Below are 113,677 nucleotides of genomic sequence, written 5' to 3' on the forward strand. Positions count from 1 at the left end.
CCCTACACGTCCCGGGGCGCCGGCCTGGCTTTATTTGGCAGCTTGACCGCCTAAATCCCCGGGGCCCTTTCCGGGGCCTCTTTGTTGCTGGTGCGCTCCCCAAACCAGGACCCCCACCCCGACCCGCTATGCGGGTCGACTTACCGGGGCGAGCCACGGGTCTCGCCTGTCCTTCGGACCCCACAAGGGGGAGGGTAGAAGGCGCGCTCTCTTACCTTCCCCTTGCGGGGAGGTCGGACTGCAGGTCCGGGTGCGGTACTGGCGCCGACCTCTGCGTTTACGCTCCCCGCCACATCGGAATGATCGACGCAGCCAGCACCAGCGCCAGCACGATGTTGAGCGCGCGCCATTGCCATTCGGTCTTGAGCAGCCGTGCCAGCACCATGCCCGCCACGCACCAGATCGACAGCGAGATGGCTGCGGTGAAGCCGAAGGTCGAGCCGAGCAGCAGCGCGAGTTGTCCCGGACCGTCGGCAAGGGCTGCGAACGAGGCCGCCGCACCCAGTCCCATCGCCCAGCCCTTCGGGTTCATCCATTGAATGCCGGCGCCGCCCAAGAAGCTGTTGGGTTTTGCCATCGCCACATCGAGATCAGGCGGCCCGGCGCGGCCGATCTTGATTGCCAGCCAGATGAGATAGAGCGAGCCGATGATTTTCATCGCCAGTTGCAGCGACGGCATGGCCAGCAGCAGACCGGCGAGCCCGGCGGCGGCAACACCGGTCACGGTGGCGAGGCCGGCGGCGCTGCCGACCAATAGGGGAACGGAACGGCGAAAACCGAACTGCGCGCCTGAAGCGGTCGACAGGGTGGTGGCGATGCCGGGCGTGACGGTGGCCACGAAGGCAAACAGGATGAGCGGAAAGATGGGCTGCAACATGAGGCGTCCTCCATCGAAGGCCCTACGGTAGACTTCTGCATACTTCAGTAAATGCAATGTTTGCGATGGTTGGCATTAGCAGATATAATGCCAACCATGATCCGCAACCTCGACACAGCGCTGATCCGCACCTTCGTCACTGTCGCCGACAAGGCCAGCATGACGGCGGCGGCGAACGCGCTGCATCTGACGCAAGGCGCCGTCAGCCAGCAGATCAAAAGGCTGGAGGAGGCGCTGGGCTGCAGCCTCTTCGAGCGCGACCGGCGTGGCTTGCGGCTGACGCGGCCCGGCGAGCGGCTGTTCGGCAAGGGCAAACGGTTGCTTGGCCTCAATGACGAGATCTGGGCCGAGATGGCGGGCACCGAGGCCGCCGGCCAGGTGCGGCTCGGTGTTCCCTATGACCTTGTCGGCACCTTGCTGGCGCCGGTGCTGAAGGCCTATGCCGAGACCTATCCGCAGGTTGAGATATCCCTACTCTGCGCCGCCTCGCCGGATCTTGCCGCGGCCCTTGCGGCCGGCACTATCGACCTTGCCGTCATCGAGGAACCGGTCGGCCCGTCCGCCGGTGAGTGCCTGGCCATTGACCGGCTGGTCTGGGTGGGGGCCAAGGGCGGCGTCGCCCGCGCCAAGCGGCCGCTGCCGGTGTCGATCGTCGCCGACACCTGCGCCTTCCGCCCGGTGGTGCTGTCGGCGCTGAACGAGCACGGGCTGGAATGGCGCACCGTGTTCGAGAACGGCAACATCGACGCCACGACCGCGACGGTGCGCTCCGACCTTGCCGTCACCGCCTGGCTGGCCTCCACCGTGCCCGCCGACCTCGACATCCTGCCTTTCGATGCCGGGCTGCCGCCGCTGCCGAATTTTTCCATCAATCTGCATTTGCCGAGGTTTGGCGCGGCGCCTGCCGCGCAGGAGTTCGCGCGGTATATCCGGGATGGGCTGGAACGGCGGGCTGTGGCGGCTTGACAGAACTTGGATTTCCTCTCCCCCGTCGATCGGGGGAGAGGTGTCGAGCGAAGCTCGACGGAGTGGGGGTCGACCCTTAGCGCGGTACGGCAGGATTCTTGCGCCTTGTCCCTGTTCAATGTCCGTTGGCGACCGTTGCCAGGTGGTTCCCCCACTCCGTCGCTGCTTCGCAGCGCCACCTCTCCCCCCTCCGGAGGGAGAGGAAAGGTGCCCGCCTCTGTTACTTCCAGTTCTTGCGTCGCTCGAGCTCTGCCTCTGACGGCTCTTGCGTGGCGAACGACCCGACCTTGACCTCACCCCCGCGTTCGTAGGTCGCCATCATGACGCCGGTGGTGGTAGCCTGCGACTTCACCAGCTTGAAGGCGGCCGGCATCGCGCCGTCGCCAAACAGCCGCTTGCCCTTGCCCAGCAGCAGCGGGAAGATCATCAACCGGATCTCGTCGATCAGCCCGTTGGCGAGCAAAGTCTGGATCAGCTCGCTCGAACCCTGGATGAGCAGGTCAGGCCCATCTTCCTTCTTGAGGCGGCGCAACGCCGCGACGATATCTTCTCCAAGCCATTGCGTATTTTCCCAGGTGAGCGAATCCGGCCGATGCGTCGCCACATATTTAGTGGCAGGGTTGAAGACGTCTCCGATGGCATCTTTCTGATACGGCCAGTAAGCGGCGAAGATGTCGTAGGTTCTGCGGCCGAGCAGCAGGGCGAAGGGCTTAGAGAACAATTCCTCCATGGCCACGCCCGCCACCTCGTCGAAGTAGTGGAACGTCCAGCCGCCGAACTCGAAGCCGCCAACCGGGTCTTCTTCCGGGCCGCCCGGCGCCTGCATGACGCCGTCGAGGCTGACGAAGGTAGCGGCGATGATCTTTCGCATTGGATTTTCCTTTTCCAGGATCCGCGCCGTCAGGGCCGGATTTCGATCTAAGGACGGACAGGCCGGCGGCCGCCCGACAGGCGTTGGCAAAAAAACGCTGCGGCCGACAAGAGTACCTACCGCCGTCGCCCGCCGCCAAGCGCCTGCGACGAAAACCAGACATCGCCGATGATGGCGGTGGCGGTCCGGTCCGGCGCCCTGTCTGATGTCAGCCAGATCGAACGGCTGCGCGCGGCCTTCTGGAGGTCGGGGATTTTGGCCGCCGAACCGGCGACCGAGGCGCCGACGCAGGGGATGAACCACGAGCGCATGAAGGGGTCGCAGGCAAAACCTTGTTTGGTGCGGGTCACCATTACGGCCAGGCCGACGCCCTGGGACGGGCGCCAGGGAAAGATCATGCGGCCGCCCGCTTTCAGCGCCCGCAGCCAGGCAGCCGGCGGTGCGACGACACCGGCATTGACATAGATGATGTCGGACGGCGGCAGATCGCCGGTGACGGCATCGCCGTGGATGACGCTTACATTGCCGTAGGTCTCGAGATTCTTTGTCGCTCTGGCAGCAAGATCGGCCTCCAGTTCGAAGGCGGTCACCGGGCCGGGCGCAACCAGCCGGGCCAGCAAGGCGGTGTAGTAGCCGGTGCCGGCGCCGATATGGCTGACGGCCTCGTCCGGTCTGGGGGCGATCCTGCCGATCCACATGGCGTGCAGGGAGGGTTCGCCATTGTTGATGCCCTTGTCGGCATCGAGCGCCACCAGCACGTCCTGATAGATGTGAACAGGATCGGCGCTCGGCGTCATGATCTTGCCGTTGCCGGTGGTGAGCGCCCTGCCGGCGACTACCGCCCAGGGTCCGGGACCGAGAAAGGCCTCGCGCGGAACGGTGGCGAACGCCTCTTCGAGGCGCGGGTCGGCCGAGCCGGCATTGGCCGCCATCAGCTGCGCGTAAAATTTCCTGGCGTCTTCGACACTTGTCATGATGGCGAGCAAGATAGCGCAAGCCGCCGGTTTGTCGCGGTCGGGAATGAGAATCAGCCGACGCCGAAGACGGTGTCGTAGAGCAGCTTGAAGTTGAGCACCAGGATGACCGCCGCGACCACCCAGGCGAGGGCCGCCACGCCGCGGGGAATGGCAAGGTTGCCCATCTTCTTCTTGTCGGAGACGAACTGCACCAGCGGGATGACTGCGAAGGGCAGCTGCATCGACAGTACCACCTGGCTGAAGACCAGCAACTGGCCGGTGCCCTTTTCGCCATAGAGCGCGGTGACGACCACCACCGGGACGATGGCGATGCCGCGCGTCAGCAGCCGGCGCGCCCATTGCGGAATGCGCAGGCGCAAAAAGCCTTCCATGACGATCTGGCCGGCAAGCGTTGCCGTAACCGTCGAGTTGAGGCCGGAGGCCAGTAGCGCCACCGCAAACAGGATGGAGGCGATGCCGAGGCCGAGCAGTGGCGACAAGAGCTCGAAGGCCTGGCCGATCTCGGCGACATCCTGATGGCCGGTGCCATGGAAGGCCACCGCCGAGACGATCAGGATCGAGGAGTTGACGAACAGCGCCAGGACGAGCGCGATGGTCGAGTCCGTCGTCGCCCATTTAATGGCGTCGCGCTTGCCTTTTTCGGTCCGTTCATAGGCGCGTGTCTGTACGATCGAGGAGTGCAGGTAGAGATTGTGCGGCATCACCGTGGCGCCGATGATGCCGATGGCGATGTAGAGCATCGCCGGATTGGTGACGATCTCCGTCGACGGCACGAACATCGAATGCAGGATCGAGCCGACCGGAGGGGCAGCGGCAAAGATCTGGATGGCGAAACAGCCGAAGATGATGATCAGAAGCGCGATGACGAAGGCTTCGAGATAGCGGAAACCCTTGTTCATCAAGAGCAGCACGATGAAGGCGTCGAGCGCCGTCAGCAACGCGCCGCCGATCAGCGGAATGCCGAACAGAAGCTGCAGCGCGATCGCCGTGCCGATCACCTCGGCGAGGTCGCAGGCGATGATGGCGAGTTCGCAGGCGATCCACAGCACGAAACTGACGGGACGCGGATAATAGGCGCGGCAGGCCTGGGCGAGGTCGCGGCCGGTGGCGATGCCAAGCCGGGCGGCAAGCGCCTGCAGCAGGATCGCCATCAGGTTGGACAGCATGATGATGAACAATAGCGTGTAGCCGAACTGGGCGCCGCCGGCGAGGTCGGTGGCCCAGTTGCCCGGATCCATATAGCCGACCGAGACCATGTAGCCCGGTCCCATGAAGGCGAACAGGCGGCGGAACCAGACGCCGGACTGCGGCACCGCAATCGTGGAGTTCACCTCGCGCAGGCTGGGAGGATTGTCCTCCGGCCTGTCAAATCGCCAGGATGATCCCAAGGTTGCGTCGGCTTCGGACATGGAGGGCTTTCCATTGGATGGATTGATGTCTCTCATCCTATCTACGCCAGGGCTCAACATTATGCAATAGGCTATATTTCATTGTATGTGCTTCTCATGAGGCAGCCAAGGGCCCAGAAAGGGGGTGATCGCAAACGCCGGTTGCGCCTGCTATGGAATGCAAATAAACGGCTGGAACAGTTAAGCCCGTGCTATGAATGGCAAAGGGCGATTGATTTGTCGAAAGCCAATTCTTGCCAAAAGGTATGAGGGAACACGTATTGGCACTGAAGCATAAACCGGTTCGACGCGAAGAGCCGCTTCCGGATGCCGATGTCCATTCCGAAGGCTTCAGGCAGCAGCGCCAAGCGCGCCGCAGCGCGCTGGTCGAGGACTATGTCGAGCTGATCGCCGACCTGATCGAGGACGGCAACGAGGCGCGCCAGGTGGATATCGCGGCGCGGCTCGGCGTCGCCCAGCCGACCGTGGCCAAGATGCTGACCAGGCTGTGCGCCGATGGGCTGGTCTCCAGAAAACCGTATCGCGGCGTTTTCCTGACCGATGCCGGCCGCAAGGTTGCGGAAGAAAGCCGCATTCGCCACCAGACGGTCGAAGCGTTTTTGCGTTCGCTCGGCGTCAGCGCCGAGACGGCGCGCATCGATGCCGAGGGCATCGAGCACCATGTCAGCGCCGAGACGCTGGAAGCCTTTCGCAAGGCGATGATAGCGCCGCGCTGAGTCGCGCCGGCGCCGCACCACTGGAACCTCCGCACGTCAGGCTCGTTGCTCCTGACGTTGCGCGTGATTGCTGCGCGCCAAGGAGGAAAACATGGGCGTCGAACAGGCACCGACCGCGAAGGGCAAGCAGGCGGCCGAGGGTTTGAGGCAGACAGCGGCAAAGGACGAACGCAAGACCGAGGCCGAAGCCGGCCAGCCGATGAAGAAGGGCGCCGCGCGTTTCGAGGAACGCTCCAAAAGCTCGGACGGCAAAAGCGCCGGCACCAAGCAGAAGATCTGAGTTCTGTTCGCAAGCGGCAACCTGCCGCTCATTCCTCGGTGTCCTGCACCCAACTGCGCGGATGGCCGTCGACGCGGAACTGGAATATGAAATAGGGCGGAATGCAGGAGCCCTTGCCAGGCTTGGCTGCGGCCAAATCGTCGTAGCCGGCGGTGCAGATATAGTCCTCGCGGCAGGGATGCGCCTTGCCGCAGGCGCGCAGGCCGGCGGTCTTGGTGAATTCCTTGGTGCAGAATTTGTGGTCCTTGCCCGACGCGATGCAGTCGTTGAAACCGGTCTTGGCGAGGCGGCCGCAAGTCGCCTCGTCGGGAAGCTTGTCGCAGCTTGCCTTGCGCAGCATGCCCCCGGGAAAGCCACCGGTCTTCTGCTCGGGGTTGTCGTAGCGTTGGCGCGCCGCGCCATAGCCAGCGAGCTTGATTACCGGTTTCTTGTCGCGCGCCGGATCGATGGCGCAGGCTTTTGCGGTGGCCGGCGACAGGCGGCAATATTTGTCGCTGCCCCAGCTCGACATCTTGATCTCGCCGAACTCGACGGGGTCGCCGACTGCGGTGGCCGCCTCGCTGACGCAGGTGCCGAAGCCCGGATGGATGTCGCTTTCATGGACGCCGGCGCAGCGCAGGCTTTCGCCGCAGCTCCAGTCCTTGAAGCTGGCATCCTCGCCGCTGTAGCAGATCGAGCCCCAGCCATTGTAGAGATCGGTGCCTTTCAGCGCTTCGGCGAGTTTGGCGTCCGGACGGGCGGCGAAGCCGCGGGAGAAATCCGGATGGCCGCCTGTGGCGAAGTCCTCGACGATCGCGCGGCGGCGCGGCAGGTCGGCGAAGAACACCGCCGAGCCGGGGACGAAGACGGCGTTGCGGCGCGGCTCGCTGGCCGGATCGGCGCCGGTGTAATGGAAGCCGGCAATGCCGTGCGTCTGGTGGCAGCCGGTGCAGGTCATTTCGTTGAGACGCAGATTGAAGCCGGCCACCGATTTCACGCTGCGCAGCGTGTTGCCCCTGGCGACATAATTCTTCAGCGCCTCGTCGATATCGCTGTCATCGAGCAGCCCATAGGCGATGTTGTTTTGCGATCTGGCCATGCCGCCGGGTGCGACCGAGACGGCGCTTGTCGCCAGGAACTTGTCGTCGATGACCAGCCGGCCGCGATCGAGGTCGTAGAGGTTGCGGTCGGTCAGCAGCCATTTGGCGAAGGCCGGCCGGTCGGCCAGAACCACTTTCCGGTCGATCTGGTTCTCCATCTTCGAATCCTGGAAGGTGGACGTCGTTGGGTCCCATTTGAAAATCTTGAGGAGATATTCGGCGTGGCCGCCGAAGTCGCGGCGGCTCGAGGCCGACAGCCGGAGAACCTGCATGTTCAGCTCAAGCCGCATGATCTGCGACGAATTCAGCATGGCGTTGGAGAGCGGCCCTTCGTCGGAGCGCAGCCAGGCTGCCAGTTGCTCGGGCGCAAGGTTCTTCTGGCCGGCGGCGAGCCAGCGCTTGGCGATTTCGGCACAGGAAATGGCGGTGGCGCTTGGACGGTCTCTCGAAGCGCGGGGGCGAGCCTCGCCGGGCCTGGCGTTGAAGACCAGACTCATGGTCAGCGGCAGCCGCGACGAGATGCGTTGCGCTGTCTTTCCCTTCGTGGGCTTCTCCGCCACCGAATAGTGGAAGCGGTAGATCAGCCTGATCTCGCCGCATTCGGTGTGGCCGAGATAGCCGCGGTCCATGCGGTTGACGATGCCGGTCAGGTCGAGCGTCGAGCCGTCATCGTCGATGTATTTCGGGTTGAATTTCTGGCTGGTGTCCTTCGACTTGGCCATGGCCGCGACGTAAGGATCGGGGCTATTGGCAGGCTCGTCGGCGATCTCCTGCTTGACGGCGTTGCGGACAGGGGTCAGCGCGCGCACCGAAAACAGGCCGCGATTGTCGACCTCGCGCGTGAGACCCAGCGCCGGGCCGAGCAGGCGGCTGATCGAGAGGCCGCCACGCTCAAGCGCCTGCAATGTCTCGGAATCGGTTACGGCGACGCTGGAATCGAGCGTCACGGCGCGCGCCGGCGACGGGCCGAGGCATAGCACCACCGCCAGCAGCAGAAATCGACCGATCGTCCGCAAGTCCCCGACACCCCCGTTCGAACCGGATGCTACAGCACGCATGCCGCCTGGACCAGAGTGCGAACGCGATGCCGCTGCCACGAAAAATACTGTGACTTGGCGCAACCGTTGCGATAATTGTCTGTTGGGTCGGACTGGGCCACGACATCGGCCAGGCCAGCCGAAAATTTGCATACGGGGAGTTGCCATGCTCTGGAAGGGCCGCCGTCAGAGTGACAATGTCGAGGACGAGCGCAGCGACAGCGGCGGCGGTGGTGGTTTCGGCGGCGGCAGCCCTGGCCAGTTCCGCATCCCGATCGGCGGCCGCACCGGCGGCGGCGGCAGCATCCTGCTGGTCGTCCTCGTGGTGCTGGCCGGATGGTATTTCGGCTTCGATCCGTCGCAGATCCTGGGCACTGGCGAGGGCGGCGGCGTGCTGCCGGGTGGCGGTGGCCAGATCACCGACAACAGCGGCGGCCAGGACGACGGCGCTGGCACGCCTGCTTCCGACGAGATGAAGCAGTTCGTGGCGACCGTGCTGGCCGAGACCGAAGAGACCTGGACCGGCATCTTCCAGTCGCAGGGCCTGAAATACGAGGACCCGAAGCTTGTGCTGTTCAGCGGCCAGATCCGCTCGGCCTGCGGCTCCGCCTCGACGGCAGCCGGACCGTTCTATTGTCCCGGCGACCACAAGGTCTACCTCGACACCACCTTCTTCCAGCAGCTCGACCAGCAGTTCGGCGCCTCGGGCGATTTCGCCCAGGCCTATGTGATCGCGCATGAAGTCGGTCACCATGTGCAGAACCTCACCGGCATCCTGCCCAAGTTCAACCAGATGCGGCAGTCGATGGGTGAGGCGGAAGCCAACCAGATGTCGGTGCGCATCGAGCTGCAGGCCGACTGCTTCGCCGGCGTTTGGGCGCATTTCACCGCGCAGAAGGGCATTCTGGAACAGGGCGACATCGAAGAGGCGCTCAACGCCGCCAAGCAGATCGGCGACGATACGCTGCAGAAGAAGATGCAGGGCTATGTCGTTCCGGAAAGCTTCAACCACGGGACGTCGCAGCAAAGGCAGACCTGGCTGGCGCGCGGCTACAAGAGCGGCAAGCTGTCGGATTGCAACACGCTGACCGGTCCGGTTTGAGGCGCTCGCAAGTTCCAGCCGACCGCGGTTCAAAGCGCATCCGTCGGCGGGCCGATTCACCACCGGCAACAGATGTCAGGAGGAGAACGCCTGAGGCGTTCTCCTATTGTTCCAAAGTGACGCCTCGCCTATAACGGGCGCCCGCCCAAGGGCGGTCCCAGGGAGCAGACGCCATCATGATCGACCCCAAAACCGCCAGGCGGGGCCTTGCGCTCGTCTTCACCACGCTGCTGCTCGACATTATCGGCTTCGGCATGATCATGCCGGTGCTGCCGGCCTTTCTCAGGGAGCTTTCTGTCGTCGGCATCAGCGAAGCGGCGATCGAGGGCGGCTGGCTGTTCTTCGTCTATGCCGCGATGCAGTTCTTCTTCGCGCCGATCATGGGCGGGTTGAGCGACCGCTTCGGGCGGCGGCCGATCCTGCTTGCCTCGGTGCTAACATTCTCGATCGACAATCTGATCTGCGCCATCGCCTGGTCCTATCCGATGCTGTTCATCGGCCGCGTGCTGGCCGGCATTTCGGGCGCCAGCTATTCGACGACGTCGGCCTTCATTGCCGACATCTCGAACGACGACAATCGGGCGAAGAATTTCGGTCTGCTCGGCATCGCCTTCGGCGTCGGCTTCGTCATTGGGCCGGTGCTGGGCGGGCTGCTCGGCACGTTCGGGCCGCGGGTGCCGTTTTACTTTGCCGCCGGGCTTGCCTTCGTGAACTTCCTCATCGCCATGTTCTTCCTGCCTGAAACGCTCGATGAAAAGCACCGCCGCCGCTTCGAGTGGAAACGCGCCAACCCGGTCGGCACGCTGCTGCAGATGCGCCAATATCAGGGCATCGGCTGGATCGGGCTCGCCTTCTTCCTGATGACGCTCGGCCACATGATGTATCCGGCGGTGTGGTCGTTCGTGTCCAACTACCGCTATGGCTGGAGCGAGCAGCAGATCGGCTTCTCGCTCGGCGCCTTCGGCCTGTGTGGGGCGATCGTCATGGCGACGGTGCTGCCGCGCGTGATCCCCAAACTTGGCGAGTGGAAGACGGCGGTGATCGGCCTGACCTTCACGGCGGCCAGCGCCTTCGGCTATGCCTTCGCCTCGCAAGGCTGGATGATCTATGCGGTGATCGTCGTCGGCTGCCTGGAAGCACTGGCCGATCCGCCGCTGAGAAGCCTCGCCGCCGCCAAGGTGCCGCCATCGGCGCAAGGCGAATTGCAGGGCGCGATGACGTCGATCTTCTCGATCACCTCGATCATCACGCCGCTGCTCTACACCGCGATCTTTTCCTGGTTCACCGGACCGAATGCGCCCGTGGTGTTCGGCGGCGCGCCCTATCTGGTTGGCGCGTGCTTCCTGACGCTTGCGGTCATTGTCTTTGTGACGAAAGTTGCGAGGCCGACGGCGGTGAGAAGCGTTGCCACCGGCGCTGCGGAAGATGGAGCCCAGATATGAGCCATGACAGCCGCATAGAGCTAACCAAGGACGGAGTGTCGCTGTCGCGGCTGGTGTTCGGCGCCTGGCGCCTGCTCGACAACGCCGCGCGCCCGGACGCCGACCAGATCGCGCGGCTGATCGGCACTGCGGTCGATCTCGGCCTGACCAGCTTCGACCATGCCGATATTTACGGGCATTACCAGGTGGAAGCTGCCTTTGGCGCCGGCTTGTCGCGCTGGAAGGGCAAGCGCGACAGCATCGAGCTGATCTCGAAATGCGACATCATGCTGGCATCGGCCAACCGGCCTCAGAACCGGCTGAAGCATTACGACACCAGTGCGGCCCACATTGCCGCCTCGGTCGACCGTTCGCTCGCCAATCTCGGCACCGACTATCTCGACCTGTTGCTGCTGCACCGGCCGGATCCGCTGATGGATGCCGACGAGACGGCGGCGGCCCTTGCCGGGCTGGTCAAGTCGGGCAAGGTGAGAGCGGTCGGGGTCTCCAATTTCACGCCGTCGCAGTTCGACCTTCTGGCTTCGCGGCTGCCGTTTGCCTTGGCCACCAACCAGATCGAGATGTCGGTGCTGAAGACCAATGCGCTGGTGGATGGCAGCCTCGATCACGCGCAACGCCTCGGCTATGCGCCGATGATCTGGTCGCCGCTCGGCGGCGGCTTGCTGTTCACCGGCAAGGAAGGGCGCGAGGCGCGGGTCAGGGCGGCAATCGCGGCGGTGGCTGCCGAGATCGGCGCCGGCGATCTCGCCGCCGTCGCCATCGCCTGGCTGCTGCGTCATCCGGCGCGGCTGGCGCCGGTGCTGGGCACGATGAAGCCCGAGCGGCTGGCCGCCATGGTCAAGGCGCTGGAGATCGACCTCGACCGCCAGCAATGGTTTGCCATACTGGAGGCCAGCGAAGGCCGGCCGGTGGCGTAAGGTTAGATACTAGGCTTCGATCCAGTCGCTGGGCACGTCCAATGCCTTCGACAGCATGGTGCTGGTTTGCGCCGATGGCTTGCGGCGATTGGATTCAAGGTCCGACAGGAAGCCCTGGCTGACACCGATGGCATCAGCGAACTCGCCCTGCGTCAGCTTGCGCCAGTTGCGCAGCGCCTTGAGCCGGCTGGAACCTCGCAAAATATCCATGGTCACCTCGGCGGGCAGAGGCTTTTCCGTTTTGAACTCGGCCTTCCGCTCATCGTAGATCGCCACATCCGCAGCGTCTTCTCTGGCTTCTTCGGCGGCATGCAGCAATGCCTCGTAGTCAGCCTTCGGGATGACGACCAGTTCTTCCCCGGTTGAAGTCCTTATGATTTGCGGAGCGTTCATGATGTGCTGTCCTATGGCCGGCTGTAGGTCGTCGTTTCGCGCTTGCCGATGTAGATCGCGAGGATTGTCGTGCGATCTTCATCAATATAACGCGGTAGCAACCGATCCGAAGTCTGTAACCGTCTCGGCCGGCAAGACGTTCTACATCCCCACGCCCGCTGATGGCATAAGTGTTCAAACCCTCAGAGACCTGCTCGCGGACATCGGCCGGCAGGTTGTCGAGATCGCGAGCTGCCGACACCGAGAGGATGATCGTCTTCACTCGCGCAATATCGCAGATTTATCGCTCGAGGCTAAGCGATATTATCGCTGCTACACAGAGGGCTCAGGCCCGTTCGGCCAGCAGTTCCTCGCCGCGCTTTTCGCGGATCAGGTTGACGAAGCGGCGGAACAGATAGTGCGAGTCCTGCGGGCCGGGCGAGGCCTCGGGGTGGTGCTGGACCGAGAACACCGGACGTCCGGTCAGCGCGATGCCGCAGTTCGAGCCGTCGAACAGCGAGACATGGGTTTCCTCGACGCCCTCGGGCAAGGAGTCGGCATCGACGGCAAAGCCGTGGTTCATCGAGACGATCTCGACCTTGCCGGTGGTATGGTCCTTGACCGGGTGGTTGGCGCCGTGATGACCCTGATGCATCTTGGCGGTCTTGCCGCCGAGCGCCAGGGCCAGCATCTGGTGGCCGAGGCAGATGCCGAATACCGGGATGTCGGTCTTGAGCAGGTCCTGGATGACCGGCACGGCGTAGTCGCCGGTGGCTTCCGGGTCGCCGGGCCCGTTGGAGAGGAAGATGCCGTCGGGCTGCATGGCCAGGATCTCTTCCGAGCCGGTGCCGGCCGGAACCACGGTGACCTTGGCGCCGAGGCCGGAAAGCAGGCGAAGGATGTTACGCTTGACGCCGTAGTCGATGGCGACGACGTGCATCGACGGCTCGGCCTGGTCGCCAAAGCCTTCGTTCCACACCCAGGGCGTTTCACGCCAGACCGAGGACTGGCCCGAGGTGACTTCCTTGGCGAGGTCAAGCCCGATCAGGCCCGACCAGGCGGCGGCGCGCCGCTTCAAATCGTCGATGTCGAAGATGCCGTCGGGCGCGTGCGCAATGACGGCATTGGGCATGCCCTTTTCGCGGATCAGCGCGGTCAGCGCCCTTGTGTCGATGCCCGACAGCGCGACGATGCCGCGCTTCTTCAGCCACTGGTCGAGGCCGGTTCCGGCGCGGTAGTTGGACGGGTTGGTGACATCGGCCTTGAACACCGCACCGACGGCGCCGGCACGGGCGACCGGGTTCAAGTCCTCGATGTCTTCGTCATTGGTGCCGATATTGCCGATATGCGGGAAGGTGAAGGTGACGATCTGGCCGGCATAGGACGGGTCGGTGAGGATTTCCTGGTAGCCGGTGAGCGCGGTGTTGAAGCAGACTTCGGCAACGGCGGAACCGGTGGCGCCGAGGCCGCGACCCTCGATGACGGTGCCGTCGGCCAGCACCAGGACGGCGGTCGGCTTTTCGGTTGCCCAAGGCGGGGTCAGTTCGGGGGTCATCTCGGCCATGGCGACGCTCCTGTCACGCTGCGCGCTTCGATGGCGGGCCATCTGCGCAGCAAACGGCGCGGCCGATCTCTCGAGCCTGCGCGCATCAATTCTTTGTCTTATGCAAGGCCGAGTACATAGGGGAAGGCGCCAGAGCGGTCAATGATGCCGTGCCAAAACGGCGAGCATTTGTTTCGTCAAACGATATCAGGGCTTTGGCGCGTTTGCTTTGCGGATGGGCCGCGGTTATTGTCCGCGCCGTTCGAAGGAGAAAGCATCATGCGCGCAAAAATCGCCGAATCCCTGAAAAGCGCGATGAAGGCGCAGGACAAGCACCGGCTGCCGACGCTGCGGCTCATCCAGGCCGCCATTCACGACCGCGACATCGCCAATCGCGGCTCGGCCAAGGACCCCGCCAGCGACGAGGAGATCCTGCAGATCCTGGCCAAAATGGTGAAGCAGCGCGAGGAATCGGCCAAGGCGTTCGAGGACGGCAAGCGCCCGGAACTGGCGGCGCAGGAGCGTGGCGAGATGGAGATCATCCGCGGCTTCCTGCCGACGCAGTTGGACGAGGCGGCGGTGACTGCAGCAGCGCGCGAAGCGATCACTGCTACCGGTGCGACCAGCCAGAAGGACATGGGCAAGGTGATCGCTGTGCTGAAGCAGAAATATGCCGGCCAGATGGATTTCGGCAAGGCCAGCGGCATCGTCAAAGGCCTGCTGCAGTAGGAGCCGACACCACTTCAATGGCGAAGGAGAGCAGGGGGCGGGACATCACCTCTGGGCAAGAAACGGTCCGCACCGGCTTAAGCGAGCCAAGCCTTGACCTGCCGGAGAGCCCCACCATAATCGAAATCGTCAAACCCACGCTCGAACATCTGCCCTCCTACAAGGCGGCGCTCGAGCGTGGCTGGTCGCCGGACAATGTCCGGCTGATGGAAGCGACGCGCGAGCAACTTGCGGCGATCGACGAGGATCCCGCGGCGTTCCTTGCCAGCCTCGACGATCCCGAGGCCAAAGGAGGCCCGATTACCTTGCCGGACGGCACGACCGTGCCGCGGCTGCCGGGCTTCCGGCGCTGGATCTGGGACGGCGAGGCCGCTGGCTCGATCGGCTTTCGCTGGCAGCCGGGTACGGCCGCACTGCCGTCGCATGTGCTCGGCCATATCGGCTATGCCGTGGTGCCGTGGAAGCGCGGACGAGGCTATGCGACCGAGGCGCTGCGGCTGATGCTGGACGAGGCGAGGGCTGTTGGTTTGCCATATGTCGAGCTCACCACCGACCTCGACAATCCGGCCTCGCAGAAGGTGGTGCTGGCCAATGGCGGCCGTGTGGTCGGTCCGTTCATCAAGGACGCCGCGTATGGCGGCGCCGAGAGTTTGTTGTTCCGGATCGATTTGTAGTCCGACGCTATTCGGCCGCTGCTGGCAGCGGCGGCGCTGCCCGGCTGCGCCCCTCCCAGATGTAGGAGGCAAGTGCCACCACCACCGCCACCAGCATGGCGGCAGCGCCCACAACCGGCAGGCTGCGATAGCCGTAGCCGGCATTGAGCATGGCAGCGCCCAGCGACGCGGCGAGCGCGATGCCGACATTGAAGCCGGAGGGGATGAGCGAGGAGGCGAGGTTGGAGGCGTCCGCCGTCCAGGCCAGGATGCGGGTCTGGATCGGCGTGCCTATGGCGAAGTTGAGGCCACCCCAGATAACGATGGCGATGACCATCGGCACGGGGTAGGGGCTGACGGCATAGATCACGCCCAACATCACCGCCTGCAGCGCAAGCATGGTGATCAGCGACGGCATCAGCTTCCAATCGGAAAGCTTGCCGCCGAGAAACACACCGACGGTGGCGCCGACGCCGTTGAGCAGCAGCACCCAGGGGATCAGGCTCTCGTCGAGATGGGTCACCTCAAGCAGTGTCGGGGTGATGTAGGTGAACAGGCCGAACTGGCCGATCATCAACGTCAGCATCAGGATCAGCGAGGTCCAGACTTGCTGGCGCGCCAGCACGCGAACCTCGCTGCCAAGACTGGCGGATGGCCTTGATGCGCCTGTCGTGCGCGGCAAAAGCGCAGCCATGGCGGCAAAGGCTACCACGCCAAGCGCGCACATCACCCAGAAGGTGGCGCGCCAGCCCCAGAGATTGCCGATTGCGGTGCCGGCCGGGACGCCGATGACATTGGATACGGTGAGGCCGGAGAGGATCACAGCCACGGCCATGCCGCGCTTGTCCTCGGGCACGAGGCCGACAGCCACCACCATGGCGACTCCGAAATAGGCGCCGTGTGCGACGGCGACCGCAATGCGCAAGAGCAGCATCGAGGCAAAATCGGGCGCCAGCGCGCAAGCGGCCTGGCCGATCGTGAAGGCGACGGTCAGGCAAAGCAGCAGCGTCTTGCGGGAAATGCCCTTGGTGGCGAGCGCCAGCAATGGCCCGCCAATCGCGATGCCGCCGGCATAGCCTGAGACGAGATAGCCGGAGGTCGGGATCGAAACGCTAAGGCCGTCGGCCACTTGCGGCAGCACGCCGGCAATGACGAATTCGGTGGTGCCGAAAGCGAAGGCGGCGATGAACAGGGCAATGAGCGGAAGCATGGCGCGGAAGCGATCCTTGAACGAGTTGGCCTCAAATCATGGATGGCGCTTGCCGGCAATGCAGAAATTTTGGCGGCCGGTTTAGGTTTTCTTGATCAGCTCGCCTTCAACCTGGAGCCGCCGAGCAGGCCGCGCTCTTCCAGCACCGGGTAGGCCATCGACGCCAGCAGCGAGTTGATCTGCTTCAGGTCGCGGATGGTGTCGAGGTGGATGGAGCTGGTCTCGACGCTCTTGGCGGTGCCGTCGCGCAGGCGCACGAAATGGCTGGCGCTGGTTTCCTTTTCGCGGTCGCGCAGCCGGTCCTTTTCCAGCACCAGCTGGCGGGCAGTCTCAGGGTCGCGCGACACCAGCACGTTGAAGGCAAGCCTGGCATTGGCCAGCACCGAGGTGTGGAAGGCGAGCAGCTCGCTCCAGCCCTCGGGCGTGAACTCCAGCCCGCGCTCGAACTTCTTCTTCACATGCACCAGCATGTTGCGCACGATGATGTCGCCGACCTGCTCGAGCTTAACGCAGGCGCCTATCAGCTCCTGGCAGCGCAGCGCCTCGTCCTCTGTGAGCGAGTTCCTGGTCAATTTGGCCAGATAGAGCTTGATCGCCGCGTGCTTCCTGTCGACGCGGTCGTCAAGGGCGGCCAGCGCCTTGATCTTGTCGCCGTCGGCGCTTTCATACAGCTCGATGATGCGCTTGAGCATGATCTCGACGGTTTCGCAGACGCGCACCACCTCGCGGGTGGCGTTGGCCAGCGCCTGGCTCGGAACGTCGAGCGCGCCGTCGTTGAGGGCGGAGAGTTCGACCACATCGAGCTCTGTAGCCGGCGCCGGCTTGGTGCCCATTGCGACGATCTTCTCAGAAGCACGATAGATCAGGCTGGCAAGCGGCAGGCCGGCGAGCAGGATCAGCACATTGAACAGTATGTGGGCGTTGACGATCTGGTCGGGCACGGTGGCGCCGAGGAAGGCGACCGGTGGCTTCAGCGTCATGAACAGGATCAGCATCACCAGCGAGCCCATGCCGCGCATCAACAGATTGCCGATCGGCACGACGCGCACGCCAGGTTCGGCACTTCGGGTGAGCAGCGGCGCGATGACCGACGAGCCGAGATTGACGCCGAGCACCAGCACGATGCCCAGTTCGGGCGGGATGAAGCCGCGGCCGGCCAGCGTCACCATCAAAAGCACGGCGGCGATCGAGGAGTGGAACAGCCAGGTGACGAGCGCGGCGAGCAGATAGGCGGTGACGTAGTCGCTGGAGAAATATTCGATGATGAGCGGCATCAGCGTGCTCTGGCGCAGCGGCTCCGAGGCCTGGCCGATCATCTCCAGCGACAGTACCAAAAGGCCGATGCCGACCAGGATGCGGCCGAACTGGCGCCAGTCGCGCCGCTCGGTGGCCATGAACATGACCGTGCCGGCGACGAGGCAGATCGGCACCAGCAGCGTCAGATCGAAGGTCAAGAGCTTGACCACCAGCGCCGAGCCGATCTCGGCGCCGCGCACAGCCAATTGGCCCGACATGCCCGAGACGATGCCGGCGCCGGCGAAGGAGCCGACGAGAAGCGTGACGGCGGTCGAGCTCTGCAGCGCGATGGACAGGCCGCAGCCGGCCAGCACCGCCATGATCGGATTGCGCATGGTGGAGCGCAGCCGGTGACGCAGCACGTCGCCATAGGCGCGCTCGACGCCTGTCTTGACCATGCGGGTGGCAAATAGCATCAGCGCCACCGCGCCCGCCAGATGCAGCAGGACGACGGAGCCGCTCATTTCGAAACCCGCACGCAGACAGCTACCGCGACGCGGAGGGCGCGCAGTGCAGAGAGGAAAACGGGGCTGCGAATCATGGTCATGACAGTCTTGAACAATATCCGGAATATTTTAGCCGGGTAATAAAATCTTGTCGATTTCAAGAGCCGTCGCGGCGCGACAGGGCGTGTCGGAAAATGGACGGATGCGCAAATGGTTGCATGGCGGATCCCTGGTGATGGCAGCGGATCGTCCCGGTTTGCCGGACTCCCGGCAATCGCCTTTGCGATGATGTTCAAATATCCAGGATAAGCACCGGATTTCATTACGTAAATGTAATGCTAGTGTTCAGTTTCGGTTCATCCTTCGGGCGCTATTCCCTAGGCATCGACAACCAAGGAGCCCCGCTATGAAACGTATTGTTCTTTCCGCCCTCGCTTTCTCGATGCTGGCCGCCACTTCGCTTACCGGCCAGGCCGCACCGGTGAACGCACCGGTCGCACCGCAGTCGAATTACACGCAGGTCGACTGGCAGAGGCCCGGCAAGCATGTCGATGTCAGGAAGCGCGTCGTGAAGAAGACGGTGGCCGTCAAGCGCAGCCATTGGCGCAATGGCCGGAAATATTCCAGCTGGAAGCGGCACCAGCCGATCCGCGATTATGGCCGTTACGGCCTGCATCGCCCCGGCCGCGGCCAGGAATGGATCCGCGTCGGCAACGACTATGTGCTGGTCAGCGTCCTGTCCGGCATCATCTTCGGCGCCATTGCCGCGCATTAAGCCCGGCCTCGCCGGCGCAATGCAGAGACTTGAAAGGAGGCGGCCCGAAAGGGCCGCCTTTCTTTTGGCTGTTAGAAACCGGGCTTTTTGGCTGTGGAAACCGGGTATGGTCCGCAATAAGGGTCGTCGGATTCCGCGAGCATGATTATATGAGGGACAAACGAGTTCCCCAATGCGCTTTCCGCCCGCCTTTCTCGATGAGATACGCGACCGTGTGCCGATTTCATCGGTCATCGGCCAGCGCGTCGCATGGGACAGGAAGAAGACCAACGCCTCGCGCGGCGACTATTGGGCCTGTTGTCCGTTCCATGGCGAAAAGAGCCCCTCCTTCCACTGCGAGGACAAGAAGGGCCGCTATCACTGTTTCGGCTGTTCGGTGTCGGGCGATCATTTCAAGTTCCTGACCGAGCTCGACGGATTAAGCTTTCCCGAAGCGGTCGAGAAGATCGCCGACATGGCCGGCGTGCCGATGCCGGTGCGCGACGAGCGGGAAGAACAGCGTGAGAAGGAACGCGCCAGTCTGACCGACGTCATGGAGATGGCGACTGCCTTCTTCCAGGAGCGGCTGCAAGGACCGGAGGGTGCAAAAGCCCGCGCCTATCTCAGGGATCGCGGGCTGACGCCGGCGACGCAGCAATCGTTCCGGCTGGGCTTTGCGCCCGACAGCCGCAATGCGCTGAAGGAACATCTTGCCGCCAAGGGTGTGCCCAAGGCCGACATCGAGGCCTGCGGGCTGGTGCGTCATGGCGACGACATCCCGGTCTCCTATGACTGGTTCCGCGATCGCATCATGTTCCCGATCCCGGATTCGCGCGGCAAGATCATCGCCTTTGGCGGCCGCGCACTGGCGCCCGATGCGCTGGCCAAATACATGAATTCGCCCGACACGGAGCTCTTCCACAAGGGCAACGTGCTCTACAATTTCGCCCGCGCCCGCAAAGCGCTGGCGAAAGGCGGCACGGTGATTGCCGTCGAAGGCTATATGGACGTGATTGCGCTGGCGCAGGCCGGCTTCGAGAATGCCGTGGCGCCGCTCGGCACCGCGCTCACCGAAAACCAACTCGAACTTCTGTGGCGCATGGCGCCTGAGCCGATGCTGTGCTTCGACGGCGACCAGGCCGGGCTGAAGGCGGCGTGGCGGGCCGCGGATCTCGCGCTGCCGTCGGTGCAGGCCGGGCGGTCGGTGCGCTTTGCGCTGTTGCCGGAGGGCAAGGATCCCGACGATCTGGTCAAGGCAGAAGGGCCGGACGCGTTTCGTGCCGTGCTGGCGGAAGCGCGGCCTCTCGCTGATTTGTTGTGGATGCGTGAGACATCCGGTGGCGTCTTCGACACGCCGGAGCGGCGGGCGGGGCTGACAAAGACGCTGCGCGAACTGACCAGCCGCATCCGCGATGAGAGCCAGCGCTACCACTACCAGCAGTGGATGCGCGAGCGGGAGCTGACCTTCTTCAGCGCCCAGCGCGAAGTGCGGCAAGGTCGCCAGGACTGGAAACCGGGGCAGGGCAAAACGCCCGCACCCGGCGGACAGTTCGCCAAAGGCAGCGGGGCAGGCGCGCGCGCCGCGATCACCGAAAGCCTCGGCCGCTCCGCCATGGTCAAACGCGGTGGCGAGATGATGTCGGTGCGCGAGGCGACGATCATCGTAGCCCTCGTCAACCATCCGGCGCTGATCGACGAGAACTTCGCCCATGTCGAGTTCCTCGATCTCGCCAACACCGATCTGCAGCGGCTGCACGCCGCCATCCTCGATGCGATGGCGCACGACATGGCCAATGACCGTAGCGCGGTGATCGCCACCATCGAACGTGCCGGCTGCAGCGATATCTGGGGGCGCGCCGTGGCGCTCATCCAACGGGCCAGGCAATGGCCCGCGCTGGAAACCGCAGCGCTTGACGATGCCCGCGACGCCTTCAACCAGGCGCTGCACTTGCAGCGCAGCGCGCGCACCTTACATAAGGAGCTGAAACAGGCGGAAGCAGCGCTCGCCAGCGATCCCACTGACGAAAACTACCGGCACCTCATCGAGATTCAGGCGCAATTCCGTGATGTACAAGCAACGGAAGCGCTGATCGAAGGCTTCGGTGTGTCCTCGGGCAGGGGTGGGCGCGTGTAGGTCGAAACCTGCGCAAGAATGGATGATGTACGTGCTGCGCGTCGAATCGACACCTCTAAGTCGGGTAATTGATTCGCTTTTTTGATGCGAATCATGCGAGAGGCGCTTGACCTTCTGGCAGAATGACGGAATCAGGACGATTCGAAACCTTAACCCGCGCCGGCGTCGATGGAAATGCACTGACGCGAGGTGCTGATCACTGGACAGGCTGTCAGCCTGCCACAGATATCAGGGTTAATCTGGACTTAATGCATATCGCCCAAAAGTGAAAACCGGTTTTGGGGGCACGATATGAACAAACAAAAGAGTTGATTCGGTTACCGGCCCGGTTAAGCGCCACCAGCGCATGTAGTTTGACCGGTGCGGCAGCTACGCGGCTTCGATGCTCGGCCGCTAGGAGAAGATAAAGACTATGGCGACAAAGGAAAAGGAAGAGGTCGAGACCGAACGTGAAGGCGCCACCGATGGCCCTCTGCTCGACCTTTCCGATGATGCTGTCAAGAAGATGATCAAGGCCGCCAAGAAGCGCGGCTATGTGACTCTCGACGAACTGAACGCGGTGCTGCCGTCGGAAGAGACCGATCCGGATCGCATCGAAGACATCAATGCGATGCTGTCCGACATGGGCATCAACGTGGTCGAGGACGACGATCAGAGCGAGGAGCCCGAGGCCGCCGACAGCAATGCCGACGCCGAGGAAGACGCCAACGAGCTGGCCGAGCAGACCGGCACCGCCGTCGCCGCCACGACCACCAAGAAAGAGCCGACCGACCGCACCGATGACCCGGTGCGCATGTATCTGCGCGAGATGGGCTCGGTCGAGCTCCTGTCGCGCGAGGGCGAAATCGCGATCGCCAAGCGCATCGAGGCCGGCCGCGAGACGATGATCGCGGGTCTCTGCGAAAGCCCGCTGACCTTCCAGGCCATTATCATCTGGCGTGACGAGCTCAACGAATCCAAGATCCTGCTGCGCGAGATCATCGACCTCGAAGCCACCTATGCGGGCCCCGAAGCCAAGCAGGCGCCGGTGGTCGAGCGCATCGAGGAGGCGCCCAAGGCCGAGGACAAGCCGAGGCGTGGACGCGACGAGGAAGACGACATCACCAATGTCGGCGCCGACACGCGCGGCCTGGTCGATGACGACGAGGAAGACGAGGACGAGGCGAGCCTGTCGCTGGCGGCGATGGAAGCGGAATTGCGCCCGCAGGTGATGGAGACGCTCGACGTCATCGCCGACACCTACAAGAAGCTGCGCAAGCTGCAGGACCAGCAGGTCGAAAACCGTCTGGCCGCGACCGGCACGCTGTCGCCCAGCCAGGACCGCCGCCTGAAGGAGCTGAAGGACCAGCTGATCAAGGCGGTGAAGTCGCTGTCGCTCAATACGGCGCGCATCGAGGCGCTGGTCGAGCAGCTTTACGACATCAACAAGCGCCTGGTGCAGAACGAAGGCAAGCTGCTGCGCCTAGCCGAAAGCTATGGCGTGCGCCGCGAGGAGTTCCTCAAGGAATATCAGGGCTCCGAGCTCGACCCGAACTGGACGCGCTCGATCGGCAACCTGACCTCGCGCGGCTGGAAGGAATTCACCAAGAACGAGAAGGACGCGATCAAGGATCTGCGTTCGGAAATCCAGAACCTCGCCACCGAGACGGCGATCTCGATCCTGGAATTCCGCAAGATCGTCAACCAGGTGCAGAAGGGCGAGCGCGAAGCCGCTATCGCCAAGAAGGAAATGGTCGAGGCCAACCTGCGCCTCGTCATTTCCATCGCCAAGAAATACACCAATCGCGGCCTGCAGTTCCTCGACCTGATCCAGGAAGGCAATATCGGCTTGATGAAGGCGGTCGACAAATTCGAATACCGCCGCGGCTACAAGTTCTCGACCTATGCGACATGGTGGATCCGGCAGGCGATCACGCGTTCGATCGCCGACCAGGCGCGCACCATCCGCATCCCGGTGCACATGATCGAAACGATCAACAAGATCGTGCGCACGTCGCGCCAGATGCTGCATGAAATCGGCCGCGAGCCGACGCCGGAGGAACTGGCAGAAAAGCTCGCAATGCCGCTCGAAAAAGTGCGCAAGGTCTTGAAGATCGCCAAGGAGCCGATCTCGCTCGAAACCCCTGTGGGTGACGAAGAGGATTCGCATCTGGGCGATTTCATCGAGGACAAGATGGCGATCCTGCCGATCGATGCGGCGATCCAAGCCAATCTGCGCGAGACCACCACGCGGGTGCTCGCCTCGCTGACGCCGCGCGAGGAGCGGGTGCTGCGCATGCGCTTCGGCATCGGCATGAACACCGACCACACGCTGGAAGAAGTCGGCCAGCAGTTCTCGGTGACGCGCGAGCGTATCCGCCAGATCGAAGCCAAGGCGCTGCGCAAGCTCAAGCACCCGAGCCGGAGCCGCAAGCTGAGGAGCTTCCTCGACAGCTGATACCGGCAACAGACCAGCATTCGAAAAGGGCGCCGATGGCGCCCTTTTCGTTGCCGGGTGAAGGCTCTTGTCGCCCATCTCCGTCGGGAGGATACTTGCCTGGTCGGATGCATGTTCTGGGCGAAAAACCGGATGTCCGCCCCGGCTGATGTCCTCAGCCGTGCTCCGTGGCGCCGGAGGGAGGTGTGTGATGACAACCTACATCCTGCTGATGAACTGGACGGAACAGGGCGCCAGAAATATCCGAGAGTCGCCGAAGCGGCTCGATGCCGCCAAGAAGCAACTGGCCGACATGGGCGGCTCGTTCAAGGCGTTTTACCTGACTATGGGCGAATATGACATGGTGGCGATTATCGAGGCGCCCGACGATGCTGTGCTTGCTCGTTTCGCCCTGATGCTGGCAACGGGTGGCAGCGTCAAGACGCGAACGCTCAAGGCTTTCCCGGAATTTGCCTATCGCGAGATCGTCACTTCGCTTGGATAGCGCTGGGCGCGGGTCCGTGCGGCTCGGCGTCATATTGCGGGGCCGTGCCGTCAGGGCGATAGTCGCGCCATGTCCAAGCCTGCGCTGACCGTCTGGTACAACACACGCTGCCCGGTTTGCGATGGCGGCATCACCCGGCAGAAACGGCGGCTGATCGAGGCGATCAAGGCCGGGCGGATCGAATTCCGCGACATCAACCTCGAACCGGCGGCGCTCTCTGGCTACAGCGCCTCGCTGGAGGACATACGCCGCCGGCTGCATGCCACCGATGCCGAAGGCAGGCTGCTGGTCGGCGCCGATGTCGCGGTTGCCGTCTGGCGGGCGACGCCGGGCGAGGGCTGGCTGGCGACGCTCTTCGGCAATCCGGTCGCGCTGCCGCTGACGCGCTTGGCCTATGATCGTTTCGCCGATCTTCTCTATGCCTGGAACCGGCGCAAGGGCCGCTGGTAGCGAGGCAAGGCCCGAAGAATCTGCGGGCCTTACCGTCATGGGCGTTACCGGGACGCCGGCTCGCAAAGCCAGCCGACAATGCGGCGCACCGCCGGCAGCACCATGAGCAACGTTGGGAACGCTACCAGCCAGGACAGGCCCCAGGCAGTGAGCCAGACAGCCGGCAAATCAGGTTGCAGTCCAAGGCTTTTCAGCGTCGATATGAACGAGACTATGAAGGTCATCAGCAGCGACAGCACCAGCGGACTGACGATCGCGGCATAGCGCGCCGGCAGCTTGCCGCGCTTACGGGTCGTGGTCATTTTTGGATTTTCCTGAAACATCCGGTCCGTCGCATTTGGCATCCATTGCGCCGGGTTTCCGGCGGAACTGCCCGGAAAGACCGGGGTGGATGCGTTGCTTGACGTCAGACGCTTACGGAGAGGTTTTGGCCCTCACGCGCTTTCTAGCTGCCGGCGGCGGCGAAATCAACCTTCTGGCGCCGCCTTTAGATACATCGTAAGATATATCTTGACTCGTCGGCGGGGCAAGCCTAATTAAGATGTATCGTAAGATATAACTCAAGGAGCAATTCATGCACAGACATCATCCCTTTGGCGAGCGCGCCGAGCGCGCATTCCTGCACATGGCAGGCAAATTTGGTGGAAGAGGGGGCAGCGGCTTTGGTCCGTTCGGCCACGGCGGACGTGGCGGTGGACGCGGCGGCCCGGGCGACATGTTTCGCGCCGGGCGCATGCTGGCCGACGGCGATCTCAAGCTGATCACGCTGTCGCTGCTGGCCGAGGCGCCTCGCCACGGCTACGACATCATCAAGGCGCTGGAAGAGCGCACCAGCGGCATCTACAGCCCGAGCCCGGGCGTCGTCTATCCGACGCTGACCTTCCTGGAAGAGGCCGGCTATGCGGCTTCAGCCGCCGACGGCAACAAGAAGGTGTTTTCGATCACCGAGGCGGGGCAGGCGCATCTCGCCGAGAACCGCGAGATGATCGACGGCGTGCTCGAGCATCTGGAGCGCTTCGGCCGCAAGATGGCGAAAGCGCGGGACTGGTTCGGCTGGAACGACGACGGCGAGGAAGGCGGACGGCGCGGTGGACGGGGTCGCTCGGAAGCCCGCGACGAGTTCCGCGCCGTGCGCCACCGGCTGCGTGCCGCGCTCGGCGATCTCGTCGACGCGCCGGCTGAAAAGCAGGCCGAGGCGATTGCAGTCCTGGAAGCCGCCGCTGAAGCCCTAGAAGCGCTATCGCGCGGTTGACCCCGGGCGAGAACCCTTGCCCGTTCGACTGAGGAACGGTACTGAAAATCATCCTGCACCGCGAGACGTGGTGCAGGATGATTGCCGTTGGAGGAAGCCCCATGTCTTTTCTGAAACGTCTTTTCGGTGGTGGCGGCGGTGAGGCGGGCGAGCCCAAGAGCGCAGCACCGGCAAAGCAGGTTGAGCACAAGGGATTTTTGATCAGCGCCACGCCCTACAAGGCGGAGGGGGGCCAATACCAGACCTGCGGCGTGGTTTCGAAGGAAGTCGACGGCGTGATGAAGGAACACAAATTCATCCGCGCCGATCGCTTTGCCGGACTGGACGACGCCGTCGACATCTCGATCAAGAAGGGCATGCAGTTGGTCGACGAGCAAGGCGAGAGGATGTTCGGGTAAGGGCCGAACTGGTCGAGGCGCCGAACATAGGTTTTGCGCCGGTCATCCGTCGCCAGAATCTCGAATAACGGCAGTGGGCCGCAAGCAGAAAGTATCGACAATTGAGCGTAGCGTTTGCCAAGGAGGAAAGCGCCGAGGCAGCATCGGAAACCATCCTGCCGGCTCGCCCTGTCTCGGATCGGGTCAACCTTGTCACGGAAGCGGGCCTCAAGACGCTGCAGGTTGAATTGGCTCGCGCCCAGCAAGCTCTCGAGGCCGCTAGCGTGCTGGAAGATGTCAATGAGCGGCGACGCCAGTCAGCGATTCCGGTTCGAGATATGCGTTACTATGCCGAGCGCGTGCGTACGGCTCAGCTTATGCCGGTGCCCACCTCTAATGAGGTGATCGCCTTCGGGCACACCGTTACCTTCAAGCGTGATGATGGCCGCACTCAGACCTTCCGCATCGTCGGAGAGGATGAGGCCAACCCGTCTGAAGCTTCCATATCGCATGGTTCGCCGGTTGCCATCGCGCTGACCGGAAAAACCGTTGGCGACTTTGTCCAACTAGGGCCGCGCGAACTTGAGATCCTGTCCATTTCCTAGGACGCAGGTATGATGCGCGACCGAGGCCGGTGCACCTTGAGACGTGATCAGATGCCCGCAATTGCCAAAAGCCAAGCCAGGATGTCGAGCAGCAGAAAAACCAGCGCAATCTGCAACGCCAGCCGGAGCCGCTGGATAATTCGCCAGTTGCCGGCCATGTCCGCCTTGATCCGAAGGGCAAGCGCGCGGCGCATGGCCGACATTGTCGTCGGCCTGTCGCCGTCGACATATTGATCAAGCAGATCTTCCGGATCGAAGCGGAATGTATATTGGTGATAGGGCCAAAGCATGAAGACGATCAGCCCGCCGATGCCGAACAACAGGGCCACTGCGGTCCAATCCCAAAGCCCAAGCCCGTTGGAAAGCGCCGCACCGCCGAGTAGCGAGTTGGCAAATGCGGTGGCAAAGACAAGGCTGCCGGCGGGTGCTCATGTTCTCCACAAGCGTCTGCTGTTGAGTGAGACCTCTCACCGCCTCCTGATAGATGAACGCGAGACGCGGATCGTCGTCGGCAACAGCGCTTGCGACAATTCCGTTGTTCTCTCCTCCACTCGGACATTCGGCCATAAGTTGCCTCTCTGTTTTGACAGGGATGCACGAGTCTAGCCCGATCCGTCGGTGCAAAAACAGATTGGCCGTGGACCAACGGCAAATCCGATGGCGATGCCGGGGGCTTCCAAACCTATGAGGGCCAGCTGATGAACGGGCAAGAATAGTTGGCAGCCATCGAAAACCCCGCCACGAACACCACGCCATCTGCCGGTGTACCCTGCTCTCGGCCCCGGACAGCAAGAAGGCAGGCACCGAAGCGCCTGCCTTTTCAATGCGAATGACGGGGTGTGCTTACGCGGCGATTTGCGCGCTCGCGGTCTTGGCCACGACGGCATCGACCTTGGCGGTCGCCTTGGCAAGTGCGGCGGTGACGGCATCAGGGCCCATGCCGACGCCTTCGATGCGGATGACGTCGACATCGGTCATGCCGAGAAAGCCGAGCACGCCGCGCAGATAGGGGATCGCGTGATCGAACTGCACGGCCGCACCTTCGGAATAGATGCCGCCCGAGGCGAGTACGATATAGACCTTCTTGCCGGTGACGAGGCCCTTGGGACCACCCTCGCCATAAGAGAAGCTCTTGCCGGAGCGGGAGATGTGATCGACCCAGGACTTCAGGGTCGAGGAGATGTTGAAGTTGATGAAGCCGGTGGCCAGGATCACGGTGTCGGCTGCGAACAGTTCGTCAAGCACGATGTCGGAGACGCCGACGACTTCCGCCTGGCGCGGCGTGCGGGCTTCAACGGGGGTGTAGATGCCGGTTGCATAATCGGTGTCGATATGCGGCAGCGGGTTGGCCACGAGGTCGCGTACGACGAGCGTATTCGACGGGTCGGCGGCGACGAGCTTTTCAGCGAATTCGGTAGCGATACGGGTCGAGTGCGAGGCAGCGCCGCGCGGGCTCGAGGTTACAAGCAGGATAGACATAGCGGTTCTCTCAAGTGGGAATTGATTTCTCCCGCTTGATATGGACCTACCGACCCATTCAAAAAACTGGTATATTATCTATATGATCCATCCATAAAGTAGGTATGCCGTGCAGCCCAATCCGACGCTCGACCAATTGCAGATCCTGGTTGCGGTCGCCGACACCGGCAGCTTCTCAGCCGCCGGCCGCAAGCTTAACCGCGCGCAGTCCGTCATCAGCTACGGCATCGCCAATCTAGAAGCGCAGCTTGGCCTGAAACTGTTCGAGCGCGAGGGCACGCGCGAGCCGCAGCTGACCGAAATCGGCCGGGCGATGCTGGAGGACGCCCGGCGCATGGTCGGCGTGCTGCAGCGCATGCGTTCGCGTGTCGACGGTCACCATCAGGGGCTGGAGGCTGAAGTTGCGCTATCGGTTGACGCGGCGCTGCCCTCGCCAGTGCTGGTGCGGGTGCTGAAGGCATTCGAGGCGCAGTTCCCGACCGTGATGATGCGACTGCATATCGGCACGCTCGGTCTGATCCCCGACCATGTCGTCAGCGGGCAGTCGGATCTTGGCATCGGTGGCCTGCTGGGCGAGGTCGACGTGCATCTCGTGCGCATCGGCTTCATGTCGATCGTGCTGGCTGCCGCCCCCACCCACCCTCTGGCACTGCTGCCGAAACCGGTGGCGCTCGAGGATGCGCGCGAGCACACCCAGCTGGTTGTCACCGACCAGTCGGAACGCACCAAGGGACGCGACTTCGGCGTCTTTGCCTATCGTACATGGCGGCTGACAGATGTGCGTATCAAGCATACGTTGATGCGCGAGGGGCTGGGCTGGGGCGTGTTGCCGCGCTGGCTGATCGCGGACGATTTGGCCAGCGGCAGGCTGGTCGAACTCGACCTTGAACCTTTTAGCGAGGTGCGCTCATCGCTCTATGCCATGCACCGCGCCGACCGCAGCCCGAAACCGGCGGCGGCCTGGCTGATCGACCAGTTCAAACGCCAGCTCGGCTGCTTCAACGAGTTCGACCCGGACGACCTGCCTGAGGATGAGCCGGAGACAGCCCATCGATCAGAGCAATGAGCACGGCGCGATAGTCTTCGGCCGAGGCGCCGGCCTCGACGGCAAGTGCTGCGCGGTCGAAGGCAGCGGCGAGCAAAGCGGTCAGCGCATCGGCCGGCAGTCTGGTCATCGACTGTTCGCGCATTGCCGCAACCAGGCCTTCGCGCAGCGACCGGTTGCCGTGGCGATTGTCGATCGCATCCATGGCGGCGCGGCCAAGCACGGCCGGCCCGTCGAGCAGCAAAAGCCGCGTCCGGCCGGGCGCGCGCATGGCGGCGAGATAGGCGTCCGAGCCGGCAATCAGCGCATTACGGGCAAACAAAGAAGGCGGCGAGGCGCGCTCGATCTCTTGCGCCACCGCCGCCGCCTCCTGCTCGACCACGGCGGCAAACAGCGCCTGCTTGTCGGCAAAGTGGTGATAGAGCGCGCCGCGGGTGACGCCGGCGGCCGCAACGATCTCCGGCGTGCCGGTCTCGGCATAGGACTTTTCGATGAACAGTTTGCGCGCCGCAGCGATCAGGTCGGCGCGCGTCGCTTCGGTGCGGTCGCGGTTGGAGCGGCGCGGGGTTTCTCGTTGCATACATGCAGCCTGTATGTTATTTCGAATTACATGCAAACTGTATGTTGGCTGACGGGAGAAAGAAAGATGAAGACGACGAGCTATTATCCGGTGCTGATGACGGGCGACGTAGCCGGCACAAAAGCCTTCTATATCAATCACTTCGGCTTCAAGCCGCTGTTTGCGAGCGACTGGTATGTGCATCTGCAGTCTGCCGAGGATCGCCGGGTCAATCTCGGTATCGTCCAGGGCGACCACGAGACGATCCCCGAGGGGGGCGCGGCCGCACATCGGGGCTGCTGATCAATTTCGACGTGAGGGATCCTGATGCTGTCTATGAACGGATCGTTGCGGCCGGCCTGCCGATCCTGTGCCCGCTGCGCGACGAACTCTTCGGCCAGCGCCATTTCATCACCAGGGATCCCAATGGCGTGCTGATCGACGTCATCAAGCCGATCCCGCTCAGCCCGGAATTTCAGGCGCAATTCGCGGCGGGCGCGGCGGGCGCCTGAACAATGGCAGCAAATGTCGGCAGCGGCTCCGGCCGCTGTGGCCGGACCCGCACCATGCGGTCTATGTTGGTGATGTTGAAGCTGGGCCTGCCGCATGCGTGACATCTGCCTTGTTCGTGCGCCATCCAATCTCGGCCTTCGGCCCTTGGAGCCGGGCCATGTGCCCGGCACCTGGCGTGCGCCGCAGGCGCTGAGCGAAGCTGGTTTGATCGAGTCGCTGGCGCCGGGGCGGGTGGTCGATCTCGACAGACCCGCCTACAGTACCGAACCGCAACCGGGCACTAGGCTGCGTAATGGTCCGGCGATCCGCTGCTTCAACCTCGATCTTGCCGAGATCGTCACCGGTGCGCTTGGGCAAGGCGAGTTCCCGCTGATCATCGGCGGCGACTGCTCGATCCTGCTTGGCGCACTGGTCGCCGCGCGGCGCTCGGGCGCGGTCGCCCTGGTCCATGTCGATGGCCACAGCGATTTCCGCCATCCCGGCAACTACGATGTCAATGCCTCACTCGGCTCGGCTGCCGGCATGGATCTGGCACTTGCCACCGGACGCGGCGAGGCTTTGCTGGCGCAATGGCCAGGTGTTGTCGGTCCGCTCGTCGCCGACGAGGCGGTGGTTCAGATCGGCGAACGCGAGAGCCGCGATGCTGATTTTGCCTGGCCCGACATCAATGCGACCGCCGTGACGCGCATCGACGTCTTTGCCGCGCAGGAACTCGGCGCGGCTGGAGTGTTGCAAAAGACAAGAGCGACGCTGGCGCGCGCCGACTGTCCCTACTGGCTGCATCTCGATGTCGATGTGCTCGACCAGACGGTGATGCCGGCGGTGGATTCGCCCGGCAGCCCCGGCATCGACCCCGATGAACTCGTTGCCATTCTGTCGGCGCTGGCAGCGGACCAGCGCTGCACCGGCTTGGACATGACGATCTACGATCCCGACCTCGACCCGACTGGTGACCTTGCGCGACTGCTGGTGTCGCTGCTCGGGCGGGTGCTCTAGCTTCGATAAAGGCTCAGCTCGCCCTTGCTACCGGCGTCACCGTCACCTGGCTGACGCCGGTGCGGCGCACCACTGTGCACAGCGTCTCGCGGCCGATGCGTTCGGCGTCGAGCATGCGCACGAGGTCGTCGACGCCGGTGACCGGGCGACCGTCTATCGCCGCGATGATGTCGCCTTCCCTGAGGCCGGCCTTCGCCGCGGGTCCGTCTTTCTCGACGCTGCGCAGCCGCACCGCAGTACTGTGGTCACCTGCGACAGGAGCGCTGCGCGGCGCGGCAAACTGGTGGTGTCGGCCGAGATGCCGATGAAGGCGCGCCGCACGCGGCCGAAGCGGATGATCTCCGAAATGACGAAGTTGGCGGTGTTGGAAGCGACCGCAAAGGCGATGCCTTGCGCGCCGTGGATCATGGCGGTGTTGACGCCGATGACTTCGCCTGCCGACGACACCAGCGGTCCGCCGGAATTGCCGGGATTGAGCGCGGCATCGGTCTGGATGACATCGTCGATCAGCCGCCCGGTCGAGGCGCGCATCGAACGGCCAAGTGCGGAGACCACGCCTGACGTTACGGTCCATTCGAAGCCGAGCGGATTGCCGATGGCAATGGCGATCTGGCCGCGCCGCAGCCGCTTGGAATCGCCGAGCGGCGCGACTTCGGTGAAGCTGCCATCGGCGCGCACCAGCGCGATGTCGGTGTCAGGGTCGCGGCCTAGCACGCGGCCTTCGCTGGAGGCGCCGTCGGGCATAGAGACGCGCACCGTTTTGGCATCGCCAACGACATGGAAATTGGTAACGACCAGCCCGTCCGGCGCGATGACGAAGCCGGAGCCATGGCCACCTTGGCCACCGACGCGCTCGATGCGGCAGACGGCTGGGCCGATCCGGTCGACGGCGTCCGCGACTGTCGTCGAATAGGCGTCGAGCAGTGTGTCGTCGGTTTCGAATTTGTGGGCGGCGAGGGCCATTGGCGGGGCTCCGTGTTTTCAGGCGCGATGATGACTATATGTGCGGAGCGGCTCGAACTGCCGCGACCTGACCAGATGGCCAGTCACACCAACTAGCCGTCAGACGAGTACCTCCGGGCGCACTGCCGAGCGATATCTGGGGCATGAGAAAACCCAGGAGATCATCATGAGTGACTTCAACCTTAATGCATTTTCCGACGCCATCGCCGATCTCGCCGCCAAGGCTGCGCCGGCAACGGCAAGTTTCACCACCGATCACCATCGCACCGCCAGCGCCTTCCACTGGCGTGACGGCTATTTCGTCACCGCCGAGGAAGCTGTCGAGGCCGGTGAGGAGATCGAATTGACATTGGCTTCGGGCGAAGCGGTGAAGGCCGAACTGGTCGGTCGCGATCCGTCGACCGGCGTAGCGCTTCTGAAGCCGGCCGGCGCGGCCGCGGCGCCTGCGCTCGCCAAGGCGGATGGGGTGCGGCCGGGCAACGTCGCCATCGCTGTCGGCAGCAGTCAGGGCTCGGCGCTGGCTGTCTCGGGCTCGGTCGGCGAGGTCGGCCCCGCCTGGCGCTCGATGCGCGGCGGCACCATCGATCGGCGCATCAATCTCGCCGTCAATGCCGGCGGCCGTTTCGAGGGCGGGCCGGTGCTTGACGCCAAGGGCGCGCTGATCGGCATGCTGCTGTTTGGGCCACATGGTCGTGCGCTGGTCATGCCTTATGAGACGATCGAGCGGGCCGTGGCGACGCTGCGTGAAAAGGGCCATGTCGCGCGCGGCTATCTCGGCGCCGGCCTGCACCCGATCCGTGACGGCGCGGCGCGCGGCGCCATGGTCATGAGCCTCGACGACAATGGTCCGGCCAAGGCCGCCGGCCTTGCGCTGGGCGACATCATCGTGGCGTGGAATGGCGAGGCCGTGCACGGCCCGCGCGAACTGATCCGAAAGCTTGGGCCGGATAGCGCGGGCGCTGCGGTGACGCTCGGCGTGGTGCGCGGCGGCGAGCAGCGCGACGTCGCGCTGACCGTCGGTGAAAAACCGCTGAGCTGAGAGGGCCGATGGAAAGCGACACGCTGACAAGGCCGGAGGCGGGTGGGCCGGAGGTGGGTGGGCCGGAGGTGGCGGGCGGCGGACGCCAGCTCGTGGTGCTGATCGCGCTGCACGATGCCGCGCGTGCCGAGCGCCTGTCAGCTTCGCTTGCCATGGCGGACGATCTGCTTCCGGTCGTAGCCGGCAGCGGGATTGCCGACGTCGCTGTCTTCGATGACGCTGTTGCGAACAGTGCGGCCTGGCTCGATCGAGCCGATGGTGGCAACAGCGCAATCCCACGGGTGCTGCTATCCGCGAGCGCTGGCCGGCCGGAAAACCGGGTGCTTGCCGTGCTGCCTTTGGCGTCGGATGCGAATCTGATCGCGGCTGCCGTCAGACTGGCGGCGGCCGGCTACCGGGTGTCCAGGGATGGGCGTTCGACGCCCGCTCGCCACGACGATTTCGATGGCGCCGCCAACGGCGGAAGCCATAGCGGGCTGTTCGGCGAGGAGCCGTTGGACGATGGCGCTACCGCCCGTCCGGCGCTGTCGCCGCGCGAGGCCGAAGTGCTGGCGCTGCTGGCCGAAGGCGCGCCCAACAAGGTGATCGCGCGGCGGCTGAACATCTCCGTGCACACGGCAAAGTTCCACGTCGCCGCGATCCTGATCAAGCTGGGTGCTGCGAACCGCACGGATGCCATCGCGATCGCGATGCGGCAGGGCCTGGTGCTGGTCTAACCCCCTTTTCCGTTTGAGCCTACGTTGCGTAACCCGTTGCAGGCTGCCGAGGCCTTGCGCAGTGCATTGCCGCCGCGCAATGGTTCGCGTCAGTGATGTAGCAAGGGAGGTGCCAAGACATGTCGCTCAAGGGAAAGACGCTGTTCATCTCCGGCGGGTCGCGCGGCATCGGGCTGGCGATAGCGTTGCGGGCGGCGCGCGACGGCGCCAATGTGACGATCGCGGCCAAGACCGCCGAGCCGCATCCGAAGCTGCCGGGCACGATCTACTCGGCAGCTGAGGAGATCGAGCAGGCCGGCGGCAAGGCGCTGCCTGTTTTGTGCGACATCCGCGAGGAGGCGCAGGTGGCCGAGGCGGTTGCCAAGACCGTCGAAAAGTTCGGCGGCATCGATATCTGCGTCAACAATGCCAGCGCCATCCAGCTCACCGGCACGCTGGAGACCGACATGAAGCGCTACGATCTGATGCACCAGATCAACACGCGCGGCACTTTCCTGGTGTCGAAAATGTGCGTTCCCCACCTGAAGTTGGCTGAGAATCCTCACATTCTGAATCTGGCACCGCCGCTCGATATGAAGGCCAAATGGTTCAAGAACCACGTCGCCTACACCATGGCCAAGTTCGGCATGTCGATGTGCACGCTGGGAATGAGCGCCGAGTTTGCCAAGGACGGCATCGCGGTCAATTCGCTGTGGCCGATCTCGACCATCGACACGGCTGCGGTGCGCAATCTGCTCGGTGGCGCGACGGTCGCGGCGATGAGCCGCTTGCCCGACATCATGGCCGATGCCGCACACGCCATCTTCCTGCGGCCATCGCGCGAGACATCAGGCAATTTCTACATTGATGAAGAGGTGCTGCGGGCCGAGGGCGTGACCGATTTCGCGGCCTACGCGCCGGGCGCGACCGGGCCGCTGGCCGGAGACTTTTTCGTGCCGGACGCGGTATTTGCCAATTCGCCGACGAACGTCAAAAGCATCTACTGACGGAAATCACGGGCCGACGGCGTTGCTTCCTCATCCACCCGCCGGCGTTGTTCGAAAGACCAAGCAATTGGCTTTTCGCCCGCTGTGCGGACCAGCCTCACCTCCCCATGAATGGGGAGAAAAAGGGGTTCATCACTCCTCGCCCTTCTTGCCTTTGCTCAGTCCCATCAGCCGGTCGATATAGGCCAGCATCAGCGCCGAGACGACGAAAGCGAGGTGGATGATGGTCAGCCACATCAGCTGGTCGATCATATAGGAAGACGAATTCAGGAACACCTGCAGCAGGTGGATCGAGGAAATAGCGACGATGGTCGAGGCGACCTTGACCTTCAGCGAACCGACATCGATCGTACCCAGCCAGTGCACGCCGCCATCCTGGTCGTCGAAGCGGCTGACGAAATTCTCGTAGCCGGAGATGATCACCATCACCACCAGCGAGGCGACAAGTGCGGCGTCGATGAGGCCGAGCATCTTCAGGATGGTGTCGGTGTCGTCGAGTGTGAAGGCGACCATGACGAACTCGTAGAGTTTTTTGCCGAAGGACAGCGCATAGACGGCGAGCGCTAGGGCCAGCCCGATGTAGAAAACCACCAGCAGCCAGCGTGAGGCGAGGATGATCGATTCGATGGCGAGTTCGAGACGTTTCATGCAGCGGTTCCGGTCAGCTTTCTGAGGTCGACTGGGGTATTTCGATCAGCTTGCCGCAGTTTGCAAGGCAAATTGCGACGCAAAAAAACCCCGCCGGGAGGGCCGGCGGGGTTCAATGCATCCCGCTGGAGTCGGGACGGGGCAGGGAACGCCCAGGCTTGAATCTGGGGAGGGCGGCCGCTCTATTCAATGAGCCGGTTCTAATACCAGTACAATTCTTGCTGAACCGGGATTGCTGTCCGCAGCTCGACCCATCCCGATCTGCCGGGATGGGTCCTTGTTGTCGATCTGATTCCAGAAAGCTGCTCAAGCCATTGGAAAGCAGATCAATTGTTACTCGCCACCGGTGCCACCAGCGAGGTGATGCGACGGATGCCGACACGGCGGTTCTCGCGGTTGGGCGCCGTGGTGTTGACCTTCAGGTATTCCTCGCCATAGCCCTGAGTGGTCAGGTTTTCCGGCGGGATCCCGAAGGCATTGGTCAGCGCTTCGGCGACAGACTCAGCGCGCCGGTCGGACAGAGCAAGGTTTGCTTCCGGCGTGCCAACCGCATCGGTGTGGCCTTCGATCAGGAAGGTTTCGGCCGGGTTCTTCTTCAACAGTTTCTCCATGGCCGTGGCGACGCCTTCCAGTTTCTGCACTTCGGTGTCGGATATCGAGGCCGAGCCGAACTCGAAGTTCAATGTATCGAGGTCGACGCGACGGGCAATGTCGCGCACGCGCGCCGAACGCTTCACTTCGTCGATGGAATAGAGGCGCTGGACCTTCTCCACCGGCGGTTGTTCGAGGAACTCGTAATAATCGTCCGGGCTTTCGACATCTTCCGAATCGAGGATGTACTCGCGGCGCGGGATGGTGAGCCGCATCGGCGGCAGGTCGTCACCGGGATCGCGCCAGTCATTGTCGTCGTCATAGCTGCGCTCGTCGACATAGCTCAGCACATATTCGTGCCCATCCGGCGTGATGCGCGATCGCCTGATGACGTCGCCATTGCGGTTGCGGATGGTGACGATCTGGATGCCATTGTCGCGCTCGACGATTTCCCGAGAGCGATCGCCCGACAGTTCCTCATAGTAAACATTCCTGGCGCCGCGGTGCATGCGCGGAGCGTCATTGCTTTCCACGATCGTCTGGTTGTTGAACTGCAGGATGACGCGGTCGCCGAGTTCCTTGACGACGTCGACGCCTTTCGGACGCCGGCGGTCGCGGACGTTCTCATCGGGTGCACGCTCGACGCGTTTGCCTTTTTCCTCCGTCACCGGGGCGATCTTTTCTGGCTGAATTGCCTGCTGAGCCGACTTGTCGTCGGTGGGCGGCGGTCCCTGGTCGACCGGAGCCGGCTTCGGGGCTTGCGCCTCGGTGCCGCCCTGCGCGGGGTGCTCGCCCGTCTGCCCCCCAGCATTCTGGCCGTTCCCATTTTGGCCCTCGCCATTCTGGCTGTTGCCGCCCCGGTCCTTGCGGTGCTTGCGCCTGGCATCCTTCTGGCTGTCCAGAATGGGTGCTTCGTCGGGGTTGGCCGTGGCTTCGCCCTGCGCCGGCGTCTCACCTTGCGCGGGCTGCTCGGCATTGGCCGGTTGCTCCGCAGGCTGTTGTTCACCGGTCGCAGGCTGCTGTTCGCCCGTCACCGGCTGTTCGCTGACAGTTTTTTTGCCGTGCTTTTTCGCCTGATCCTTCGGCTGTTCACCTTCGGCGGGAGCCGCTTGCTGATCGGCCGGGGGCTGAATCGGCTCGGCCTGCGGCGCGGGCTCTCCGGCAGGCGCAACTTTGACGTCTGGCGCTTTGTCGGCAGGCGCGGCCTCAATCTGCTGATCCTGCTTGCGCTTTTTCTTGCCCGACTTGTTGTCGTTTGCCGGCGCCACCTGTTCGGTGGGCGCTGCCTGCTCGGCAGGCTGCTGGGCCGGCTGTTCAGCGGGCGCCGCTTCGATCTGCTGTTGGTCGCGCTTCTTCTTGCGTGGCTTTAGCGGCTGTTCTTCATTTGCCGGAGCTACCTGTTCGGCCGGTTGTTCAGCCGGTGCTGCCTCGATCTGCTGCTGGTCACGCTTCTTCTTGCGTGGCTTGAGCGGCTGCTCATCGGTCGCCGGCGCTGCCTGGGCGCCGCCCTCATCCGCAGGCGCCGCCTCGATCTGCTGCTGTTGATTGCGCTTCTTTTTGCGCGGCTGCTGTTCCTCGGCGGCAGGTGCGGCCTGTTCGGCCGGGGCCTGCTCGGTCTGCTGCTGATCCCGCTTCTTCCTGCGCGGCTGTTGTTCCTCGGCGGCAGGGGCGGGTTGCTCTGCAGCCGGTGCAGGCTGCTCGGCGGCCGGCGCTGCCTGTTCGGCCTGCTGGCGTTTCTTTTTGCGCGGCAGTTCCTGGTCGGTCTGCTGACCATCTGCAGCAGGGTCGTCCTGGACCAGGATCAGTGGCGCGGCCGTGTGCTGCAAGGGGCCGAAAACGGCGTTGCCGTGCAACGGGGATGCGCCCAACGGCGCGGATGCCATAAGCAGGCCAAGTGCCGTACCTGCCAGTACCCGTGGTTGGCGTTTCATCTTAAATTCTCCTTGTGGGGTCCCATCCCTGCCCAAACTGTCCTTGACCGGATTGGTTCCGGTTTGCAGGCATTACCCGCACCCAAGGACGATTGACCGGCGTTTTGAAGGCAACTTCATGTTTTTCCTATGGTGCGGCCGGAATTTGAAGTCACACAACAGCTTGACCTTGCCGCATGCGGAGGCCACATCTCAGCCCATAATGGAAACGCCGTTCTGGAAGACCAAGACGCTGGAAGCGATGACGCCCACCGAGTGGGAATCGCTGTGCGACGGCTGCGGCAAGTGCTGCCTGTCTAAACTCGAGGACGAGGATACCGGCGAGATCTACTGGACATCAGTCGGCTGCCGGCTGTTCGATGGGCAAAGCTGCCGCTGTTCGGACTATGCCAACCGGCTGGCGCGCGTGCCGGACTGTGTCGGGCTGACGCCGCAGAATGTGCGCACCATCACCTGGCTGCCGAAAACCTGCGCCTACCGGCTGGTTGCCGAGGGGCACGACCTCTACTGGTGGCACAGGCTGGTGTCGGGAAGTGCCGAGACCGTTCATGATGCCGGCATCTCCATGCGCGGCCGCGTCCGCGCCAGTGAGACCGATCTGGCCGAGCCGGACGACTATTTCGACTATATGCTCGACGACGAGCCCTGAGCATTCTGGAACGGACCTTGCCATAGGGCGTTCTGCGCCATTGGACGTTTTTGACGGTCAGGATCGTTTGCAGCGGTGGAAGGGGCGGTTGCTTTCAACCTGTCGGGCAGATTAACCGAAAATGAACGGCCGGTTCGCGAAGAGTTCAGATTGCAAGGAGCATTCTCCCCCCATCGGTTCGACCAAGACGGGCGCAAGCCCTCAACAAGGAGAGAAGACAATGTTCAACTCATTCAAGACGGCAGCCCTTTCGGGTCTCGTAGCTCTCGGCACCCTTGCCGCAGTGCCCGCTCAGGCGGACTCGATCTATCTCGGCTTCGGCAACAACCACGACCGCCGCGTCGGCGTCTACACCGGCGACGATGAGGACGGCTTTCGCCGTGACCGCAATTGGCGCCGCTGCTCGCCGGATCGCGCCCTCGACAAGGCCGAGCGCATGGGCCTGCACCGCGTCCGCATCGTCGATGTCAATCGCCGCGTGGTGAAGGTCGCCGGCCGCCAGTATGGCGATCGAGTAGTGGTCGTGTTCGCCAATGAGCGCGGCTGCCCGGTTATCTATCGCTAAGAGAACCAGACTGATCTTCTGCGAAGATCAGTCTGAGATACGACCTTCTGCGAAGGTCGATCCGGAGGCATGTTCCTCTGCGAGGATCAGCCTGGAGTAGCGGCATGACCCTTCTAGGGTTAGCCAGGAGCCCCTTTCCCTCCGCGGAAAGGTGCGGCTCGAAAAAACCCCGGAGGCCAGCCCTCCGGGGTTTTTCATGTCGGAAATCTGCGGTTCCGGCCGACGGGTTCAGCAGAACCGCGGCCGGCCCGGCGGCCTGCTACTTGAGCTCGAATGTCACTGTTACCTGCACGGCGTAGGCATTCTCGCCGGCCTGCACGGGAACCGCGGCGCCTGCCGCATCGAAGGCCTTGGCATTGATCGGCATCGGCGCCGGCGCAACGTTCTGGTCGGTGATTTCCAGCACCCGGCCGATGCTGACGCCGGCGGCTTCGGCCAGCGTCTTGGCCTTGGCCATGGCATCGGCGACCGCCTTCTTGCGGGCTTCGGTGACGGCAGCTTTCGGGTCTTCGTTGGAGAACGAAATGCCGCCGCCCTGGTTGACGCCGAGCGACACAGCCTTGTCGAGAATCTCACCTGTTTTGTCGATGTCGCGGATGCGCACCGAGAGTGTGTTGGTCACCTGGTAGGCTACAAGCTCGGCTTCCTGGCTGCCGTCCGGTTTGTTGGTGTAGTTGTAACGCGGGTTGATCTGGATGCCGGCGGTCTGCAGGTCGCGGTCCTTGATCCCTGCCGACTTCATTGCCGCGATCACGGCGGCCATGGCGTCGTTGTTGGCGTCGAGTGCCGCGCGTGCGGTGTTGGCCTCGCGCATGACGCTGAGCGTCAGCAGCGCCAGGTCAGGCGCCACGGTCGACTGGCCTTCACCCGACACGATGATGCGGGGCGGGGGCAGCGAATCGGCAGCGCTTGCCATCGCCGGAAAAGCGATCGCGGCGGCAAGTGCGAGCGGCAAAATATGTCTGGTCATGAAAATCTCCTCGGTGTGCGATCCAGTCGCGCCTGTCGACTAGGGCGCGAATATGGGCTGATTTGGGCGATCTCGGCCAGCCCGTCCGGAAAGCCTTGTGCCGCGCAAGGAAAAACACTAATCCAGCGCGCGTGGGGCCTGTAGCTCAATGGTTAGAGCCGGCGGCTCATAACCGCTTGGTTGGGGGTTCGAGTCCCTCCGGGCCCACCATTATCGTTATTTATCAATGTGTTATAGGGTGATTCGCCACGAGGTTCGCCAACAGGTTCGCCAAGCATCGGCTTGCGCGTGACCAGCCGCACGACTCGATCCCCTGGACCGCCAGCTGTACCTGCTATGCTCGCGCGAATAGAGCTCCGCATGATCGATATCGTCGTGACCGAGGACGTCCATCATCTGCCTGGTGGAGGCCTCGGCCTCCGCCAGATAAACACCGAGCGATTTCCTCAAACCATGCAGGGTAAGGCCCTTCGGAAGACCGGCAAGCTTGCACCAATGCGCCATCATTCCAGTCAAGGACTTGGCGGAGAAGGGCTCCCCATAGGCGTTGACCAAGACGGTCTCGCCGCGCCTGTCAGCCGCATCCAGGATCTCGGACAGCATCGGCGTGATCGGCACGAAAAGCCGTTTGCCGCCTGTTCGTCCCTTGTTCTTGGCCTGGACGATATCAAACCCGTCAAAGTGACGCTCGACGCCATCGATGAAGACACGGCTGGTGACCCTCTGGTCCCAGCGCAGGCCCGCGACGTCGCCGCGGCGGCTGCCGAGCCAAAGCGCCAAACCATAGCAAGTGCGTGCTGCGGTGCCCAAGTGCCAACGGTTTTCAAATTGCGCCATCGCTTCGCGCGACCAGGCTTTCCAACCGACATAGGCCGGGCGCCACTCGACCGCTGCTGTGGGATCGATTTGATCCAATCTTGTCGCAGTGCTATATAGACCAGCTTGCGTATGCCCACCAGCAGGTGCTTGGCCTTATGGGGTGTGGCGATGAAGCGGCCAAGAAGCTCTTCAATATGGATACGTCTAAGGTTCTTAACCGGTACGTCGCGCCAAATCAGTGGGTGATCTGGGACCACCCGCAGTTCCAGAAATTCTTCAATCAGCCGCGTGTTCTTGCGCTTGCTGGCTTCGTCAAGCGCCAACCACTTGACTGAGATCTTCAACCGTTGAAAGGCCGCTCCAAATGTGCCTGGCAGGGCGGCACCAGGCATTTGGACGACGGTTGCCTTGGGGACTTTTCGGCCTTCGACCGCTGCCTGGTCTGCGTCCTTAAATCCCGGCTGATTGGGAGTAGGCAGGCTGACCAAACGCTCCTTCGTCCGATAGCGCCAGGGCGCAGGTGGATCTGGTTGCTGAGCGAGCCTTGCGTGAGCCCCGGCGTTCTTGCGGGCGCGGCGCAGGATGGCCCCGAGTTGTTTTTCGTTGCGAGCGATCTGGTCTGTCATGATGGGTCTCCACGTCTGCAATATACGCGATCGCGTATTAGTCGTAACATACGGGGTTGCGTATAAAATTGATGTATACGCGATCGCGTATGACGCCGATCGGTCAGCTGGCAAGCGGCGGTCTTATGCCGCCAGCCCGGCGGGCTGTCGCTGAGCGCGAAGGCGAGCGTCTGCGGCTTGGTCGCCTGCAGCGACGCATAGACGCCTTCCTCGGTCGAGAAAGCGACGCCGTTATCCAGGAACGCCTGCTCCTCGGCAGAATCGGCGGCGATCCCGGACCGGTCCCTGGGCGGAAGCTGCCGGGAATGTAGTTCAGGTGAATCCCAAACAGGCTCCCCGGGTGGCCGCGCGCCAGCCACACGCTTGTGGGAGTTGCGCGAGGCGAGTTGCTCACGCTCAGCTAACGCGGCCCTCCCGAGGAGTTAGGCATCTTGCTGTGGTATCAGTGGTCGATGACGGTACCTCTGCGGCATGCATCGGGCAGTTACTCGCAAATGCGCCGAAGGCGTCGTAGCGTTTGGTCGGGGATGATGGTTTTGAAAAGCCCAGCCGAGTCGATTGGATGCATCGTCCGTTTTTCACAGGATGGACAACGCCTGGGATCAGTTTTACGAGTCAGCCCAACCAGCGGAGATGTTCGCGTCCCCAAATGAACAAGATGGACACCCAAAACAGCAAGGGCGGCGACGAGCGCTCGACCGCCACCAGCCTTCTGCGGCTCGGCATACGGTTGAAACTCTCCCGGCAGACGCGTGGGCTGACCTTGAAGGCGCTAGCTGCCGCCGCGAACTGCTCTGAAAGCCTGCTTTCCAAGGTCGAGAACGGCAAGGTCTCGCCCTCGCTTCCCATGCTGCACCGGCTTGTCGAGGTGCTTGGCACCAACATTGGCTGGATGTTCGAGGAATCCGATGGTGAGGAAGGCATCGTCTTTCGGGCTGGATCGCGGCCGTTGATCGCGCTCGATCCGCTTCGGCGCGGCGAAGGCATTTCGCTCGAGCGCGTCATTCCGTATTCGCCCGGCCATCTCCTGCAGTGCAACATCCATCACATCGAGGCGGGAGGTGAGAGCGCCGGCCCTATCCAGCACGCTGGCGAGGAAGTCGGCTACCTCCTGGAAGGTGCGATCGAATTGATGGTCGGCGAAAAGACGTTTCGCCTGTCGGCCGGCGATTCCTTCGTCTTCAATTCCGAACTGCCGCACTGGTACCGCAATGTCGGCGACGAACGCGCCAGCATTTTCTGGGTGAACACGCCGGCAACATTCTGATAGGGCGAGCCCCTCATTTGTCTTCGTTGATGCCAATTCAAGTCACTTGACAAGAAATCAAGCATCTTGAAATATGCTCTGCGCTCAGGCGCCAGGTGAGCCCGATCAAGGGCCTTTTCGAGAAAACCAAGGGGAACCGGAATGCGTCTTACCAAGATCCTTTCAGGCTGCGCCGCAGCCATCGCCATGACCCTCGCCCTCGGCTCTGCTTCCGCCATGGCCGAGACCTATGCGCTGGTGACCATCAACCAGCAGGCCCTGTTCTTCAACCAGATCAATGACGGCGCAACGGCTGCCGCAAAGGCTGCCGGCGTCGACCTCGTCATCTTCAACGCCAACAATGTACCAAGCGCGCAGAACGACGCCATCGAGAACTACATCACCCAGAAGGTCGACGGCATCATTCTCGTCGCCATCGATGTCAACGGTGTGAAGCCGGCCATCACCGCGGCCAAAGCCGCCGGCATTCCGGTCATCGCGATTGACGCGCAGATCCCAAATGGCGACAACGTCGCCTTCGTCGGCGTTGACAACACCAAGGCAGGCGAGGATATCGGCAAGTTCTACGCCGAATACGTGAAGACTAAGCTGAGCGGCACCGCCAAGATCGGCGTCGTTGGCGCGCTCAATTCGTTTATCCAGAACCAGCGCCTCGACGGCTTCAAGAAGGCTGTCACCGACAGCGGCCAGAAGGTCACCTTCCTCGACACGGTCGACGGCCAGAACGTCCAGGACGTCGCCCTGTCCGCCTCCGAAAACCTGATGACCGCCAATCCTGACATGACGACGCTTTACGCGACCGGCGAGCCGGCTCTGCTCGGCGCGGTTTCCGCCGTCTCCAGCCAGGCCCGTACGGGCGACGTCAAGGTGTTCGGCTGGGACCTGACCAAGTCGGCGGTGCAGGGTCTCGAAGAGGGCTGGGTGGTCGCTGTCGTCCAGCAGGATCCGGCCGGTGAAGGCAAGGCTGCCATCGAAGCTTTCGTCAAGCTCAAGAAGGGCGAGAAGATCGACCCGATCATCAACGTTCCGATCACCATCGTGACCAAGGAAAATGTCGGCCAGTTCAAGGACATGTTCAAGTAGTATCCTCCCCGGACCGCTGGGCTGCGCATTGACCCGAGGGTTGCCTGCGCAGCCCGGCGACCGATTGAACATGTCGCGCCCAGAGAATTGGAACCATGATGAGCGATGGCGAGACCTACCGCGTCAGGATGACCGGTATTTCCAAACGGTACGGCCCTATCCAGACGCTGGACGATGTCTCGCTGAACCTGAAGCCTGGCGAAGTGCTCGGCCTGGTCGGCGACAATGGCGCCGGCAAATCCACCTTGAGCAAGGTCCTGTCCGGTGCGGTAATTCCTGATGCCGGCACCATCGAGATCGATGGCAAGGCGGTGTCTTTCTCGTCGCCGGCCGATGCCCGCGCCGCACGGGTGGAGATGGTCTACCAGGACCTTTCGCTCTGCGACACGGTGGATGTGGCGGGCAATCTCTTCCTCGGCCGCGAACCGCGTCGCCGCGTTCTCGGCGTCCCCTTTCTCGACAACAAGCGCATGCATGGCGAGACGCGCCAGATGCTCGACCGGCTCGGCATCGTCATTGCCGATACCAAGCTCAAGGTCGAAAACCTCTCCGGCGGCCAGCGCCAGTCGATCGCCATCGGCCGCGCCGCTTCTTTCGACCCCTCGGTGCTGATCATGGACGAGCCGACGGCCGCCCTTGCTGTGGCGGAAGTCGAGGCGGTTCTGGAACTCATCCGCGCCGTCAGCGCCCGTGGTGTCAGCGTCATCCTCATCACCCATCGCCTGCAGGACCTGTTCCTGGTCTGCGATCGTATCCAGGTCATGTACGAAGGCCGCAATGTCGCCGAGCGCAAGATCGGCGAGACCAGCATCGAGGAGGTCGTCAACCTGATCGTCGGCCGCAAATTCACCGCGCGCTCGGCCCGCGCAAGCCGCGATGAGGGGGTCCAACCATGAACGTTACCTCCGCCGGTGTTGGCGCCTCGCCCAAACGCGCTCACAACAGCACGTGGAAGGATGTGGCGTTAGCCAATGGCAGCGTCGTCTCGATTGCGCTGTTCTTCATCGTCGTCTGCGTGGTCTTCTCGCTGATCACCGGTTCCTTCCTGACGACGCCCAATCTGCTCAACATCGCGCGCCAGTCGGCGCCGCTGCTGATCGTTGCGGCCACGATGACCTTCGTCATCACCACCGGCGGCATCGACCTCTCGGTCGGCTCCGTGCTGGCGCTGACGGCAACGCTGTCGGCGGTTTTCCTGCAGGCCGACCTGCCATGGCCGCTGGTCGTCATTGCCATGCTGGCGCTTGGTGCTGCGATCGGCGCCTTGCACGGCTTCTTCATCGCCTACGAGCGGATACCGCCCTTCATCGTCACCCTTGCCGGGCTCTCCGTCATCCGCGGCGTGGCGTTGCTGATCACCGGCGGCTATTCGATCCCGGTCGAACCGACCAGCTTCTTCGTCAACATCGGCAGGGCCTGGTTTCTCGGCGTGCCGGTACCGGCGCTGCTCGCCCTTGTCGTGCTGATCATTGCCTATCTCGCCTTCAACCAGACGCCGTTCGGCCGCTATGTCACCGGCATCGGCGCCAATACAGAGGCCGTGCGCCGAGCCGGTGTCGATACGCGCTTCATGACGCTCTTCGTCTACATCCTGTCGGGCATGGCGGCGGCGGTGGCCGGCATCATCCTCGCCGCCCGGCTCGGTTCCGGCTCGTCGAATGCCGGCCAGGGGTTCGAGCTCGATGTCATCGCCGCCGTGGTGCTTGGCGGCACCAGTCTGTTCGGCGGGCGCGGTACGATCATCGGCACTGTGCTCGGCGCGTTGACCGTCGCGGTCATCGGCAACGGCTTGATCCTTGCGCATATGTCGCCCTTCCTGACGCCGATCGTTACCGGCACAATCATCCTCGTTGCCATCTGGCTGAATTTCCGCCTGTTCAAGGGCGCAACGCGGAGCCGCTGACATGGATCATCTGTTCGACGACAAGCCAAGGGAACGGGCACCGATCGGTGTTCGCTCCGGCACGGTGATGACCGTTACCGGCCCGGTTGCGATTGCCGATATGGGCGTGACGCTGATGCATGAACACATACTGCTCGATGGCGCGACGTCGTGGAAATGCCCTTGCCATCCCGACGAGACGAAGATCGCCGAGCAGCCGGTCAGCATGGAGATCATCGGCGAGTTGCGGATGAACCCCTACATGAACCGCGACAACGTCTCGCTCGAGGACAGCGACCTAGCCCTTTCGGAGTTGGCGAAATACCGGGCGCTCGGCGGCCATACCGTGGTGGATGCGACCAACATTGGCATTGGCCGCGATCCGGTGAAGCTGGCGCGCATCGCCCGCGCCTCTGGATTGCGGATCGTCATGGGGACGGGCTTCTACCTGCAGCACACCCATCCCGTCTGGCTGAAAGCGATGGACGTTGACGACGTCACCGAATTCCTCGTCAATGATGTCGGCGGCGGGTCGGCGCAGCCCGAAATCATTGCCGGCATTATCGGTGAGGTTGGCGTCAGCAAGGATTTTACCGACGAGGAGCGCAAGTCGCTGCGGGCCTCCGCCCGTGCGGCCAAGATGACCGGCGTGCCGCTGACGATTCATCTGCCCGGCTGGGAGCGGCTGGCGCATGATGTGCTTGACGTGGTCGAGGCAGAAGGCGCCGATCTCCGGCATACGGTGCTTTGCCACATGAACCCCAGCCACAACGATCTTGCCTACCAGCAAAGCCTCGCCGCGCGTGGCGCCTTCCTGGAATACGACATGATCGGCATGGATTTCTACTATGCCGACCAGGATGCGCAGTCGCCGTCCGACGAGCAGAATGCGCGGGCGATCCGCTCGCTGATCGATATGGGACTGCTCGACAGGATTCTGCTGTCGCAGGACGTCTTTCTCAAGATCATGCTGACCCGCTTCGGCGGTTTCGGCTACGGCTTCATCCTCAAGCATTTCGTGCCGAGACTGAAACGCCATGGTGTCGAGCAGTCGGCAATCGACACGATGCTCATCGACAATCCAAAGACTGTGTTCGCCGAGGGCCTCTGAGCCGCGGCTCCAAACAAGATAGGGAGACTACATGTCCAGGAAGAAGGTTCTTCTCGCAGGCGAGTCCTGGGTCTCGACCGCGACCCACATCAAAGGCTTCGATCAGTTTCCCACCGTGACATATCACACCGGTGCCGATGAGTTGCTGGCCGCGCTGAAGGACAGCCTGTTCGACGTCACCTTCATGCCGGCGCATGAGGCACAGCGGAACTTCCCGCAGACCATGGAAGCGCTTTCGGCCTATGACGCGGTCGTGCTCTCCGATCTTGGGGCCAACACGCTGCTGCTTCACCCCGATACCTGGATCCACTCCAAACCAACGCCGAACCGGCTGCGCCTGTTGCGCGACTATGTCGGCAATGGCGGCGGCCTGTTGATGTTCGGCGGCTATTACAGCTTTCAGGGCATCAATGGCGGCGCGCGCTATCACAAGACGCCGGTTGAGGACGTTCTGCCGGTCATGTGCCTGCCGGTGGACGACCGTGTCGAGGTTCCAGAAGGCTATGCGCCGGTCGTCGTCGGCCCGCAGACCCATCCGATCCTCAAGGGCCTCGGCAAGGATTGGCCGATCCTGCTTGGCTTCAACGAGGTCACGGTCAAGGACGGTTCGGAAGTTCTCGCCACCGTGTCCTCCGACTACCGTTCGCTGCCACTGCTGGTGGCCGGCAAATATGGCCGGGGCCGCACTGTCGCCTGGACCTCGGATGTAGGGCCGCATTGGCTGCCGCCGGGCTTCATCGCCTGGAATGGCTACAAGACGTTGTTCGAACAGATGCTAGGCTGGGCAACGGCCAGGGATTAGCCATGCGCGTCCATGTCGTCGGTAATGTTTGCGTCGATACAACCTTTCAGTTGGACCGGTTTCCGGCGGCAGGCGAGACGCTGAACGCATCGGAACATGCTGACGGACTTGGCGGCAAGGGTGCGAACCAGGCGGTGGCCGCGGCGCGCACCGGAGCCGATGTTCGCTTCCGTGCCGCGATCGGCAACGATCCCGCCGGAGCCTGGATCACAGAGCAGTTGAGCCGCGATCTCGATGCCAGCCATCTGGCGGTACTGCCACTGCCCAGCGATCGGTCGACGATCATGGTCGATGCGCGCGGCGAAAACCTCATCGTCACCGGAGCCAGTTGCGCCGCCGCGTACAATCCTATGGCCGACAGCGGTTTTACCCGAGCGATCGAACGCGGCGATATCGTGGTATTTCAGGGCAATCTGGCTCCGGATATCACGGCCACTTGCCTGAAGGTGGCGCGCGGCGCGGGAGCGATGACGATCTTCAATCCGAGCCCGCTTGCGGCCGACCACACACCGGGCTTGAGCGACGTCAGCGTCGTCATCGCCAACGCGGGCGAAGCGGCGCAACTGACCGGGGCTGGCGACCCTGCCATGGCGGCCCGCGACTTGATCCGTCAGGGCGCCGGCGCTGCCATCGTGACGCTTGGCGCACTCGGCTGCCTTGTCGCCGATGGCGAAGGACGGATCGACCGGATCGCGGCGCCCAGGGTGGCCGTGCTAGACACCAGCGGCGCGGGCGACGTCTTTTGCGGTTGCCTCGCTGGTTGCCTTGCGGCCGGCATGGAACTCCTCGCGGCAGCGCGGATTGCGGTCCGCGCCGCAGCCATCTCTGTCGGGCGCGCCGGCACGCTTGAGTCCTGCCCCGGCAGGCGGGAGATGAAACTGCTCATGGAAACGACAGAAGCGGAAACCGCATGACACAATCCCCCAAACCCGTCGGCCAGGTGACGAATGATGCGCTGCAGTCGATCTTCGGCAGAAGCAAGGTGGTGATCGGCGTGGTTCATCTCGCCCCCCTGCCGGGGGCGCCGCGCTACCATGGCGAGGCGATCGAGGCCATCTATCAACGCGGCCTCGACGACGCCAAAGCCTATTTGCAGGGAGGGTGTGACGGCGTGATCGCCGAAAACCATGGTGACGTGCCGTTTTCCAAGCCGGATGATATCGGGCCGGAAACCTCCGCCTACATGTCTGTCGTCTCAGACCGGATCCGCAGAGAACTCGGCCGGCCGATCGGCATCAATGTGCTTGCCAATGCCTCCATTCCCGCGCTTTCGATCGCCAGTGCCTCCGGTGCTTCCTTCGTGCGCGTCAATCAATGGGCCAACGCCTATGTCGCCAACGAGGGCTTTATCGAAGGCGAAGCGGCGCGCGCCATGCGTTTCCGCGCAAGGCTTCGGGCCAACGGTATCCGCATCTTCGCCGACGCGCATGTCAAGCATGGCGCCCACGCGATCGTCGGCGACCGGCCGATCGAGGAGCAGGTCAAGGACCTCGTGTTCTTCGATGCCGACGCGGTGATCGCCACCGGCCAGCGCACTGGCCACGCCGCCGACCTCAGCTACATCAGGATGATCAAGGACGCCGCCGGACTGCCGACGCTTGTCGGCAGCGGGGTGACACCCGACAACGCCAACGATATCTTGGACATCGTCGACGGCGTCATTGTCGCCAGCTCGCTGAAACATGATGGAGTGTGGTGGAATCAGGTCGATCCGCAACGGGTGAAGGCCTTCATCCGCGGCCTCAAGCGGTGACTTTAGTGCCGGAGATCGACGGCGAGCGGCTGCTGGGCCGGCTCGATGCCTTCGCCCGGATCGGCGCGACGCCAGCCGGTGGCGTAAACCGACAGGCGTTCAGCATTGAGGATCGCGGCGCCCGGCGCCTGTTGGCGGAATTGGCGCTCGCGCGCGGCTTCGCGGTTTTCCAGGACGCCATGGCAAACCTTTTCGTCCGCCGCGATGGCACGGATGCCACCCTGCCGCCGCTGCTGATCGGCAGCCACCTCGACAGCCAGCCGACCGGCGGGCGCTTCGATGGAGCGCTCGGCACGCTTTCCGCCTTCGAGGCGCTCGAAGCGCTGGAGGACGCGAGGGCCGAGACTCGGATGCCGATCGAGGTCGTCGCCTGGGCCAATGAAGAGGGCAGCCGGTTTACGCCGGGTGTCATGGGCTCCATGGCCTTCACCGGAGCCGACATTTCCGCATGGCGGTCCATAGTCGGCAGCGACGGTGCGTCCCTCGCAGAGGAGCTCGGGGCAACGATCTCCGCCTTGCCAGAGGCAACCCTTCGCCCCCTCGGCATGCCGATATCCGGCTACATCGAGCTGCATATCGAACAGGGACCGTCGCTGGAAAAGGAGCGGTTGCCGATCGGTATCGTCACAGCCGTGCAAGGTACGCGCTGGCTGGAGGTCTGCATTGAGGGCGCCGCCGGTCACGCCGGTACAACCGGCCTTGCCTACCGTAGGGATCCGATGGTCGCGGCCGTTGCCGCGATTCACAGGCTCCAGACGACCATCATGCCGTTCGACAGCAGCGCAAGGCTGACGGTGGGCCGGGTCACCGCCCAGCCGGGATCGATCAACGCCATACCGCAGTCTGTGGTCTTCGCCGTCGATATCAGGCATCCGCGGGTAGAGCGGCTCGATGCCATCGAAGCAGAACTGCGCCAGGTATGCGCGGCGGAGGCAGAAGCTCAGCATTGCACGGTAACGATCAGGCGGTCGTTCGACATGCCGGGGGCGGCATTCTCTCCCGATATGGTCAAAACCGTCGAGGAGGCCGCCAATTCCCTACAGCTGCCGCACAAACAGATGATCTCGGGTGCATTCCATGACGCGCTGTTCCTCGCCCGGGTGGCGCCTGCCGTGATGATCTTTGTGCCGTGCCGTGACGGGCTGAGCCACAACGAGGCGGAATATGTGGAGCCTGCCCACGCGGTTACCGGCGCGCGGGTTCTGCTTCAAGCGGCCACCGTCGCCGCCTCTTAGGCAGCGACGGTGGCACAGGCGTGCTGGCGTGAAGAGGCAACCCGTGGGACTTCCTGGTGCCCGTCCGTCATTTCGTGACGTCGGCGGGCTGCAACGGGTGATCAAGGCCGCCGAGCTGCGGCGGATTGATCGCGGACGTACGATCGGCCCACATTCAACACCTGACCCAGCAGAAAAGCCCACCAGATCCCTGGGCCGTCATTGACGCCGTGGGTGCTAGGCGGTGACGATCTCGTCGACTTACCGAGATGGACGATCTGCTGGGCTATCGCCTCGGCCACCGGCAGGAAATCCCCACGCCCGCCATAGAGCTTGCCCGTGTCGATCGCGAGCAACTGGCGCCGTCCAGCCGTCCAGCGCTGCTGGACGTTGTCGCACTCGAGGCGTCCACAGGGATGCGTGTGTCCCAACTGTCGCTGCGGTTAATCCTAAAGCCAATGTCGCGCACCATGGAAAGAGACAATCCCGATTGGGCACCCAGAAACTGGTGACGTCGCCGGCAAGGGAAGCCGCTTCGTAGTATTGCGCGACGGCGACGCCAGGCATCATGGCAACGAACCTTATTGCCCAAAGGCATCGGCGCTTTCAAAAATGTCGATAGATGACTGCGAGCCGTTTTGATCCTTCCCGGCCATCGCCAGATGGACGTTGCTACCGCACATTAGCAGAACCGGATTTTTCTCGCCAAAGGCGAAAAATCGAAACGTCGTTCCTTATCTCTATAGATTTTGTCGAATATCGTCTGCCCCGGTTTGGAAATGACCGATGCGCATGCAGGGTCTGGGAGATTGACGAGTTGGCAAGGCTATCGGTTCTCGGAATATCCGGCGGCGTAAGCACGCCATCGCGCACAACCGCGGTGGTGAACGCGCTGGTCAAGGACGTCGCGCTGCGCGTCCCGGCAGACACGGGCCTGATCGAAATCACCGAGGCGGCGCCTTCGCTTTTCGTCGGACTGTCCCGTGGCGCCCTCGGCGCGTCCGGCGAAGCGATCATCCAGCGTGTCGAGAAGGCCGATCTGCTCGTGGTCGGAACGCCTGTCTATCGGGCTTCCTACACCGGCGCCCTCAAGCACCTGTTCGACCTCGTCGACTATCGCGCGCTCGCCGGCAAGACCGTGCTTCTCGCGGCGACAGGCGGAGGTCCTTACCATGGCCTGGTTCTCGAACATCAGCTGCGGCCATTATTCGGCTTTTTCGGCGCCGTCACCGTACCGACCGGCGTCTATGGGGCGCCCGACGATTTCATCGGCGCCGAAATCGTCGGCGAGGCGATACGCGAACGCATTTCACGGGCCGCATCCGAAGCGGTTTCACTGCTCAATTCCAACCATGCAAATGCCGCCGCCGCAGCGCGCGTCGGCTGAGCCAACCAAAAAGGGAACAACGACATGACGTCTCATTCCGACGGCCTGAAATTCGCCTACTGGGTTCCGAACGTCTCCGGCGGCCTGGTCATCTCCAACATCGAGCAGCGGACCGGTTGGGACATCGACTACAACCGCAAGCTCGCCCAGATCGCAGAGGCCAACGGCTTCGACTACGCACTGAGCCAGATCCGCTTCACCGCCGGCTACGGCGCCGACAACCAGCACGAATCCGTGTCGTTCAGCCACGCACTGCTGGCCGCCACCACAACGCTGAAAGTGATTGCCGCCGTCTTGCCCGGTCCATGGAACCCGGCGCTGGCGGCCAAGCAGATCGCCACCATCAACCACCTGACCAATGGCCGCGTGGCCGTCAATGTCGTCAGCGGCTGGTTCCGTGGCGAGTTCGCCGCCATCGGCGAGATGTGGCTCGACCATGACGAGCGCTACCGCCGCTCGGAGGAGTTCATCCGCGCGTTGCGCGGCATCTGGACCGAGGACAATTTTACGCTGAAGGGCGACTTCTATCGCTTCACCAACTACTCGATGAAGCCGAAGCCGATCGATCCGCAGCCCGAGATCTTCCAGGGCGGCTCGTCGCGCGCCGCGCGTGACATGGCTTCGCGGGTGTCCGACTGGTATTTCACCAACGGCAACACGCCCGAAGAGATCAGGAAGCAGGTCGACGATATCCAGGCCAAGGCGAAGGCGAATGGCCACAAGGTGAAGATCGGCGTCAACGCCTTTGCCATTGCTCGCGAAACCGAGGCGGAAGCACGCGCCGTGCTGGACGAGATCGTCGCCAAGGCCAATCCCGAAGCGGTGCAGGGCTTTGCCGACCAGGTCAAGAATGCCGGCAAGGCCTCGCCGGAAGGCGAGGGCAACTGGGCGAAGTCGTCCCTTGAGGATCTGGTGCAATACAATGACGGCTTCCGCAGCAATCTGATTGGCACGCCGGAACAGATCGCCGAACGCATCCTCAAGCTGAAGGATGCCGGCGCCGATCTGATCCTGCTCGGCTTCCTGCATTTCCAGGAAGAGGTCGAGTTCTTCGGCAAGCGCATCATCCCGCTGGTGCGCGAACTGGAAGCGGCGCGTGACAGGGAGCTTGTCGCCGCCGAATAGGCCAGGGCGCGGCCTGCGGGCCGCCCACTCCTCCAAAATCAGGAACGTGTCATGATTGGTGCTTCGCTGGGAGCCGCCGCATACGAGCGTGCGCCCGAAATCCCCGGCATTCTTGCTGGCGCTGGTCCACTCACGGACACGCGCCCGGCGCGCCTGTCGGCAAAGGTCGATGCGATCCTGACCCTGAGCGGGATTGGCATTTCGTTCGGCGGCGTCACGGCGCTGAGCGATGTCGATCTCGAGGTCAAGAGCGGCGAAATCCGCGCCGTGATCGGCCCCAACGGCGCAGGCAAATCCTCGCTGATCAACATCATCAGCGGCCTCTATCACGCCGACCACGGCAAGATCGCGATCGCCGGCCAGTCATTCTCCCGTGTGCCCGCGAACCGTCTGGCACGTCTGGGCGTCGCGCGCACCTTCCAGAACCTGGCGCTCTTTCCCGGGCTTTCGGTGCGCGACAACATCGCGTCGGGCCGCGTCCACACCAGGCGCGCCAGTTTTGTCGAACATATTGCCGGCCTGCCACGCGCCAGGCGCGAAGACGCTGCGATTGCCGAAAAGGTCGACCAGACAATCGCCTTCCTGCATCTGGAAACGGTCGCCGATCAGCTGGTCGCGACGCTGCCCTACGGCTTGCAGAAGCGGGTCGAACTGGCGCGAGCGCTGGTTGCCGAGCCGAAGATCCTGCTGCTCGACGAACCGATGGCGGGCATGACGGCGACCGAGAAAGCCGAGATGGCCGGGTTCGTGCGCGCCGCGCGCGACCGGCATGGCGTCACCATCATCCTGATCGAGCACGACATCGGGGTCGTCATGGGCCTATCCGACCGCGTCGCCGTGCTCGATTACGGCCGCAAGATCGCCGACGGCACGCCGGCCGAAGTGCGCGCCGATCCGGACGTGATCCGGGCCTATCTCGGCACCGCCGAGGGCGAGGATGGCGAGGGCATCTGATGAGCTACTATGATTTTCTCTTCGTTGTCGAAGTGCTGGTCGGCGGCCTGTTGTCGGGAGTCATGTATTCGCTCGTCGCCATCGGCTTCGTGCTGATCTACAAGACGTCGGGTGTGCTGAACTTCGCGCAAGGGTCGATGGTGCTGTTTGCGGCACTCACCTTTGTCAGCCTGGTCGAACGCGGCATCCCGTTTGCGCTTGCGCTGCTCATCACCTTCGCAGTCATGGTCGCGCTGGGTTTCACCATCGAGCGAACCGTGCTCAGGCCGCTGGTGAACCGCTCGCCGATGACACTGTTCATGGCCACGCTTGGCCTGTCCTACATCATTGAGGGCGCTGCCCAACTGATCTGGGGCACGCAGGTGCACGGGCTTGATCTCGGCATCGACGACACGCCCTTCGAGGTCGGCGGCATCCTCATCTCGTCGTTCGATCTGCTCGCGGCCGGCATTGCCGCGGTGATGGTGGCCGGCTTGAGCGCATTCTTCTACTGGACGCGGATCGGGCTGGCTTTTCGCGCCGTCGCCGACGATCAGTTCGCGGCACTTGCCGTCGGGCTGCGGCTGCCGCGGATCTGGGGAACGGTGTGGACGGCTGCAGGCTTCGTGGCGCTGGTCGCGGGACTGCTGTGGGGCGCACGCCTCGGCGTCCAGTTCTCGCTATCGCTGATCGTGTTGAAGGCGCTGCCGGTGCTGGTGCTTGGCGGCTTCGATTCCATCCTTGGCGCCATCGTCGGCGGCCTCATCATCGGCGCCAGCGAAAAGCTCGCTGAGGTCTATCTCGGACCCTTCGTCGGCGGCGGCATCGAAGGCTGGTTCGCCTATGCGCTGGCGCTGGTTGTCCTACTGGTGCGCCCCTCCGGCCTGTTTGGCCAGAAAACCGTCGAAAGGGTCTGACCGATGGCCGTGCAAGCGCTCGATGCCGCAAGGGCTCCAATCGACTGGCTGAGCTTCGCCCGGAAATTAGCTTTGCCGGCCGTGGCGATCGTCGTCGTCTACGGCCTGGTCCCGGCCTTTGCGTCGAGCTATCTGGTCGAGGCGATCCTGCTGCCGTTCCTTGCGCTCAGCCTGGCGGCAGTCGGCCTCAACCTCTTGACCGGCTATTGCGGCCAGCTTTCGCTTGGCTCCTCCGCTTTCATGGCGGTAGGCGCCTTCGCCGCATACAATTTCAACCTGCGGGTGGAAGGACTGCCGCTGGCGGCGACCATGATCCTGGCCGGAATTTCGGCCGCCGGCATCGGCGTCATCTTCGGATTGCCGAGCCTGCGCCTTCGCGGCTTCTATCTCGCTGTCTCGACGCTCGCCGCTCAGTTTTTCGTGCAGTGGGCGCTGACCAAGTTCGGCTGGTTCTCCAACGACAATCCGTCCGGGGTGATTTCTGCACCGCACCTTGCCGCTGCCGGGTTTTCGCTCGACGGCGCCACCGGCCGCTACCTGCTGTCGGTCACCACCGTCATCGTGCTGACGGCGTTGGTCTGGCGCCTGGTCAACAGCGCTACCGGCCGCAATTTCATCGCGGTGCGCGACAACGAAACCGCCGCGCGCGTCATCGGCGTGCCGGTGCTGCGGACCAAGCTGCTGGCGTTCGCCATTTCGTCCTTCATCATCGGCGTCGCCGGCGTGCTGTGGGCCTTCACCTATCTGCGCACGGTCGAGCCGGCCGGCTTCAATCTAGACCGCTCGTTTCAGATCCTGTTCATTATCATCATCGGCGGGCTGGCTTCGATACGCGGTGCGTTTCTGGGCGCCGCATTCATCGTCGTCTTCCCGCTCGTTCTGTCTCGGCTCGGCGCCTTCGTGTTCGGCGGCCTGTTCGATTCTGGTGTGCTCGACATGAGCCAGCGCATCGTGCTTGGCGCGCTCATCATCATTTTCCTCATCGCGGAACCGAACGGGCTGTCGGCCCTCTTCGACCGCCTGAAACGACGGATCGGCTCAAGGTCCAGCTGAGCGCCGCTCGACATTCTCTCACGGACCCAAAACCTCAGGAGACGCAACTCATGACCTTCTTCAGTCACCTCAAGAAAGCGGTGATCGCCACCGCTTTCGTGCTCGGCGCGACAGCCGTCCATGCCGACGAACAATATTTCCCGCTGCAGAGCTACCGCGTCGGCCCCTATGCCGCGGGCGGCACCGGCTTCTTCGGCGGCTTCATCGACTATCTCAACCTGATCAACATCCGCGACGGCGGCGTCAATGGCGTCAAGCTGACCTGGAGCGAGGGCGAAACCCAGTATGAGGTCGAGAAGGGCGTCGAGGTCTACGAACGGTTGAAGAGCAATCCCGGCATCGCCGCCTGGAACCCGCTCTCGGTCGGCATCGCCTATGCCATGATCGACCGCATCACCGATGACAAGGTGCCGCTGATCACCATCAATCACGGCCGCACCGACACCACCGACGGCCGGGTATTCCCTTACGTCTTCCCGCTGCTGCTCAACCCCTACAGCGAAACGTCGGGCATCGTGAACTACATCGCCTCCAAGGAAGGCGGCCTCGATAAGCTCAAGGGCAAGAAGATCGTCGTGCTCTATCACGGCTCGCCCTACGGCAAGGAGACGATCCCTATCTATGAGCTGCTGTCGCAGAAATACGGCTTCGAGCTGTCGCAGATTGAAGTTCCCCATCCGGGCAACGAGCAGCAGGCGCAGTGGCTGACGATCCGTCGCGATCGTCCCGACTATGTCGTGCTGCGCGGCTGGGGCGTGATGAACCCGGTTGCGCTCAAGACCGCGCAGAAGACCGGCTTCCCGGCCGATCATATCGTCGGCAATGTTTGGTCCAACTCCGAAGAGGACGTCATCCCCGCCGGCGACGCCGCCAAGGGCTACACCGCCATCACCACCCAGGCGTCTGGCGCCGACTATCCGGTCGTCAAGGAGATCGTCAAGACGGTCTACGACGCCGGCAAGGGCAATCTCGAGGACAAGAGCCGCATCGGCTCGGTCTACCACAATCTCGGCATCGTCAACGGCATCCTCAATGTCGAAGCCATCCGCATCGCCCAGGCCAAGTTCGGCAATCGCACGCTGACCGGCGACGAGGTTCGCTGGGGCTTCGAACATCTCAAGCTCGACCCGGCGCGCGTCGAGGCACTCGGTGCCAAGGACCTGTTCCACTCGATCAACGTCTCCTGGGACAATCACGAGGGTGATGGCTACGTGACCTTCCAGCGGTGGGACGGCAAGAAGTGGAACGTCGTGTCCGACTGGATCGCGCCGGACTGGAAGCTGCTGCGCCCGATCATCGAGAAGTCGTCCGAGGCCTATGCCAAGGAAAAGGGCCTCAAGATCCGCACGGCCGAAGACGCCGATGCGGTGGTCAGCAACTGAGTTTGAAGAGCTCACGGCCGGCCCGCGGGCCGGCCGTGCCATCCATCTTCGCAGCGGAGTTATCGATGTCCAGCCCGGAAAATCCGATCCTGTCGATCAGCCGCGTCGAGGCCGTCTACAAAGGCGCCATCGCCGCCCTGCATGGCGTCGACCTCTCGGTCGGCAAGGGCGAGATCGTGGCGTTGCTCGGCTCCAACGGCGCCGGCAAGACGACGCTGTTGCGCGCCGCATCCAATCTTCTGCCGGCAGAGCGCGGCTCCGTCACTGCCGGCCGGATCATTTTCGATGGCGAGGATGTTTCTAGGGCAAGTCCCTCGCACCTCGTCCGCAAGGGCCTGGTCCAGGTTCTCGAGGGCCGGCACTGCTTTCGCTCGCTGACGGTCGAGGAGAACCTTCTGACCGGGGCGCTCGGGCGTTCATCCTCGCGCATTGGCGTGAAGGCCGACCTTGAGCGTGTCTACGCGCTGTTTCCGAGGCTTCTCGAGAAACGGCGCACGCGGTCCGGCCTCACCTCCGGCGGCGAGCAGCAGATGACGGCGATCGGTCGCGGACTGATGTCGCGGCCGAAACTCTTCGTGCTCGACGAGCCCTCGATGGGGCTCGCGCCGCTGATCGTCGACGAGATCTTCAGCGCCTTGAAGCGGCTCAATCGGGACGAAGATCTTTCGATCCTTGTCGCCGAGCAGAATTCGGCGGTGGCGCTGAAATATGCTGATCGTGCCACCGTCCTCGAAAACGGCAAAAGCGTGCTGGAAGGGTCGGCTGCCGACCTGCGCCAGCGCGACGACATCAAGACCTATTATCTCGGCGGCGCGCCGCTTCCATCGCAACACTTCCCCCAGGAGACTGCAGCATGACCATCCAATCCAAGCAGCCGTCCGACGCGCGCGTCGCCGTGCCTCCAGTGGAGCGCCCGTCGGCCAAGGCGCATATCATCAAGACCGATGCCGAGGCGATCGCCATCGCCGAAAAACTTGCCATTGAATTCGCCAGGGAAGCGTCGAAGCGGGACCGCGAGCGCATCTGGCCGAAGGAAGAGCTCGATGCGTTTTCGCAGAGCGGCTTGTGGTCGATCAATGTGCCGAAGGCCTATGGGGGGCCGGAGGTGTCCTATGTGACGCTGTCGAAGGTGATCACCATCATCTCGACGGCTGATCCCTCGCTTGGCCAGATTCCGCAGAACCATCTCGGCGTGGTCGCCGCCATCCGCACGGTTTCGGACGAGGCGCAGAAAAAGCTGCTCTTCGCCGAGGCACTGTCCGGCACGCGCTTTGGCAACGCGTTTTCCGAGTTCGGCTCCAAGCGTGCCGCCGACTTCGAGACCAAGTTCGTCGATGCCGGTGACCATGTCGTGGTCAACGGCCAGAAATTCTATTCAAGCGGCGCCCTGCTCGCCCATCTGGTGCCGATTGTGGCGCTCGATGACGAGGGGCGCGCCTGGTATGCCATCGCCGATCGCGGCGCGCCCGGACTGACCGTCATCGATGACTGGTCGAGCTTCGGCCAGAAGACGACGCTCTCCGGCACGGTCCTGCTCGACAATGTGAAGGTGGCGAAGACGCATCTCGTCCCCGGCTACAAGGGGTACGACAAACCGACAGCCGACGGACCCATCTTCCAGATCATCCAGGCGGCGGTCGATCTCGGCATCGCCAAGGCGGCGATCGACGAGACGGTCAGCTTCGTGCGTACCAGGTCGCGCGCGTGGATCGACAGCGGCGTCGATCATGCCTGGCAGGATCCCTATACGATCCAGGCGATCGGCGACCTTCGCCTGCGCGCCAATGCGGCCGAGGCTATTCTGGAAAAGGCCGGCCTTGCGGTCGACCGCGCCGTGGCCGATCCTAACGCGAAGACGGTCGCGGAAGCGCAGATCGCGGTCGCCGAATCCAAGATCCTCACCACCGAGATCGCCATAAACGCCACCAACAAACTGTTCGAACTTGCCGGCACGCGATCCACGCTGGCCGAGCACAATCTCGACCGCCACTGGCGCAATGCCCGCACCCACACGCTGCACGATCCGGTGCGCTGGAAATACGCGATCCTGGGGAACTATTACCTGAACGAGGTGAACCCGCCGCTCCACGCCTGGAGCTGAGCGGGAACGCCGTAAAGTCACAAAGGACTATTCATGAGCGCTGCCACCCCCTCCAGGATTAAGGTCCTGTGGTTTCTCCCGACGCATGGCGACAGCCGCTATCTCGGCACCTCCGAGGGCGGCAGGGCGGTCGATCTGCCCTATCTCACCCAGGTCGCCAAGGCCGCCGACGCCATCGGCTATTATGGCGCGTTGCTGCCGACCGGGCGCAGTTGCGAAGACAGCTGGGTGGTGGCGTCGGCGCTGGCGCCGCTGACGCAGCGGTTGCGCTTCCTCGTCGCCGTGCGGCCGGGTCTGCAATCGCCGACGCTCGCCGCGCGCATGACCTCGACACTCGACCGCATCTCCGGCGGGCGCCTACTGATCAACGTGGTCACGGGCGGCGATCCGGTCGAGAACAAGGGCGATGGCATATTCCTCAGCCATGACGAGCGTTATGAGGTGACGCGGGAATTTCTCGACATCTACAAGGCCGTGCTCAGCGGCGAAACCGTAGCCTTCGAAGGCAAGCATTTCCACATCGAAGATGGCAGGTTGCTGTTCCCGCCGGTGCAGACGCCGCACCCGCCGCTCTATTTCGGCGGCTCGTCGGACGCGGCCAATGCGGTCGCCGCCGAGCAGATCGACAAATACCTCACCTGGGGCGAGCCGCCGGCGGACGTCGCCGCCAAGGTCGAGCATGTGCGCGGCCTTGCCGAAAAGGCCGGCCGCGAAGTGAGCTTTGGCATCCGATTGCATGTCATCGTTCGCGAGACCAATGACGAGGCCTGGGCCGATGCCGATCGGCTGATCAGCCGCCTCGACGACAAGACGATCGCCGAGGCACAGAAGGTTTTCGCCCGCATGGATTCGGTTGGCCAGTCGCGCATGAGCCGGTTGCATGGCGGCAGCCGCGACAAGCTCGAAATCAGCCCGAACCTTTGGGCCGGCGTTGGCCTCGTGCGCGGCGGCGCCGGCACCGCCTTGGTCGGTGACGCGGCGACCGTGGCAGAACGGATCGACGAATACCGAAGGATTGGCATCGATACCTTCATCCTGTCCGGCTATCCGCATCTGGAGGAAGCCTATCGCTTCGGCGAACTGGTGCTGCCGCTGCTGCCGCTCGATCACGAAATCTCGACCCGGCCGACGACGGTGAACATGGGACCGTTCGGCGAAACGGTGGCCGGAGATCATCGACCATCGGCGCTGCGCGCGAGCCAGTCTTGAGCGCTTCCCGCAGGGCTGGGAAACTGACGGTCGCCATCATTGGCGGCGGCTTTTCCGGCGCCGCAACCGCGTTTCACCTGGCGCGGCTGCTGCCCGCCGATGCAGCCGATATCGTGGTCGTCGAACCGCGCGAGGCGCTCGGCTATGGTCTGGCCTATTCGACGGCCGATCCCTCGCACCGCATCAACGTGCGGGCGTCCAGGATGACGCTGATCTCAGGTGAGGAGGGCCATTTTTCCGACTGGCTGGAGCAGACCGGCGCTATTCTGGACGATACGCAGGCCATCGCCGCCAGCGGCGCGATTTACCCGCAGCGTCGGGTCTTCGGCCGCTATGTCGAATCCCACCTGCAGCCCTTCCTGCAAAGCAAGGCGATCCGCCATGTCAGGGCCGAAGTTGCTTGGGTCGAGCGCAGTGGCGAGGGCTACCGGCTTGTCCTGTCCGATGGCGCAACGCTTTCCGCCGATGCTGTGGTGATCGCGGCGACGCATCCATTGCCGGCCCTCCCGGCGCCGCTGCGCAGCGTGGCCTCAGTCGCCGGATTGGTGGCCAATCCCTACGACCTCGAACGGCTGCAGGCGATCGGCCGCGACGACCGTGTTCTCATTGTTGGCACCGGTCTGACCTCGGCCGACGTCATTGCAGCCCTCGACCGTAGAGGTCATCGCGGCCGCATCACGGCACTGTCGCGCCATGGCTATCGCTCGCATGTGCAGGCCGCCATGCAGGGCGACCCGATAGGCGACTTCACCAGCCTGCCTTTACGCAGCGCCACGGTGCTGCTCAGGCGCATCCGGGCCACGATCGCGGCAGCGACGCGACAGGGCGAAGACTGGTATCCGGTCCTCGACGCTGTCCGGCGTCAGGGGCAGTTGATCTGGCAGGCCTTGCCGCTCGCCGAGCAGCGCCGCGTGGTGCGCCATCTTCGCGCGCTCTGGGACGTGCATCGTTTCCGCATCGCGCCACAGGTAGCAGTCGTGCTGGATCGCCGCCTTGACGAGGGGACGCTCGCTTATCGCGCCGGATCGATTGTCGAGGCCGAAGAGGCCGACGGACGTATCCGCGTCACGCAGCGGTCAAGGCGCCGACACGACCTCATCGTCGAGACGTTCGACAGCGTGATCGTGACGACCGGGCCGGCGCATGCCGACATTCTTCGCACCAACACGGCGATTGCCGCCCTTGGACATCTGGGCCTGGTCCGTCTTGACCCAACCGGCCTTGGTCTCGACACCGACAGGCACGGCCGCGCGGTCGGTAAGTCAGGTCACCCGGCCGACACTATTTTCATCAGCGGACCGCTGGCGCGCGGCAGCGTCGGCGAGCTGATGGGCATCCCTGAAGTCACCGCCCATGCCGAGAGCATCGCCACCGAAATTCACCAATGGTTGGGATACCAGACGGCGTTGCGTCGCAGGGCGTCGTGAAGCTGCAAACACGATGAGGCTATCCAGATGACACTAACCGAACGCATTCTCCCGGATGAAACCCGGATCCCCCTGAAATTTGCGATGCGACGCCTGGCCGGAGCCGTGTCCGTGGTCACCGCAGGCATCGGCGACGAGCGGACGGGCGCAACAATTACCACAGCCCATTCCTTGTCGGTCGAACCGGAGGTGATGGTCGTCAGCATCAACCTGAGCTCGTCGACATGGGCAGCCATCAGCCGGCATCGGCACTTCTGCGTGAATGTGCTGCGCGCCGACCAGATCGCGATTGCCGACCGTTTTGCTGGTCGAGGCGGCCTCAAGGGGCAGGCTCGCTACGAGGGTGCACGCTGGTCCACCCTTGCAAGCGGCGCATTGGCGCTCGAAGGTGCGCTTGCCGCGGTCGATTGCACCGTCGAGGATACCATAGTTCGCCACAGCCATGCGCTAATCCTCGGCAGCGTCCGGCATGTGGTGAGCGGAGAGCCCGGTCCGGCACTGATCTATCATCACGGCGCCTATGGATCGTCGTGAGCGGGTTGGTACGTGTCGTTTTCTGACAGCCATGAAATTCTTGGTCTCATTCAAGGCGGCGAAAGGAACGAAATACGAATTCTCCATAGCCCTTCGCCGAGACGCGCCGCACACACCCAAAATGCGAAAACGCGACCGAGATGGCGCGGGAGCACTAACGCGATTGTTTGGATGTGAACCAATACGGGCTTTGCGCGTTGTTGTTGAACTTGCGGAAGCCCTTTTCCAGCAAGAGGCTTGAGAGGAACAATTCTTCCGTGGCGCGTAGCGGCCAGGCACTGCCGTTGGGCAGCCGATTGCGATTGCTACGGCAACGAAGAAGTCATGCCCGCGCGCATGCGGTGCTTGCCGTTGAAGGCCACGACCGATCTGCCACTGGCGCCCGGCGCCGTCGGTCGCTGCGGTCCAGAGTTGCCGACCAGTAAGGACAAGGCAAAATCTGGTGTTCTCGCGAACAATGGCGACAAGGCGCGGGTCGCAGGACATCACGCCGAAGCCGAAGAAACGCTAGATTCGCGCCGGCAGCCCTAACTAGCGCTGGCGAGACTGGCATGTCCCGCAGCGGCTTCTTGCGCTTCGGCGGCACATAGGCATCGCTCCGATCTTCTGCTCGAGTGGCTTAAACTAGGGTTTGCAGTCGCCGTGTTTCTACGTTGTGGTTTCGGCGACATCTGTCGTTCGCAACATCAGTAAGTAAACCAGCTAAACGAAATCAATGAGAAAGATCAGGAAATTGCCCGGTCATTCAATCAGGAATCGTTCGCGTTGTCCTTTGCAGAAGGCCAGCGGACACGCCTAGGGCTAGCGAAGGTCGTGCGCCTGTAGGGCGCTGTGGGGCGGCATTGTAGGCATTCAAGCATGAGCGGAACCAAATTTGCAGCCGCAAATTAATGTCCAATGAATGAACTCCCAAACCGGAAAAAACTCGTGCCTGACCCTCAACCTCGGCGGGGCTCCAACAAAGGTGTGTTGCTAGCGGCTGCAGCGCTGCTGTTTGCCTTTCTCGCTCTTATTCTGTTTGGGTTTTTTCAGTAAGTGCGCGCGGCGCCGGCTTCCCAGAGAGGGCAGAGCACCTGCCGACGTGATCTTCGATCCGCTCGCGTCCTTGCGGCGGGGCGACTATCCAAGCCGGCTCGGTTCGTCGCTCCTGACGGGTTCGGCGGTCCCACCACAGCAGGATGATCATTCGGCAATTCTTGGCAGCGCCGGTATTCAACTCACGCCCAAAGCGATTGAACTGAAGCTGGCCGTCGATGTCGTGACTGACGCAGCATGAGCCGAACAGGCGAGGCAAGCGCAAGCCTTGGGGCCCAACCTCAGACAGACGAAGCACGCTCGTGCAGTCTGGAGACAGCGCAACGAGTTATTCATTCGGGCGCCTTCGCATCACCAGCGGAACGAAAGAGTTAATTGGCGGTTTACTAGGGAAGGATTGCAGGACGGAAAACATTGAGGATTTCTGCCATGACAATGTTGTTCGAACCACTCGACTCTGAAGGTTACAAGCGCAGCGTGGTCTACCATGCCGCACGCTTGTCCATGCTCCACAATCGAATGCTGAAGCGTTTCGACAAGGTCGATAAAGCGGCTGAAAAGGTTGAAGCCGAGGTGGAGCTGTTTGATGAAGCTGTTCGCACTCTTTACGAATGAGCGGCATGTTGAACGCCGACGTTCCTGCTAGCGCGTATACTGGCGCGGGTCACCGTTGCCCACCAGGGATGTCGCGCCGCGGATTTGGGCTTGATAAGCATGATCTAATGTATACGATTCACCCAGCCGGCCTGGCTCCCCCGCCATCGGGCCGGTCAGGCCCGACGGTTCAACGCACCACCCCAAACGACTGTCGGGCCGCCAGGACGCTCACTGCGCAGCCGGGTTCATGCTTTGCCTTTTTTTCTCGAAAAGCGCGAGCTTGGTCATATAACCAATTCTGATTTTTGCATGGCATTGGGTGCAGTTGAAGTTGGATATCACCTTCAACCACGATCCCTTTTTTATGATGACATGAGAACAGTTTGGACATTCCAGTTCCAGGTACTCGTCCCCCATATCGTTTGAAATCGGCACTACGCGACACTCCCCAACAGTTGCCCGTGAAACTTGCGCTTCGAGATCGGCCGGCACCTCCGTGCTCAAACCCCGAACGTGGGTCCTTGGCAGATGTTCCGCAATCCGACCTCTGGCGACCGGGATCGGACCTAAGTCCAAATCGCCGCCAACAGGCCGAGAAGTGGAACCCCGGCGGATGCTTTTTGAACGCTGAATTTCCGTCCTCGCCGGTCGTAGTCCGCCGTCCTCATGGCCAAAGCGCCAATGTTGCCCTTTGTGAGACTGACCTCGTCCGGCCTACCAGGTCGCCAGGGCGCAACTCCGGTAATAATGCGGCGGAGCGAATGTCAGCGCGAAGCTGTGCGCAGGGACGCCAACTCGCTGACAGCAGCAAGGATGACAGCATCGGTTGCCGGCTTCGGCAGGAATCTGCAGTCGCGGAAAGCCGCGGGAACGTCGGCGGGGCCAAATCCCGACAAGAAGGCAAAGGGGATGCCTCGCGCCTGCAATATCCTCGCCACCGGCAGACCCGTTTCACCGTTCAGCTGGATGTCTAGCAACGCCACGTCAATCTTGTCCGATTCGACAAGACGCAGAGCGGCGGATACCGACGGCACAGGTCCGACCACCTGATAACCGGCGCGACGCAGCCGCGCGGCAGTGTCCTGCGCGACTAGCCATTGATCCTCAACAATCAGAACACTCACGCTTTCGCTCACGGCCCCTCTCTGCGATTGACCGGAAATGAGATGTCGATCCGAGACCTTCGGACAGTTGTTTCGACATGTCCGCAAACCTATAGGTAACCTCTCCATGCAGCAAGGTGAGGCTGATGCTGGAGCGGAGGCGCTTCCACCGACCACTTGCTGAATTACTGGAGCCGAAGATTAGCGCGTCAATGGAGCTGCGGTCCGCCTCCGCTCCATCAGAGTTGGATAGGCGTTTACCCTCTCCACGATCCGCAAAATCTAAAAGCCTCCGTACCACGCCATTGGCTCTTCAAAGCATCAGCAGCACCTCTCTCTCTCTCTCTCTCTCTCTCTCTCTCTCCATCTTGGGCGACCTGAGATTGCGATCGGTCAATGAGCGTCAGAAGTGCGATGCACCGAGTTTGTGCCTGCAGTTTTTCGAAGGAAAGGCTTGAGAATTCATGATTTCGGAGCAGGTTTGGCTGGCGCATGAGCGCCGCAGATCTATACTGGGGAGATCAAGCGATGGGGTCGGCCATGAGCAAAGAGTTCAGTGTAGCTGATGCCTATGGCGCCGGCCGCGCCATCTTCATGGGACTTGAACTTCTGGTTTCGCCCGGTGCGCTCGTCCCCAGACCTGAGACCGAGTTGCTCGGCAAGACCGCGCTTGGTGTGTTGCATCAGATGAACCTGCCGGCTCCGCGCATAGTTGATATGTGCTGCGGCACTGGGAATCTGGCGTGCGCGATCGCCTACCATGTGCCCAGCGCCCTTGTCTGGGCAAGCGATCTCACCGATGAATGCGTCGAAACGGCACGCCGCAACACCTCACATCACGGCATGGCTGAGCGTCTTTCGGTGCTTCAGGGCGACTTGTTCGACTCTCTCATCGGCCTTGGGTTAGACGGAACTATCGACGTAATCGTCTGCAATCCGCCTTACATTTCTGAAAAGCGGCTCGAGGGCGACCGCGCCCATCTGATCGAGCTTGAGCCGCGCGAGGCGTTCGCAGCCGGCCCTTACGGCCTGAGCATTCATATGCGCGTACTGAAAGACGCACCGCGATACCTGCGGCGTGGCGGCATCCTGCTCTTCGAGGTCGGGCTTGGCCAAGACCGACAGGTAGCGGGTCTGCTGGAACGCAGCAAGGCATTCGAGAACATCCGTTCGGTCTCGAACGAAGCGGGCGAGGGCCGGGTGGTTCTGGGGCAAGTCAAGACGCAGGCATGAATCCTGCGACAGTCAGACCAAATACGGGGCTGCTCTGGGCGTTACGCTCACCCATCAGTTCATTTTGCGGATGATGTATTGCTCGATCCCCTGGATGGAATCGAGGTTTTCAGGCAGAAGTTCGCTGTCCTCGACGGTAATGCCAAAGGTCTCCTCGATGAAGCCGATAATCTCAAGCACACCCGTCGAGTCGACAATGCCTTGATCGAGCAAGGATGCGTCATCCAGCAATGCCTTGACGTCGCTGACGTAGAAATTTGAAACCAAGAAACTACGAATCTGCTCGCTGTAGATTCCGGTGCGTTCCTTGATGGTCAACATGAATTCGTCCTCCGTGGCGTCACCATTAATCAGCGACTTGGTTCTGGCCCCGCATCATGACAGCGCCGTTTTCTTGAGTTTTCCCGTGTCCGTCATCGGCAGGTTCGCCACAACGACGATGGATTTCGGGACCATGAAGTTTTCCAGACGCTTCTGGCACTCCTTCTGCAGTTCCCTTTCGCCAATGGCTCTTCCATGCTCCATCACCACAAAGGCTTTCACCGCTTGCCCGAGGAGCTCGTCGGGAACACCGATGACAGCCGCTTCTCGGACTCCTGGAATGTCCATGAGTACGTTTTCCACTTCCCTTGGCGCCACCTTCTCGCCTCGCGACTTTATGATCTCATCCCCACGGCCAACGAAGTAGAGGTAACCCTCCGTATCCATCCGGCAGTAGTCGCCGGTGTATAGGACCTGCTCGCCGGGCAGCGGGCCGGGTTTGAGCTTCCTGGCCGTTGCCTCGGGCTTGCCCCAATACCCCTTCATCACCGTTGCGCCGCGAATGACGAGTTGGCCGACAACGCCTGGGCCTATCCGCCTGTCATGCTCGTCAACGATCCACATCTCCGTATTCGGGATTGCGATCCCTACGCTCAATGGCTTTCGCTCGAGGTCCTCTGGCGGCAAATAGGTGCAACGTTTGCATTCGGTGAGACCGTACATCGAATAGATGCGTGCACCCGAAAACAGCTCGCGAAGCATGAAAATATGCTTGAGGGGTAGGGCTGCCGCAGTGTTTGTGACGTAGCGGATGCTCGAGAAATCCTGGTCTTTGAGGGACCTGAGTTCGGAGAGCGCGGCAAAGATTGTGGGCACGCCGGGAAAGCCAGTAACCCCCTCCTGCCTGATCAACCCCAGGACCTGAGCCGGGAAAGCGAACGAGCGTTCCAGCACCAGCCGGGCGCCGGTACGAAAAGCCATGATCATCTGGTACAGTCCATAATCGAAGGCGAGGGGTAGGACATTGAGGATCACCTCGTCCTCGGCAATCGCGAGGTAGGAAGCGATAGACGCGCACGCGGTCATCATGTTTCTGTGCGTCAGCATCACGCCCTTGGGTTCGCCCGTCGACCCGGACGTGTAGATGATGGCTGCCAGATCAACATCGATGCACTGCCGTGCCGGCGGCGTATCCGCGCCATTGGCGAGGGCGGCGTCCCAGCGCACGGCAAACGGCAGCTGGGCGAGTTCGACGTCGTCGATCGGTCCCGATACGATCACTCGCAGAAGTGACGGGCAGCCGCGCGCCGGCTCGCGGAAGATCGCGTGCAGATGGCCGTCCGTGATGAGCGCCGTCGGCCGGCAGTCGTTGAGCAGATAATCGAGCTTGTCGCTCTTGGTGAGCGGGTTGACGATGCACACCACCGCATTCGCCTTTAGCACCGCCCAGAAGCTAACCACCGTCTCGACGGTGTTGTCGGCGAAGATCATCACGCGATCACCGCGAACGACTCCGGATGCGGCCAGGTCCCGGGCGATCGCGTTGGCTCGCGTTTCGAGTTCGAGGTAGGTGACACGCTGCCTGTTGCACACCAGCGCCACCTTACTTCCGTGTCGGACGGCTGAATGGGCGAGGTAGTCATGCAGCAATGGTACGGCATCATGCAACATGCAGGCGCTCTTCCCGATGTTCGCAGTCGACGTCGACGCTGAGTGTGCATTCGAGCGTTGCACTGGGACAACCCGCGACGAACTGCTGATGAAGAAGTTGGGTCGACAACACGCCGACCAGCGCCATGTTGTCGGCATTGGACAGGTCGCCATCGCCAGTTCTGGCCTGGCATTTGGCAAGCAGGTGCGTGACCGCCTTTGGATCGAAGACATTCGCCTCGCGCAGGGCCGCCTGCGAAACCGCCTCGCGTGCGTAATCCGGAGCGTCTGCGCCGACGAAGCAAAGCGCGTTGGGCGCACGGAAGGGCTGCTTCTTGCGGGCTATGATCTCGGAGGGCAGGATGGGTGCCGCCATGCGCTTCAGCACGTGCTTCTCGTCGAGGCCGCGGAGTTTGAAGGAGGGTGGCAGCGAATTCGCGAGCCTCACAAGTTCATCGTCCAGGAACGGGAAGCGCCCCTCGACGGAGTGAGCCATCAGCATCCTGTCGCCTTGCGAGGAGAGCAGATAGCCCGACATCAGTGTTTGCACCTCGAGATACTGGTCCTGCGCAAGAGGGCTCCAACGGGCAAACTGCGCGGGCAGACGGGCGAGCAACTCGGACACGGCGTCGCGGCCCTGCGTTCGAGCCCGCATATCGGCCGTAAACAAGCGCTTGATGGCACTGGTGGTTCGCCAGCGTGTTTCATGGGCAAAGCCCGGCGCGTCGTAAGCGTGAATATTTCGCCCGAAGAACTGACGCGCCATCGCCTGCTGTTGCACCGGCGAGCGGGTGAGATAGGGGTAAAGGCGTTCCAGGAGCCGAGAGCGTCGTGTCGAAGTCGGGTGGCGCCCCCAGAAGCGGCGGACCTTGCCTTCGCGGAACAGGTCGTAGCCGGCGAACATTTCGTCAGCGCCTTCGCCGGTCAGCACGACCTTGATGCCACGCTCGCGCACCAGGTGCGAGAGCAGGAAGAGTGGCGCCGGGGCAGTCCTCAGGATCGGGCGTTCGGTGTGTTGGATTACCTCCGGAAAGATTCCGGCTATATCTCTGCGCGAAACGACCACTTCATGGTGCTCACTGCCGATCGTCTCGGCAACCATTCGCTGGAAGCGGGTCTCGTCATATTCGGCGTCGGCAAAACGCAAGGAGAAGGTTTGGAAGCGATCGCCCGCGAAGCGCCTTGCGAGCGCGGCCACAAGCGAACTGTCCAGCCCTCCGGAGAGGTAGCACCCGACAGGCACGTCGGCGCGCACCATTCTGAGCGCCGTCGCGGACTCAAGAGCGCTAGACACGCGGTCCACCGCGTCGTTGGAGGACCCGGGGAACTCGCCCTGCCGCGATCCGAAATCGTCGGGATAGGAAGGCTGCCAAAAAATCCGCTCACGAACGGTGCCATCCTGATAGATGCGGACACGACCCGGCTCGAGTTCGTTGATTCCGTGGAAAACTCCTTGCGGCGGAACGACCGTCCAGAGCGTGAACGTCTGATCGATGCCGGCGGGATCAAAGGCGCGAGGGATGGTTCGATCGGCCGCGAAAATGGCTTTCACTTCGCTGGCGAAATAAAGCCGGTGCGCATGCTCGCTGAAATACAGCGGGCAAATGCCGAAGCGGTCGCGCGACAATACGAGACGATTGGCCACTGAATCCCAGATTGCAATTGCCCATTGGCCGTTCATCCGCTCGAAGGCCGCTTCTCCCCACTCACGATAGGCGTGCAGCGCGACCTCCGTGTCGCTGCGGGTTCGGAAGCGGTGGCCGAGCGCCGTGAGTTTTTCACGCAATTCGACGTAGTTGAAGATCTCGCCGTTGAACACGATCCACGTCGTATCGCCTGTATCCGCCATCGGCTGCTGGCCACTGGAGAGATCGACGATGGACAGGCGCACATGCGCCAGCCCCGCGCGTCTGTCCCGGTAGAGACCGCGCCCGTCGGGCCCGCGATGCGCCAGCGCGCCCATCATCTGCATCAGCGCCTGCCGCGAAGGAGAAGCCGCTGTGGCATTCAGCGCCACGATTCCAGCGATGCCGCACATGCTCGGTCAATCTCCGCCTTCGGCGGACAGCAAAGGCCGCGCGTGGAGATAGTGGGCCGCCCTTCGTTTCGCTTCGATGTCCTTGAACACTTTCTGAAGCTGGGGCTCGGTGAGGCCAGCAACCGCCGCGAGCTCATTGCTGGCGACCCCGTGGTTCAGGCCGTAGAGGCATAGATCCATCAGGTGATAGGGCAGCGCGAAATAGAATTCTTCCTGGCTTTGGGCCATGGAAAAAGTGTCGGTGGTCGGTGGCCGCCGCCGGATTTCATCATCCACCTCGAGATATTCCGCGAGTTGATAAACCTGGGTTTTGTAAAGGTGAACGATCGGCATCACGTCGGCGGCTCCGTCGCCCTGCTTGACAAAAAAGCCCTGGTCGTACTCGAGGCGATTTGGAGTGCCGACAACCGCGTATTTGAGGCGGTCGGCGTGATAGTATTCCGTCATTTTGCGCAGGCGCTGCTTGTAGTTTGTCGCAGCAACGATCTGCAGATAGGCAGCTGGCGGCAGACGCACGGTATCTACTTTACCCTGCGGATCCTGGACCGTGAGGCGGGTTATATTGAGCCCGCTGCTCTCCAGAACCGACGCGATCACCAGCTTGCATTTCCACCCTTCCCCATAGTCGGGAACGACGGTCTGGATCGCATCGATCTGCCGGCGGTAGGCGCCGATGGCCTCCAGTGCCGGTGCTATGTCCTCAAGGACGCTTTCAATGCCAAGCTGTGCCGCGACGCGGCGGCCAAGTCTCAGGGAGTCGCCGGAAGAATCCCGCTCCGGCATGAACAGTCCCAGGACCTTGTCTTTCCCGAACGCGCGCATGCACAAGGTCGCGACGACGGAGCTGTCGATACCGCCGGAAAGACCGACAACCACGCCGCGACGATGCAGGGTGCCGAGAACCTGAGTGCGCAAGGTGTCAACGATGCGATCGACCTCCGCGCCGGCATCGAGCGCCAGCATGTCCTTGCTGAATTCCGGAATTATGTCGATGACAAGTCCTCCCTTTTGCGAGATTCGGCGGGGGAATAGGTCTGCACGATGGCCGTCTCGATAAGCGGACGGTTGGTGGCAAGGTTTGGTTCGACGACAAGGTCGATGTGGCTGCCCTTGATCGAAATGACGTCCAGGTGTGCCAAGACGCTGTCCCAGCCCAAGGCCCGCGGCATTCCCTCCCTGCGACATCGGAACAAGGTACCGGAGAGGGGCAGAGCCGGTTTCGGTGCCTCAAGCCACTGGAAGAATGACTTCGCCCTTAAAACCTCCTGCAGTTCCAGTTTGGTCCTGAAGATCGTCGGGTTGAACTCTCCATTGGCAAATCTGTCTAGAATCCTGGCCAGACGCGCTTCGCCGCCCACGGCGACGGTGATCTTCGCAAGGGCTCTGCAAGCCATCCGGTGCGCGGATATGCGGTTGGTGCGAATACGATAGAACGTACGGGTAAGTGTCTCCCAGTGGTTGCTCGGCTCGTGCAGGAGGCTCGTGTCGAGGATGCCCAGGAACCGCACCGTTCGCCCGGCCTTCATGAGCCGTGCGGCAACCTCGAATGCAACCGCGCCACCCAGAGAATGGCCGAGAAGTCGCACGGGGCCCGCAGGTTGGATGCGGCTTATCTGCTCGAGTGCGGCGCCAGCCATGGCGCTTAGGCTGTTGTGTCCGTCCAGTATCGCCGCAAGGCTCGGATATCGGATCGGGTTTACACGGGCGACTTTCGCCATGGCGGCTGCGAACGCAGCCAGGCTCGGACCATAGCCAACGGACCCTGGAAACAGGAAAAGAACCGGGGGGTGGTGCTTCTTTTCGCGCCCTTCGCCCAACCGTGCAGAGACGACCGCCTCAACCATCTCGTCCAAGCTCATGCCCACGGTGAATGCCTCGAGGCCTAGCTCTTGCCCGATGGCGTTTTCGATCGCCATGACGCAGTGCAGCAGCTGCAGCGAATCTCCTCCAGCATCATCCCAGTTTCCCGTGGCAGTGCCTGTGTTGAGAACCTGCGTCCACGCGTGCTGCACTATTTGACGCGTGTCCTTTGCTCCTCCGGCGGGCCGAGCATCGAGAGTGGACGACCGGGCGGCTCGCGCCCTCCTTCCGTGCGAACGATCTATCTCGGCCAGTGTTGCCAAATCGACCTTACCTCCCGACAGGCGTGGGATTGCGTCAACGGTGTGCAATCGCAAGGGACGCAATGGTGCCGGCAAGGTCATTCTGAGGAGCTGGCGAAGGTCGTCTGCAAAAGCGCCGCCTGCGAAGCGCTGGGGAACCGCGAAGGCGATGAGTTCCTGCGCGGCCGTTACCATCACCACGGCATCCGCCACCGAAGGCGCGCAACGCAAGACCCGTTCGAGTTCGGCGGGCTCGATGCGTCGACCATTGATCTTGATCTGGCGCCCTTTGCGGCCGACGATCCTCAAGATGCCATCATCGTCGAGCCGAACGAGGTCCCCGGTGGAAAAAAGCCGAGCCTCGGGATCGTCTGGGTCCGGCTGCGCGGGAACGACCACACCGTTCTCCCAATGACCGAGCAGGACATAGCGGCTTTTGATCAGAAGCTCTCCACTTTCGCCTGGCCCTACATTGCGCTCCGCTTCGTCGACGATAGCGAATGCCATACCAGGGAGCAGCCTGCCGACGGGAACCGACGCGTCTTGCTCGGGCCAGTCAGGCGGCAAGAACCATTGCGAACCGATGGTTTCAGTCGATGAGTAGCCGATCTGGATCAGGCACTGGTCCGAAACGGCTTTGCGCAGCAAAGCGATGTCCGTCCATGACACTTTCTCCCCACCGATCCGGGCCACTCTGAGCGGCCAGGAAGCGTCGGCGGGCGCCTCAGCCAGGAGGGCTCGAAGCAGTGCCGGCACAAGATAGGCGATCGTCACACCTTCGGACTGCAATCGAGCGCGCGTAGCGCGCAGGCCGACAGCCTCCACCTCGAGAAGATGCAAAGTGGCGCCCGTCAGCAGCGCCGCAAAGATCTCCCGGCAACCGGCGATCGTGGCTGGCCCGGTCAGCGGCAGGAAAACGTCATCCGCGCTGATATGGCACGCATCGACATATTGCCGGACCCGCCATAGCAGGCTTCGTTGGCTGTTGACGATTCCCTTGGGGCGCCCGGTGCTACCTGAAGTGTAAAGCACCAATGCAGGCGCATCGACCGAAACGATAGGGTGCTTATGCTGCTGTTCCGGGTGTTGATCGTTGGGCGCCACGGCGGCGGCAATATCGATCCAGACGATCTCCTGGGCCAATTCGACCGGGCGAACATTTTCGGCGCCTATAATTGCGCCGAGCCGCGCGGCACTGACTATATCGAAAATGCGAGAGGCGGGATCTCTTGTGTTGAGCGGAACCGAAGGCCGTCCCGCCGTCATGGTCGCCAAGATCGCCACAGGATACCAAGCGGAGTTTGCTTGCAGGATGCCGATGGCCTGCCCTTCGGGGACGACGGCACCGATATGAGTTGCCAGCGTCTCGACCGCCCGGAAAAGCTCAGAAAAAGTCAGGCGGTTGGCGCCGTCGCTGATTGCGAGCTTGTCAGGATACCGCCTGGCGACATCTCCAAGGTGATCGAAGATTGGAATGTCCGCAAATTTGGCACCCATCTGTCGGTAACGGCGCCAGACTGGCCCCCCTTGGTCAAGCTCATATTCGGGAACGACTGACCACCTTCGGGTGGGTCGCAGATCCACCTGTAGGTTTTGATTTGCCACTTCCGAATGCAAACACACTGAGGACATTCAGGGCCCCGCCAAGCTGACGGTCGAACATCGCTCGCCGCGGAGATCTTTTCATCAATCATTCGGATGATGCCTCGATCTTGCCTAGCCAGCGCTTCCCGAGCGTCCTTCAGATGTTTTGCCATTTGTGTCCAGCACCGGTCGTTTTTCCTTGCAAGCTCCGTGGAGCGCAAGACGGCTTGCCCAGGCGAACGGATGCGATCGGTATCTCCGCTAGAATCCGGGCTCGGTGCCCAGATTCACTGATTGGAACAATCATTCAAATGAACGTTGGTGTGATCTGAAATCCGGCTAAGCTTGATCGGTACGGGAATGACTGCTCGTTCGGAGACGAGAGCATATGATCATCGAGTTGTTTGGGCCGCCTGGCGCGGGTAAAACCACGCTGCTTCGCGGCCTCTGCCACGGGCTGGCGAGACACGGCATCAATGTGAAGACAGTAAATGGGTATCGCCTGATTGAACCTGGATCGGCTCAGGATGACGCTCCGGAAATCCGCCACGGCATAGGGCGAATTGGCAAGAAGATTGCCACATCCGGTCCTATCTTGCTGTCGACCTTGCCAAAGGACAGTGTCGCGGCCCGGCTTCTGGCATCGATCCCTCTTCGAAGCCGCGTGTGGTCATGGCGCATGAAGGTCGACATCGCCCAACTGTGCCAGTCCTGGCGCCAAGCGCGGGAGTCGCCCGGTTGCTTCATCTTCGAAGAGGGCATGATTCAGGCTTTGTGTGCGCTGGGTGTGCTGGCTAGAACTCCAAGCCTGGAGGCGGTCCGCAAGTGCCTGGCGTTCCTGCCGCGGCCGGATCTCGTTGTGCAACTCGACGCGCCGCAGGAAACGCTACGCCGCCGTCTTGTGGATAGGCATGCGCAGCAACCGCTCCTCGAGGTTATGCTGTTCGAACTTGGCGTGGACAAAGGATTAAGGCAGGCCGAAATCTCAAGAGAGGTCGGCGAGTGCCTGCGCCAGGACCGATGGCCGTTGATACAAGTCAATGGTGCTGAACCTCACGACGTGGACGGGGTCGTCGCGCGCGTTCTGGGCGAGCATGTTGGTCATGCTGTCTAGGCTGGCCCATAACCTATGATCCATGACACATTTTATGCATTTGGCGCCAAGCCGGGCAGCATCTGCCGCCAAGCGCGCAATCATGTCGAATCGTGCTGATCGAGCACTTCGAGCATGGTCGTCAACATGCTTCCGACTTCCTCAGAAATTTCCTCGGGGCGGATTCCCGCTCTGATGGCATCCGCCGTTGCTTGGTCCGCAAGTTTCGCCGCAAGAGCCGGATCGGCCTTGGTGTAGAGCGGGATCTTATCCTCTATCCATTTCTGCAGGAATTCGATGCCGCGCGCGCTCATACCAACTACAAGCTCGGCGGGGCTTGTTGGTTCCGTCAGCCATATTCAAGAACGTCAGACCATCTTGCTCAGGCTGACGTTCCCGCGGTCACGTCACGATGAACGAGGACGCCGTCAGAGCCAAGTGTGGCGATAGAGTGGCAAATTGGATCTGATGTGCGCCGCCGGAGCCGTCGCTGTCAAAGGAAAGCGCGCCGGTCGTGCTGTTATAGACGATGTGATCGCCGCTGTCGTGCGCGGCCCTGCCGGCGTAGAACGCCGAAGAGGGGAGGGCGCCGGTATGCAGGCCGGCAAACACAGTGTGGTCGAGTTGGATCTTGTCGTGGCCCACTTTGAAATCGGTGACCTTGTCGATATTGCCGACCTTGAGAGCCGAATCGAAGACAAAGACGTCGTTGCCGCCATGTCCCGTCAGAACGTCTCTCCCGCCACCGCCGTTGATAGTGTTGCTCCCGGAATTGCCATCAATGGTTTGGGCGAATTCGTTTCCCGTGAGCTTGATGGCGGCAGTTCCCAATTTGCTGGTGGTCGCAAGATGCTCGACCTGCGAACCGGCCGACAGCGCGTAGCTGACCGATGCCAGCACGCTATCGTTGCCGCTGTGCCGCAGTTCCACCACCTTGTCGCCGGCGTTGTTGACATAGTAGGTGTCGTTGTAGCCGCGGCCCATCATCGTGTCCGCGCCAGCGGTGCCGCGAAGCACATCCGCGCTACCCGTGCCGTAGAAAATGTGATCGCCGGTGCTGGTCGGAGGGACACTTGTGGGCGGAGGCACTGTGCTGGTAGGCGGCGGCGTCGGTTCGCTGGCCGAAGGACCGCTTGCGGTGCTCTGGTTGTGTTGAAGGAACAGAGCCTGCAGCGTCGGCGAGCTCTCAAGCGCCGTGTCGCCCTGTTGAGAACCCCAAGCATAGGCATAGTCGAAGGCGGGCGAAGGCGCTACCTTGGCCCAGTGGTCCAACATAGTCTTTTCCTGAGCAACGCTGGGCAGGACATAGCGACCGCCCGTGTCGGTCGTCCAGTCGCCGCCGCCGAAGGTCTGATACACGGGAACGACCTGACTGAGCGGGATGCCCGAGGCGACGGCCGCCGCCACAGTCCTGTCGATCATGTTGTAGTCAATCGTGCTTGTTCCGGTCCGTACCGGGTAGGGATCCAAGCCGTAATAGTCGATATGCGTGTTGGCAGGATTGAATGTGTTTGAAAAGTCGGGGTTAGCGGAAGACCCCATGTTCATCATGGTTATGAAGGTCTTGGCGCCGGGCAGGTGGCTGTGGATCCAGTCTGACTCCGCCTTCAGATCAGCGGCGGTGGCATAAGTTCCCCATTTGCCGGTCGGGTCCGGCTCATCGACGAGGAAGAAGCCAAACACTTTCGGGTTGCCGATGAAGGGCGTGACCTTCTGGATAAAGGAGGAGGTTGCACCATCGGCTTCATTGAGCCACACTAGGCCTTTCTGGCCGGCCGGCAAGGCGTTGAGCTGGTCCAAGGAAGATACATCAACAAGATTGAATCCGGCTTTCGCGACCTCGGAGGCCGACCCGCCCGAGGCGTAATGGAGTGTTGTCATTGACATACCCTTCGTCCGATTCGGTAGGCGCCCCACACCTGCCTAGGGAAAGGATCCATTAGCGACAAATCAAATACCGGCGCCCCTTGATAGAATCTTTGATCAGCGTCCGAAAAACACAACAGCCTCGATGCTACGCTTGCCTCAGAGGTATGTAGATGATCCAAGTATGGGGTGCTCAAGCCTGCAACGAAAGCATTGCAGCGAAGTCTGCCGGAGCGCCTTGTGCGTTTGCAGTGGCGGCAATCGGCCAATGAACGTTCGGTTGAGCCACCGCCAAATGCGCGCTTCCGCAGGATTTCTTCGAGCTCAGACCGCAAAGGGATCGCGTCCTGACGAAGCCCTCCCATTGCAGCCGCTCAATGCCTCGTGAAAAGCCTCGGCGCCAAAATGAGCAAGGCAGTACTCCAAAAGGTCATGCGAGACGCGCGCCGCTGGCAATTGCGGAGAGGCACTGAACTGGATCCCACCGGGTTCAACGGAAAGGCGGGCGTGCCGGTCCGAATGACGGCGAGCATGGCAACGCGGTCGCCCATCCGCGGGAAGAGGCGGCTGGTGGTCCGACCATATCCAGAGACCGGGTGAAAGCCTGTTCCAGACGAAGCGGTCGGGAGAACTGGCGGTGCGAGTCATCACACCATCTGGGGTGCGATGTTGATCCGGCGTGAGAAGGCGGGCGGAAGTTGCTTTGAACGCGGCGCGCGGACCTTTCGAACACAGCCCTTTTTTATATCCGGCCCGCCGTGTCGTACGCGAAGGTGCCGTCCTTGCACCGTCAGACCGGATGAATCCAACTCACTGACCGAGGTGACAGCGATTGTGGCTGCATTGCCGCATCGTTGATCAGCTTGCTTCATGCAAACAGACGAGGACAGCACGAAAGCCTGCTCCTAGCGTGGGACTGGCTGTTGTGTGTTCAGGGGCGATGAAACCGGCCATGGAAACCGCGGATAGGGTCAGCTGTTTTAAGCGATTGGTATCGCATCCAGGAGCGACAGGATGAGTCCGCATCTGGTTTGCGTTGGAGGCGAGGATCATAGACTAAGAATCCCGTTTCTTTTGGCGCTTCGCGAAAGGGGTTTTCAAGTCACTGCCGTTTCGAGTGATCTCGGAGCCGCCTTCTCACCCCACGGCATTGCCCATCGCCGATTTGGGTTCGACCGCTTTGGCAGCGGCGGTGCAGAATGGGGTGCTGTCAGCGCGATCCGTGAACTGATGTCCGAACTGCGTCCGGACATCATTCAAAGTTTCGACACCAAGCCCAATATCCTAACTCCACTGGCGGTGCGCGGGCACGTTCCCGTCGTTCGCACCATCAACGGGCTTGGTTGGACATTCTCGTCGCGGGAGCCGCGGGCCCTGGCATTGCGTCCTTTCTTTTGCGGCCTTCAGGGGGTGGCGTCTCGTTGGACAGCCATGACCGTCTTCCAGAATAGTGATGATCAGGCCTTCTTCGAGCGCTACCGGCTGGTGGCTCGCGGCAAAGGGCGACTGATCCGGAGTTCTGGCATCGACCCCGATGCATTCTCGATGGCAAGGTATCGTGGTCCTTCGGCTGCCACGATGCGCGAGGAACTTGGCCTACAATCAGCCCAGGTCATAATATTTGTCGGCCGGCTCACGCGGCAGAAGGGGATTCCAACCCTCATCGAGGCGGTTCCTCGCGTTATCCGCGAGAGGCCCAACGCGCGTTTCGTACTTGTCGGCCCGCAAGACTCCGAAGGTCCGTTTGCCGTCAGCAGAGCCGATATCGAGCGCCATGTTCCCCACGTTGTCGCATTGGGGCCAAGGCGCGACATTCCAGCCCTCCTTGGGATGGCGGATCTGTTTGCATTTCCGACGCAATATCGCGAGGGAATTCCGCGTGTCCTGCTGGAGGCGGGATTGTCCGGATTACCGATCGTCGCCTCGAATATGCCGGGCTGCAACGATGTGGTTGAGGATGGCTGGAACGGCTATCTCGTGGCGCCGCGCGATGCGGATGGCTTGGCCTCCCGGATAGTCGATCTTCTTTCCGACCCCGCCCGTGGCAAGACCATGGGCAGCCGTTCCGTCGGATTCGTGCGGGAGCGGTTCTCGTTGTCGTGGGTCATCGACCAGTATTGCGACCTGTACAAGACAATCCTGGGTGGCAGATATCGCAGCAGGCTTGTTCAAGCTGCGCAGGCGAATCCGAGGGAAGAGGCGGTGCCGAGCCCCCATCGACTGGGCGAGGCGCGGCAATGATGCGTGATGCGCTTCTGGCCTTCGGCGTCGCGATGTCCTACGCGGCGCAACTCAGCATCCCAGGGCTGCCCTTCGGCTACAGCGAACTATGCCTCACGCTCTGGATAATGCTGTCGATGACGCGAATCCTTGCTGGCGGCCAACTGGAGGTTACGCCGGCCCTGGCCAAGCTTGGGCTTTTCTGGCTGATCCTGGCGCTTGCCATGGGCGTGGGTTACATCATCGGTTTTCTGACAACCACGTTGTTCCTGGATCCGTTGTTGCACGACACGCTGGCCTATGTGCTGTTGGCGTGCGTCACCTGTCTGGCCGCTGCGGAGCCCAACGCGTCTTTCCGTTTGCGTCGTATCGCCTGGTGGATGGTTGCTATCGCGAATGCGGGCTTCATCATTCAGGTAGGGCTTGGCTTCGGCTGGCTCCATCAGGCTGGGGTCGAGCCCTGGTACTGGGACCGCTTCTGCGGATGGTCCGACAATCCGAACCAGCTTGCGCTCTACTGCGCCCTACTCGGTCCACTGGCGTTGCATCTTGCCACAACCACCAGCAATAAATGGGGAAGATGCCTTGCCCTATGCAGCCTCATATTCACCGTTTACGTCGGAAGGCTGACAAAAAGCGATACCTACCTTTATACCACGGTCCTGGCTTGTCTGATCCTTCTCGGGCTGCGGGTCCGGGCCTGGCTGACGAGCGACGGCAATAAGGCGAGCCTTTCAAGGCAGCTTGCCGTCCTGATGGCCGTTGGCTTCCTGCCGCTGGCCCTGTCTATAGCGCCCTATGCCCTCAGCGAGGCCTCCAGCGCCGAAGACTTCGCCAAGAGCCTGACCAAAGACAAGGGCGGGGAAGCGACTGCCCAAACCGCGGCGCTTCGCCTCTACCTCTGGAATGCAGCCTTGGAGAAGGGGGCACGATCGGGATCGCTTGGACTGGGTCCGGGCCCGCACCTAGATAGTCCGCCCGTGGTCAATCAACAGTTTTTGCCGCGGCCCTTCGAGGCGCACAGCACCATCCTGGATCTCTACACTCAGGGCGGCCTGATTTCGGTTCTAGCCCTGATGTGGATCTTCGGCTCGGCTGCGTTGTCCGCCTGGCGGGCGAAGCTGGACGCTCTGGTGGCGCTCGTGGCATCGATCGCCGTTTTCAGTGCTCCGCATTTGGTCATCCGCCATCCGATCGTGTGGTTCTGTCTGACCCTCTGCCTTGCCGCTGGGACGCCGGAAGCGATCCCCGCGATTGTTCGCCAGAGGAGATGCTAGAATGTGTGGGATCGCCGGAATTTTGTTGGCGCCCGATGCAGCCAACGCAAGTGCGCTCAGGGCCATCGGACCGATGGCGACGGCGCTTCGTCATCGCGGACCTGACGGTGAGGCCTTCTGGGTGAGCCGTGAAGGGGGAGTAGCCTTCGGCCACCGGCGACTGGCCATCGTCGACCTGTCCGAAGCGGGTCGCCAGCCAATGCTCTCCGCGAGCGGTCGGTATGTCATCACCTTCAATGGCGAGATATACAATTTTCGCGATCTGCGCCGTGAACTGGAAGGGGCGGGCCATCATTTCCGCGGCGCCAGCGACACGGAGGTCATGCTGTGCGCAATCGAAAGCTGGGGCCTTGATTCAGCCCTCGCGCGCTTCGCTGGCATGTTTGCTTTTGGGCTGTGGGACCTGAAGAACCGAACGCTTCAGCTTGCCCGCGACCGAATGGGGAAGAAGCCACTCTATGTCGCCTTGACACGTGATGCGCTCGTCTTCGCCTCGGAGTTGAAGGCGATCACTTGCTTCCCAGGCTTCACCCCGGAACTCGATGTCGATGCGGCGACGACAATGGTTTCCAAAGGCTGGGTGCCGGATGACCGTTGCATTTGGCAGGGCGTGTTCAAGCTGCCACCTGGATCAGTCCTGTCGGTCACTGCGGCGCAATTCGCCAACGCCCGAGGCGCCGGTTCGCTTGCGCATCGCATTCACCCTTGGTGGTCGCTGGCCGATGTCGCCTGCAAGGGACAGCGCGATCCGATAGCTGCCAGCGACGAGGACCTCGCAACCGAGCTCGACAGCCTGCTCCGCCTGGCCGTCAAGGAACGAATGATTGCAGATGTGCCGCTGGGCGCCTTTCTGTCGGGCGGAATCGACAGCTCGACTGTCGTCGCGCTGATGCAGGCACAGTCCCGAAACCCCGTTCGTACGTTCACCATAGCGTTCGGCGAAGGTGGGTTTGATGAAGCTCCCCATGCGGCCGCGGTGGCTCGGCATCTGGGCACCGATCATACGGAACTTCATCTCTCGCCGGCCGCCGCGCTTGAGGTCATTCCGGAGCTGCCCCGGATTTGGGACGAGCCGTTTGCCGATGAATCGCAGATACCGACGCTGCTGGTGTCGCGGCTCGCGCGGCAACATGTAACCGTGGCGCTTTCAGGCGATGGTGGCGACGAGTGCTTCGCAGGCTATTCTCGACACTTCCTGGCAGCCCGCCTCACAAAGCAGCATGAGCTGCCATTGTCATTTCGCCGGCTGTTGGCATCGGGGGCTGGGTTGCTGGCCCAAGCCTCTCAGAAAGATATCTTCGGCAATCTGCCGCTTTCATCGAATATGCGGCATGGCTTGCGCGGTGACCGCCTGGCTCGCCTTGCCCGCCTGCTCGCGGCGCGAGATGAGGACGAACTCCTTCTGCAACTGACCAAATCTTCAGCCAACGACCTTGTTCATCGCAAGCCGTCGACAGCACCTACCGACACGACAAAGCTCGACGGCCTGCTCTCGCGTCTCCTATTCGCCGACATGACAGGCTACCTACCGGGCGACATTTTGGTGAAGCTCGATCGAGCCACTATGGCCAACAGCCTCGAGGGGCGATGCCCGATCCTGGACCATCGCGTCGTTGAATTCGCCTGGCGCTTGCCAGCCCGTGCCAAAGTCCGAAACGGGAAGGGCAAATGGTTGCTTCGCCGACTGCTTGATCGTTATGTACCACGCCGACTGGTCGACCGGCCCAAGCAAGGTTTCGACGTTCCGGTCGGGACTTGGTTGAAAGGGCCCTTGCGCGGCTGGGCAACCGATATCATTGCCACGATCGGCCGCTCCGGGGACGGGGTCATCGACCGTGAGAAGGTCGACGCATGCTGGCGCAATCATCTGCATGGAAGCCAAGATAATTTCCGCGACCTGTGGCCGGTGCTCATGTTTCAGGCGTGGCGCAACGAAGCCATGCGGCCATCGACGGTCGCCACGCACCCTTCTTACCATATCGAACTGACAGGGGATTGAGATGGAAGGTTCCATAGCCAACCGCGCCCGGCGTCCGCGCGCCAAGCAGATGGAAGCTGGGACACTTGAAACCAATCTGCGCTTGATGCGGCCGCCACGCGAGCCAACGCAATCGTCACCCTTCCATCAGCTCGTCATCATCCTGACGACGCGAAAATGGTTCTTGCTTGCCATGGCCCTTCTGGGCGGCATCCTGGCCGGACTGGCAGGCTTCACCCGCCCGGTGCTGTTCGAGGCAACGACGCAGGTCATTATCGACGCCCCGAGCAGCAGTGCTTCGGGTGGCGTGGCATCCGCCCAGGACTCGCTGGAATCGAACATCGATGATCATCTGACGATGCTCTCCTCGCAAGGCCACCTGCGTCGGGTCCTGGCAGCACTGCGCAAAGCCCAACCAGTCGACGGTAACGGAAAGAGCGTCGTCAATGCCGTCCCGCCCGCGGCTGGCTCGTTCCTCATCGACCTCCTGAACAGGGCCTGGAGACAGGATAAGACAGTGGCGGAAAATCCGGACGCAGCGGACGCGCCCGAGCTGAAGGCGCTACGCAAGGGAATGAGGGTCGGACAAGAGCTGCGATCGCGCGTCATCACCATCGGGTTCACCGATCCAAGTCCGGCGCGTGCGGCACTTGTCGCGAACACGTTCGCCCAAGTCTACATTCAAGATCTGGTACAAAAAAGCCGAGCATCGGATCAGGTTCATCTGGATTCGATAGTCGCCAGCCTTCCGCAAGTACAAAGGGATCTTGTCGAAGCGACAGATCGGCTGGAGACATACCGGCTCACGCATGGCGCCGTCGATCAGACTGCGGCCAACAACGCAGCCAGTGAGACAGCGGAACTCGGCCGGCAGATATTCCTATCGAAAGCCAGTCTTTCCGCGTCGGAAGCGCGCCTTCGCCGTATTGAGGACCTGCGCAAGGCGGGCGCCCCGGTCACGGCCATCGCTGAAGAAATCGGGTCGCCCGTGTTGACGGACCTGGTGACACGCCAGTCGGGCGCCGCCGCCGACGGCGATCTGCGCAACGCGATCGCCCGCGAAATGGAGCAAAGCGTTGCCCGAATCGCTGCCGAGGCAAATGTCTACCGGTCTCAGGCTACGGCTCTTGAAAGTCGCAAGGCGATGCTCGACGCGGCCGTGGCCGACACGGCGAGCCAACTTTCGGGGCTGCGTTCCCTTGAGCCTAGGGTAGCCATCGTGACGCAGCATTACAACGAACTCCTGAGCCGGCAGCAGGATCTGATACGTCGCATCGCCGCTCCTTCGCCAGGCGTAGCGGTCCTTTCGACCGCCTGGCCGCCGTCGACCCCCGTGACATTGTCGCCGATTTTCCTGATTCCCCCCGGCATGGTCGTCTTTGGTCTCATGGGGGCGGTCATTGTCCTGGTCCGCAACGGTTTCAACCAAACCTTGCGCAGTGAAGCCGAAGCCGAGGCCGAGCTTGGGGTCCCGTGCGTAGGACTGCTTCCCAGGGTTGCGGGACTTAATGCCAGAAAGCTGCGGCATCTGGTTCTGAGCCAGCAGAACTTGCCGTTCAGCCGCGCCGTGACTTCGCTGCTCGTCACTGCGGCGCCAACTCAGGGGAAGGGGCAGCCGCCGCATATCATTCTCGTGACGTCCAGCATCCAGGACGATGCCAAGACCGAGTTGGCATGGAGCCTGGCGCTGGCGGCAACGCGGCTGGGAGGAAGAGTGCTTTTCCTCGATCTCGATCGCAAGGATGTACGGCTCACGAACGGGTTTCGTGGTGAATTCAGCACCGACAAGGCCCGGAACTCCTTCGGCGACTATGTGAATGAACGTTGCGTGCTGAAGGATGCAATTACGAGGATGCCGGAAATCGGTATCGACCTCATGGCCGCTCCAGCACCTTCCGATGATCTCCTGACGCTTCTGTCCACCGTCGACAAATGCCAGTTCACCGAGGAGCTGCGTTCGGCCTACGACGTGGTCATCATGAACGGTCCCCTCGGCCTCGGGGGGCCTGAAACCAGGCTGCTTAAGCGCTGGGCCGATTCGGTGCTTTTTGCCGTTCGCTGGGCAAGGACGAGGCGCAGCATTGCCCGTGGTGCTCTGGATGCAATAGGGGCCGGCGGATCCGCCACCGTTCCAGTAGGGAGTGTGCTCACCCGGGTGAACCTGAAGAGGCTAGCCGGCTCCAGGCTCGGAGACAACGCCGATCTTCTGTTGGAGAGGGTTTGAAGATGCGTCTGCGATCTTCAACAGAATCTCCAGGGAGCGATCGCGTCCCTAAATCGAGCCAGCTACACGATGATCATTGAATTTTTCGGACCTCCAGGATCCGGCAAAACAACCTTCGCACATGCGCTTGCGCAGCAGCTGCGCGGGAAAGGCTATCACGCCAAGGTCGCCCTCAGCTACAAGCCAAGCACCAGGGCCGCCAAATATGATCTCGGAATCTTTCTGTTCATATCACGGATCGTATCGGCGATATTTTCAACAGCCAGAATATTGCTTTTTTCGGCAGGGCGAGCCGATGATATTTCCAATTCCTTTGCAATGGTGAGGATGATACCGCCAAAAAACCGAATATGGCGCGCGCGAATCTGGCGATACATCCTGCACCTTTCGCGTTGCTGGAAGTCTGCGGAGCAATCGCCCGAAATTACGATTTTCGATCAAGGATATGTTCAAGCGATTGGTTCGCTTGCGATGTTCAATGGGAGCACCAACCCCAGAACGCTGGAAAAGGCGCTCAGCCTCGCACCGGCGGCCGATCTCACCGTCAGGCTCTTGGTGCCAGCTGCGGTCGTGGAAAGTCGCCTTCGTAGGCGGATGGAGCTTGAGCCGCCGGCGGAACGGATTTTCGAGGCCGACTTGAACGTGAACATGCGCTCGTTCGCCGTTTTTGAAGCGATGCATGACCTCCTGACAACATCTGGCCGGGAAATCATCTCCGTCGAATACACCGATGGTCCATCGACCTTTAAAAGTATTTGTCGGATTGAGAGACAAATACTTTCTGCATTGTCGCGCTTCGATAGGGCGGTCGGCGAAAAGCAAATTGAGTTGCCATCTCATCGCGCAGACGTAACAACTGGTTCAGCAACCACACCGCCGCGCAACAAGGACATGGGATCGCGGCTCGCTTGGGCAAGCATCTTCGCCTTGTTGATCTATATTGGTGGCGCTGGTTTGACCAGTCTTGCCCAGTTGGCAATTGCACGCCTTATCGGACCTCACAACTACGGCATCTATTCCTACGTTCAGGCTTGGACGTCAGTGCTCGCCTATCTGGCAACGCTTGGCTTTAATGTATCATTGTTGCGTTTCCTCCCGGCCTATAGGGCCAGTGGCAGGCTTGATCTGGCCCGCGGGGTGATAAGATTTGCGCTGCAGAGATCGCTGATAGCGGCAACCTTGTTCGGGATGATCGGCGCTGCGTCAGTCCTGTTCCTTTCAGATCCAACGGAAAGAGGGCTTGAGACAAGCATCGTGCTCGGCATGATGGCTGTGCCCTTGGTTACCGCCTATGCTCTCGGAGCCACGCTTGTGCGTGCTTTCGGCGGCGTTGTCTCGGCGTTGTTGCCGGAGCGCATCATGCGAGACGGGCTCCTGCTCGTGTTGGTAGCCCTCCTGGCATTGTCGGGATTTCGAACAGTGGATGCGCCCTCGGTGACGCTGGCGGTGCTTGTGAGTTCCGCTTTCACAGCGGCCCTGGTGTTCATCATCGCGAGGAGGTTTGAACCACCCGGCCTGGGACACGCCAAGCCAAGTTATGCCTCGAGGGAATGGTGGCTTGCCGTCCCCCCGCTCATGCTCATCACCGGGCTCGATGTTTTCGTCAGTCGGGCAGGAGTCCTGGTTTTGGGCTGGACAAGCCATATTGCTGAAGCGGGTATTTTCGCGCTGGCCTTGAATGTCGCGATGCTCGTGGGCCTGTCCCGTATCGCCGTGGCAACCATGTTTTCGCCAACAGCAGCCGATCTCTACGTCAGAGGCGATCGCAGAGGCCTACAACAGCTGTTCGCGCGCGCAACCCTGCTTTCTGCTGGCGGTGCCATCCTGGTGGCCGTCCCGATGATGGTGATCGTCGAGCCGTTCTTGAGCTATTTCGGTGAGGGTTATAGCGCGGGAGCGCCGATCGCACGGGTTCTGATTTTGGGATATGTCTTTGTCGCGCTGTGCGGGCCCCAACAGAATCTCCTGACCATGACTGGAAATGAATGGGCTGCGGCAACGACGATGATAGCGGGTGCTGTGGCCAATATCATTGCCTGTGCAGCCGGAGTTGCGGTGTACGGCCTGCTTGGCGCTGCGGTGGGTGTCGCACTTGCACTGAGCATCTGGAGCATTGCCATGGCCGTCTATATCCGCAAGCGACTGAAAATCATGCCAGGCTTGGTTTTTGCCTTGCTGTCGATCAGGCCGAGCGCGGTCGATGCCCGTCAATGGCATTGGTTCTTGAGGGCGAGCAAATGAGAGCACTGTTTTGGCTACGGTGATTGCCGTCGTTCGGGCAGGAAGTCACGAAGCCCGGATCGCACAAAGGCCATAGGGCTGCACAGACGCTTCGGCGTATCTCTGTTCCGGACACCCGCGCGGGCAGCCGATACTTCGCGGGCTGTGTCCGTCATTTGAAGGATGCATCAGTTTCGGAGGCGCCCCAGGGTGTGCTCACAATCTGCGGAGCATCCATGGAACAAGCCCGAATGGCGAGCGCCTCGGCGCCTGCAGTGCGCCGTCGCTCGGAGAGATCGACGCCTGTCGAGCCCAGCCAACGCGAAACCCTCACCCAAGTTCAGGTCCTGCGCGCCCTCGCGGCTAGTTCGGTCGCGCTGCGACACGCCCAGCATGATGCGGCCACCCTGGAATTACAGGCCGGCCGCACCTTTCAGAGCTGGAATCCGATACCATGGAGCGCTGGAGTCGATATTTTCTTCGTGATTTCCGGCCTTATCATGGTGCATACGTCGCGACAGCTGTTCGCAAAGCCCGGGGGCGCGCGTCTCTTCATTTCCCGCCGGATCGCGCGAATTGTCCCGCTATATTGGGCGCTCACCTCGCTCTACATTGCGGTAGCGGTGGCCGCCCCAAATTTTCTCAACCAGAGCTACGTCGATTTCAGGTTTGTAGTCGAATCCTATTTATTCGTTCCGGCCAGTCGCCCTGACGGCGTCGTTCAGCCGGTCTACGAGTTGGGTTGGACGCTCAATTATGAGATGCTGTTTTACGTGTTGTTCACGGCGACGATCGTGCTGCCCATGCGGTGGGCAGTTACGGTCCTGCTCACGATCCTGGTTGGGATGGTGCTCTCGGGCGCTCTTGCGGCTCCTTTGCCAGAGCCCTGGGGTTTCTGGACCAATCCGATCATCCTCGAATTTGCTTTCGGCGCGATGATCGGGGTCATTTGCGCCTCGGGCCTGCGGCCTTCCGGCCCAATCAGGGCCTGTGTCGCCGCAACGGGACTGGGTGCCCTGATGCTTGCGGCGGCGTTTCCCGATATTTCGGCCGGCCTTGGTCGCCCTGTCGTGTATGGCATTCCGGCGTCTCTAATAGTTTGGAGTGCTGCCCTGGCACCGCCGGGTAAACTGAGGCATGACAGCCTGGCGGCGAGGTGGGCCGCTGGCGTTGGCGATGCGTCATACGCTCTTTACCTCATGCATCCATTCGTGATCCGCGCCATGCGCATAATTTTCTGGCGTACAGGCTTGATCTTTGTGCTCGGCCCGTGGGCTTTCATCGGTTCGGCCTTGGCGATAACCCTGGGCGTGGCATTTATCACCCACCGTCTGTTCGAGAAGCCGCTCACCCGCTATGCGCGGCGCCTTTTGGGGGTCGGGCACGGCACAGGACGGCAGCTTGGGTCCCTTCCAGTGCCGGCGTATCCCAAGACAGATTGAAGGCGAGCCGCGACCCTGCCACACCTGGGAAACGGCGGCGTTGTGCTCACTATGCCGTTGCCGGAAGGCCAGCTGGTCGCACCTGTCCGACAGGGCGTGCATGGAATTCCCGATACCATTCCACGAAACGTTGCACGCCGTCCTCCAGTGTTGTCGCCGGTGCGAAGCCAACGGCGCGGCGCAGGTCCCTGACATCGGCGCGGGTTTCCAGGACGTCACCTGGCGGTAAAGGTACGTTGACGCGAACGGCGCGGCGACCAAGGGCCGTCTCGATGAGCGCGATCAGATGGTTGATTTCTTCCGGCCGATCATTGCCGATATTGTAGAGCCTATATGGCGCCGAACTGGTGGCAGGATCGGCAGCGCGACCGTCCCAACCGGGATCCTGACACGGTGGTTTGGCGAGCACGCGAACAACCCCCTCTACGATGTCGTCGATATAGGTGAAATCCCGCCATACGCGCCCGGCATTGGCGATTTCGATCGTTCGGCCCTCGGCGATGGCATGGGTGAACGTGTATACTGCCATGTCGGGCCTGCCCCAGGGACCATAGACGGTGAAGAAGCGCAATCCGGTTACGGGCAAGCCGAACAGATGGCTGTAGGAATGCGCCATGCATTCGTTGGCGGCCTTGGTGGCGGCGTAGAAGCTCACCGGATGATTGGCACCATGATGTTCGGAGAAGGGTATGCGTCGATTGGCGCCATATACGGAGCTCGACGAGGCATAAACGAGATGGCTGACGCCGGCGTGTCGGCAGCCCTCCAGAACGTTGAGAAATGCGACAATGTTTGACTCCACATAGGCATGCGGGTCGACGAGCGAATGACGCACCCCGGCCTGGGCCGCCAGATGCACGAAGTGCGATGGCTGGAATTCGCAGAACAGCGCTTTCACCAGCGACCGGTCCGCCAGGTCGAAGCGCATCGGCGTGAACCTCGGCTCGGCGCAGAGCCGTGTAAATCGCGCCTCCTTCAGCTTCAGGTCGTAGTAAGGCGTGAAGTTGTCGACGCCGATGACCTCGGCGCCGAGCCGCAAAAGGCGTGACGCAACATGAAATCCGATGAACCCAGCGGCGCCCGTGACGATGATCGGCCCCGTGTGCGTAAGGTTCGACGCAGCACCATCCTGCAGCGCGTGAACGATATCCGCCAGCTTGTTGACCTTCGAATCTGCTTCGGCCATGGCAAGTCACTCCCGTTTCCAGGTTCCGCGTTCTGCGCTATCTCGGCAGCGCCTTGAACGATCGGAAATGGCGCCGCCGGCCTTGTGATCTACGCGACAGCGCGCTCAATGCGGGCCGCCGCCGTCTGATTCAAAGCGGATGCAGACAGCAGTCGATTTCTCATGGCAAAACCGAAATGCGCCCCAAAAGAGCCACTAGTTCCGCCTGACGCCTCGTGTCGGTCTTGGCGAACAGTGAGGCAAGCTGAGAGCGGATAGTCGTGCGACTGAGATGCCAACTGCGGGCGATCTCCAGGGGCGCGTCGCCATGGGCGAGGCGTAGCGCCAACTGCGTTTCCGCGCTGGTCAAACCGAACATCCTTTGCAACGTGCGAGGGTTGGCCGCCGATTTGTTATCCCGGTCCAGCAATGCGACGACGGTTGTCCCGTCCGGTGTAACGACGCCCGTCTCGTTCATGGTCACCGGCCTGTCGCCTCTGCTGTGGATCACTACCCATGAGAGTGAGCCCGGCTGGAGGTGGACCGGAACATTCGCGACCAGCCGCCTCAACCCGGCGGCAAGCTCGACGGCTGTATCAGTTGCTTCGCCCTGGCGTGCGAGGGTGTCCCGAGCGGCAGCGTTCCATTCTATTACTTTCTTGTCTCGGTCCAGGACGAGATAGCCGCAACCCATACGATCAAGCATGCCGGTGATGGATTCCAGGCTGCGTCGTCGAGATCCGCCGACCCTTGCGTCCGGTCGGTCCACAAGGCTTATCGGCCGTTCGTGGCGGGTATCGTTCAATACAATGTATTGCCTGCCTGCGAGCGTATCGTTTCGCGTTTCAATCAGTGTCATCGCTTCCACCCAACCCATTGCTACTGACGCAAATCAAATCGGTTGAAGTTGCTGCTTCAACTTGAATTTCCACATACTGCGAGAAATCTGCGAATGGTTTTTCCGCAGCGTCTCTTTGGATATACCTTTCTGAAGAGCGCTCCTGACACATGATTTTATTCGCCGGCAAAGTCATGGCAATCGGGCATTGGGATTAGGTGCCACCCCTTCGGCCTAGTCTCGACGGACTAGACCGAAAGTTGTAGTCTTTGCGCATGGGTTCGGACCTGCGCTGGCTCAAATCGAATGTGTCGAGCACTACGTTGGCTCATCTAGCTTCGCTGTTGGTGTTTGCAGCATCGATAGCATTCGAGGCGATAAGTACGGTATATGGCGGCCAGCCGTTGCCGCTTGTTGCGTTTATCCCCATAACCGTTGTCATCGTGTATCTTGAGGGCCGTTTTGTTGCCATCGCAGCAACGCTTCTGATGGCGGTCGCCGGCTTGTGGATGCGACACCTGCTGGACGGTCACCTCACTGGTGGAGACTGGACCGGGGCCGTCTTCCTCCTGGGTTCGGGTAGCCTGATCGCAGCTGTGTTCCACCGCCTGCGACAAGATCTGCACGGTGCGCTCAGGGTGGCAGAAGCGAGGCTCGCTGCCATCGACGCTGCCGCCTTGGGCTTTGCTAATACCAATCGCCATGGCGAACTGCTGCAGTCGAACAGACGGCTTTTGGAGATGACCGGCTACGCGCACAAGGAACTTGCCCAACTCGAGTTGCAGGAACTCATTGTCCCCGACGATCGAGGTACTGTGCGGAAACTTTTGGAAGATTTGGGCAATGGGACCGCGTCTGCGACGGATATCCGCGTTTTGCGCCAGGATGGCACGGCATTCTGGGCTCACCTGGCCCTGTCTTCGTCGCGGCCGGACGAGGCGCCAAATGAGAGCGTATTCGTGGTGGTTGACGATATTTCCGAGCGACAAGCGGCACGCGAGGCCCTTCGGGCTCAGAAGGAATGGCTTGATCTCGCCGTGTCTGCCGGGCGCCTGGGAACATGGCAAATAGACATTGACGATGGGACAGTCGCCGGCTCGAGCAAGTTCTGGGACATTCTTGGTCTGCCTCCGGCCCCAGTCCGCCGCTTGGAAGAACTCTCGGCTGTAATCCATCCCGTCGACTGGCCGAAGCTGTCCGCCTCGGCAAAGCCTTCATCGGCATTGAACTATGACGTCGAGATCCGTGTCCGGCAAGTGGATGGTCACACACGCTGGATTGCTTTGCGTGGACGGCAGGAAGAGCACGGCGACCGCAAAATGCGCATCGGGGTGGCGGCGGATCTGACCGAACGTCGACAAACAACTTTGCTTCGCGCCGCCGTAAAGAGACGCGAGCGCATAATGCGCGAAGAGCGCCATCGGTTCAGCAATGTGTTTCCAGTGATCAGAGCTCTGGTCAACATGATCGATATTCCCGACAATGACGTTGCCAAATACAAGGAGATGTTGATCGATTGGATTCGAACGCTGGAGGCGACCCATCGCATCCTTTCTCGTCACGCCAACCTGTCAGGGATGCTCCATGAGCTCGTGGACCGGGAATTGCAGCCCTTCAAGGAGACACGCGACATAACGATCAGTGGACCTTCCCTCACTGTGCCAAGCGGCGCCGCCGAGGGCTTGGCGATGATCCTTCACGAGTTGACGACAAACTCGGTGAAACATGGTGCGCTGGGTGACCCGAATGGCAGGGTCGAAGTTAAGTGGCGATTTGCATCCGAGGACGAAGGTGACGACCTCGTGTTCGATTGGGTGGAATCGGGCCGACGGAAGAGTTCAAAAGTCGTACGCCGCGGGTTCGGGTCACTGATAATCGGTGTGGACAGCACGCCGCTTGTCGGTCATTCCCCGAATATGGAAATAACCGAAGATGGCCTTCGATATTCGCTGCGTGTGTCGCGCAAAGAAATTGAGGAATTTGGATTGCAATAGAGCCCCTCCAAGTCGAAGCCGAATTGGCCAATTAACGGATGGTGTGGGCCCTTTGCTGCGATTTCCTGCAAGCAAACTCGGGCCGGTTCGAGGGGCATACGTCAACTTGCCTGTCTCGTCAGCCAGCTTTGGAGCAACACAGCTGCTTCGGTACGGTTTCTAACCCCAAGCTCACGCAGCACGGCTGCGGCATGGATTTTCGTTGTCGCCTCGGCAATGTCCAGATTGCGGGCAATCTCCTTATTCGAGTACCCCTCTGCCATCAGCTTGAGGACGTCCTTCTGTCTAGATGTCAGCCTAGCGACGTCGCCCGAGCCCTCGTGCCGGCGGCTGGCATTTTGTACCGGAGGTGGGGGGGCATGCGATCTCTGGTCGGCAGACGTTCGAGATAGGAGAGATGGCACATAGATCCGGCCAGCGAGGATTTCGTTTACAGCCAGCACGACTTCTTCGTCGCTCTGCGATTTGACGATATACCCGTGAAGTCCGATCGAAAGCGCGGTCAGTATCTCCGAGCGGGAATCATCCCCGGAAACGATCGCAAAGCGAGTGTCAGGATAGGCAGCCATAAAGTCGCTGAGCACTTCCTGATGGAACAGCCCAGGCATGTTCAGATCGAGGATCGCAAGATCGATGGACGCCTGCTCCTCTAGAAGATTGACCGCGGCATCGAAACACGAAGCTTCGAATATTTCGGCGCTTGGAATTCCAGCCATGAGTGCCAGCCGGAGACCACGCCGATATAAGCCGTGATCGTCGGCAATGACGATCCGAGCCATGCAACTACCCCAACGCGTTACTCGGTTCCCGACGAGAAAACCCGCTGGAACCTCCCATTCGCCTATGATCGACAATCCGTGGTGGTCCTAAAATGGCGGCCATCCACTGGTCAACGCATCACAGTGATGTCCGCAGCGTCCCATCCACGCACATCCAGAACGTCTAATATAATACTAAATTGCGAAGCTCATCCATAGATTTTTAACCCTGGCGTGCGGTGCCCGTCCGCAAAACGATGCCGGTTCCCCATTTGTGGGTCCAAAGCCAGCTGTTCAGGACCATTTCTGTTATGTCGCCACCCGCTGTCGCTGGACCTGTAGGCCGGCCCGGCCCGGGCGGATCGCAGCTTTTTTGAAAGCAACTGCTTTCGTTTTATCGCCGTCATGATCAGTGCCCAATCGCGCTTCTATCGGCTGTTGATCTCGTGGCCATCTAATACCTTGAACGTTTTGAATCCCTACCATTCGAATGCACGACGACAGCCGCCCCGGCTGTCACATACCTTTTCACATATGATGTTCGGATTGCCGCCGAGGTTTGGCCGGATTTGAGGGTATGCCCTGGCCGGACAATGGAACACCGATCCCGAACAAAGCCAACTGCAGATCAGGAGGATCGAATGAAAGCGGTGATTCAATGTGGTGGGATGGGTACGCGCCTTCGACCGTTTACATCGGTCCTGCCGAAACCATTAATGCCGATAGGGGCCCGGCCCGTTCTTGAGTTGCTTTTGAAGTGGCTGCGGCGCAACGGCATTGAAGACGTGTATATTACGACAGGGTATCTAGGGCATTTGATCCGTAGCGTCTGCGGCGACGGATCGCAATGGAACTTGAAGATCAAATATACCCAGGAAATGGAGCCACTCGGCACCGTCGGACCTCTCTCTCTGATTAGGGATGAACTGAACGAAACATTTGTCGTTCTGAACGGCGATGTCCTCACAGATCTAAGCCTGAGCCGGTTTGTAGCCGCGCACCGCTTGCATAGGGATCCCGTTACGATCGCCACGGCGTGCCGTCATATCAAGATGGACTTCGGGGTCATCGACGAGATCGACAATACCGTCCAGCTCTTCCGGGAAAAGCCGACGCTTTCCCATCTCGTCAGCATGGGGATTTACTGCATGAACCCAGATGTCCTGCGGTTCATTCCGTCCGGGATCCCATTTGGGTTCGATGACCTGATGCTGCAGATGATGCAGGGCGGCACGACCGTGCATGTTTACAAGCATGACGGTCTTTGGCTCGACATCGGTCGTGTCGATGACTTCCAGAATGCACAGGCAATTGCCTGGGAAGATCAGTCGTCCTCAATCGAGGTCGCGGCTGCCGCTGCAGCCGCATGAAAGTCTGATGCAGAGGTCTAGCCACTAACAAGGCTTTCAGGAGGTCAAGATGCTCTTGGTGAGCGCCCCGATCCTAGGCGTGCCAGAGAAGGCAGCCCTGTCGCAGGTGATTGATAGCGGCTGGCTTACGATGGGGGACAGGGTACGAGAGTTCGAACAGGCCTTTGCCAGCATGCATGGCGCGCGAGATTGCGTTGCGGTTGGTTCCTGCACCGCAGCGCTCCATCTTCTCCTCCATGCTTTGGGCATCGGCCCTGGCGACGAAGTACTGGTTCCTTCGCTGACGTTCGTGGCGACGGCGAATGCGGTGCTGTATGTAGGGGCGACGCCGGTCTTCGTCGATATCGAGTCCGTCGACGTGCCGTTGATCTCGGTTGCGGAAGCCGAAGCGCGGTGCACGACGCGCACGAAAGCGGTCATTCTCGTTCACTTCGCCGGGTATCTCCCCGATCGGGAACAATGGCAGCGGTTCGCCCGGCTTCGCGGGCTGCATATCATCGAGGACGCTGCGCACGCGCCCGGGCTTAGGGAAGTCGGGACCTTCGGCGCCGCGGCCGCGTTCAGCTTCTATGGCAACAAGAACATGACAACGGCCGAAGGGGGCGCCGTGATTGCACGTGACCCCGATCTGCTCGACAGGGTTCGCCTGGCCCGCGGGCACGGAATGACCACGGGGACGCATCAGCGGCTGAACAGTCGTACGCCGCAATATGATGTCACGATGCTCGGGTTCAACTACCGAATGGACGAGATGCGAGCGGCAATAGGGCTGGTTCAGTTGCAGAACCTGCAAGAGTGGAACGAAATCAGGCGTATCATAGCTGTCTTGTACCGACGCCTGATCGCGGACCGTTGCCCAGCCATTGTCATTCCATTTAGCGAACCCCGGACGTCGGCTTACCACATCATGCCGATCGTCCTGCCGCGCTACGCGAGCCGGCAGGATGTCATCGACGAGCTGCGGACACAGGGCATACAGACCACCATCCACTACCCGCCGGTGCACCAAATGACGTTCTACCGCGAGCGCTTTCCCGGCGTGAGTTTGCCCCGAACAGAGGATTTCGCTGAGCGAGAGCTCACAATTCCGCTGCACCCCCAGATCACTTCCGCCGCCGCCGAATCAGTCGTGGCTGCCCTGGCAGCCGCGCTCAAAACAGGCGCGCTCAAAGCAGGCGCCCAAAGAGGAACTGCTGCATGAATGCGTTAGACCCTGCCTTTCACCGGATGTTCGTTCCAAATCCTGATCACGGCTTTGCGAGACGCGCAATCGATCTTGCGGTGGCGGGCATCGCTACCGTCGCATTGGCGCCATTGATGCTGCTGATCGCCGGAGCGCTTCTGCTCGAGGGCGGTGGCTCGATCTTGTTCGCTCAGACCCGCATCGGGGCCGGCGGCCGAACCTTCCGCATGTACAAATTTCGCAAATTCGGTGTGAACTGCGGCTCTCAAGGCCTTGCGCTGACGGTCGTGGGCGATACACGCATGACCACCGTTGGCCGCTTTCTCGCAGCGACGAAGCTGGACGAACTACCGCAGCTGTGGAATGTCCTCAAAGGCGAAATGGCGATCGTCGGCCCACGGCCCGAGAGCCTGGCTTTCGCCGATTGTTTCCGGGGCGAGCTTAGGGCCGTGCTGCAATACAAGCCGGGCCTGCTGGGACCAGCCCAGGTCGTTTTTCGGCACGAAGCGCATTACTTCCCCCAATCCGTAGATCCGATCGTGTTCTACCGGGAGGTCATGTTCCCCGCCAAGGCAACACTGGACCTCTCATATTATCCGCGACGCACCATCGTCTCCGACCTCGCGTGGATGGTGCGGGGAGTGCTGGCAGTGGTCGGTTGGGTTCCGGTACCGCCGATCGACGTTTGAATATCCAAGGGAAGCGTTCCAAACAGCCAAGGGAATGCGCAGTGATGAGCTACAATGGAAAGAAAGTCCTGGTGACCGGCGCGGACGGATTCATCGGTTCGCATGTCACGGAGGCGCTTGTTCGCAACGGGGCAGATGTCACAGCCCTTGCCCTTTACAATTCCTTCGACAGCCATGGATGGCTAGACGATCTGCCGGACACCATCCGCAGCCAGTTGAGGCTCGTCCGTGGTGACGTCCGCGACAGTGCGTTCCTTAACCGGATCATGCGCGGCCAAGTCGCGGTTTTTCATCTGGCGGCGCTTATTGCGATTCCATATTCCTACGCCGCTGCCCAGTCCTATGTGGAAACCAACATCCTAGGCACGGTGAACGTCCTCGAAGCGGCGCGCCTATGGGAGACGGAGCGGGTGATCCATACCTCCACGAGCGAGGTCTACGGAACTGCCCAAACCATGCCGATCGGCGAAACACACCCCCTGCAGGGACAGTCACCATATTCGGCATCCAAAATCGGCGCCGACATGATGGCGGAGTCTTACGCCAGGTCGTTCGATGTCCCTGTGGTGATCATGCGACCCTTCAACACGTACGGCCCGCGCCAGAGTGAACGCGCCATCGTGCCGACCATTATCCGGCAGGTCCTCGACCCGAAATGTCCTGCAATCATGGTAGGGGATACCAGCCCGATCCGCGACCTGACCTATGTCGAAGACACCGCGACAGCGTTCCTGACCGCAGGTCTCGCCCAGCTCGAGTTCGGCCACGCCTACAACGCTGGCAGCCAACGCGCTGCGACCGTCTCGGACGTATTGGCCATTGTTCTTGAGTTGACCGATTGCAAAAAGCCGGTCCGTCGTGATGAAAGCCGCCTGAGGCCGCAAAATTCCGAAGTTCGCGCCTTGCTCGCCGACTCCTCGCGCTTTGAACGTGAGACTGGATGGCGGACACAGACCAGCCTGCGCGATGGGCTGGAGCGAACAATCACGTGGTGGCGCGAGCGCCTTAGTGAAGGCCGGGTACGGCGCGAAGTGGGTTACATGACATGACCCTGGGCGGCCGTCATGCGTTGGCGCTGTTGCTGGCTGCCGGTGCCATATCTCCCAACATCTACGTTGCCGGCGGCCGTCAAAGCAAGGCAGCGGAGGTGGCGGCCACAGCGGTCGTGAACAACCTGCCAGGCTATGTGCGCCAAACAAGGGATCCTTGGTCTGGCATGGTTTTCGCACGGATCACCAGACCGGGCGTTCTCGGCCGGGCGGGTGTATGCGGGAAGAAGTACTGCACCCACCGTTACTCAAGCGCACAGGCTTGGAATGCCGACCAGAGCCTGCTCCTGATCGCCAATGGCTGCGGTGGCCTGTGCTTTCTCGACGGACAAACCTACTTGCCTTTGTTCCACCGCAACCGCGCGACCGAATGCGAATGGCATCCCACTGATCCCGAGTTGATGATCTGCGTCGGGGGCCGGCAGATTGCGACATGGGCCCCACGTACCGATCATGAGGACGTCGTGTTCGCCTCCGGAGCGTACTCCAACCTCAAATTTGGACCCAACAAAGGCAATCCGAGCCGCGACGGCAGCCGGATTGCGGTGCGTGCAACGAACAATGACGGCCGAGCGGTGGTTTTTGGCTACGATCTCAAGCAACGGCGGAAATTCCCGGATATCGATCTTGCCGAATTCCCGGGAACGACCGGCTCCTGCTCGATCTCACCACTCGGAATCAACATAGTGTGTTCCCAGCAATTACCGGACGGAATCGAAGCGAGTTTCGTCTTCTCCATCGACGGCATATTGCGCCAGAAGTGGATGGAGCACCATCGACCGGGCCATGGCGACATGACGGTCGATTCCGACGGAAGCGAAATCTATGTCGGGATCAGCAAATCGGATCCTGACAAATATCAGGTGATCAAGCGCCGCTTGGCTGATGGCAAGGCTACCTCGCTGATGAAATATGGCGAGGCCATGCATGCGTCACTCAGGTCGCTCGGCAGGCCCGGCTGGGTGTTTCTGAGTTATGGCGGCACGCCAGCCGAACTATCGCAGCACCCGGATTGGGCGCCTTACGCTCAGCAAGTCATTGCTCTGCGTCTAGACGGCAGTGGAGAGGTCCGCCGTGTCGCAGACACGCACAACGCGCCCTTCGACTACTGGAGCGAGACGCATGCCTCTCCCTCTCCGGACGGCTCCCAGGTGGTCTGGTCCAGCAACTGGGGCGTGCCCGGTGGCCCGGTATACGATTTCGTTAGTCGTGTTGAATGGCCTTTGAAGCCGGTGTTTGACCGGAAGGAGATTGTCGCAAATGACCTTCAGTAGACGATACGTTCTTGGCGCAGTCGTGATGATGTCGCTAACCTCGATGGCTTGCGCAGGCGAGGTCGAGCCCTATCAACTCTCACCTGGCGATACGGTCGAGATAGGAATAGCGCCGATCCCTGATCGGACGCAGCGCGCCGTAGTCCAGATGGATGGCAATATCGCCCTTCCGGAGGCTGGAATGATCATGGTCGCAGGCCTGACGGCGTCCCAACTGCAAAGGCGCATGCAAGAGGTCTTGCCAAGCAAGATTTTTCACGTGCGTCTGACTGATGGGCGGGAGCAGACAGTTACTGTCGAGCCCGACGATGTCACAGCGATCATAGCGGACTATCGCCCGATCTATGTAACGGGCGATGTGCTCACCCCGGGACAACAGGCCTACCGTCCGCTCATGACTGTACGGCAGGCGCTGGCCGTTTCCGGCGGCTTCAGTCTTTTGCGATCACGGGCGGGCCAGGCCGGGCCTGATCCGGTCGATCTCAAGCGCGATTACGAAATGCTCTGGGGAGATTACACGAAAGAATACCTTCACGCTGCCCGCATTCGCGCCGAGCTTCAGGGCCAGGCGGATTTCGACAAGAAGACACCACAGGGATCACCTCTTTCGCCGAGCGTTGTAGCCGCGATGGCACAGGCTGAAGCAGAGGCGCTGAAGGTTGCGCTGAGTGATTTCCGGCAAGAGCAGGATTTTCTGGAGAAGGGCCGGACGGACGCTGCCGAGCAAATTGGCGTTTTGCAGAAACGCGAACGAGTCGAGGGCGAGAGCGTGAAGGCGGATGAGCAAGATTTGGCGCGAGTGACGAAGGCATTCGATGCAGGCAATCTGACCAACACCCGGCTCGCGGATGTCAGGCGCGCGTTGCTTTTATCTTCAAGCGGCGCGCTTCAAACCTCGGTCGAACTGATGAGGGCGCGGCGCCAGCAGGAGGACTTTGTCAGACAGCACGAACGCAACGACAATCAAAGGAGGATTGGCCTGCTGACGGATCTGAAGGACACCAACGCCCGGCTGGCGGATGTCACCGCCAGGCTCCATGCCGCCAGCGAGAAGCTGCAGCCGACCGGAGCATCCACACAGCCATTGCCGATTGCCGGCGAAACGGTACGGGCCCAGGTGACCATCGTACGCAAGATCGGCAATGAATGGCGCAAGCTGTTGGTTGACGAAGATGCGATTGTGCTGCCGGGGGATACTGTCGAAGCCAGATTCAGCAGTGAACTGCAAAGTGTGGCAGTCCAATAGGGCGTCAGCCGCAGTCCGTGCGGAGCTTACTGTTCTATCGGGGGGGCGAACCCAACTGAACGGAGATCCAAGGTGAGGCGCATTTTCAACCAGGGAGCGACCCTGACACCCTCAACGAACGCGGATCAGGTGACGCAGTCGTCAAGTTATGCTTTCCATATGCCGTCAGCGCGAATTGTGCGGTCCAGGTCGCGCGCCGGTGAGTCCGGAAATTGGCAGGAATTTACGTCTAGCAAGGAGAGCAATGCGCAGGGCGGCTTCGTGTCGGACGGCTACAGGACCAGCCATTGCGCGCCCGGCTACGGCCTACATTACAACAAAACGCACAGTTCCGGCTATTATGGCGCGCTTTGGGAGAACATCGAAAAGCCGCTGATCCTCGACGTTCTTCGCCCCTTGAGCGGAGCGAGCCGAAACTGCCTTGATTTCGCATGCGGAACAGGCCGCATCGCCGAGGTAGCCGCCGGCCTCTTCAGCGAGGTGGTTGGCGCCGACGTTTCCAGAACTATGCTCGACAGCGCTCAAGTACCGCCCAATGTGAGTTTGCGTCACGTCGACGTGACAAGGGAGCAGTTGGGTATGACGTTCGATGTGGTAACCGCATTTCGTTTTTTCCTGAACGCAGAGGATGAACTGAAATGGCATGCACTGAAAGCGATCAATGAGCACCTTAAAGATGGCGGGCGGCTTGTGTGCAACGTTCACATGAATGCGACGTCGCCCGTCGGCCTGGCGTGCCGGCTGCTCAATCGAGTGTCTCGACGCACCATTCGCAACACGCTGAGCGCAGCGAGGTTCAAGGCCCTCCTGACTGCCTCGGGATTCACCGTCGAGCAGACGATACCGTACGGTTACCTGCCTCGGCCGGGAAACCTGTTGCCAGGGTTCTGTGAAATGATGATGCAGCCTGTCGAGAAGGCCTGCAGAAGGCTTCGCGTTCCTGGCCAGCTGGCGCAACACTTCCTGGTTGTTGCGAGGAAGCGCTAAATCCCGAGAAAGCCCCGAAAACGGCAGGCAGCGGTTTTCTTGGGGTGGCTCGCCCGGCAATGAAGCCCGTCTAAATACGGTGGAACGGCAGTTTTCCCCCGATTTAATATGTGGGTTCCGGGTTTCTCGGGTCAGCGCCACGATTTTGCTACATTTTGACTAAAGTCCAATCATGTTAGTGGGGCGTAATATTAGAAGCTAAGGGGATACGCTCCTGAACAGCAAGAGATTGTCCGTGCCCAGTGGGGCCAGTGAGCTTGCGCAACGATCTCTCACGGGAGGTCGAAACCCATGAACCCTGGTGGAAGGAGTTCGTCGGATCTGCGAGGCGCAATGCTTGGGACCGTGCCTGGCCTGGTAGGCGTCGGCGTCTTCTCGGCAGTCATAAACCTTCTCGCCCTGACCGGCTCGGTCTATATGCTGCAAATTTACGATCGCGTTTTACCTTCGCAGAGCGTTCCGACGCTTGTCGGGTTCACGATCGGAATGCTGGGTCTTTACACTGTCTACGGGCTGCTGGATTTCGTGCGGCTGCGCCTGCTGGTTCGAGTGGGCAATCGTGTCCATAGGAATTTGAAGCAGAGGGTGTTCGGCCTCTCACTGTCCTTGCCGCTCATTGGCGGGCAGGATGCGAACCGGATACAGCCCCTCCGTGATCTCGATCAGTTACGCGGCTTCCTTTCCGGAATGGGGCCGACTGTCATCTTCGACGCTCCGTGGATTCCATTTTACCTGCTGATCATCTATTTCCTGCATCCTGCGCTCGGTCTGTTGTCCACAAGCGGTGCGATCATTGTCGTGCTGCTCACGGTCATGGCGGAAGTTCTTGGCCGCACATCGGTGACACGCGCGTCCGAGACGCTGGTGTCGCAACGCAATCTCGCCGAATCCGGACGCCGCAACGCGGAAGTCGTACGCGCGATGGGCCTTTCCGCACGGCTTGCCCACCGCTGGGGCGAGATCAATAACGCATATCTGCGGCACCAAGAGAGGCTTTCCGACGTCGTCGGCGCCACCGGGGCACTCTCTAGGGCACTGCGTTTGGCCTTGCAGTCCTGCGTTCTTGGACTGGGTGCCTACCTGGTGATAGGAGGCGAAGCCTCGCCAGGCGTGATCATCGCATCCTCCATCTTGCTGGGCCGCTCATTGGCTCCTGTTGACGCCGCTATCGCGAACTGGCGAGGCTTCGCCGCGTTCCGGCAAAGCTATTCGCAACTGGCAACGGCCCTGGCCGCTTTTCCTGACCGGGACGAACATATGGAACTTCCGCGCCCCCAGGCGGAGCTTGCGGTCGAGGACCTGACTATAGCGCCACCGGGCCAGCAAAAACCGACGGTAGCCAATGTCAGCTTCCGCCTGGCTGCAGGGACGGGAATGGCCGTTGTCGGCCCGAGCGGTTCTGGCAAAAGCACGCTTGTGCGCGCGCTGGTGGGCGTCTGGCAGCCACTTCGCGGCACGGTGAGGCTGGACGACGCCTCGCTTGACCAATGGGACCAAGAACACCTTGGCGCACATATTGGCTACCTGCCCCAGGACGTCGAACTGTTTGATGGAACGGTTGCCGATAACATTTCGCGATTTGGCGGGAAGGGCGACGCCAAGGGCGTGCTTGCAGCTGCCAAGGCAGCGGGCGTCGACAAAATGATCCTGCGATTGCCGAACGGTTTTCAAACACGCATGGGCGAGGGAGGAACAGCCTTGTCGGCTGGACAGCGGCAACTCGTCGGGCTTGCCAGGGCACTTTACGGCGATCCGTTTCTCGTCGTTCTGGACGAGCCGAATTCAAATCTGGACGTCGATGGCGATACCGCCTTGGCCGGCGCGATCCTGGCAGTGCGCAGACGTGGAGGCATCGTCATCGTAGTTGCGCACCGTCCTTCTGCCCTTACCAACATCGACAGGGTACTCGTAATGTCCAATGGGATGCTTCACGCCTTCGGCTCACGCGAGGAGGTCCTGGCCAACGTCATCCGCCCCTTTGCTGCGCCTGTTGAACGCCCGGCAGCGGCCGTCGCGATGCACAAAGGGGTGAGCGGTCACGCATGAGGAATATTTTTTTGTCTGAGGCGACGATGGCTCCATCGGCCCCGATCGGCAATGGGAGCCGGCGCAACGCGATGATTTCGGGCACGCGCGATGGAATCGGGGCCAACCTGATCCTGGGTGCGGCGGTCACGGTTATGTTGCTTGCCGGCGGCGGGCTCTGGCTCGGACTGACCAAGATTGCTGGCGCGGTAATTGCGCCGGCGACCGTGGTGATCGAGAGCAACATAAAGAAGGTCCAGCATCTGACGGGCGGCACGATAGGGGGCATCTTCGCGCAAGATGGGGATCATGTACGGGCCGGCGATGTGATGGCACGATTGGACGACACGCTGACACGGGCCAATCTGCAGATAATTAGCAAGGATCTTGATCGGGCAACGGTTCGGCTTGTGCGGCTGGAGGCAGAGCGGCAAGGCCTGTCGGAGATGCAGCTTCCGTTCAGCCTTCAAGCGCGAATGGGCGAGCCGGAGCTGGCTGCGCTGGTGAACGGTGAGCGCACGCTGTTCGACAGCCGCGCTACGGCCCTCAAGGGGCAGAAGGCACAGTTGCAAAGCCGCTCAAAGCAACTCGAACGCCAAGTTGAGGGCCTCAAGGCGCAACAGACCGCGGAAGAACAATCCGTGGTCCTGCTGGATGGCGATCTTGTCGATGTACAGGCGCTTTTTACAAAGAAACTGGTGTCCAAAGAGCGACTTAGCAACATCAGACTGGATGCCACCCGGGCGCACGGAGAATCAGGGCGCCTCGCGGCGGCAGTTGCCGAGGCGCAGGCCCGGATCAGCGAGACCGAATTGCAGATTCTTCAGCTCGATGAACAAAGGCGTAGTGACGTGACGAGCGAACTTCGTGAAACGGAAGCCAAGCAAACCGAACTCAGCGAGCGTAAGGTTGTGGCACAGGACGAACTGGCCAAAACCACCATCCGCGCTCCGCAATCGGGAACGGTACAGGAATCTTCCATTCACACGATCGGCGGCGTGATTGCCGCGGGCGAGGTTCTCATGATGATTGTCCCTGACACCGGCAACCTTGTCGTCGACGCGCTGATTGCGCCGTCGCGCATAGATGACGTTCGTCCAGGTCAGCGGGTCTCGATCCGGTTTCCGGCTTTCGACGCCGGCACCACGCCTGCCTGCCAAGGGTCTGTCAAGCGCATCTCGGCGGACCTGATAAAAGATCAACAGCGCCAGCTTTCTTATTTCTCGGCGCGCATCAATGTCGAAGACAAGTCCACCTGTCTGACCGATGCCAAAGTGCTCAAACCCGGTATGCCAGCGGAGGTTCACATAAGTACGGACGAACACAGCGTCTGGTCTTATCTGCTGAAGCCGCTTACCGACCAGATGTCGAGGGCTTTCCGGGAATGACATGGCGGCTGTGAGCGGTCGACCGCGGGAACACGGCAGGCGTGCTTGCTGACATATTAGGGTAGGCGACGTGATGCCAACAGGGGTGACGCCTGCGGCCGACGCGCGAGGCTCGTCTGGGACATTGTCCCGGCTACAAGGATGCCCCAACAGGATTTTCCTGGCCGCCTCACCAAGTCCTGCCCCGACAACAGCGTTAGTGTCCTGTCATCTTTTGCGCAACAAACAGCGCATACCGTTCCACGATCATCGACATGGGCAATTGCCTCACGAGGAGAGGTTCTTTGCTCCTACGACGCGGCGAGGGCCCTGCGGCGGACACGGCGTGCGGCATGCACCGTTCGGTCTGCAGTCACCGCTACATTTGCCACGTCAGATGTATGCGGCAAGGCGTTCGCGCTTCCATGCGACCTCTTGTAGGGCAGCAATTCCCTGACCCGAGCATTGACCGAGGCAATCTCGACCCGCAAGTCCTCGCATTCCTGCCGTCTCACATCGAGTTCAATCTGATCGGACGCCTGCTGCATGGACAGCTGTGCAAAATCTGCGGCGATCTTGGAAAGGTTCACCTTGTTGGTTTCGGCCTCCTCGGTGAGTGCGGCCAACCTTTCGTCGGTCACCTGTTTTTCGGCCAGGGCGTCGCTCCATTGTAGCTGGAGCCTGGCGATCTCGGCCGCGGCCTCGTTGTTTGCGTTTGAGGCGAGTTCGAAGCGCGATTGGAGACTTTGAATTTCTGAGCGCAATCCTCGGTTCTCAGCCTGGCAGCGTTTAAGCTCGCCATCCATGTCCGCCTGCATAATCCTGGCTGCTTCGGTCACCTCCCATAGCTTCGCCTGCGCAACCTCGAGTGAGGTGTGCAATTTGATTGCCTCTTTTTCGCTCTTGCCGAGCGCACTCAGCATTTCGGAATTTCGCGCAGCTTCGTTGGCATGGATCGTGGAGAAGGCATCCAGCCTATGCCGTGCCTCTTCCTCCCGCTTCATGGCCTTTTCCAGGTCAATAGACAGGCTCACATTCTTTTCACGCAGCTGTTTGTTCTCTCGGGAGCGCCTGTCGGCCTCGACATTTGCGGCGGCAAGCATGTTCGTGAGGTCGCCAAATTCCGCTTCGTTCTTTGTGGTGGTGTTCGCCGCTTCGACCAGCTCCAGCCTTGCCGCGGCCAACGCGCCACGGAGCACTTCACACTCCTGAACAAGGCTTGCCTGGCGCTGCTGCAATGTCTCGACGGTGCCTTGACGCTCACAGTACCGTCTGTTCAGGTCATTGAGTGTTTCCGACAAGTTCCTTTGATCTGCGATCAGATTTTGATTCGCCAACTCCAGTTCGTTGGCACGGAGAATGTCCGCGTGAAGGATGTGAAAAAACTCGAACGTCAGTTGACATGTGCTTGTAATTTCGGAGATTTTTGCGTTGATCTCCTCGAAATGGAGCTTGGCATCGTGGAACAAGCCGTTAAACGAGCTCACGGCAGCAATTCGGCTCTGCGTATGTGAGGTCATCCGATGCGCTGGTATCGGCGAGCTATCATCGTCGTCGCCGGCACCGTCCTCGCTTGGTACGCTGTCATCCTGTTCGTTGTTGTCGCCTGCCGTGTTTGGCACGTCGGCGACATCCTCCAAATCGAGGCACTGGTCGACAGCGTTAGCCAAGTCAGCTTCGAGATCGTCGAACGACCTCTCCACATTGTCCTCGGCGCGTCTGATCAAATCCCTGAACTTCATGACTTCATCCCCTGCAGCCGCATGCCCGGAACCATTGAGGCACGAGGACTGAGATGCTTTTGTATCGAGAGCTCAACTCAGCGTCTTCGTTCAATCAAACGATGCCAGGGCGCCGGCGCCGCGAGGAGCCGAGAGCTGCGATTGGAAGGCCCTACATCGGTCTAGGTGCCTGCTGACTTATTCTTGAGGACTGCGCGACTCCCCTTCTTGCCATCGTCTTGGCGTCGATGGTGTGTTGCCTGGGCACATTAACGCTCAGGTGCAGAAGCCCCGACGAACGGCCCGGCACAGCCTCTTGTGGGGCGCATCAGGCGGCCGGGCCTAACCGGCGGTTGAGTGTTTTGGTTTGCCGGCTGACTCACCATGCGACCTTGGCGAGGCAAGCGCATCATTCGAACGAATTGGGGACCGGCCGCCTGGCCGCCCAATCACACTAAGCTTCCGTTGCCGGAGCTGGCGACGAGGTGCTTTGCCTTGAGCCTTGGTATCTACATACGAAGCGGCAATACGCGCCGGTGGAGCAGTGGTCCGACCCGTCAAACAATCGCTGCAAAATGCACGACAGAAAATATCCGAGTACATTCTCAGTGCAGCGGTAGGAGATCGAACGCGGGCGATCTTGCTGAATTCCCCAAACAATTTCGGCGGATATGAGTTCGGCAGGGACGATCTGGAAACAATTGCCACATTTGCCGAGCGGCACAATCTATGGATCATCAGCGATGAGGTTTACCGCAGCACAGTGTTCGACGGCGAGTTCCCTCAATAGCATCCATTCCCGGAATGAGAGAGCGGACGATAATTGTGAACAGCCTGTCGAAGTCTCATGCAATGACCGGCTGGAGGCTAGGGTGGACGCTTGGGCCGGTCTCGGCATCAGGTCATTTGGAAAATCTTGCGCAATGCATGCTCTTCGGATCGCCGACCTTTATTCAAGATGCCGCAGCGGTGACTCTCGATGAGGCGGTGACGCAGAGATGCGTTTCTTTTCGGACGCCCTTCTGCCGTTGATGTTGACCATTGCTGTGCGGATGTTCGCCGGGATATGCGTGAACCTTATCGTCCGCTGCGGCGCTCAATTTGCTTGGGGTTCTTGGAACCGTTCCGAACTTTCTCCTTGCGCCTCCGATCGAGTTGCGCGTGCTCATGCGGGGCGCTGAGGTGTCTCGATCCGCAGTGGCGCGGCCATTATGCGACGAAGCCTATTAGCTTAGTTGAAATTTGTCCCCAGCGGACGGGAACGACGCTTGGCCGTGTTAGTTGATGTGAATGGAGCAGCTAAGAAAAGATCTGGCATTGCTTACGCGACCCGGCTTCTGGATAGCTTTCGGCATTTTGTTGCTGCTTTACGGGATTCAGGTCTTTTTTCTAATTCGGGCATGCCAATGCCTTTAGCCTGGAACATCGATCGCCCTAGCTGGAACGCGGTCTGTCCATCTCCCGGCGGCTGCGCCGATAGCGTTGATCAACGATATATTTATTTATAAGCCTGCTATTCCCGGGGACGCCGAGGTTGGCAGCGCCTGCATCGTTGATTACGCACGTGGCGCTCCCCTCAAGGTAGGTGGTTACCATTCTCGCGCTGCCGGTGAGCATTGGAGCCCGCACTGTGTTGGACGTGCGCTCATGCGTCGGGAAATTTCTTATAGACAGGGGAGGGTCTGTCAGGCTGGAAAATCACAAGCTGCCCCGCGAATGAGGAAGCAAAAAAGGTGCAAGACCAGATCGATTTCTTCCGGGCAACTCGGTCCTCGCATCATCGCCGATCAGCGGCCGTGCCGCCGAGAACCAAAATGCGCACGATCTCAGCCGGTCGGCTTCGACAAAACATGCGGACTACCGGACGGGGACAGTCGGTGCCGCGTCCCGTTCTGTGGCCGGCGCTATGCTGACGCTCCTACGGTATCCCGTTCACCGCCCGCGGCAGGAAGGCGAATTTCCTCCGTCCTGCGCGCAACAACCGTCCACTGTTGCGGCCGCACGCAGGACTGCGGCTTATACGCCGTTCTTCCTTTGAGCGGCGTCCAGTTCGCAGGGCTAAATCACCATTGGTATGCAGACGAGCCTCTCGGCGTCTGGACAGAGATCAATTGCGCTTTGCACCAGGGTTCCTGGATCGTAAGCTCCAAACACGCTGCAGTCGCCTGATATGGTCCACTACGTTGGCCGGCTCATACGGCTTCGCAAGGTGCGGGCCTTCCTGACAAAGGTCGCCCGCCGCGATCGCAGTTCGTTCTACTGCGGCAGAAAGCACTATTTTGACCTCGGGCTTGTTCTCGCGAACCCACTTCGACAGTTGGAACCCGTTCATGTTGCCCGGCAGGTCAACGTCACACAAGACGGTGTCCACACCGAACTCCGCATAGTTCAACGCTTGTTGCGCCTCACGTGCGAAATGGGCCTCAATCACCCTGTAGCCACAGTGGCGGAGATAGTCCGCGATGACGCATCGGGCGATGACGTCGCCGTCAACCACGAGGATCGTTTGGCTCTGTTGGTTCGGGGCTTCCATTGACGGAGAACGGTCAGCAACCGGCAGGGTTCCACGCATCATGACCTGCGCGGGATGCCGACCGAAGATCGCGGCGATCCTGCACGAAATGATCCCTGCCGGCGGGCGCATTCAATTCAGAGGAGCGATGCCGCACTGGTGACGCCGTTTGCCACCTGGTCGACGAGACGGGCTAGAAGGCATGGTCTCGAAGCTCAAGGGGCAGTCCATATCGCAGCGGCAAACGAGCGCTTGGCGCAAGATCAAGTGCTTTGAGGAAAAGGAAATGCAAATCATCGGTGCACAGCGCGAGCGCGGCAAAGCTACCCAGGTGATCATGGCTGAAAAGGGCCTCTACAAAGGCGGCGCACTCGTCAACTTCAATGCCGCTGAGCGGCAAGCGCTTTGGGATCGTGTCCAGGGCAAGGTTGGCGGCCCGGTCCCGAAGGGACATAAAAAGGAAAAGGCCGAGTGGCTGAAGCCCGGACTGGTTGGCTGGGTCGAGACCCTCAAAGGCGAAGAGAAGCTGCGGCACGCAAGGCTGCTGGATTTCCGGGAGAAGAACGGAAATGGCCGTAGCTAAAAAGGACCAGGAGCGCGTCACCTATGCATGGATGTACGGTGCGCAGTCGCGCAAGGATGGCAAGGAGCGTGAGGTGCCATTACTGGCAGGAATATGCGGAAGCATGGCTGCAGGGCTTTGACGGTGTGGCGATGGACGGTTTTGGCAAGACCAAAACCGTCAACGACGAGATGGAGGCCGAGGTCGACGAAGCCGCCGTCGAGCGGCCCGACGAATAGCCATTTTGCCACGTGCCGTATGTTCGTTTTTGATTGAAGAAAGGGTTTCGGCGGGCCTATAAAGATTGCGTTTACCATTGCCTTTTTTGGGAGGATGCGATGGTTGCAGCGCCCATAGATATCGCTCAAGCGGCCACTGCGACTACGGCTACCTTGCTGAAGTGGCAGAAGTCCATGGAGGAACGCGCCACGTTTCGCCAGAAATGGATCAATCGCGCAGGGCGATTCAAGCCTCACGCGATTTGCTGAAGCGCCTTCGCCAACGTCATCGCGACGACATGGCGGAAAGTTCGGAAAATGCCGACCCATCTACTGCGCCGATATCGCAACGCGCCGGCAGCTAGCGGGAGGCGACCAGAGCCGATGTGATGGGGAAAGTTTCACTGGCCGTTCCTTGGGGGGCAGGCAAGTTAAACTTTGTCAACGAGCGGCCTTTTTCGCGCTCGCGGAAGCGCCACGTGGCTTTCGACCAGGCGCACGTGCTCGGCCTCGACAGTCACCAATGGCCGGAGGCTGACGGTTACCTTGTTCCCGTCGATGCGTGTATAGGGCCGATCAATTCCATATGCTGGCCAATCACAGCCTTCGAAGCCGAATCGACAACAGAATGCGGGAAGTCGTAGGAGGGGATCGTCACGCTCATGCGATCGGGCGTCACCCGGCCGCGCACAATCGCCGTGACTGCGACCTCGTCGCCAACTTTGATACTTCCCCGAGCCATGCCCAAGACTTTGGAGCAGCCGGCGCCGGCGTCAAGATGAGGGGGAGCTAATAAAACCCCTCCGCGCCGCGATTGTGACGCGGGGCGATCCGATCGCCGCCAGCGACTTAGCAGACCAATTGACGACGGCGGCCGAGAAGCCTGGCATCCCTGCCGACCAAATCAACGGCGAAATCGAAAGCGTCTTCGAACTGCTCTTAGAGGTGATGCGGCGCGAGAGTTGCGCGAGGAGAACCAGCCCGGAGGCTTCTCCGGGGCTGTGCCGGTCCTGTCCCGTTCCACTGGATGAACTTCGCCCTCTGGCCGGTGATGGTCTCGATCGACTTCAACAGGGGTCCATGGACCTTACGTAGAGCTTGGCAGTGCTCCCTGTGGTACGCCAGGAGCGGCCCGGCGATGCTCTTGTGCAGCGCTTCGGCTGCCGCCAGGCGCTCGATTTCAGCCCGGGAAAGCTGTTCGGAAGGTTTGTTCTGGCCATTGGCGCTCTCCATTGAGGGCGTCGCCGCAACGAGGACCATAATTCTACATGCCAGGCCGTCTGACAAGCGCCTCGCCGGCCTTACCTGAAGGAAGACGCAGGGCCACGGCGCCAAGCGGAGCCATCAGGAGCAACCCGCAAAGATGAGCAACGGCAGGCCCGGCGACCTCCTTTGGCACACGGGACAAACAAGAAGGGCGCCGAGCCTTACCGGCGCTGCTTTGTGAGGGAGACGACGCCGGATGATGAGAGTATGCGATCATGCTAATGTCTGCGAACCATGCGAATGAAGGAAAGCCGCGTGGCAGTGCCAATCAACGACGTTGAGACCAAGGTCGGCGGGTGCGATCAGGTTCGGACCATGATGACGGGCTGGCGGGCCTGCACATGGTGGTGGCTACCGCGCTACCGCCTTGCTTTGCGCCAGCCGGCGGCCCATGCCTCTGCCTCGCTGCACAGCCAGCGCTCGCTGTACTGAATCTGATCGTCGTCTTCCAGTAATGCTCCTGCCCTGGAACGTGATAAATCGCTCGTCGGTACTGGTGGAAATGTTGCCCTTGATATCGCAGCTCCCCGCGCCGGCCGTGCGGGTGCCACTCAGCCAGCCAGCTGGGATGAGCCGGTCAGGGAACCATCACCAGCGCCGGCAGATATTGCCGTCGCCACATCCACCGCCCCTTTGCGTTCTTGCGCCAGCGGTCGGCCTGATCCGCACCTTGATGACGCTGGACTCTGCCCACGCCCTCTCCCCCGAGTGCAGAATGCTTCCAAAGCGGTAGCGAGTCCAGACCGAAACATTAGCGCCGACTAACGGTTATTTCGGCAGTGTTCCGAACCGTGATTGGTAGAGCGTTGGTGGCGCCCTCCTAAAATATGTGGTCGGACGTGCTTTAGAAAGCTTCGCCCCAGCAGGGGCGTGCTTGACGATTTCGGCGAACAGAAAAAGTCGCCGGCTCCGCCCGACCAGGCCGGGAGGCGGTCTTCATGGCCAAGCCTAAGGCCATGCGCGAAATGATCTTGCGCGAATGCAATGACGCGGCAATGAGCAAGCCCTACGCCGAGTTCTGCGCCGACGTGAATTCCCTCCGCGGAATGCAGTAGGTCATTCACGGCGCCGCGCAGTTTGACGACGATGGTGGGCAAATTGCCCTCATCACAATGACTGTCAGCTTCCGCAGGCAACAGCGTAGCCAGCGGTGACCGACGCCGGCCCAGAGACTCCCCAGGCCGCTCCTCGCCAGCCTACAGGCGAGCAGGCCGGCATCGGTCAGTAAGGTCCCGTAGGTGTGCAATATATCGTTCACGCCACGAATTGCGGACGTTCGAAACCGGTGATTGGCCATTTCGTGTGACCAAATTCCGCGACTGTTTACTTGCGATCACAAGGCCCCGCAACCTGGAGGTTCCGAAGCGCCATACTGGAGTACCATTGGCGTGGTCACGCGATTTGAACCCGACAACGGTGCTTGAACCAGACCAGGTTAAACATCCGTTATCGTTTTGCGCCAGAAGCGGCCAGTCAGCTTCCGGCCAAATGCGGCAGCGCTCATATTACCATGGTCAAATACAGCTCGCATGAAACTAGTTGTCTTCTTGGTCCTTTGGTTCGCCAGACCATACGAGAGAATACGAGAGAAACGGCTTGGCGAACTATGAAATCCAACGGATCTACGCTCCCCGTCATTTCCTTCGCGAGCGTCAGACGCTCCTCCAGGCGCTGCTCACGCTCCTCGTTCGTGCACTTGAGGCGCTCATGCGCATCCGCGAAAAGGCACTCTGCCGTCAAAGCCTTTCCCCACTCTCGATAATTTCCGCAAGCTGCCGCTGGCTATCGGCGGTTCGTTGATGCGCAAACTGTGACGGCGGTCGTTACCGTGGCTCGAGTGTCAGCAGATGTGGTAAGGCTGATTGTCGACGAGTAGCAGAGGGGTCCAGCAACAATGACTTTGAGACGAACCAGAGCTTACGGCGGATCCGGCTTGGTTCTGGCGGTTTGCACTGTATTGGCTTGGCAAAACGCCACCGCCGCTCAAGATTGCTACGCAGCCGCGACGCCTGGCGTCAATTGGCAGGAGTGTGACAAAAAGCTTCTCATCCTAGAAGGACAGGACCTGAGCGGGGCAAACCTGTTCGGTGTTGATTTCACTTCGACCGACCTCAGGAACAGCAATCTCCTTGCGGCAAATTTTGAGAAGGCAACGCTTGTGCGCGCTTCCCTGGCCGGCTCGACCGCCAAAGGCGCCCGGTTCGACAAAATCGAGGCTTACAGGACCGACTTCAGCCATATGGACGCGCAGGGCGCTGTGTTTGCGGGCGCGGAAGTGCAGCGCTCGAATTTCCAGGACGCCAATCTGGTCAATGTTGATTTCACAAAGGCGGAATTGGGGCGTGCGCAGTTCCATGACGCCGATATCAGCGGCAGCCACTTTTCGTTTGCCAATCTCGCGCGGGCGGACTTCCGAGGAGCGAAGTTCACCGCACCGATAGACTTTGAGGGCGCTTTTTTCTTTCTGACCCGTATCGAGGGCCTCGATCTATCCAATTCGGCGGGTCTGTCCCAGTGGCAGCTCAACATGGCTTGCGGGGACGCCCGGACCGAGTTGCCTTCTGGCATGACGAGGCCAGAAAATTGGCCCTGTCAATTCCAGCAGGAATAGCCCGCCCGTCCGCTTCCCGCCCAAAGGCTGCCGGGCGGCAATGCGCCTCAATGCAGTCCTCGGCCGCGGGTCAAAGCACGACACTGCGGGACATTTCCGGCAATCTCATTTACCGGCGAACGACAACGACCAAATGGAGGACGGATGCCCAAGGTCAAAGGTAGTACCGCTCTGGACAAGGAGCGCGCCAAAACAGAGAAGCTCCTCAAAAAGGTTGGATACACAGCCT

At 61.6% G+C, this 113,677-nt stretch carries 102 protein-coding genes, 1 tRNA gene and 2 pseudogenes; 73 read left to right on the forward strand and 32 right to left on the reverse strand.

What is annotated here, in order from left to right:
- Positions 1-277: 277 nt before the first annotated feature.
- The gene (locus NKI15_RS07095; protein ID WP_023705850.1) at positions 278-877 is read right to left on the reverse strand and encodes a LysE family translocator; all 600 of its coding nucleotides are present in this window, start codon (positions 875-877) and stop codon (positions 278-280) included.
- 87 nt (positions 878-964) lie between these two features.
- Between NKI15_RS07095 and NKI15_RS07100 the strand changes: the two genes are divergently transcribed.
- Positions 965-1,843 (forward strand): LysR family transcriptional regulator, encoded by an 879-nt coding sequence (locus NKI15_RS07100; protein WP_488473726.1) that lies wholly within the window; start codon positions 965-967, stop codon positions 1,841-1,843.
- Positions 1,844-2,063: 220 nt separating this feature from the next.
- Here the strand turns inward: NKI15_RS07100 and NKI15_RS07105 are convergent, their stop codons facing one another.
- The 3 genes from NKI15_RS07105 to NKI15_RS07115 all read right to left on the reverse strand — a co-directional run bounded on the left by NKI15_RS07105 (position 2,064) and on the right by NKI15_RS07115 (position 5,100).
- On the reverse strand, positions 2,064-2,714 hold the full coding sequence (locus tag NKI15_RS07105; RefSeq protein ID WP_023705848.1) for a dihydrofolate reductase family protein: 651 nt from the start codon (positions 2,712-2,714) through the stop codon (positions 2,064-2,066).
- Positions 2,715-2,830: 116 nt separating this feature from the next.
- Positions 2,831-3,688 (reverse strand): protein-L-isoaspartate O-methyltransferase family protein, encoded by an 858-nt coding sequence (locus NKI15_RS07110; RefSeq protein ID WP_023705847.1) that lies wholly within the window; start codon positions 3,686-3,688, stop codon positions 2,831-2,833.
- Positions 3,689-3,741: 53 nt separating this feature from the next.
- Positions 3,742-5,100, reverse strand: coding sequence for an Nramp family divalent metal transporter (locus tag NKI15_RS07115; RefSeq protein ID WP_023705846.1), 1,359 nt, complete (start codon positions 5,098-5,100; stop codon positions 3,742-3,744).
- 260 nt (positions 5,101-5,360) lie between these two features.
- Here NKI15_RS07115 and mntR point away from each other — a divergent pair, with 260 nt between their 5' ends.
- Both mntR and NKI15_RS07125 read left to right on the forward strand, forming a co-directional pair.
- Positions 5,361-5,816 (forward strand): manganese-binding transcriptional regulator MntR, encoded by a 456-nt coding sequence (gene mntR, locus NKI15_RS07120; protein ID WP_023705845.1) that lies wholly within the window; start codon positions 5,361-5,363, stop codon positions 5,814-5,816.
- Between the two features lie 91 nt (positions 5,817-5,907).
- Entirely contained in the window at positions 5,908-6,096 is a 189-nt protein-coding gene (locus NKI15_RS07125; RefSeq protein WP_023705844.1) for a hypothetical protein, read from the forward strand.
- A 28-nt stretch (positions 6,097-6,124) separates the two neighbouring features.
- Here NKI15_RS07125 and NKI15_RS07130 read toward each other — a convergent pair whose 3' ends face one another.
- Positions 6,125-8,191 carry a hypothetical protein gene (locus NKI15_RS07130; protein ID WP_352513917.1) on the reverse strand — a complete coding sequence of 689 codons (2,067 nt, stop codon included), beginning with the start codon at positions 8,189-8,191 and terminating at the stop codon, positions 6,125-6,127.
- A 187-nt stretch (positions 8,192-8,378) separates the two neighbouring features.
- Here NKI15_RS07130 and ypfJ point away from each other — a divergent pair, with 187 nt between their 5' ends.
- The 3 genes from ypfJ (at position 8,379) to NKI15_RS07145 (ending at position 11,673) form a co-directional block, all read left to right on the forward strand.
- On the forward strand, positions 8,379-9,314 hold the full coding sequence (gene ypfJ / locus NKI15_RS07135) for a KPN_02809 family neutral zinc metallopeptidase (RefSeq protein WP_023705842.1): 936 nt from the start codon (positions 8,379-8,381) through the stop codon (positions 9,312-9,314).
- 176 nt (positions 9,315-9,490) lie between these two features.
- Positions 9,491-10,756 carry a TCR/Tet family MFS transporter gene (locus NKI15_RS07140; RefSeq protein WP_023705841.1) on the forward strand — a complete coding sequence of 422 codons (1,266 nt, stop codon included), beginning with the start codon at positions 9,491-9,493 and terminating at the stop codon, positions 10,754-10,756.
- Positions 10,753-11,673 (forward strand): aldo/keto reductase, encoded by a 921-nt coding sequence (locus tag NKI15_RS07145; RefSeq protein WP_023749976.1) that lies wholly within the window; start codon positions 10,753-10,755, stop codon positions 11,671-11,673. Before NKI15_RS07140 ends, NKI15_RS07145 begins: the two co-directional genes overlap by 4 nt.
- Positions 11,674-11,682: 9 nt before the next feature.
- On the opposite strand, the gene NKI15_RS07150 is transcribed toward NKI15_RS07145, so the two are convergent.
- Positions 11,683-12,066, reverse strand: a complete 384-nt coding sequence (locus tag NKI15_RS07150) for a helix-turn-helix domain-containing protein (RefSeq protein ID WP_352513916.1) — start codon at positions 12,064-12,066, stop codon at positions 11,683-11,685.
- A gap of 325 nt (positions 12,067-12,391) precedes the next feature.
- A complete protein-coding gene (carA, locus tag NKI15_RS07155; RefSeq protein WP_084013536.1) occupies positions 12,392-13,609 on the reverse strand; it encodes a glutamine-hydrolyzing carbamoyl-phosphate synthase small subunit in 1,218 nt (405 codons plus the stop codon).
- A 258-nt stretch (positions 13,610-13,867) separates the two neighbouring features.
- Between carA and NKI15_RS07160 the strand changes: the two genes are divergently transcribed.
- The gene (locus NKI15_RS07160; RefSeq protein WP_031197556.1) at positions 13,868-14,317 is read left to right on the forward strand and encodes a GatB/YqeY domain-containing protein; all 450 of its coding nucleotides are present in this window, start codon (positions 13,868-13,870) and stop codon (positions 14,315-14,317) included.
- Positions 14,318-14,433: 116 nt separating this feature from the next.
- Positions 14,434-14,991: a GNAT family N-acetyltransferase gene (locus NKI15_RS07165; protein WP_023672441.1), complete on the forward strand. Its 558-nt coding sequence runs from the start codon at positions 14,434-14,436 to the stop codon at positions 14,989-14,991.
- Positions 14,992-14,998: 7 nt separating this feature from the next.
- Here NKI15_RS07165 and NKI15_RS07170 read toward each other — a convergent pair whose 3' ends face one another.
- Complete coding sequence (locus tag NKI15_RS07170; RefSeq protein ID WP_023749974.1) at positions 14,999-16,180, reverse strand: MFS transporter; 1,182 nt, start codon at positions 16,178-16,180, stop codon at positions 14,999-15,001.
- Between the two features lie 95 nt (positions 16,181-16,275).
- Positions 16,276-17,940: a Na/Pi cotransporter family protein gene (locus NKI15_RS07175; RefSeq protein ID WP_023734954.1), complete on the reverse strand. Its 1,665-nt coding sequence runs from the start codon at positions 17,938-17,940 to the stop codon at positions 16,276-16,278.
- Positions 17,941-18,328: 388 nt separating this feature from the next.
- Between NKI15_RS07175 and NKI15_RS07180 the strand changes: the two genes are divergently transcribed.
- The 5 genes from NKI15_RS07180 (at position 18,329) to NKI15_RS07200 (ending at position 24,181) form a co-directional block, all read left to right on the forward strand.
- Positions 18,329-18,697, forward strand: coding sequence for an RcnB family protein (locus tag NKI15_RS07180; protein ID WP_023749973.1), 369 nt, complete (start codon positions 18,329-18,331; stop codon positions 18,695-18,697).
- Between the two features lie 172 nt (positions 18,698-18,869).
- Positions 18,870-20,810 (forward strand): DNA primase, encoded by a 1,941-nt coding sequence (dnaG, locus tag NKI15_RS07185; RefSeq protein ID WP_023683795.1) that lies wholly within the window; start codon positions 18,870-18,872, stop codon positions 20,808-20,810.
- A gap of 412 nt (positions 20,811-21,222) precedes the next feature.
- Entirely contained in the window at positions 21,223-23,247 is a 2,025-nt protein-coding gene (rpoD, locus tag NKI15_RS07190; protein ID WP_023672446.1) for an RNA polymerase sigma factor RpoD, read from the forward strand.
- A gap of 190 nt (positions 23,248-23,437) precedes the next feature.
- Positions 23,438-23,731, forward strand: coding sequence for a GYD domain-containing protein (locus NKI15_RS07195; protein ID WP_023672447.1), 294 nt, complete (start codon positions 23,438-23,440; stop codon positions 23,729-23,731).
- A 69-nt stretch (positions 23,732-23,800) separates the two neighbouring features.
- Positions 23,801-24,181, forward strand: coding sequence for a thiol-disulfide oxidoreductase DCC family protein (locus NKI15_RS07200; RefSeq protein WP_023697082.1), 381 nt, complete (start codon positions 23,801-23,803; stop codon positions 24,179-24,181).
- Positions 24,182-24,225: 44 nt separating this feature from the next.
- On the opposite strand, the gene NKI15_RS07205 is transcribed toward NKI15_RS07200, so the two are convergent.
- A complete protein-coding gene (locus NKI15_RS07205; protein ID WP_023672449.1) occupies positions 24,226-24,483 on the reverse strand; it encodes a DUF2798 domain-containing protein in 258 nt (85 codons plus the stop codon).
- Positions 24,484-24,755: 272 nt separating this feature from the next.
- Between NKI15_RS07205 and NKI15_RS07210 the strand changes: the two genes are divergently transcribed.
- The 3 genes from NKI15_RS07210 (at position 24,756) to greA (ending at position 26,415) form a co-directional block, all read left to right on the forward strand.
- Positions 24,756-25,433 (forward strand): PadR family transcriptional regulator, encoded by a 678-nt coding sequence (locus tag NKI15_RS07210; protein WP_023683798.1) that lies wholly within the window; start codon positions 24,756-24,758, stop codon positions 25,431-25,433.
- Positions 25,434-25,534: 101 nt separating this feature from the next.
- Entirely contained in the window at positions 25,535-25,831 is a 297-nt protein-coding gene (locus tag NKI15_RS07215; RefSeq protein WP_023691516.1) for an HlyU family transcriptional regulator, read from the forward strand.
- Positions 25,832-25,932: 101 nt separating this feature from the next.
- Entirely contained in the window at positions 25,933-26,415 is a 483-nt protein-coding gene (gene greA / locus NKI15_RS07220) for a transcription elongation factor GreA (protein ID WP_023749972.1), read from the forward strand.
- A gap of 47 nt (positions 26,416-26,462) precedes the next feature.
- Here the strand turns inward: greA and NKI15_RS07225 are convergent, their stop codons facing one another.
- Positions 26,463-26,744: a hypothetical protein gene (locus NKI15_RS07225; RefSeq protein ID WP_352536693.1), complete on the reverse strand. Its 282-nt coding sequence runs from the start codon at positions 26,742-26,744 to the stop codon at positions 26,463-26,465.
- A 514-nt stretch (positions 26,745-27,258) separates the two neighbouring features.
- Positions 27,259-27,894: an FMN-dependent NADH-azoreductase gene (locus tag NKI15_RS07230; RefSeq protein WP_023689756.1), complete on the reverse strand. Its 636-nt coding sequence runs from the start codon at positions 27,892-27,894 to the stop codon at positions 27,259-27,261.
- A 109-nt stretch (positions 27,895-28,003) separates the two neighbouring features.
- Here NKI15_RS07230 and NKI15_RS07235 point away from each other — a divergent pair, with 109 nt between their 5' ends.
- Positions 28,004-28,960: a LysR family transcriptional regulator gene (locus tag NKI15_RS07235; protein ID WP_352885950.1), complete on the forward strand. Its 957-nt coding sequence runs from the start codon at positions 28,004-28,006 to the stop codon at positions 28,958-28,960.
- Here the strand turns inward: NKI15_RS07235 and NKI15_RS07240 are convergent.
- A complete protein-coding gene (locus tag NKI15_RS07240) occupies positions 28,893-29,519 on the reverse strand; it encodes a TetR/AcrR family transcriptional regulator (protein WP_023751192.1) in 627 nt (208 codons plus the stop codon). The two genes, NKI15_RS07235 and NKI15_RS07240, sit on opposite strands and share 68 nt — an antisense overlap.
- 66 nt (positions 29,520-29,585) lie before the next feature.
- Here NKI15_RS07240 and NKI15_RS07245 point away from each other — a divergent pair.
- Both NKI15_RS07245 and NKI15_RS07250 read left to right on the forward strand, forming a co-directional pair.
- A pseudogene (locus NKI15_RS07245) lies at positions 29,586-30,010 on the forward strand (VOC family protein).
- A gap of 94 nt (positions 30,011-30,104) precedes the next feature.
- On the forward strand, positions 30,105-31,007 hold the full coding sequence (locus NKI15_RS07250; protein WP_352673148.1) for an arginase family protein: 903 nt from the start codon (positions 30,105-30,107) through the stop codon (positions 31,005-31,007).
- Positions 31,008-31,020: 13 nt separating this feature from the next.
- On the opposite strand, the pseudogene NKI15_RS07255 reads toward NKI15_RS07250, so the two are convergent.
- Positions 31,021-31,970, reverse strand: a pseudogene (locus tag NKI15_RS07255) (S1C family serine protease).
- 166 nt (positions 31,971-32,136) lie between these two features.
- On the opposite strand from NKI15_RS07255, the gene NKI15_RS07260 reads away from it, so the two are divergent.
- The 3 genes from NKI15_RS07260 to NKI15_RS07270 all read left to right on the forward strand — a co-directional run bounded on the left by NKI15_RS07260 (position 32,137) and on the right by NKI15_RS07270 (position 34,711).
- On the forward strand, positions 32,137-33,009 hold the full coding sequence (locus tag NKI15_RS07260; RefSeq protein WP_352536698.1) for a S1C family serine protease: 873 nt from the start codon (positions 32,137-32,139) through the stop codon (positions 33,007-33,009).
- 8 nt (positions 33,010-33,017) lie between these two features.
- Entirely contained in the window at positions 33,018-33,725 is a 708-nt protein-coding gene (locus tag NKI15_RS07265) for a helix-turn-helix transcriptional regulator (protein WP_352536699.1), read from the forward strand.
- A gap of 119 nt (positions 33,726-33,844) precedes the next feature.
- A complete protein-coding gene (locus NKI15_RS07270) occupies positions 33,845-34,711 on the forward strand; it encodes an SDR family oxidoreductase (protein WP_352513906.1) in 867 nt (288 codons plus the stop codon).
- A gap of 132 nt (positions 34,712-34,843) precedes the next feature.
- Here NKI15_RS07270 and NKI15_RS07275 read toward each other — a convergent pair whose 3' ends face one another.
- Positions 34,844-35,359 carry a TIGR00645 family protein gene (locus tag NKI15_RS07275; RefSeq protein WP_023741128.1) on the reverse strand — a complete coding sequence of 172 codons (516 nt, stop codon included), beginning with the start codon at positions 35,357-35,359 and terminating at the stop codon, positions 34,844-34,846.
- Between the two features lie 326 nt (positions 35,360-35,685).
- Positions 35,686-37,881: an OmpA family protein gene (locus NKI15_RS07280; RefSeq protein WP_352513905.1), complete on the reverse strand. Its 2,196-nt coding sequence runs from the start codon at positions 37,879-37,881 to the stop codon at positions 35,686-35,688.
- 202 nt (positions 37,882-38,083) lie between these two features.
- Here NKI15_RS07280 and NKI15_RS07285 point away from each other — a divergent pair, with 202 nt between their 5' ends.
- Both NKI15_RS07285 and NKI15_RS07290 read left to right on the forward strand, forming a co-directional pair.
- A complete protein-coding gene (locus NKI15_RS07285) occupies positions 38,084-38,530 on the forward strand; it encodes a YcgN family cysteine cluster protein (protein ID WP_023672465.1) in 447 nt (148 codons plus the stop codon).
- A gap of 220 nt (positions 38,531-38,750) precedes the next feature.
- Entirely contained in the window at positions 38,751-39,095 is a 345-nt protein-coding gene (locus NKI15_RS07290) for a hypothetical protein (RefSeq protein WP_023672466.1), read from the forward strand.
- Positions 39,096-39,354: 259 nt separating this feature from the next.
- Here NKI15_RS07290 and NKI15_RS07295 read toward each other — a convergent pair whose 3' ends face one another.
- Positions 39,355-40,065 (reverse strand): SIMPL domain-containing protein, encoded by a 711-nt coding sequence (locus tag NKI15_RS07295; protein ID WP_023686087.1) that lies wholly within the window; start codon positions 40,063-40,065, stop codon positions 39,355-39,357.
- A gap of 134 nt (positions 40,066-40,199) precedes the next feature.
- Between NKI15_RS07295 and NKI15_RS07300 the strand changes: the two genes are divergently transcribed.
- Positions 40,200-40,275: transfer RNA gene (locus NKI15_RS07300), tRNA-Ile, on the forward strand.
- A gap of 21 nt (positions 40,276-40,296) precedes the next feature.
- Here NKI15_RS07300 and NKI15_RS07305 read toward each other — a convergent pair.
- Positions 40,297-40,845, reverse strand: coding sequence for a tyrosine-type recombinase/integrase (locus NKI15_RS07305; protein ID WP_488473754.1), 549 nt, complete (start codon positions 40,843-40,845; stop codon positions 40,297-40,299).
- 137 nt (positions 40,846-40,982) lie between these two features.
- Between NKI15_RS07305 and NKI15_RS07310 the strand changes: the two genes are divergently transcribed.
- From NKI15_RS07310 to NKI15_RS07425, 24 genes are all read left to right on the forward strand, one after another.
- Positions 40,983-41,219 carry a hypothetical protein gene (locus NKI15_RS07310; RefSeq protein WP_031195849.1) on the forward strand — a complete coding sequence of 79 codons (237 nt, stop codon included), beginning with the start codon at positions 40,983-40,985 and terminating at the stop codon, positions 41,217-41,219.
- Between the two features lie 940 nt (positions 41,220-42,159).
- Complete coding sequence (locus NKI15_RS07315) at positions 42,160-42,777, forward strand: cupin domain-containing protein (RefSeq protein ID WP_023672469.1); 618 nt, start codon at positions 42,160-42,162, stop codon at positions 42,775-42,777.
- A gap of 141 nt (positions 42,778-42,918) precedes the next feature.
- Positions 42,919-43,860, forward strand: coding sequence for an ABC transporter substrate-binding protein (locus NKI15_RS07320; protein ID WP_023701800.1), 942 nt, complete (start codon positions 42,919-42,921; stop codon positions 43,858-43,860).
- 95 nt (positions 43,861-43,955) lie between these two features.
- Positions 43,956-44,756 carry an ATP-binding cassette domain-containing protein gene (locus tag NKI15_RS07325; RefSeq protein ID WP_023713118.1) on the forward strand — a complete coding sequence of 267 codons (801 nt, stop codon included), beginning with the start codon at positions 43,956-43,958 and terminating at the stop codon, positions 44,754-44,756.
- Positions 44,753-45,763, forward strand: coding sequence for an ABC transporter permease (locus tag NKI15_RS07330; protein ID WP_023705822.1), 1,011 nt, complete (start codon positions 44,753-44,755; stop codon positions 45,761-45,763). The genes NKI15_RS07325 and NKI15_RS07330 overlap by 4 nt, the downstream gene beginning before the upstream one ends.
- 1 nt (position 45,764) lies before the next feature.
- Positions 45,765-46,853 (forward strand): phosphotriesterase family protein, encoded by a 1,089-nt coding sequence (locus tag NKI15_RS07335; protein WP_023707681.1) that lies wholly within the window; start codon positions 45,765-45,767, stop codon positions 46,851-46,853.
- A 31-nt stretch (positions 46,854-46,884) separates the two neighbouring features.
- Positions 46,885-47,655, forward strand: coding sequence for a glutamine amidotransferase (locus tag NKI15_RS07340; RefSeq protein ID WP_023705820.1), 771 nt, complete (start codon positions 46,885-46,887; stop codon positions 47,653-47,655).
- A gap of 2 nt (positions 47,656-47,657) precedes the next feature.
- Entirely contained in the window at positions 47,658-48,569 is a 912-nt protein-coding gene (locus NKI15_RS07345) for a ribokinase (RefSeq protein WP_023707682.1), read from the forward strand.
- Positions 48,566-49,408 carry a BtpA/SgcQ family protein gene (locus tag NKI15_RS07350; RefSeq protein ID WP_023707683.1) on the forward strand — a complete coding sequence of 281 codons (843 nt, stop codon included), beginning with the start codon at positions 48,566-48,568 and terminating at the stop codon, positions 49,406-49,408. The genes NKI15_RS07345 and NKI15_RS07350 overlap by 4 nt, the downstream gene beginning before the upstream one ends.
- A complete protein-coding gene (locus tag NKI15_RS07355) occupies positions 49,405-50,643 on the forward strand; it encodes a Zn-dependent hydrolase (protein WP_023707684.1) in 1,239 nt (412 codons plus the stop codon). The genes NKI15_RS07350 and NKI15_RS07355 overlap by 4 nt, the downstream gene beginning before the upstream one ends.
- A 248-nt stretch (positions 50,644-50,891) precedes the next feature.
- Positions 50,892-51,134, forward strand: coding sequence for a hypothetical protein (locus NKI15_RS07360; protein ID WP_023706569.1), 243 nt, complete (start codon positions 50,892-50,894; stop codon positions 51,132-51,134).
- A 305-nt stretch (positions 51,135-51,439) separates the two neighbouring features.
- Positions 51,440-52,009 carry an FMN reductase gene (gene msuE / locus NKI15_RS07365; RefSeq protein WP_031193016.1) on the forward strand — a complete coding sequence of 190 codons (570 nt, stop codon included), beginning with the start codon at positions 51,440-51,442 and terminating at the stop codon, positions 52,007-52,009.
- 24 nt (positions 52,010-52,033) lie between these two features.
- Positions 52,034-53,134 carry a dimethylsulfone monooxygenase SfnG gene (gene sfnG, locus NKI15_RS07370; RefSeq protein WP_023709130.1) on the forward strand — a complete coding sequence of 367 codons (1,101 nt, stop codon included), beginning with the start codon at positions 52,034-52,036 and terminating at the stop codon, positions 53,132-53,134.
- A gap of 51 nt (positions 53,135-53,185) precedes the next feature.
- A complete protein-coding gene (locus NKI15_RS07375) occupies positions 53,186-54,088 on the forward strand; it encodes an ABC transporter ATP-binding protein (RefSeq protein WP_023706570.1) in 903 nt (300 codons plus the stop codon).
- A complete protein-coding gene (locus NKI15_RS07380; protein WP_352885951.1) occupies positions 54,088-54,984 on the forward strand; it encodes a branched-chain amino acid ABC transporter permease in 897 nt (298 codons plus the stop codon). Before NKI15_RS07375 ends, NKI15_RS07380 begins: the two co-directional genes overlap by 1 nt.
- A gap of 3 nt (positions 54,985-54,987) precedes the next feature.
- Positions 54,988-56,037 carry a branched-chain amino acid ABC transporter permease gene (locus NKI15_RS07385; RefSeq protein WP_352885953.1) on the forward strand — a complete coding sequence of 350 codons (1,050 nt, stop codon included), beginning with the start codon at positions 54,988-54,990 and terminating at the stop codon, positions 56,035-56,037.
- A 50-nt stretch (positions 56,038-56,087) separates the two neighbouring features.
- Positions 56,088-57,419: an ABC transporter substrate-binding protein gene (locus NKI15_RS07390; RefSeq protein WP_352885955.1), complete on the forward strand. Its 1,332-nt coding sequence runs from the start codon at positions 56,088-56,090 to the stop codon at positions 57,417-57,419.
- A gap of 65 nt (positions 57,420-57,484) precedes the next feature.
- Complete coding sequence (locus NKI15_RS07395) at positions 57,485-58,276, forward strand: ABC transporter ATP-binding protein (RefSeq protein ID WP_352885957.1); 792 nt, start codon at positions 57,485-57,487, stop codon at positions 58,274-58,276.
- A complete protein-coding gene (locus NKI15_RS07400) occupies positions 58,273-59,520 on the forward strand; it encodes an SfnB family sulfur acquisition oxidoreductase (RefSeq protein WP_023746466.1) in 1,248 nt (415 codons plus the stop codon). Before NKI15_RS07395 ends, NKI15_RS07400 begins: the two co-directional genes overlap by 4 nt.
- Positions 59,521-59,553: 33 nt before the next feature.
- Positions 59,554-60,729: an FMNH2-dependent alkanesulfonate monooxygenase gene (ssuD, locus tag NKI15_RS07405; RefSeq protein WP_023701784.1), complete on the forward strand. Its 1,176-nt coding sequence runs from the start codon at positions 59,554-59,556 to the stop codon at positions 60,727-60,729.
- Positions 60,726-62,156, forward strand: a complete 1,431-nt coding sequence (locus NKI15_RS07410; RefSeq protein ID WP_352513856.1) for an FAD/NAD(P)-binding protein — start codon at positions 60,726-60,728, stop codon at positions 62,154-62,156. Before ssuD ends, NKI15_RS07410 begins: the two co-directional genes overlap by 4 nt.
- A gap of 27 nt (positions 62,157-62,183) precedes the next feature.
- Positions 62,184-62,690 (forward strand): flavin reductase family protein, encoded by a 507-nt coding sequence (locus NKI15_RS07415; RefSeq protein WP_352885960.1) that lies wholly within the window; start codon positions 62,184-62,186, stop codon positions 62,688-62,690.
- Positions 62,691-63,771: 1,081 nt separating this feature from the next.
- Entirely contained in the window at positions 63,772-63,966 is a 195-nt protein-coding gene (locus NKI15_RS07420; RefSeq protein WP_023697124.1) for a hypothetical protein, read from the forward strand.
- A gap of 188 nt (positions 63,967-64,154) precedes the next feature.
- The gene (locus NKI15_RS07425) at positions 64,155-64,340 is read left to right on the forward strand and encodes a hypothetical protein (protein WP_023681021.1); all 186 of its coding nucleotides are present in this window, start codon (positions 64,155-64,157) and stop codon (positions 64,338-64,340) included.
- A 169-nt stretch (positions 64,341-64,509) separates the two neighbouring features.
- Here the strand turns inward: NKI15_RS07425 and NKI15_RS07430 are convergent, their stop codons facing one another.
- Together NKI15_RS07430 and NKI15_RS07435 are read right to left on the reverse strand one after the other, a co-directional pair.
- Positions 64,510-64,713, reverse strand: a complete 204-nt coding sequence (locus NKI15_RS07430; RefSeq protein ID WP_155921622.1) for a hypothetical protein — start codon at positions 64,711-64,713, stop codon at positions 64,510-64,512.
- A gap of 373 nt (positions 64,714-65,086) precedes the next feature.
- Entirely contained in the window at positions 65,087-65,458 is a 372-nt protein-coding gene (locus tag NKI15_RS07435) for a response regulator (RefSeq protein ID WP_023670881.1), read from the reverse strand.
- A 507-nt stretch (positions 65,459-65,965) separates the two neighbouring features.
- On the opposite strand from NKI15_RS07435, the gene NKI15_RS07440 reads away from it, so the two are divergent.
- Positions 65,966-66,658, forward strand: coding sequence for a N5-glutamine methyltransferase family protein (locus NKI15_RS07440; protein ID WP_023681023.1), 693 nt, complete (start codon positions 65,966-65,968; stop codon positions 66,656-66,658).
- A gap of 54 nt (positions 66,659-66,712) precedes the next feature.
- On the opposite strand, the gene NKI15_RS07445 is transcribed toward NKI15_RS07440, so the two are convergent.
- Genes NKI15_RS07445 through NKI15_RS07465 form a run of 5 tightly spaced genes read right to left on the reverse strand, consistent with a single transcriptional unit; the run spans position 66,713 to position 74,341 of the window.
- On the reverse strand, positions 66,713-66,979 hold the full coding sequence (locus NKI15_RS07445; RefSeq protein WP_023670883.1) for an acyl carrier protein: 267 nt from the start codon (positions 66,977-66,979) through the stop codon (positions 66,713-66,715).
- 54 nt (positions 66,980-67,033) lie between these two features.
- Positions 67,034-68,590, reverse strand: coding sequence for a class I adenylate-forming enzyme family protein (locus tag NKI15_RS07450; protein WP_031243142.1), 1,557 nt, complete (start codon positions 68,588-68,590; stop codon positions 67,034-67,036).
- Entirely contained in the window at positions 68,580-70,607 is a 2,028-nt protein-coding gene (asnB, locus tag NKI15_RS07455; protein ID WP_023748024.1) for an asparagine synthase (glutamine-hydrolyzing), read from the reverse strand. The genes NKI15_RS07450 and asnB (NKI15_RS07455) overlap by 11 nt, the downstream gene beginning before the upstream one ends.
- A 6-nt stretch (positions 70,608-70,613) precedes the next feature.
- Positions 70,614-71,594, reverse strand: a complete 981-nt coding sequence (gene nadE, locus NKI15_RS07460) for an NAD(+) synthase (RefSeq protein WP_280805595.1) — start codon at positions 71,592-71,594, stop codon at positions 70,614-70,616.
- Complete coding sequence (locus tag NKI15_RS07465) at positions 71,591-74,341, reverse strand: non-ribosomal peptide synthetase (RefSeq protein WP_023741164.1); 2,751 nt, start codon at positions 74,339-74,341, stop codon at positions 71,591-71,593. Before NKI15_RS07465 ends, nadE begins: the two co-directional genes overlap by 4 nt.
- Before the next feature lie 340 nt (positions 74,342-74,681).
- On the opposite strand from NKI15_RS07465, the gene NKI15_RS07470 reads away from it, so the two are divergent.
- Positions 74,682-75,407, forward strand: coding sequence for an AAA family ATPase (locus tag NKI15_RS07470; protein WP_023741165.1), 726 nt, complete (start codon positions 74,682-74,684; stop codon positions 75,405-75,407).
- An 80-nt stretch (positions 75,408-75,487) separates the two neighbouring features.
- On the opposite strand, the gene NKI15_RS07475 is transcribed toward NKI15_RS07470, so the two are convergent.
- Both NKI15_RS07475 and NKI15_RS07480 read right to left on the reverse strand, forming a co-directional pair.
- Positions 75,488-75,700 carry a DUF768 domain-containing protein gene (locus NKI15_RS07475; RefSeq protein WP_023733260.1) on the reverse strand — a complete coding sequence of 71 codons (213 nt, stop codon included), beginning with the start codon at positions 75,698-75,700 and terminating at the stop codon, positions 75,488-75,490.
- A gap of 88 nt (positions 75,701-75,788) precedes the next feature.
- Positions 75,789-77,267, reverse strand: coding sequence for a M10 family metallopeptidase C-terminal domain-containing protein (locus NKI15_RS07480; RefSeq protein WP_023701115.1), 1,479 nt, complete (start codon positions 77,265-77,267; stop codon positions 75,789-75,791).
- A 999-nt stretch (positions 77,268-78,266) separates the two neighbouring features.
- Here NKI15_RS07480 and NKI15_RS07485 point away from each other — a divergent pair.
- From NKI15_RS07485 to NKI15_RS07510, 6 genes are all read left to right on the forward strand, one after another.
- Complete coding sequence (locus NKI15_RS07485; RefSeq protein WP_352513641.1) at positions 78,267-79,493, forward strand: glycosyltransferase family 4 protein; 1,227 nt, start codon at positions 78,267-78,269, stop codon at positions 79,491-79,493.
- Positions 79,490-80,749, forward strand: coding sequence for an O-antigen ligase family protein (locus NKI15_RS07490; protein WP_023681031.1), 1,260 nt, complete (start codon positions 79,490-79,492; stop codon positions 80,747-80,749). The genes NKI15_RS07485 and NKI15_RS07490 overlap by 4 nt, the downstream gene beginning before the upstream one ends.
- 1 nt (position 80,750) lies before the next feature.
- Complete coding sequence (gene asnB / locus NKI15_RS07495; RefSeq protein WP_352513851.1) at positions 80,751-82,748, forward strand: asparagine synthase (glutamine-hydrolyzing); 1,998 nt, start codon at positions 80,751-80,753, stop codon at positions 82,746-82,748.
- Between the two features lies 1 nt (position 82,749).
- Positions 82,750-84,951 carry a GumC family protein gene (locus NKI15_RS07500; RefSeq protein WP_023741168.1) on the forward strand — a complete coding sequence of 734 codons (2,202 nt, stop codon included), beginning with the start codon at positions 82,750-82,752 and terminating at the stop codon, positions 84,949-84,951.
- Positions 84,952-85,020: 69 nt separating this feature from the next.
- Positions 85,021-87,192, forward strand: coding sequence for a polysaccharide biosynthesis C-terminal domain-containing protein (locus NKI15_RS07505; RefSeq protein ID WP_031207915.1), 2,172 nt, complete (start codon positions 85,021-85,023; stop codon positions 87,190-87,192).
- Between the two features lie 215 nt (positions 87,193-87,407).
- Positions 87,408-88,613 (forward strand): acyltransferase family protein, encoded by a 1,206-nt coding sequence (locus tag NKI15_RS07510; protein ID WP_050590863.1) that lies wholly within the window; start codon positions 87,408-87,410, stop codon positions 88,611-88,613.
- A 49-nt stretch (positions 88,614-88,662) separates the two neighbouring features.
- Here the strand turns inward: NKI15_RS07510 and NKI15_RS07515 are convergent, their stop codons facing one another.
- Together NKI15_RS07515 and NKI15_RS07520 are read right to left on the reverse strand one after the other, a co-directional pair.
- Positions 88,663-89,799, reverse strand: a complete 1,137-nt coding sequence (locus NKI15_RS07515) for an NAD-dependent epimerase/dehydratase family protein (protein WP_081725364.1) — start codon at positions 89,797-89,799, stop codon at positions 88,663-88,665.
- 160 nt (positions 89,800-89,959) lie between these two features.
- Positions 89,960-90,637 (reverse strand): helix-turn-helix transcriptional regulator, encoded by a 678-nt coding sequence (locus NKI15_RS07520; RefSeq protein ID WP_023706589.1) that lies wholly within the window; start codon positions 90,635-90,637, stop codon positions 89,960-89,962.
- A gap of 254 nt (positions 90,638-90,891) precedes the next feature.
- Here NKI15_RS07520 and NKI15_RS07525 point away from each other — a divergent pair, with 254 nt between their 5' ends.
- Positions 90,892-92,610, forward strand: coding sequence for a sensor histidine kinase (locus NKI15_RS07525; protein ID WP_023706590.1), 1,719 nt, complete (start codon positions 90,892-90,894; stop codon positions 92,608-92,610).
- Positions 92,611-92,711: 101 nt separating this feature from the next.
- On the opposite strand, the gene NKI15_RS07530 is transcribed toward NKI15_RS07525, so the two are convergent.
- Entirely contained in the window at positions 92,712-93,389 is a 678-nt protein-coding gene (locus NKI15_RS07530; protein ID WP_023681040.1) for a LuxR C-terminal-related transcriptional regulator, read from the reverse strand.
- Between the two features lie 620 nt (positions 93,390-94,009).
- Between NKI15_RS07530 and NKI15_RS07535 the strand changes: the two genes are divergently transcribed.
- The 9 genes from NKI15_RS07535 (at position 94,010) to NKI15_RS07575 (ending at position 104,579) form a co-directional block, all read left to right on the forward strand.
- Positions 94,010-94,738, forward strand: coding sequence for a nucleotidyltransferase family protein (locus NKI15_RS07535; RefSeq protein WP_023706591.1), 729 nt, complete (start codon positions 94,010-94,012; stop codon positions 94,736-94,738).
- Between the two features lie 49 nt (positions 94,739-94,787).
- Entirely contained in the window at positions 94,788-95,939 is a 1,152-nt protein-coding gene (locus NKI15_RS07540) for a DegT/DnrJ/EryC1/StrS family aminotransferase (protein ID WP_023706592.1), read from the forward strand.
- 26 nt (positions 95,940-95,965) lie between these two features.
- Complete coding sequence (locus NKI15_RS07545; protein ID WP_023670905.1) at positions 95,966-96,610, forward strand: sugar transferase; 645 nt, start codon at positions 95,966-95,968, stop codon at positions 96,608-96,610.
- A 44-nt stretch (positions 96,611-96,654) separates the two neighbouring features.
- Complete coding sequence (locus NKI15_RS07550) at positions 96,655-97,659, forward strand: SDR family NAD(P)-dependent oxidoreductase (RefSeq protein WP_023748029.1); 1,005 nt, start codon at positions 96,655-96,657, stop codon at positions 97,657-97,659.
- Positions 97,656-98,933 (forward strand): hypothetical protein, encoded by a 1,278-nt coding sequence (locus NKI15_RS07555; protein WP_023706594.1) that lies wholly within the window; start codon positions 97,656-97,658, stop codon positions 98,931-98,933. Before NKI15_RS07550 ends, NKI15_RS07555 begins: the two co-directional genes overlap by 4 nt.
- Positions 98,920-100,179, forward strand: a complete 1,260-nt coding sequence (locus NKI15_RS07560; protein WP_023706595.1) for a polysaccharide biosynthesis/export family protein — start codon at positions 98,920-98,922, stop codon at positions 100,177-100,179. The genes NKI15_RS07555 and NKI15_RS07560 overlap by 14 nt, the downstream gene beginning before the upstream one ends.
- Positions 100,180-100,251: 72 nt before the next feature.
- On the forward strand, positions 100,252-101,166 hold the full coding sequence (locus NKI15_RS07565; RefSeq protein WP_023706596.1) for a class I SAM-dependent methyltransferase: 915 nt from the start codon (positions 100,252-100,254) through the stop codon (positions 101,164-101,166).
- A 333-nt stretch (positions 101,167-101,499) separates the two neighbouring features.
- Positions 101,500-103,212 (forward strand): type I secretion system permease/ATPase, encoded by a 1,713-nt coding sequence (locus NKI15_RS07570; protein ID WP_023706597.1) that lies wholly within the window; start codon positions 101,500-101,502, stop codon positions 103,210-103,212.
- A 71-nt stretch (positions 103,213-103,283) separates the two neighbouring features.
- Entirely contained in the window at positions 103,284-104,579 is a 1,296-nt protein-coding gene (locus NKI15_RS07575; RefSeq protein ID WP_348524481.1) for an HlyD family type I secretion periplasmic adaptor subunit, read from the forward strand.
- 290 nt (positions 104,580-104,869) lie between these two features.
- Here the strand turns inward: NKI15_RS07575 and NKI15_RS07580 are convergent, their stop codons facing one another.
- The gene (locus tag NKI15_RS07580; protein ID WP_023706599.1) at positions 104,870-106,300 is read right to left on the reverse strand and encodes a coiled-coil domain-containing protein; all 1,431 of its coding nucleotides are present in this window, start codon (positions 106,298-106,300) and stop codon (positions 104,870-104,872) included.
- Between the two features lie 481 nt (positions 106,301-106,781).
- On the opposite strand from NKI15_RS07580, the gene NKI15_RS07585 reads away from it, so the two are divergent.
- Together NKI15_RS07585 and NKI15_RS07590 are read left to right on the forward strand one after the other, a co-directional pair.
- Positions 106,782-107,069 (forward strand): aminotransferase class I/II-fold pyridoxal phosphate-dependent enzyme, encoded by a 288-nt coding sequence (locus NKI15_RS07585; protein WP_084013535.1) that lies wholly within the window; start codon positions 106,782-106,784, stop codon positions 107,067-107,069.
- A gap of 14 nt (positions 107,070-107,083) precedes the next feature.
- Positions 107,084-107,311, forward strand: coding sequence for an aminotransferase class I/II-fold pyridoxal phosphate-dependent enzyme (locus NKI15_RS07590; protein WP_084013534.1), 228 nt, complete (start codon positions 107,084-107,086; stop codon positions 107,309-107,311).
- Between the two features lie 1,075 nt (positions 107,312-108,386).
- Here the strand turns inward: NKI15_RS07590 and NKI15_RS07595 are convergent.
- Entirely contained in the window at positions 108,387-108,923 is a 537-nt protein-coding gene (locus tag NKI15_RS07595) for a response regulator (protein WP_245260964.1), read from the reverse strand.
- 70 nt (positions 108,924-108,993) lie between these two features.
- Between NKI15_RS07595 and NKI15_RS07600 the strand changes: the two genes are divergently transcribed.
- From NKI15_RS07600 to NKI15_RS07620, 4 genes are all read left to right on the forward strand, one after another.
- On the forward strand, positions 108,994-109,374 hold the full coding sequence (locus tag NKI15_RS07600; RefSeq protein WP_050596043.1) for an ATP-dependent DNA ligase: 381 nt from the start codon (positions 108,994-108,996) through the stop codon (positions 109,372-109,374).
- 68 nt (positions 109,375-109,442) lie between these two features.
- Entirely contained in the window at positions 109,443-109,592 is a 150-nt protein-coding gene (locus NKI15_RS07605; RefSeq protein WP_245260474.1) for a hypothetical protein, read from the forward strand.
- A gap of 1,485 nt (positions 109,593-111,077) precedes the next feature.
- Complete coding sequence (locus NKI15_RS07610) at positions 111,078-111,269, forward strand: hypothetical protein (protein WP_023670919.1); 192 nt, start codon at positions 111,078-111,080, stop codon at positions 111,267-111,269.
- 1,462 nt (positions 111,270-112,731) lie between these two features.
- The gene (locus NKI15_RS07620) at positions 112,732-113,448 is read left to right on the forward strand and encodes a pentapeptide repeat-containing protein (protein ID WP_023704577.1); all 717 of its coding nucleotides are present in this window, start codon (positions 112,732-112,734) and stop codon (positions 113,446-113,448) included.
- The last annotated feature ends 229 nt before the right edge of the window (positions 113,449-113,677 follow it).

It is taken from the genome of Mesorhizobium sp. M0862, from assembly GCF_040319795.1.
GTDB lineage: Bacteria > Pseudomonadota > Alphaproteobacteria > Rhizobiales > Rhizobiaceae > Mesorhizobium.

Excerpts from the sequence above, each read along its gene's own strand:
- NKI15_RS07330 (WP_023705822.1), top strand. The coding sequence starts at position 44,753 with ATGAACGTTACCTCCGCCGGTGTTGGCGCCTCGCCCAAACGCGCTCAC.
- NKI15_RS07570 (WP_023706597.1), top strand. The coding sequence starts at position 101,500 with ATGCTTGGGACCGTGCCTGGCCTGGTAGGCGTCGGCGTCTTCTCGGCA.
- NKI15_RS07525 (WP_023706590.1), top strand. The coding sequence starts at position 90,892 with ATGGGTTCGGACCTGCGCTGGCTCAAATCGAATGTGTCGAGCACTACG.
- NKI15_RS07385 (WP_352885953.1), top strand. The coding sequence starts at position 54,988 with ATGGCCGTGCAAGCGCTCGATGCCGCAAGGGCTCCAATCGACTGGCTG.
- NKI15_RS07280 (WP_352513905.1), bottom strand. The coding sequence starts at position 37,881 with ATGAAACGCCAACCACGGGTACTGGCAGGTACGGCACTTGGCCTGCTT.
- NKI15_RS07545 (WP_023670905.1), top strand. The coding sequence starts at position 95,966 with ATGTTCGTTCCAAATCCTGATCACGGCTTTGCGAGACGCGCAATCGAT.
- NKI15_RS07275 (WP_023741128.1), bottom strand. The coding sequence starts at position 35,359 with ATGAAACGTCTCGAACTCGCCATCGAATCGATCATCCTCGCCTCACGC.
- NKI15_RS07290 (WP_023672466.1), top strand. The coding sequence starts at position 38,751 with ATGTTCAACTCATTCAAGACGGCAGCCCTTTCGGGTCTCGTAGCTCTC.
- NKI15_RS07170 (WP_023749974.1), bottom strand. The coding sequence starts at position 16,180 with ATGCTTCCGCTCATTGCCCTGTTCATCGCCGCCTTCGCTTTCGGCACC.
- NKI15_RS07425 (WP_023681021.1), top strand. The coding sequence starts at position 64,155 with ATGACAATGTTGTTCGAACCACTCGACTCTGAAGGTTACAAGCGCAGC.
- NKI15_RS07400 (WP_023746466.1), top strand. The coding sequence starts at position 58,273 with ATGACCATCCAATCCAAGCAGCCGTCCGACGCGCGCGTCGCCGTGCCT.
- NKI15_RS07215 (WP_023691516.1), top strand. The coding sequence starts at position 25,535 with ATGTCTTTTCTGAAACGTCTTTTCGGTGGTGGCGGCGGTGAGGCGGGC.
- NKI15_RS07210 (WP_023683798.1), top strand. The coding sequence starts at position 24,756 with ATGCACAGACATCATCCCTTTGGCGAGCGCGCCGAGCGCGCATTCCTG.
- NKI15_RS07315 (WP_023672469.1), top strand. The coding sequence starts at position 42,160 with ATGAACAAGATGGACACCCAAAACAGCAAGGGCGGCGACGAGCGCTCG.
- NKI15_RS07535 (WP_023706591.1), top strand. The coding sequence starts at position 94,010 with ATGAAAGCGGTGATTCAATGTGGTGGGATGGGTACGCGCCTTCGACCG.
- NKI15_RS07600 (WP_050596043.1), top strand. The coding sequence starts at position 108,994 with ATGGTCTCGAAGCTCAAGGGGCAGTCCATATCGCAGCGGCAAACGAGC.
- ypfJ (WP_023705842.1), top strand. The coding sequence starts at position 8,379 with ATGCTCTGGAAGGGCCGCCGTCAGAGTGACAATGTCGAGGACGAGCGC.
- NKI15_RS07320 (WP_023701800.1), top strand. The coding sequence starts at position 42,919 with ATGCGTCTTACCAAGATCCTTTCAGGCTGCGCCGCAGCCATCGCCATG.
- NKI15_RS07610 (WP_023670919.1), top strand. The coding sequence starts at position 111,078 with ATGAAGGAAAGCCGCGTGGCAGTGCCAATCAACGACGTTGAGACCAAG.
- NKI15_RS07430 (WP_155921622.1), bottom strand. The coding sequence starts at position 64,713 with ATGTCCAAACTGTTCTCATGTCATCATAAAAAAGGGATCGTGGTTGAA.
- NKI15_RS07345 (WP_023707682.1), top strand. The coding sequence starts at position 47,658 with ATGCGCGTCCATGTCGTCGGTAATGTTTGCGTCGATACAACCTTTCAG.
- NKI15_RS07465 (WP_023741164.1), bottom strand. The coding sequence starts at position 74,341 with ATGTCCTCAGTGTGTTTGCATTCGGAAGTGGCAAATCAAAACCTACAG.
- NKI15_RS07505 (WP_031207915.1), top strand. The coding sequence starts at position 85,021 with ATGATCATTGAATTTTTCGGACCTCCAGGATCCGGCAAAACAACCTTC.
- dnaG (WP_023683795.1), top strand. The coding sequence starts at position 18,870 with ATGCGCTTTCCGCCCGCCTTTCTCGATGAGATACGCGACCGTGTGCCG.
- NKI15_RS07390 (WP_352885955.1), top strand. The coding sequence starts at position 56,088 with ATGACCTTCTTCAGTCACCTCAAGAAAGCGGTGATCGCCACCGCTTTC.
- NKI15_RS07150 (WP_352513916.1), bottom strand. The coding sequence starts at position 12,066 with ATGAACGCTCCGCAAATCATAAGGACTTCAACCGGGGAAGAACTGGTC.
- NKI15_RS07175 (WP_023734954.1), bottom strand. The coding sequence starts at position 17,940 with ATGAGCGGCTCCGTCGTCCTGCTGCATCTGGCGGGCGCGGTGGCGCTG.
- NKI15_RS07105 (WP_023705848.1), bottom strand. The coding sequence starts at position 2,714 with ATGCGAAAGATCATCGCCGCTACCTTCGTCAGCCTCGACGGCGTCATG.
- NKI15_RS07295 (WP_023686087.1), bottom strand. The coding sequence starts at position 40,065 with ATGACCAGACATATTTTGCCGCTCGCACTTGCCGCCGCGATCGCTTTT.
- NKI15_RS07200 (WP_023697082.1), top strand. The coding sequence starts at position 23,801 with ATGTCCAAGCCTGCGCTGACCGTCTGGTACAACACACGCTGCCCGGTT.
- NKI15_RS07335 (WP_023707681.1), top strand. The coding sequence starts at position 45,765 with ATGGATCATCTGTTCGACGACAAGCCAAGGGAACGGGCACCGATCGGT.
- NKI15_RS07550 (WP_023748029.1), top strand. The coding sequence starts at position 96,655 with ATGAGCTACAATGGAAAGAAAGTCCTGGTGACCGGCGCGGACGGATTC.
- NKI15_RS07160 (WP_031197556.1), top strand. The coding sequence starts at position 13,868 with ATGCGCGCAAAAATCGCCGAATCCCTGAAAAGCGCGATGAAGGCGCAG.
- NKI15_RS07240 (WP_023751192.1), bottom strand. The coding sequence starts at position 29,519 with ATGCAACGAGAAACCCCGCGCCGCTCCAACCGCGACCGCACCGAAGCG.
- NKI15_RS07500 (WP_023741168.1), top strand. The coding sequence starts at position 82,750 with ATGGAAGGTTCCATAGCCAACCGCGCCCGGCGTCCGCGCGCCAAGCAG.
- NKI15_RS07350 (WP_023707683.1), top strand. The coding sequence starts at position 48,566 with ATGACACAATCCCCCAAACCCGTCGGCCAGGTGACGAATGATGCGCTG.
- NKI15_RS07265 (WP_352536699.1), top strand. The coding sequence starts at position 33,018 with ATGGAAAGCGACACGCTGACAAGGCCGGAGGCGGGTGGGCCGGAGGTG.
- NKI15_RS07620 (WP_023704577.1), top strand. The coding sequence starts at position 112,732 with ATGACTTTGAGACGAACCAGAGCTTACGGCGGATCCGGCTTGGTTCTG.
- NKI15_RS07395 (WP_352885957.1), top strand. The coding sequence starts at position 57,485 with ATGTCCAGCCCGGAAAATCCGATCCTGTCGATCAGCCGCGTCGAGGCC.
- NKI15_RS07125 (WP_023705844.1), top strand. The coding sequence starts at position 5,908 with ATGGGCGTCGAACAGGCACCGACCGCGAAGGGCAAGCAGGCGGCCGAG.
- NKI15_RS07450 (WP_031243142.1), bottom strand. The coding sequence starts at position 68,590 with ATGTTGCATGATGCCGTACCATTGCTGCATGACTACCTCGCCCATTCA.
- NKI15_RS07530 (WP_023681040.1), bottom strand. The coding sequence starts at position 93,389 with ATGGCTCGGATCGTCATTGCCGACGATCACGGCTTATATCGGCGTGGT.
- NKI15_RS07250 (WP_352673148.1), top strand. The coding sequence starts at position 30,105 with ATGCGTGACATCTGCCTTGTTCGTGCGCCATCCAATCTCGGCCTTCGG.
- NKI15_RS07360 (WP_023706569.1), top strand. The coding sequence starts at position 50,892 with ATGGACGATCTGCTGGGCTATCGCCTCGGCCACCGGCAGGAAATCCCC.
- NKI15_RS07590 (WP_084013534.1), top strand. The coding sequence starts at position 107,084 with ATGAGAGAGCGGACGATAATTGTGAACAGCCTGTCGAAGTCTCATGCA.
- NKI15_RS07560 (WP_023706595.1), top strand. The coding sequence starts at position 98,920 with ATGACCTTCAGTAGACGATACGTTCTTGGCGCAGTCGTGATGATGTCG.
- NKI15_RS07470 (WP_023741165.1), top strand. The coding sequence starts at position 74,682 with ATGATCATCGAGTTGTTTGGGCCGCCTGGCGCGGGTAAAACCACGCTG.
- asnB (WP_023748024.1), bottom strand. The coding sequence starts at position 70,607 with ATGTGCGGCATCGCTGGAATCGTGGCGCTGAATGCCACAGCGGCTTCT.
- NKI15_RS07285 (WP_023672465.1), top strand. The coding sequence starts at position 38,084 with ATGGAAACGCCGTTCTGGAAGACCAAGACGCTGGAAGCGATGACGCCC.
- NKI15_RS07485 (WP_352513641.1), top strand. The coding sequence starts at position 78,267 with ATGAGTCCGCATCTGGTTTGCGTTGGAGGCGAGGATCATAGACTAAGA.
- NKI15_RS07580 (WP_023706599.1), bottom strand. The coding sequence starts at position 106,300 with ATGAAGTTCAGGGATTTGATCAGACGCGCCGAGGACAATGTGGAGAGG.
- NKI15_RS07230 (WP_023689756.1), bottom strand. The coding sequence starts at position 27,894 with ATGTCTATCCTGCTTGTAACCTCGAGCCCGCGCGGCGCTGCCTCGCAC.
- carA (WP_084013536.1), bottom strand. The coding sequence starts at position 13,609 with ATGGCCGAGATGACCCCCGAACTGACCCCGCCTTGGGCAACCGAAAAG.
- NKI15_RS07475 (WP_023733260.1), bottom strand. The coding sequence starts at position 75,700 with ATGAGCGCGCGCGGCATCGAATTCCTGCAGAAATGGATAGAGGATAAG.
- NKI15_RS07195 (WP_023672447.1), top strand. The coding sequence starts at position 23,438 with ATGACAACCTACATCCTGCTGATGAACTGGACGGAACAGGGCGCCAGA.
- NKI15_RS07260 (WP_352536698.1), top strand. The coding sequence starts at position 32,137 with ATGAGTGACTTCAACCTTAATGCATTTTCCGACGCCATCGCCGATCTC.
- asnB (WP_352513851.1), top strand. The coding sequence starts at position 80,751 with ATGTGTGGGATCGCCGGAATTTTGTTGGCGCCCGATGCAGCCAACGCA.
- NKI15_RS07490 (WP_023681031.1), top strand. The coding sequence starts at position 79,490 with ATGATGCGTGATGCGCTTCTGGCCTTCGGCGTCGCGATGTCCTACGCG.
- NKI15_RS07340 (WP_023705820.1), top strand. The coding sequence starts at position 46,885 with ATGTCCAGGAAGAAGGTTCTTCTCGCAGGCGAGTCCTGGGTCTCGACC.
- NKI15_RS07515 (WP_081725364.1), bottom strand. The coding sequence starts at position 89,799 with ATGGCCGAAGCAGATTCGAAGGTCAACAAGCTGGCGGATATCGTTCAC.
- NKI15_RS07520 (WP_023706589.1), bottom strand. The coding sequence starts at position 90,637 with ATGACACTGATTGAAACGCGAAACGATACGCTCGCAGGCAGGCAATAC.
- NKI15_RS07095 (WP_023705850.1), bottom strand. The coding sequence starts at position 877 with ATGTTGCAGCCCATCTTTCCGCTCATCCTGTTTGCCTTCGTGGCCACC.
- NKI15_RS07540 (WP_023706592.1), top strand. The coding sequence starts at position 94,788 with ATGCTCTTGGTGAGCGCCCCGATCCTAGGCGTGCCAGAGAAGGCAGCC.
- NKI15_RS07270 (WP_352513906.1), top strand. The coding sequence starts at position 33,845 with ATGTCGCTCAAGGGAAAGACGCTGTTCATCTCCGGCGGGTCGCGCGGC.
- NKI15_RS07115 (WP_023705846.1), bottom strand. The coding sequence starts at position 5,100 with ATGTCCGAAGCCGACGCAACCTTGGGATCATCCTGGCGATTTGACAGG.
- NKI15_RS07100 (WP_488473726.1), top strand. The coding sequence starts at position 965 with ATGCCAACCATGATCCGCAACCTCGACACAGCGCTGATCCGCACCTTC.
- rpoD (WP_023672446.1), top strand. The coding sequence starts at position 21,223 with ATGGCGACAAAGGAAAAGGAAGAGGTCGAGACCGAACGTGAAGGCGCC.
- NKI15_RS07555 (WP_023706594.1), top strand. The coding sequence starts at position 97,656 with ATGACCCTGGGCGGCCGTCATGCGTTGGCGCTGTTGCTGGCTGCCGGT.
- NKI15_RS07180 (WP_023749973.1), top strand. The coding sequence starts at position 18,329 with ATGAAACGTATTGTTCTTTCCGCCCTCGCTTTCTCGATGCTGGCCGCC.
- NKI15_RS07445 (WP_023670883.1), bottom strand. The coding sequence starts at position 66,979 with ATGTTGACCATCAAGGAACGCACCGGAATCTACAGCGAGCAGATTCGT.
- NKI15_RS07480 (WP_023701115.1), bottom strand. The coding sequence starts at position 77,267 with ATGACAACACTCCATTACGCCTCGGGCGGGTCGGCCTCCGAGGTCGCG.
- NKI15_RS07415 (WP_352885960.1), top strand. The coding sequence starts at position 62,184 with ATGACACTAACCGAACGCATTCTCCCGGATGAAACCCGGATCCCCCTG.
- NKI15_RS07575 (WP_348524481.1), top strand. The coding sequence starts at position 103,284 with ATGATTTCGGGCACGCGCGATGGAATCGGGGCCAACCTGATCCTGGGT.
- NKI15_RS07375 (WP_023706570.1), top strand. The coding sequence starts at position 53,186 with ATGATTGGTGCTTCGCTGGGAGCCGCCGCATACGAGCGTGCGCCCGAA.
- NKI15_RS07595 (WP_245260964.1), bottom strand. The coding sequence starts at position 108,923 with ATGCGCCCGCCGGCAGGGATCATTTCGTGCAGGATCGCCGCGATCTTC.
- NKI15_RS07440 (WP_023681023.1), top strand. The coding sequence starts at position 65,966 with ATGAGCAAAGAGTTCAGTGTAGCTGATGCCTATGGCGCCGGCCGCGCC.
- NKI15_RS07140 (WP_023705841.1), top strand. The coding sequence starts at position 9,491 with ATGATCGACCCCAAAACCGCCAGGCGGGGCCTTGCGCTCGTCTTCACC.
- NKI15_RS07145 (WP_023749976.1), top strand. The coding sequence starts at position 10,753 with ATGAGCCATGACAGCCGCATAGAGCTAACCAAGGACGGAGTGTCGCTG.
- sfnG (WP_023709130.1), top strand. The coding sequence starts at position 52,034 with ATGACGTCTCATTCCGACGGCCTGAAATTCGCCTACTGGGTTCCGAAC.
- NKI15_RS07325 (WP_023713118.1), top strand. The coding sequence starts at position 43,956 with ATGATGAGCGATGGCGAGACCTACCGCGTCAGGATGACCGGTATTTCC.
- NKI15_RS07205 (WP_023672449.1), bottom strand. The coding sequence starts at position 24,483 with ATGACCACGACCCGTAAGCGCGGCAAGCTGCCGGCGCGCTATGCCGCG.
- ssuD (WP_023701784.1), top strand. The coding sequence starts at position 59,554 with ATGAGCGCTGCCACCCCCTCCAGGATTAAGGTCCTGTGGTTTCTCCCG.
- NKI15_RS07510 (WP_050590863.1), top strand. The coding sequence starts at position 87,408 with ATGGAACAAGCCCGAATGGCGAGCGCCTCGGCGCCTGCAGTGCGCCGT.
- NKI15_RS07110 (WP_023705847.1), bottom strand. The coding sequence starts at position 3,688 with ATGACAAGTGTCGAAGACGCCAGGAAATTTTACGCGCAGCTGATGGCG.
- NKI15_RS07380 (WP_352885951.1), top strand. The coding sequence starts at position 54,088 with ATGAGCTACTATGATTTTCTCTTCGTTGTCGAAGTGCTGGTCGGCGGC.